A 115,343-nucleotide genomic window follows, 5' to 3' on the forward strand; every position below is an offset into this window, starting at 1 on the left:
TGAATTCGGTCTGCTCGTGGGCGAGCGCCTTCCGCAGCGCCTCGTCCACCCGGCTGAAGGACTGCCCCGTCGAGTTCTCCGAGCCGATGATCTGCTCCAGCGCGGTGTCGTAGTCGCCGCCGTCGTCGCTCTTGCGGGCGGTCCGGTGGCGGCCCTGCCACTCGGCGACGGCCTTGATGGCATCGGCCACCGGCTTGCCGCCCTCGGCGTCGCCCGTGTCCTCGGCGAGCTTCGCGGCCTTGCCCAACTCCTCGCCGAGCGCCTTCATGCCCGTGCCGTAGTCGGTCTCGTACTTGTCGTTCTTGCCGTCCGCGGTGAGCACCGCGCCGCGGGCGACCACCGTGAGGTTCTCGCTGGAGCGCGCCTTCAGCGAGTCGATGCGCGCCCGGTTGAGCACGTCCAGGGACTGCTGCCCGTGCGTGTTGGCCTCGGCCAGATCGGACCGGGCCACCGTGTGACCCACCGCCAGCCACAGCAGGACCACGGTCGCCGCCGCGGTCGCGGCGAGCAGACCGTGGTTGAACACCCGGTTCGTCCTGCGGTAATTGCGCCGCTGCGCCCAGAACAGCACCGCCAGTGCGATGACACCGATACCGAGCGAGAAGAACGGCCACGTCCGGGCGGAGCGGTAGTCCTGGTCGAGCCGGTCCGTCTCCGCCGTGTAGAGGCGCTCGGCGGCCGGCAGCAGATCGACGGCCATCTTCTGGTTCGCGTACCGGAGGTAGGCGCCGCCCAGCGGCAGGCCCTGCCGGTTGCTGGCGCGGGCCCGCTCGATCAGCCCGGTGTAGCGGGGGAGTTCCTTGTTGAGCGTGGTGATCTCGTGGCCGGACGTCGTCGACGCGTCCGTGTTGGCCGCGGCCTTCACCAGCAGCCGGGAAGCGTCGTCGATGTCTTTCACGTACCGGTCGTGGACCGCGCGCGGCTCCTGCGGTCCGGCCAGGAAGCCGCTCGCGGCCGCCGCGTCCGCATCGGCCAGCGAGCGGTAGATGCCCGCCGCGTCCGCGCTGAGCGGCTGACTGCGCTCCACCACGTCGTTCGCGGCTGCCGCGCGGTCGCTGATCTCGAACGCCGTCACTGCCCCGAACGCGACGACGAGCAGCGCCAGTACGGCCCCGATGATCTGGAGCCGGCCCGGCTCCGTGGTCGCCGCGGCACGCAGCCGCTCGGTCACCACGGCCCGGACGCTGTGCGGCGGCGGCGCGGGTACGACCGCCGCCGGCGCAGGCTGCTGCTCCGGCGCGTGCTGCGGCGCCGGGCGTACATTCGGCGGGTATGTCACTTGACCTCCCCCTCGGTCACTGACGGTGGCCCGCCCCCCGGCCGATCGGGGGACTGGTACCCGGCCAGAAGTATGGCCGCAGGGACCGGTGCCCATACGGCGAACGCCCGGATCCTGCACCGGTCCATGAAGCAGCCGACAGTGATCAGCCGCGGTCACACAGCATTCGATCAAGGTCCACGCCGTCGATCAAGACGATCGGCGGAGCAATCCCCGAAACAAGCAATCCCGCAGCACAAGCAACCCCGCAGCGGATCGATCTCCCCCTCATGAACACGTCCGGGGCAACCGATCGGTTCCCGTACGCGGAAGGCGTCCCGCAACCCGCAGGCTACGGGACGCCTCCGACACCCGCCGGTGCGACCGTCCGTCAGACGTACTGCGCCCGCAGTCTGGCGTGCACCTCCGGTGCCGCGCCCGTGTGGTCCAGGCCCAGCAGCCCGGCACCCAGCACCGGGGACTCCTGCACCACCCGCACCACCGCCTTGGGGGCGCGCACGGCGAGGAGTTCGGCGATCCGGCCGTCCAACTGCGGGTGGCGGGCGGCCAGCACGCTGCCGCCCAGCAGCACCGGTGTCTTCTCGTCGAGCAGGCCGAGCCGGGACAGCGCGACCGAGGACAGCGCCACGACCTCCTCGGCCAGCCGGTCCACCAGCCCGCGCGCCACCGCGTCGCCGGCCGCCGCGGTCGTGAACAGCACCGGCGACAGCTCATGCCGCCGCTCCGGGGCTATCCGCCCCAGATGCAGCGCCTCGATCAGCGCGTACATCGAGGCGAGCCCGAAGTGCGCGGGCAGCGTACGGGCCAGCTCGGTCGGTTCACCGCGGCCGTCCTCGGCACGCGCGGCGAACCACATCGCCTCCTCGGAGAGCCCCGAACCGCCGCCCCAGTCACCGGAGATCCGGCCGATCGCGGGGAAGCGCGCGGTCCGCCCGTCCGGCACCATGCCGACGCAGTTGATCCCCGCACCGCACACGACGGCCACTCCGCGCGGCTCGTCGGCCCCGGCCCGCAGGATCGCGAAGGTGTCGTTGCGCACCTCCACCGTGCGGCCCCAGCCACGGGCCCGCAGCGCCTCGCCCAACTGCGCCTCCTCGACCGGCAGATCGGCGTTGGCGAGGCAGGCGGACACATGGGCGACGGACCCGGCGTCCGTACCGGCCGCGGCGAGCGCCTGGTCCACCGCGGCGCCGAGCACATCCACGGCCGTGTCCGTGCCGACCACCGGCGGCTGGAAGCCGCCGCCGCGGGCCGTGGACAGCACGGTGCCGTCCTTACCGATGAGTGCCACATCGGTCTTGCTGTTCCCCGCGTCTATCGCGAGGACCGAACCGTTCACGCCCACGCGAGGTGCTCCCGGTTGTGCGCGATCAGCTTGTCGGTGAGCGCCTCCGCGTACTCGAACTGGCCGATCAGGGGGTGCGCGAGCAGCGCCTTGAACACCCGGTCGCGGCCACCGCGCAGCGCGGCCTCCAGAGCCAGGTCCTCGTACGCCGTCACGTGGGCGATCAGACCGGCGTACAGCGGGTCCAGCTCCGGCACGGCGAGCGGCGTGGCGCCGCTCCCGTCGACGCGTGCCTGCACCTCGATGACCGCGTCGTCCGGCAGGAACGGCAGCGTCCCCCTGTTGTACGTGTTGACCACCTGCACCGCGGAGCCGCCGCCGCCCAGCAGCGAGGCCGCCAGGTCCACGGCCGCCTCCGAGTAGAAGGCGCCGCCCCGCTTGGCCAGCAGCGCGGGCTTCTCGTCCAGGGCCGGATCGCCGTACATGGCGAGGAGTTCCTTCTCCATCGCGGCGACCTCGGCCGCCCGCGAGGGCTTGGTGCCGAGCTCCCGCACGACCTCGTCGTGCGCGTAGAAGTAGCGCAGGTAGTACGAGGGCACGACGCCGAGGCGGTCCACGATCGCCCTCGGCATGTGCAGGTCGTCCGCGATCGCGTCGCCGTGCTCGGCGATCAGCCGCGGCAGGACGTTCTCACCGTCGGGGCCGCCGAGGCGCACCCCGAGCTCCCAGCTCAGGTGGTTCAGCCCGACGTGGTCGAGGTGCACCTCGCCGGGGGTCACGTCGAGCAGGGCCGCGAACTTGCGCTGGAAGCCGATCGCCACGTTGCACAGGCCGACGGCCTTGTGCCCGGCCTGGAGCAGCGCCCGGGTGACGATGCCGACGGGGTTGGTGAAGTCGATGATCCACGCGTTCGGGTTGGTGCGCCGGACGCGTTCGGCGATGTCCAGGACGACGGGGACCGTGCGCAGGGCCTTGGCGAGGCCGCCGGCCCCGGTGGTCTCCTGGCCGACGCAGCCGCACTCCAGCGGCCATGTCTCGTCCTGGTTGCGGGCGGCCTGGCCGCCCACGCGCAGCTGGAGCAGGACCGCGTCGGCGTCGGCGACGCCCGCGTCGATGTCCGAGGTGGTGACGATCCTCCCCGGGTGGCCCTGCTTGGCGAAGATCCGCCGTGCGAGGCCGCCGACGAGTTCGAGCCGCTCGGCGTCCGGGTCGACGAGCACGAGCTCCTCGACCGGCAGGGTGTCCCGCAGCCGTGCGAATCCGTCGATCAGTTCAGGTGTGTAGGTGGACCCGCCACCCACTACTGCGAGCTTCATGAATCAGCCCTTTACTCCGGTCAGTGTGACGCCCTCGACAAATGCCTTCTGTGCGAAGAAGAAGACGACGATCACAGGGGCCATGACCAGAACGGTCGCGGCCATGGTCAGGTTCCAGTCGGTGTGGTGTGCGCCCTTGAAGGACTCCAGTCCGTAACTCAGCGTCCAGGCCGCCGGGTTCTCGGAGGCGTAGATCTGGGGGCCGAAGTAGTCGTTCCAGGCGTAGAAGAACTGGAAGAGGGCGACGGCGGCGATGCCCGGCTTGGCCATCGGGATCACGACGCGCAGCAGGGTGCGGAACTCGCCGCAGCCGTCGACCTTCGCCGCGTCCAGGTACTCGTTCGGGATGGTCAGCAGGAACTGCCGCAGCAGGAAGATGGAGAACGCGTCGCCGAACGCCATCGGGATGATCAGCGGCCAGAGCGTGCCGGACATGTCCAGCTGCTTGGCCCAGAACAGGTACATCGGGATGACGACGACCTGCGGCGGAAGCATCATCATCGAGATGACGAGCATCAGCGACAGATGCCGGCCGCGGAAGCGGAACTTGGCGAGCGCGTACGCCACGGGCAGCGAGGACACCACCGTGAGGACGGTGCCCAGGCCCGCGTACAGCAGGGTGTTCTTCCACCAGGTCAGGAACCCAGGGGTGTGGAACACGTCCTTGTAGTTGCTCCACTCGAAGGGGTGCGGCCACAGGTCACGGGTGAGTGCCTGCTGGTCGCTCATCAGCGAGGTGAGGAGGAGGAAGACGAACGGCAGCACGAAGAACAGCGCGGCCGCGACGCCGAGCGAGTGCACACCGATCCAGTGCAGCAGCGCCTTGCGGCGTGCGACGCGCTCGGCCGGGGTGACGGGGTCACTCACCGGGCCGGCGGCCTTCGGGGTGTCGAGAACCTGCGCCACGTCACTCACCTGCCTGGATCAGTCCGCTGCGGCGCCGCATCAGGAGTGCGGTGAACGCCATGGCGAGGACGAAGAGAACGAGCGCGACCACGCAGGCGGAGCCGTAGTCGAAGCGCTGGAAACCGAGGTTGTAGACCAGCTGCGGAAGCGTCAGTGTCGACTTGTCGGGATAGCCCGGTTCGAACTGCTGCCCGGAGCCGCCCATGACACCCGAGGCGACCTTCCCGGCCACGAGCGGCTGGGTGTAGTACTGCATCGTCTGGATGATGCCGGTGACCACGGCGAACATGATGATCGGCGAGATGTTCGGCAGTGTGACGAAGCGGAACCGCTGGTACGCGGACGCACCGTCCAGCTCCGCCGCCTCGTACTGCTCCTTGGGTACGTCGAGGAGTGCGGCCATGAAGATCACCATCAGGTCGCCCACCCCCCACACCGCGAGGGCGGTCAGCGCCGGCTTGGACCAGGTGGCGTCGGTGAACCAGCCCGGGGTGGGCAGTCCGAGGTCGCCGAGGATCGAGTTGACGGGACCCGTGCCCGGGTTGAGCAGGAAGACGAAGCCCAGCGTGGCGGCGACCGGCGGCGCCAGGTACGGCAGGTAGAAGAGCGTCCGGAAGACCCCGGTGCCCGTCTTGATCTTGGTGATCAGCATGCCGATGCCGAGCCCGAAGACCACCCGGCAGGTGACCATGACCACGACCAGCCACAGGGTGTTGCGCAGGGCGGGCCAGAACAGCGGGTAGTCGTTGAAGACGAACGACCAGTTCTGCAGCCCGCTGAACTCGGGGGCGGAGAAACCGTCGTAGCTGGTGAAGGAGAAATAGAGCGTGGAGATCAGCGGGTAGGCGAAGAAGACGCAGAACCCGATCAGCCACGGCGACATGAAGGCCGCCGTCCGGAGCGCCGAGCGGCGGCGCTTCGCACGGAGTGTGTACGTGCTCATCGCGTCGGCTCTACTTCGCCTGTGCGATCGCCGCGTCGATTTCCTTCGCGGTCTTCTCCAGGCCCGCCTTGACGTCCTTCTGGGTGCCCTTCTCGACGTCGAAGCCGAGGTTCTGCAGGGACGTCAGGTACGCGCCGCCGTTCACCGAGGGCGGGGTGGTGGTGGACTCCGGGTTGGCGGCGATGTCCAGGAACGTCTTGAAGCGCGGGTCGTACTTCAGCTTCGGCGACTTCAGCGCGGCCAGCGTGGACGGCACGTTGTGGATGGCGTTGGCGAAGTTCACCACCGCGTCGGTGTCGGTCGTCATGAACTTCACCAGCTCCCAGGCCGCGTTCTGCTTGCTGGAGGTGGCGGCGATCCCGGCGATGGTGCCGGTCAGGTAGCCCTTGCCGTAGGTGTCGGCCTCGCTGTCGGCGACGGGCATCGGGGCCACGCCGATCTCGAACTTCGGCTTGGTGTCCTCGGCCATGCCGAGCCGCCACTCGCCGTCCAGCTGCATGGCCACCTGGCCGGTGTGGAACGGGTGCTTGGCGCCCCACTCGTCACCGAAGCCGGTGCGGAACTTCTCCAGCTTCTGATAGCCGCCGAGGGAGTCCACCAGCTTCTTCTGCTGGGTGAGCATGTCGGCGAAGGCCGGGTCCTTGGCGATGTTCGACTTGCCGTCGGCGTCGAAGTACGTCGGGTTCCAGCCACCGAGGTAGTGCTCGGTCGTCGACTCGTAGCCGTGGTAGTTCGGCATGAAGCCGAGCTGCTCGTACGAGTCGCCCTTGGCCTTCGTCAGCTTCTTCGCGTCGGCGGCGAACTCGGTCCAGGTCTTCGGCGGGTTCGCGATGCCGGCCGCCTCGAACGCGTCTTTGTTGTAGTACAAGCCGTACGCGTCGCCGAGCAGCGGCACCGTGCAGCGCACGCCGTCGAACTGCGTGTACTCGTTCATCGCCTTCGGGAAGGTCGCGTCCGCGTCGATCCCGTCCTTCTTCAGGAACGGGTTGAGGTCGACGAAGGCCTTCGACGTGCAGAACTTGCCCACGTTGTTCGTGGTGAACGACGAGACGACGTCCGGCGCCTTGGAACCGCCCGCGCGCAGCGCCTGGTTGATCTTGTCGTCGGTCATGTTGCCGACGACCTTCACATGGATGTTGGGGTGCGCCTTCTCGAAGGCGGCGATGGTGGCCTGGATGCCCTTTACCTCGCCCGGAGCACTCCAGCCGTGCCAGAAGTTGATGGTCGTCTCCTTGGACGCGTCATCACTGGCACCGGAACTGCTCTGCCCGGTACAGGCGGAGGCGAACAGGGCTATCGCGGCGGTCGCGGCGAGCGCGACGGCCGGCTTCCGGCGGTTTCCGGACATGGTGGTGTCTCCCGATGAAGGGTTGGGACGGGGAAGGGGTGGGGCGGGGAAGGGGTGGGGCGGGGAAGGCTCGGGGGCGGAGAAGGTTCGGGACAGGGAGGGCTCGGGACAGGGGAAGGGGCGTACGGAAGGGGCGCGGGATCAGCGCGAGGTGTCGAACACTTCGTCGCGGGTGGTGGCGAGCGCGCTCTCCAGCGCGCCGCGCAGTACGGGCCGGTGGGTGACGTCACCGGCGATCAGCCGCGGCCGGGACGCGGCCAGCTCGGCGAGCTCGGCGGCCACCCGGCCACGCAGCGGTTCCCCGCCGCGCGAGATCACCTCACCGGACAGCACGACGACCTCGGGGTCCAGAACGGCGACCATGGAGGCGAGACCGGTGGCCAGACCGGTGGCGAACAGATCGAGGAGCCGGCCGTACGGTCCGTCCTCGCCCCGTTCCACGGCGGCCGCCGCCCGGCCCACCAGCTCGGCCGCGGTCTCGTGGTGGGTGCCGGGGCCGCGCACGGCCTCGTCGTCGATGCCGAGCTCACGGGCCAGCCTGGCCAGCACCTGGGCGCCCGCCAGCTCCTGGAATCCGCCCGCGTTCGCCTTGGTGACCTGGCGGACCAGCGGGGCGCCGGGCACCGGCAGGAAGCCGACCTCACCGGCGCCGCCGGTGAAGCCGCGGTGCAGCCGGCCGTTGATGACGAGGGCGGCGCCGAGCCCCTCCTCGTTCCACAGCAGCATGAAGTCGTCGTACCCCCGCGCCGCGCCGAGCCGCTGTTCGGCCACCGCGACGAGGTTCACGTCGTTCTCGTACTCCACCGGCATGGGCAGGAAGGCCGCCAGCTCGTCCAGCAGGGTGGGGGAGTGCCAGCCGGGCAGGTGCGAGGCGTACCGCAGCCGGCCCGTGCCCGGGTCGAACGCGCCCGGCGTGCCGATGACGACCCGGTGCACGTCGGACCGGGTCAGCCCGGCCTCCTTGACCGCCCCGTCCAGCGCGTCGGCCACCTGGCGCACCACGCTGTCGGCGCGCCGCCCTGGGGTGCGCAGCTCGAACTCCCCGACGGTCTCGCCCGTCACATCGGCGACGGCGGCGACGATCCGCTGGGCGTTCACGTCGAGCCCCGCGACATGGGCGGCCGAGGCGTTGACGGCGTAGAGCTGCGCGTTGGGCCCCGGACGCCCGGCCGCGGTCCCGGTGGCGACGACCAGCCCGGCCGCCTCCAGCCGGGCGAGGAGCTGGGAGGCGGTGGGCTTGGAGAGCCCGGTCAGCTTCCCGATCCGGGTCCGCGACAGGGGCCCGTGCTCCAGCAGCAGGTCGAGAGCGGCGCGGTCGTTCATGGCGCGCAGAACGCGGGGGGTACCCGGCGTGGTTCCGGCCATGGTCACTGCACCTGCCCTCTGTTAGGAAAGTTTCCTATTCGGTGAGAGGACCGTAGGGCGCGCGTCACCAGGGCGTCAATGGTCTGCACCGCGGTGGCAACCAAAGCGTTACCTGGGCGGGGGCGGCGCGGCTCCGGCCAGGTCGGCGTCACGGAGGCGTGGATACCCAACACCGCACACCGCGAACCGAGTTGCCCCGGAAACACGGCTGAGGGGCGCCCCGTAGACCTCGCGGGGTGCCCCTCAGCCGGTGCGTACGTACGGCCGGAACCTACTTCGTGATGTTCGGAGGCGGGGTGATCGGGGTCGCCGCCAGGGACTGGGGCGAGGTGGTCGAGGCGTAGGCCGAGGGAGCGGCCATCGCGGCCGTGGGGTCGGCGGCCGAGGGCTGGTCCGGCTGGGCCGGGATGCCGCCGACCATGCGGATGCCCGCCTCGTCGAAGGCGTGCTTGATGCGCCAGCGCAGCTCGCGCTCCACGCCCAGGGCCTTGCCCGGCATGGTCTTCGCGGTCACCCGGACCGTCATCGAGTCGAGCAGCACGCTGTCCAGGCCCAGGATCTCCACCGGGCCCCACAGCCGCTCGGTCCACGGGTCGTCCTTGGACATCAGCTGGGCGGCCTCTTCGATGACCGTACGGATCCGCCCGAGGTCCTCCGTCGGGGGCACCTGCACGTCCACGCCGGCGGTGGACCAGCCCTGGCTGAGGTTGCCTATCCGCTTCACCTCGCCGTTGCGGACGTACCAGATCTCGCCGTTGTCGCCGCGCAGCTTGGTGACCCGCAGGCCGACCTCGATGACCTCGCCGGAGGCGACGCCCGCGTCGATGGTGTCGCCGACGCCGTACTGGTCCTCGAGGATCATGAAGACGCCGGACAGGAAGTCCGTGACCAGGTTGCGCGCACCGAAGCCGAGCGCCACTCCGGCGACCCCCGCGGAGGCCAGCAGCGGGGCCAGGTTGATCTCGAACGCGCCCAGGATCATCAGGGCGGCCGTGCCGAGGATCAGGAACGAGGCCACCGAACGGAGTACCGAACCGATCGCCTCCGATCGCTGTCTGCGCCGTTCCGCGTTGACCAGCAGGCCGCCGAGCGCGGTGCCCTCCACCGCCTGGGCGCTGCGGTTCATGCGCTCGATGAGCTTGGTCAGGGTCCGGCGGACGGCGATGCGCAACGCGATGGCGATGGCGGCGATGAGCACGATCCGCAGACCGGTGTTCAGCCAGGTGGACCAGTTCTGCTCCACCCAGCTCGCGGCGTTGCCGGCCTGCTTCGCGGCTTCGTCCAGCGAGCCGCCGGGCTCCGGTGACGGGGCTGCGGCCAACAGGGCGGACAGGGACACGGCGAAACCTCCACTTGGGCGAGCGCTGAACAACCACACTAACGGGGCATCCGGAATGCTCCGTTGCCGTGATCGAAGGGAGAGACGCGTCTCACCCGGGGATATGGATGAGGTAAGGGACCCATCCGGTGAGGGCGGTGGCGGCGGTGTGTGCGGGCGGTCTGTGGCCGATCGCACACCGGGCGCGATCGCGGCGGCAGGCACCCCGAAGCGCCTGATCCGGCGCGTCCCGGCATACGGGCGGCAGGGCCCGGGAGGAAAATCCTTCCGGCCCGTTACCCGCACGTGGTGGCGCTCCGACCAGGCAGGAGGGGAGACTGAGATCGGATCGTCCCGGCGCGAGCCACGCGCCGCCGGCGTACAAGGAGGCGTCCACGTGCCGCATGTCCTGGTTCTCAACGCGTCGTACGAGCCGCTCGGCGTCGTACCACTCCGCCGCGCGCTCGTCCTCGTCCTCGAGAACAAGGCCATTTGCCTCGAGGAGTCCGGCGCCTTCATGCACAGTGCCACCCGTGCCGTACCGGCCCCCAGCGTCGTCCGCCTGAAGCGGTTCGTGCGCGTCCCCTACCGGGGGCCCGTCCCGCTGACCCGCCGGGCCCTGTTCGCCAGGGACGGAGGGCGCTGCATGTACTGCGGCGCCGCCGCGACCAGTGTCGACCACGTCATCCCGCGCAGCCGGGGCGGCCGGCACGCCTGGGACAACGTGGTGGCCGCCTGCCGCCGCTGCAACCACGTCAAGGCCGACCGCCATCTGCCCGAGCTCGGCTGGCGGCTCCACCAGCAGCCCGCCCCGCCGACCGGACTGGCCTGGCGGATCATCGGCACGGGACACCGCGACCCGCGCTGGCTGCCCTACCTTCAGCCGTTCGGCGCGGACGACGCCATGGCCCGGATCGACGGATCCCGGCCTGAGCGACGGATCGACGGCATCTCGGCCTGAGCGACCGGGCCGTCCGTCCGGGGTCCGGGCGTCCCGGGGTCTGTCCGTTCAGGGGTCCGGCGGTCGAGGCCCGGCCGTCCCGGGGCTCATGGGACCGGTCCCTCGGGCCCGTGCGCTTCCGGCCGTGTGCCCTGGGTCCGCAGCCCCCGGGCCGGGAGGTTCTGGGCCCGGGGCCCGGATACGTGACCCGGGTACGTCAGTCGTCCTGCCCGGCCACCGCGTACGCCTGGACCGACCAGAGCGAGTAGCCGTACTCGGTGGCCCGCCCGTCGCCCTGGATCCTGATGAAGCGGGTGTCCTTCGCGTCCATCCGGACCGACTCGTGCCCGCCCCCGCCGTTGCGGACGGTGGCCGCCGTGCGCCAGGTGCGGCCGTCCGCGGACACCTGTACGCGGTAGCGCGAGGCGTACGCGTCCTGCCAGTCCAGCACCACCTGGCCGACCCGCGCCGGGGCCGGCAGCTCGGCCTGCCACCAGGCGCCGTCCTCGGCCGGTGAGGACCAGCGGGTCTGCGGGTCGCCGTCCGACGCGGCGGACGCCGGGAAGTCCGCGGTCTCGTCGCCGGACGAGGAGGCGGAGGCGGTGCGCAGCAGATCGGGGCCCGCCGTACGGGGGAAGGCCCGGACGGTCAGGGTGGTCTCCTCGGTGCCGAAGGAGAACGGCACCTCGTACTCACCCGCGGGCGTGTCCGCGGGGACGGTGATCTCCACGGGCACCCCGGTGCGGGAACCGCGGGGCACGGTCGTCTGCTTCGGCACCCGCACCTTGATGCCCTTGGGCGCCTTCGCCGTGAGCGCGCCGCGCACCTCGGCCGGCCGGCGCGCGGAGAGCCGCGCCTCGACCCGCAGCGGCTTGCCGCCGATCTCGGCGTCCGTCTCCCCGCGTGCGAGATCGAGCCGGGCGGCGGGCTCGTCGCCGAACCACGGGACGAGCGAGCGCACCCGGGGAGCCGTCCCGGTGGACGGGGCGGTGCCCGCGAGCGGGGGGATGATCAGGGGCGGAGCGCCGACGACCGCCGGGGTGGCCGTCGGCCAGCTGAGCCGGACCGCGTCGGCCCGCACGCCCTGGCCGGACGCCTGGGTCCAGCCCCGCGCCGACAGGACACCGAGGCTGCGCCAGCCCTCGCCGGGCACATGGGCCTGGACCGTGGCCTCCGACGCCGTCGTGCCGTCGCCGGGCACCGTCATCGCGGTGACGGCCTCCAGCGGGCGCACCCGGGCGAACCGCACCGTGTAGCTGCCCGGCGCCTCGGCCACCGTGCCGTTGTCGCGGTCCGAGCCGGTCCAGGCGTCGGCCTCCTTGCGCACCCGGTCGAGGAACGGGCCGAGTACGCCCTTGCCGACCGTCGCGCCGCCCGTCTTCACGGCCTTGAGCGCCGGTTCCAGGGCCAGCGAGGCCTCCCAGGCGGCCGCACCGTCGTCGCGCGCCTGCGCCTGGAGCAGATCGACGGCCAGCTCGCCCGCCCTGCCGTAGCGGGCCAACTGCTCGCTCCACGGCCGCACTTCGTCATCGAGCCGCCCGTCGGCCAGCCCGGCCAGCCGCTGCGGGGTCTCCCGCATCACCGTGAACGCGGCCCGCAGGCGGCGGGCCGCCTCGTCGCGCGCCGGGGTGCTGTCACCCGTACGGGACTTCCAGAATGCGGCGAACAGCGGCTGCAGATAAGCCGATTCGTCGCCGCCCAGGACCGACCCCGCACTGTTGCCCGCCAGCGCGCGCAGTGCGTCCCTGCTGCGGGCGTCGCCGCCCGCGAGATCGTCCAGTGCCGCCTGCCAGGACTCCTGCGGCTGGTACCCCTTCGGGTTCCAGGCGAAGTCGGCGGCGGTGAACAGCGGGATCCGGGACGCGGACGGCTGCTCCATCGCATTGGCCAGCAGCGCGGCCGAACCGATGGCGACCGCCGGATCCCGGCCCGTGTACGGGCCCAGGAAGATCCGGTCCTGGGCGTAGTCGTTGACCGGGTAGTTGTCCATCGTGACCAGTGGATGGCGGAACGTGGTGCGGGCACCGGCCAGTTCACCGCCCGTGATGGTCCTCGGCACGACCCCGACGCCGGTCCACGCGACCTGTACCCGCTCGTCGAGCTGCTTGGCGAGCGCGGTGCGGTAGTCCGTCGCCCCGTCCTGGTAGAACTCCGTCGGCATCATCGACAGGGGTTCCGAGCCCGGGTGGCGGTCCGCGAGGTGCCGCGCCAGCTCGCTCACGACGCGGGCCTGCGCCCTGGCCGCCGCCTCCGGACCGCTGCCGAAGGTGTCGGCGTCGGCCGAGCAGTGCCACTCGCTGTAGCTGACGTCCTGGAACTGCACCTGGAAGACCCGCACGCCCAGTGCCCACATGGCGTCGATCTTCTTCGTCAGCGCCTTCACGTCGCGGTCCGACGACAGGCACATGGACTGGCCCGGTGCCACGGCCCAGCCGAGCGTCACATGCTCGGCGGCGGCCCGTTCGGCCAGCGCGCGGAATTCGGCGCGCCGGTCGGCGGGGTAGGGGTCGCGCCAGCGGTCCTGCCGGTACGGGTCGTCACCGGCCGCGTAGAGATACCGGTTCTGCTTGGTGCGCCCCATGAAGCCGAGCTGGGAGAGCCGTTCCTCCTGGGACCAGGGCTGTCCGTAGAAGCCCTCGGTCATCCCGCGTACGGCACCGGCCGGCCAGTCCCGGACGGTGACGCCGGCGATGCGGCCGTCCCCGGTCAGCTGACGCAGCGTCTGTACCGCGTGGAACAGGCCGTCGTCGCCGACGCCGTCCACGGCGACGGTGTCCCGGCCCGCGACCCGGCCGACCGCGATCCGGTAGCCCCCGGAGGGGAGATCGGTGCGGTCGGGCGCGCGCAGCGTGCGCAGCGCGTCCAGGGCGCCGTCCCCGCCGAACCGGATGACGGGGCCACCGCCGGGCAGTGACGTGTGGACGGTCCGTACACCCGCGTCGCGCAGCACCGCGCGGAGCGCGTCGACGGCGTACGGGTCGGCCCCGTCGCCGACCACGAGCGTGGCCTCGGTGGAGAGGGGGGCGGAGGAACCGGACGCCTTGATGCTCTGGGGCCGCGGCCACACGGCGGGCGTGGCGGCGTCGTCGGTGCGGTCCGGGGTGGTGACGGCGGGGGTGCCGGGCGTCGAGGGGGCGGCGAAGGCGGCCGGGGCCCCCGCGGAGAGCAGTCCGCCGAGCACGGCCACGGCGACGGCCGTCGCGTGCTTCCTGCGCCTGAACTGCATGGCTGGCTCCCCTCGCTTCCACCGATGGGCCCCGACCCCACCACCCGCGCGCGAGGGTGTCAATGCGCATGGTCGTTCTGGGGTGAATGCCCGATATCGTGTGTGGCATGCGGGGTGAGCCCTGATCGCCGGCGCACGCGAAAGACGGCGCCGAATGGCCGAAATCAGCGGACGTCTTGCGGACAACCGGCCTTCGGGGAACGGATTGTGACCCGGAGCACGTTGAACTCGTTGTCGTAACGCCTACGTCTGCGGCCGCGTCCGCTGGGTAGGCCTGCTGTGTCCTGTTCCCCACGGCCAGGAGGCCACCATGCCCGCCGCTGCGCAGCTACTGCTCTCCGCCCTGACCCCGCAGGTACCGCGTGCCCTGACCGAACAGGCCCCGGTTCCCGCCCCACTGATCAGCGCGTGCCCGGCCACCGTTCCCGGCTCCGGCCCGCTCACCAGCGAAGCGCCGCTGGCCGACGCCATACCCCTGACCAGCGAGCCCCCGCTCGCCGATGCCACACCTCTGACCAGCGAACCCCCGCTCGCCGTCCTCGCCCCGCTGACCAGCGAGCCGGCTTCTTCCGGCAGCGCTCGGGGCATGGAGTCCCCAGGAGTCTGAATGGGCTTGTCCCGGCTCGCCGCACTGCACGGCGTCGCCACCTCCTTCTCCCCGTCCGCCGATGTCACGGTGCCCGTCCCCGAGGGCACGGTCGTCGCGGTACTCGCCGCGCTCGGTGTCGACGCCGCCACTCCGGAAGCGGTACGGGAGGCGCTCGCCGCCGCCGAGTCCGCGGCCGGCTCCCGGCTGCTCCCGGCCACGGTGGTGGTGTGGACCGGGGAACCGCTGCCCCCGGCCCTGACCGCACTGCCGCCCGGCACGGTGCTGACGATCCGTCCGGAGGAGCCCGCTCCGGCCCCGCCGCCCCCGATGCGCGTGCCCGCCGGGGGTACGGTTCCGGCCGTTTCCGGCCCGGGTGCCGTCCGGGCCGAGGACTCGCCGACGCACGCGACGCACGCGACGCCTGAGGTGCCTGAGACGACCGGGAAGCCCGGCACGCCTGAGACGCCCGGGACGCACGCGACGTCTGGGACGCGCGCGATGCCTGAGACACAAGCGACGCCCGGGACGCCTGAGACACAAGCGATTCCCGGGACGCCCGGGACCCCCGGGGCGCACGCGACGCCCGGGACGCGCGAGGCCCCGTCGCGGGCCGGCACCGTGCCCGGCTGGTGGGCCGAGCCCCCGCTGGGGGTGCACCGGCTGTCCGTCCGGGCGCCGGGCGCGCCGGCCGAGAGCTGCACACTCGTGGTGGCCCCGGCCCGGGTCCCGCAGCCGCCCGGGCGCAGCCACGGCTTCCTCGTCCAGCTGTACTCCCTGCTCTCCGCCCGCTCCTGGGGCATGGGCGACCTCGGCGACCTCGCCGACCTCGCCTCCTGGTCCGGACGCTCCCTCGGCGCCGGCTTCGTCCAGGTCAACCCGCTGCACGCCGCGGTCCTCGGCACCCCCACCGACCCCTCGCCCTACCGCCCGTCCTCGCGGCGGTTCCCCGACCCCGTGCACCTGCGTATCGAGTCCGTCCCGGAGTACGGGCACGCGCCCGACCCGGCCGCCCTGGACGCATTGCGCCGCCGCGCCGGAGAGCTCAGCGACGCCGTGCTGAGCAAGGGCGCGCTGATCGACCGGGACGCCGTCTGGGCGCTCAAGCGGCAGGCCCTCGACATCCTCGTCGCCGTGCCCCTGACGCCCGGCCGGCGTGCCGCCTACTGCGACTTCCTCGCCGAGCAGGGGCAGGCACTGGAGGACCACGCGCTGTGGTGCGCCCTCGCCGAGGTGCACGGCTCCGACTGGCACACCTGGCCGGCCGGACTGCGCGACCCCCGCTCCAAGGAGACCGCCCGCGCGCACGCCGCACTGCTGGACCGGGTCGACTTCCACTGCCGGCTCGCCTGGCTGACCGACGCTCAGCTCGCCGCAGCGCAGCGCGCCGCGCTGGACGCGGGGATGGCCGTCGGCATCGTCCACGACCTCGCCGTGGGCGTGCACCCCGGCGGCGCCGACACCTGGGCCCAGCAGGACGCCTTCGCGCAGGGCATGTCCGTCGGCGCACCCCCGGACGCCTTCAACGCCCGCGGCCAGGACTGGGGGCTGCCGCCCTGGAGACCCGACGCGCTCGCCGCCTCCGGCTACGCCCCGTACCGGGGACTGCTGCGCGGGCTCCTCGCCCACGCGGGAGCCCTGCGCATCGACCACGTCATGGGCCTGTTCCGGCTCTGGTGGGTGCCCGAGGGGCGCCCGCCCACCGAGGGCACCTACGTCAGCCACGACGCGGAGGCGATGCTCGCCGTCCTCGTCCTGGAGGCCCACCGCGCCGGCACCGTCGTCATAGGGGAGGACCTGGGCACCGTGGAACCGGGCGTCCGCGAGGCCCTCGCCCGGCGGGGCGTCCTCGGCACCTCCGTGCTCTGGTTCGAGCGCGACTGGTCCGGTACCGGCCGCCCGCTCGCGCCCGAGGAGTGGCGCGAGGACTGCCTGGCCACCGCCACCACCCATGACCTGCCGTCCACGGCCGCCCGGCTGACCGGAGACCATGTGGCGCTGCGCCACCGCCTCGGCCTGCTCACCCGCCCGTTGGACGAGGAGCGCACCGAGGACGGCACCGACACGGCCGAGTGGCTCGGCCTGCTCTCCCGCCTCGGCATGCTCCCCGAAGGCGGCGACGACGAGGAGGCCGCCGTCCGCGCGGTCCACCGCTTCCTGCTGCGCACCCCCGCCCGCATGGCCGGGGTCTGGCTCCCCGACACCATCGGCGACCGCCGCCCGCAGAACCTGCCCGGCACCTGGGACCAGTACCCCAACTGGCGGCTGCCGATCGCCGACGCGGAGGGCCACCCCGTCACCCTGGAGGAACTTGCCGCCTCACCCCGGCTGCACCGGCTGATGGATGTTCTCAGGCCTCGTCAGGAGCCTCCGAGGACCCGTACGGCACCCCCGGGCGAGCGGCCCTCGTAGGCGTTCGCTACGTTTGCACCGTGGACAAGAAGAACGCTATGCGCGCCGGCGCCGTCGCTGCCGGAACGACGCTGATGATGCTGCTGATGTCGTCCCCCGCGCTCGCGCTCACCCGCGACGACGGCGACGACCCGGGTACGGGCCTGAGCGTGATCGACACGATCGGTCTGTTCGTCGTGGCGCCCCTCGCCCTGTTCGCGGTCATCGCGGGCCTGGTCATGGTCCTCGACAAGTCCAAGAAGCAGGCCTAGAGCCTCTCCGGACACCCCCGGACGATCCCGGGTGCGCCGCCGGTACCTCGGTACCGCGCGGCGCATTCGCATGTCCGGACCCAGGCCCTGACCCCGGCCCGAGCTCTGCCCGCGGGCCGGGACCCCCGTCCGGACCCGCCCCCGCCGCGGGCCCGGACCCGGGGCGGAGTCCGGTGCGCCCGGTAGGTTGCGGCCATGATCGAGTGGGACGTCAAGAAGCTCCGCATCCTGCGCACCCTGCGGGACCGGGGCACCGTCACGGCGGCCGCCGAGGCCCTGCTGATGACCCCGTCGGCCGTCTCCCAGCAGCTCTCCAACCTCTCCAGGCAGCTCGGCGTACCGCTGCTGGAGGCGCAGGGCCGGCGCGTCCGCCTGACCGACGCCGCCCATCTGGTGCTGCGCCACGCCGAGTCGGTCTTCGCCCAACTGGAGCGCGCCGACGCCGAACTGACCGGCTATCTGCACGGCGAGGCGGGTGAGGTGCGGATCGCCGCCTTCGCCACCGCCGTCCCCGCCCTCGTGGTGCCGGCCGTGCAGGCGCTCCGCGACGAGGACCGCCCGGGGCCGGACGTGCGGGTCCGGGAGGCCGAGGCGTCGCAGGCGTACGAACTCCTCGCCGCCGGCGAGGTGGACCTGGCGCTCTCGCTGGCAGCCCACGCCCCGACCGCCCGTGACCCCCGGTTCGCCGTGCTGCCGCTGCTCGCGGACCCCCTGGACGTGGCGCTGCCGGCCGGTCACCGGCTCGCCGCCGCGGCGGGACTGCGGCTGGCGGACCTGTCCGCCGAGCCGTGGATCTTCGGCGGATCGGGGCCCTGGTCCGAGATCACCACGGCCGCGTGCGAGGCCGCGGGCTTCGTTCCCGAGCAGGCGCACAGCGCCTCGGGCTGGACGGCGATCCTGGCCATGGTCGAGGCGGACATGGGGGTCGCGCTGGTCCCGCGCATGGCGTCGGCGGAGCGGCAGGGCCGGGACGGTGTGGTGATGCGGGTCCTCGGCGAGGACCGGCCGCGCCGCCATGTGGTGGCCGCGGTCCGGCAGGGCGCCGAGCAGGGCCCGGCGGTGGCCCGGGTGCTCGCGGCGCTGCGCAGGGCCGCGGAACCCTTCAGCCGGCCCTGACTGTCTGAACCATTCAGTAAGCCTTAATGATTCGTGCGAAAACTTTCGATGGACCTAACGGCTTGCCTCGGACGACAGTGAACGCATGACCTTCGAACAGAATGAGAACCACCACGAGGATCCCCACGCCAACGACGCGGCCCCGTACGGCGGCGGTGACCCGTACGCCGACTACCGCACCACCGACCTCCCCTTCACGGAACTGGTCGACCTCGCCGACCGCCGTCTCGGCGCGGGCGTGATCGCCGCCAACGACGAGTTCTTCGCCCAGCGCGAGAACCTCCTCGTCCGCGAGCGCGCCGTCTTCGACCCCGAGCACTTCGGCCACAAGGGCAAGATCATGGACGGCTGGGAGACCCGCCGCAGGCGCGGCGCGGACGCCGCCCACCCGTTCCCCGCCCCGGACGAGCACGACTGGGCCCTGATCCGGCTCGGCGCCCCCGGCATCATCCGCGGCATCGTCGTCGACACCGCGCACTTCCGCGGCAACTACCCGCAGCGCGTCTCGGTCCAGGCGGCCTCCGTGGCGGGCTCTCCCGGTCCCGCCGAACTCCTCGCCGACGACGTGAAGTGGGAGGAGATCATCCCGCCCACCCCCGTACGCGGCCACGCCGCCAACGGCTTCGAGATCACCGGCGGCCGCCGCTACACCCACCTGCGCCTCTGCCAGCACCCCGACGGCGGCATCGCCCGCCTCCGGGTGCACGGAGAGGTGCTCCCCGACCCGTCCTGGCTCGCGACGCTCGGCACGTTCGACCTGATCTCGGTCCTGAACGGCGGCAGTTACGAGGACGCCTCGGACCGCTTCTACTCCTCGCCGACCCAGATCATCCTGCCCGGCACCTCCCGCAAGATGGACGACGGCTGGGAGAACCGCCGCCGCCGCGTCCGCGACACCAACGACTGGGTCCGCTTCCGGCTGCCCGCCCAGGGCGCGGTCCGCGCGGTCGAGATCGACACGGCGTATCTGAAGGGCAACGCCGCCGGCTGGATCGCCCTCCAGGGCCGCAACGGCGAGACGGGCGAGTGGTTCGAGATCATCCCGCGCACCCGGCTCCAGCCCGACACCCTGCACCGTTTCCCGCTCCGCGCCCAGGCCGTCGTCACCCACGTCCGCCTCGACGCCTTCCCCGACGGCGGCGTGGCCAGGATGCGGCTGCACGGCTCGCTGACGGAGTCGGGCGCGGCCGGACTGACCCGCCGCTACGAGGAGTCGGGTTCCTGACCTGCCCGCCCTCCAGACTCCCGCCCGGCGGACGGCTGCGCTCCTCGCGCCCGCCCGCCGGGCGGGCTTCCACGCCCCGGACGGCCGAGGGGGACGCCCGGAGACGAAGGCGGTACGGCTCCTGCGGGTGAGCGCACCGGTCAGCCCCGCTGCGTACGCACAGGCCGCGGACATCACCGCCGTGCTGACCGCACCCGCCGGGGTGCCGGCCGGACAGGTCCTGGCGGAAGCCCGGTCGGGCGGGCACCTGCCGCTCATCCTGGCACCGCGGCCCGAGTGATCCGGGCACGGCCCGAACGCGAAGGGGCGCCCCCCGAAGGAGGCGCCCCTCACGTGAGCGGTGGTCGCCGCGCTTACGCGGTCGCTGCCGCCGCGTCCGCCGAACGGGCCTTCAGCGCCCGCTCCACACCCGACCGCGACTCCGACATCAGCCGGCGCAGCGCGGCGCCCGGCTCGGCCGAGGCCAGCCAGGCGTCCGTGGCGTCCAGGGTCTCCTGCGAGACGTGGAGCGCCGGGTAGAGACCGATGGCGACCTGCTGTGCCATCTCGTGGCTCCGCGACTCCCAGACGTCCTTCACCGCGGCGAAGAACTTCTCCGCGTACGGGGCCAGCAGTTCGCGCTGGTCGGTCTGGACGAACCCGGTGATGACCGCCTCCTGGAGGGAGTTCGGCAGCTTGTCGGACTCGACGACCGAGGCCCACGCCTCCGCCTTCGCCTCCTGGGAGGGCCGCGCCGCACGGGCGGCCGCCGCGTGGCGCTCGCCCGCCGCGGTCCGGTCGCGCGCGTACTCGGCGTCGATCTCCTCGTCGTCGAGCAGACCGGTGGCCGCCAGCCGCTCGACGAAGGCCCAGCGCAGCTCGGTGTCGACGGCCAGGCCCTCGATCGCCTCGGTGCCGTCGAGCAGCGCCTGCAGCAGATCGAGCTGCTGCGGGTTGCGGGCCGTGGCCGCGAAGGCACGGGCCCAGGCCAGCTGGTGGTCGCTGCCCGGCTCGGCCGCGCGCAGGTGCGCGAGCGTCGCCTCGGTCCACTGGGTCAGCCCCGCCTCACGCCACTCCGGCGCCGCGTACAGGTCCAGCGCCAGCTTCACCTGACGGTGCAGCGACTGGACGACGCCGATGTCCGTCTCCTTGCCCACCCCGGACAGGACGAGCGAGAGGTAGTCGCGCGTGGCCAGCTCGCCGTCGCGGGTCATGTCCCAGGCGGACGCCCAGCACAGGGCGCGCGGCAGCGACTCGGAGAAGTCGCCGAGGTGCTCCGTGACGACCCGCAGCGACTCCTCGTCCAGGCGGACCTTCGCGTACGAGAGGTCGTCGTCGTTGAGGAGGATGACGGCCGGGCGGGCGGTGCCGGCCGGGAACGGCACGGTGGTGCGCTCCCCGTCGACGTCCAGCTCGATCCGGTCCGTGCGGACCAGCTTGCCGGACGCGGCGTCGAGGTCGTAGCAGCCGATGGCGATCCGGTGCGGCCGCAGCGTCGGCTCACCCTTCGCGCCGGCGGGCAGCGCGGGGGCCTCCTGGAGGACGGTGAACGAGGTGACGTGGCCGTCCCCGTCCGTCTCGATCTCCGGGCGCAGGATGTTGATGCCCGCGGTCTCCAGCCACGCCTTCGACCAGGTCTTCAGGTCGCGTCCGGAGGTCTTCTCCAGCGCGCCCAGCAGGTCGGACAGGCGCGTGTTGCCGAACGCGTGCGCCTTGAAGTACGCCTGGACCCCCTGGAAGAACGCGTCCATGCCGACGTACGCCACCAGCTGCTTCAGGACCGAGGCGCCCTTGGCGTAGGTGATGCCGTCGAAGTTGACCAGGACGTCGTCCAGGTCACGGATGTCGGCCATGATCGGGTGCGTCGAGGGCAGCTGGTCCTGGCGGTACGCCCACGTCTTCATGGAGTTGGCGAACGTGGTCCAGGAGTGCGGCCACTGCGAGCCGTCGGCGTACGCCAGGCAGGCGATCGACGTGTAGGTGGCGAACGACTCGTTCAGCCACAGGTCGTTCCACCACTCCATGGTCACGAGGTCGCCGAACCACATGTGGGCCAGCTCGTGCAGGATCGTCTCGGCCCGCGTCTCGTACGCCGCGTCCGTCACCTTGGACCGGAAGACGTACTGGTCGCGGATGGTGACCGCGCCCGCGTTCTCCATCGCGCCGGCGTTGAACTCCGGGACGAAGAGCTGGTCGTACTTGGCGAACGGGTACGCGTAGTCGAACTTCTCCTGGAACCAGTCGAAGCCCAGCCGGGTCACGTCGAAGATCGCGTCCGCGTCGAGGTACTCGGCGAGCGACGGGCGGCAGTAGATGCCGAGCGGGACGGACTGGCCGTCCTTCTCGTAGCTGCTGTGCACCGAGTGGTACGGGCCGACGATCAGGGCGGTGATGTAGGTGGAGATGCGCGGCGTCGGCTCGAACGACCAGACGTCGTCCTTGGGCTCCGGCGTCGGCGAGTTGGAGATCACGGTCCAGCCGGACGGGGCCTTCACGGTGAACCGGAAGGTCGCCTTGAGGTCCGGCTGCTCGAAGCTCGCGAACACGCGGCGCGCGTCCGGGACCTCGAACTGGGTGTACAGGTAGGCCTGCTCGTCGACCGGGTCGACGAAGCGGTGCAGGCCCTCGCCCGTGTTGGTGTACGAGCAGTCGGCGACGACCTTCAGCTCGTTGGAGCCCGCCGCCAGGTGCGGCAGCGTGATGCGCGAATCGCGGAAAACCGCCGCGACGTCCAGCGCCCTGCCGTTCAGCTCGACCTCGTGCACCGCGGGGGCGACCAGGTCGATGAAGGTCTCCGCACCGGCTTCGGCGGAGTCGAAGCGCACGGTGGTGACGGACCGGTAGGTCCCACCCTCCTGCGCTCCGGAGAGGTCGAGATCGATCTCGTACGCGTCCACGGTCAGCAGGCGCGCCCGCTCCTGTGCCTCTTCGCGGGTCAGATTCGTGCCAGGCACGCGGTCATCTCCTTGATATGTGATGTTTCCGGTCATCCTTCCACGTGACCCGCACCCAGGGCGATGTCCATTTTCCGCCGGACGGGGTCGGCGCGGCGGGCCACTCTCGTCCTATGACCAGTTACGAGGCACGCGCGATCGACCCGGCCGCGCTGAAGGAACTCCGGGACACCGACGACGCGGGACGCCCCTGCGTCCCGTACACCGCCACGGACGCGGGCAGCCCGCTGCGCTGCTGTCTTCGGGGCAACGAGGCGGGGGAGAGGATCGCCCTCGTCTCGTACGCGCCGTTGCGGCGCTGGGCGGCCGCGAACTGGGCCCGCCCCGGGGCGTACGACGAGCAGGGCCCGGTCTTCATCCACGCCGAGGAGTGCGAGGGGCCGGCGGCCGGCCGGCCCGGCTACCCGTTCTCGCGGGCGGGCGCGCTGCGCACCGTCCGCCGCTACAACGCGGACGGTCACATCGTGGGGGGCCGGCTGATGGAGATCCCGGCGGAGGAGGAGCGGGGATTCGACGCGGCCATCGAGGAGGCCTTCGCCGATCCGGACGTGGCGCTGGTGCACGTCAGAGCGGTGGAGTACGGCTGCTGGCACTTCGAGGTACGCCGCCCGGCTTCGAGCCCCTCCGGCGATTGAGGAGCGGGGGTTCGAGGGCGGAGCCCTCGAACCCCCGCGGACCTGCCGACCGCGGTCAGCCCTTCAGCTCCGCGGCGACCAGCTCAGCGATCTGCACCGCGTTCAGCGCGGCGCCCTTGCGCAGGTTGTCGTTGGAGACGAAGAGCGCGAGCCCGTGCTCCGCGGTCTCGTCGATCCGGATGCGCCCGACGAAGGACGCGTCCTGGCCGGCGGCCTGGAGCGGGGTGGGGATCTCCGAGAGCTCGACGCCCGGGGCGTCCTTCAGCAGCTCGTAGGCGCGCTCCACGCTGACCGGACGGGCGAAACGGGCGTTGACCTGGAGCGAGTGGCCGGAGAAGACCGGGACCCGGACACAGGTGCCGGACACCTTCAGCTCCGGGATCTCCAGGATCTTGCGGGACTCGTTGCGGAGCTTCTGCTCCTCGTCCGTCTCGAAGGACCCGTCGTCGACGATCGAGCCGGCCAGCGGCAGCACGTTGAAGGCGATGGGGCGCTTGTAGACGCCCGGCTCGGGGAAGTCGACGGCCCCGCCGTCGTGGGTCAGCTTGTCCGCGTCGGCGACGACCTTGGACGCCTGGCCGTGGAGCTCGGCGACGCCGGCCACTCCGGAGCCGGACACGGCCTGGTACGTGGCGACGGTCAGCGCTTCCAGGCCGGCCTCGTCGTGCAGCGGGCGCAGCACGGGCATGGCGGCCATCGTGGTGCAGTTCGGGTTGGCGATGATGCCCTTGGGGCGGTTCGCGATCGCGTGCGCGTTGACCTCGGAGACGACCAGCGGGACCTCGGGGTCCTTGCGCCAGGCGGAGGAGTTGTCGATCACGACGGCGCCCTGTGCGGCGACCTTCTCGGCGAGCGCCTTGGACGTCGCGCCACCGGCCGAGAACAGCACGATGTCCAGGCCCGTGTAGTCGGCCGTGGAGGCGTCCTCGACGGTGATGTCGGTGCCCTCGTAGGCGATCGTGGAGCCCGCGGAGCGCGCGGAGGCGAACAGCCGCAGTTCGGCGACGGGGAACTTCCGCTCGGCCAGGATGCTGCGCATGACTGTGCCGACCTGACCGGTGGCGCCGACGATTCCGACCTTCACAGGGACTCCTTCAAACGTACGAATGGGCACGGTTGCCGCTTCATGATGCGTCTGTCCACGGCTTCCTTGTCCAATCCATTGTCCGCGAAGCGGACAGCGCGCGCGGGCCCGGACAGCGCAGTGGGGCGGGCGCCCGTTGAGCACCCGCCCCACTGTCGTACGGATCACATGGTCAGCGCGATGCCGTTACGGCGTGACCTTCTCGATCACGACGCTGCCGGTGCCCGCGGCGGTACCCCGCGCGTTCACCAGCCGGACCTCGCCGAAGAACTGCCGGCCCTCGGGGGCCGCACCGGCGACCGCGACCTCGGCACCGACCTGGGCCGAGGCGCCGGAGGCCAGGTCGACGGCCTTCGACTCGTCGACGTCGATCGTGCCGAGCGACGGCGCGTAGTACACGTCGCGGTAGTCGTACTCGGTGGTGCCGGCCGGGACGTCATAGCCCTGGATGACGACCGTGTACGTGCCCGCTGCGGGCTTCACCAGACTGACGGCTTCCTCGGAGCCGGCCGTGGTGGAGGAGCCCACCTCGGCCGAGCCCTGGTAGACGTACAGGTCGAGGTCGGCGTTGGCGTCCGAGGTGCCGCCGATGGCGACGTCCAGCTTCTCGACGCCCTCACCGATGGTGACCTCCTTGACGTACTCGCCGCCCGTGGAGATCGACGGACGCTCGACGTCGGCCGAGCCCAGCGAGCCGCCCTTGAGCTTGCCCGCCAGGTCGCCCGCGTTGTTGGTGACCGTCCAGTTCACCGCGGCCGGGGTACCGATCTTCGCCTCGGCGATGGTCTGCACCGCCGGGTCGAAGGTCGCGCCGAGCAGCGAGACATCCAGCTTGTACGGGTTGTCCAGCAGCGGCGACGTGCGCCGGGCCTCGACCTCGATCTCCCAGACACCGGCCTGCGGGTCGGCGTACGAGCGCACGTCGGGGCGGCAGGTGTTGGCCGGGTTCTCGTAGTTCGGGTAGCAGAACGGCGTCCCGCTGTCCTCCACCGCGACCCCGTACGGGTGGATGGAGATGAAGCGGGTCTGGCTGCCCGAGCGCAGGGCGCTCATGGCGACCTCAAGGGTCTTGGAGCCCTCCGGCACGTTCACGAAGTACGACGTGGTGCCGTTGCGCTGCACCGAGCCGGACGCCGTGTAGGCGTAACCCGGCTTCACCAGGTCCTTGGCGACGACGACCGTCGTCAGGATCTGCTGGTCCACACCGGAGGTCTTCGCGTCGTCGAGCTGCAGGATCGCGCTGTGCACGCCCGCGCTGCCCGGCTTCGCCTGGACCTTGACCGTCACCGGCTTGCCGAGCGGCAGCGAGACCGTGCTCGGGCCGGTCAGCCCGAAGGTGCCGTCGTTGTACTTCCAGGACAGCTTGTGCCTGACGTCCTTGTCGGCGCCCGTGGTGCGGGTGACCGTGACGTCGTACGACTTCTTCTGGCCGGCCTTGAGGCCGCCCTCGCGGTCGTAGAGGCCGGTGCCGAAGCCCGGGGTCTTCAGCGCGAAGTCGATCGCGGTGTCGACCGGGGCCTTCACCGTGTACTCGTGCGCCGGGGCGCCCTGCTTCTCGATCTGCTTCCAGGCACCGAGGATGTTGATCAGACCGGCACCCTGGGCGTGCGCGGGCACTCCCTTGATCTGGGTCGCGGTGCTGGTCAGCGCGGTGCGCAGGTCGGCCGGGGGCAGCTCGATGTGCTTCTGCTTCGCGGCGGACAGCAGCAGCGCGGTCGCGCCGGCGGCCTGCGGGGAGGCCATCGACGTGCCCTGGAGCATGGAGTAGCCGGCCGGGAGGGAGTAGCCCGACTCCTTGACCGGCGAACCGGGCAGCCAGGTCTGCGTGGAGTTGATCGACGCGCCGGGGGCCGTCAGGGTCGGCGTGAAGCCGCCGTCCTCACGCGGACCGCGCGAGGAGAACGGCATCATGTCGTATTTCTTGGTGACGCCGGAGCCGTAGTTCGCGGCCCAGGTCTCCTTGGAGATGGACGCACCGACCGAGATGACGTGGTCGGCGAGGCCGGGGTCACCGATGGTGTTGACGCCCGGACCGTCGTTGCCGGCCGAGATGACCAGCTGGACGCCGTAGATGTCGATGAGGCGCTTGTAGAGCTCCGAGCGGGCGTTGTTGCCGTCGTTGAGCGGCGGCAGACCGCCGATCGACATGTTGACGACGTCGACGCCGCGGTTCACGACGAGGTCGATCATGCCCTCGGTGAGCGCGATGTTCGTGCAGCCGCCGGACCAGGTGCAGGCGCGCGACGAGACGATCTTCGCGCCGGGCGCGGCACCGTTCATCTTGCCGCCGAACAGGCCGTTCGCCGCGGTGATGCCCGCGACGTGCGTGCCGTGCTCGGACTCGATGACGCCGATGCTGACGTAGTCGGAGGTGTGGCCCGCGGCGTCGTACACGACGTTCTTGCGGGTCTCCACGACGAACGGGATGCGCTCGACGACGTCGGTCCGCGGGTCGTCCGTGCCGAAGTAGGAGACCTGGTGCTTCTCCTTGTACGGCTTGAGGACGGCGTCGTCGGAGAAGTCCGCGTTGTTGTTCAGGTCCACCCGGGTGGTGCCGGTGACCGGGTCGTACAGGACGGCCCACGCGTCGGTGGTGTCACCGTCGCGGTTGAGGTCGCCCGCCATGTCGCCGCCCTTGGTGACGGCTTCCTTGAACACCTTGATCCGGTACGAGCCCTCGGGAGCCGAGTAGGTCCGGCCCCCGTAGGTGAACGTCGGGCCGGACACGGCGTCCGTCATCTGCAGCCAGGTGCCGTCGCCGTCACTGACCGGGTCGGTGGCCGTCACCCAGTCGGTGATCTTGCGCTCACCGGTGGTGGTCTTCTGCAGTGCGGGGTGACCGAGGTCGACCCCCGCGTCCAGCACGCCGATGGTGATACCGCGGCCGTCGGCCTTCGGGTGCTGCTGGACGAAGTCGACCGCACCCGTCTCGAACGACGGGTTGTACGGGTTCTTCGCCGGGGTCTTCTTCCCGGGCGCCGGGTAGCTGCCCGTCGACTTCGCCGCGGTCCTGGCGCCGGTCGCCCGGTCGGCCGCGGGAGTCGGGTCGTCCAGCATGATCTCCTGCTTGAGATCGATGCCGTGGACGGAGGTCAGCTTCGAGGCCGCCTTGATGGTGGCCTCGGCGGCCGCGGTGGGCACGGTGGCCCGCACGTAGCCGAGCTTGTCGTACGCACGTCCCAGCACGGAGCCCTTGACGGCGTCCAGTTGCTTGCTGACCTGCTCGGTCGCGCCGGGAGCGGTGGCGACCATCATGGTGATGTTCTTCTCGCCCTTGGCCCGGGCCTTGGCGAGAACATCGGCGTCCGCCGTGCCGAGCTTGTCCGCCGGAGCGTTGTCGGCTGCGGCCTTGACGGGGGTGGTGGCCGGGTCGTCGGCGGCGAAGACGGGGGCGGCACCGGTGGTGGCCAGTGCGGCCACCAGTCCGGCGGCGGCCGCGACGCGGGCCACACGTCTCGCCCCGGGTATGTAGCTGGGGGATTCGGAGGTCATCAGCATCCCTGTATGTGAAAGAGAGAGTCCGGAAATCGGTACCGGATGACCGCTCACCCTTTCGTAAATGACAGGGGTTTGTGGAGAGTTGTGGGGGGCGAGTTGCGGACATGGCGGACTTCCGCCACTGGGGCCGAAGCGTCACACGGGACGAAACGGTGGATACGTGGCGCCTGAGGGCCTCACCTGGGCAGGATCATCACGTACGCGGCCGGTTCGCGGTCGGCCGATGCCATGAGCGCCGTCCGGACCACGGCCGCCTGCTGCTCCCGCGTGTCCCGCAGCTTCCTCGGCGTGAGGTGGACGACCGTGACGCCGAGCCGTTCCAGGTGCTCGCGCCGGGCGGCGTACGCGGACCACTCGGCCTCGTGCTCCTGCCGGCGGTGGTCGTCGTCGAGCCGGCTGTGGCGCGGGGCCCTGGTGTCCAGTTCCACCGCCACCGCCTCCTCGGGCCAGTAGGCGTCGACCGCGCCCAGGTGCGGACCGCCGGGCAGCCGCAGGTCCACGTTCCACAGCGGCTCTGGGAGTCCGTGGGTCCGCACCATGTCGTACAGCCGCTCCTCCGCCAGTGCCCGGCTCTCGGCGAGCAGCGAGTCCACGGCGTTCACCACCTGGGGGCGGTCGAGTACCTTGGCCCGGTTCAACTCGCCTACCACGACAGCGGGTTCGCAGTGACCGCCGCGGACCGCCTCGGTGAGCAGCCGGCGTACGGCATGGGCGTCCGAGAGACCGGCGACGGCGTCCGCGAGGGCGCGGGCCACCGGCGCCACCGGAATGCCGTCCAGGTGTTCCGGCCGCGGCGGCTCGGACGTCCGCACCAGACGGACGTAGCGGACCGACCGCGGCCGGCGGATGCGGGGCACCAGCACATCGACGCGGTCCGTGGAGACGGCGGGCGGCGCGGCGGCGAAGCCGTACAGCGAGAGCGCGGCCAGCCCGGTGATCATCGCCTCGCCGTACTCCGCGTCCGTGCCGCCGGCCCGGGCCGGTGCGGTCCGCCGCCCGGAGGCCGGTGGTCGGCCCGCGTACAGCAGGGCCGAGCGCAGCCGCTCCCTGCCGCTGAGCTGTCCCGGGTGCAGCACGAAGACGCCGGGCAGCGGCTGCTGCCACGGCCCACCGGTCCGGCACTGCTCGCCGGCCTGGGCGGGGGAGACTCCGCGGGCCTTCAACTGGGCTGCGGACAAGACGCGTTGGCGGACATCGGAGGTGATGCGGAGGTGGCAGGGGGAGAGCGGGGTGTTCTGGGTCATGCTCCGGTGTATCCCGCCGGCGGCCGGGGCCTTAACCCCTGTTACACGCCCGTCGACATTCCCGGACAACGCCGTCCTAAAGTACAGGCGTTCGACGGCCGAAAAGGGCGGACCCGCCAGGGATTATGAGAGCCCCTGAGGGGGCGCACCGCCGCCGTCGAGCGCCGGGCGCGCACGCCGCGCCGGGCCCGCGCCCGGCATATCCGGCCCGTCCGGCGTCTGAGGACGGAACCCTCGTTCAGGTGCCGGGCACCTGGACGGGAACCTCACGCCGGACGGACCGGGTACCGGCTCAGACGGCTACGCCGTCACACGCCTGGGCCCGCAGTCCACGGGCCAGGTCGTCCCGGGCCTCCAGGACCAGGCGCCGCAGCGCCGGTGCCGCGTCCGCGTGCTCCGCCAGCCACGCGTCCGTCGTCTCCAGCGTGGCGGGATCATCCTGGAGGGACGGGAACAGGCCCTTCACCACGGCCATCCCGATCTGGATGGACCGGTCGGCCCACACCCGCTCGATCACCTCGAAGTACCGGGCCGTGTACGGCGCCAGCAACTCCCGCTGCGACGACTGCGCGAACCCCGCGATCGTCGCCTCCACCAGTGCGTTGGACAGCGCGTCCGACTCCACGACGCCGGCCCACGCCTGCGCCTTGACCGCGTCCGACGGCCGCGAGGCCAGGCACCGCACCTGGTGGCGCTTGCCGGACGCCGTGTCGTCCCGGGCCAGTTCGGCGCCGATGGCCGCCTCGTCGGCCGCGCCGTGCGAGGCCAGCGGCGACAGGAACGCCCAGCGCAGCTCCTGGTCGACGTCGAGCCCGTCGATCCGGGCCGTGCCGTCGAGCAGCCCCGACAGCAGCTGGAAGTCCGTGTCCGAGGCGGCGACCGCCGCGAAGAAGCGGGCCCAGGCCAGCTGGTGCTCGCTGCCCGGTGCCGCGAGCCGCAGTTCGCGCAGCGCGCCCTCGGCCAGCGCCCGGCCGCCCTCCTCGCGCCACACCGGAGCCGCGTAGTGGGTCAGCGCGGTCCGGGTCCAGGCGTGCAGCATCTGGAGCACACCGATGTCCGTCTCCCGGCCGGAGAAGGCCAGGACCAGCGAGACGAAGTCGCGGGCCGGCATCAGCCCGTCCCGGGTGAGGTTCCACAGCGCGGACCAGCACAGCGCCCGGGCGAGGGGGTCCGTGAGGTCACCGAGGTGCGAGCGCAGCGTCGCCAGCGACACCTCGTCGAAGCGGACCTTGCAGTACGTCAGGTCGTCGTCGTTGACCAGGATCAGCTCGGGCCGCTCGGCCCCGGCCAGCTCCGTGATCACGGTGCGCGGCCCCGCCACGTCCGCCTCGGCCCGGGCGTAGCGCACCAGGTCGCCGTCGGGCGTGCGCCGGTACAGGCCGACCGCGACGCGGTGCGGGCGCAGCTCCGGGTGCGAATCGGCCGCCTCCTGGAGGACCGCCAGCTCGGTGATCCGGTCCGCGGCGTCGTAGACCGCCACCGGGGTCAGGGAGTTGACGCCGGCGGTCTGCAGCCAGGAGCGCGACCACGAGGTCATGTCCCGCCCGGACGTCTCCGCCAGCACCGACAGCAGGTCGCCCAGCTGCGTGTTGCCGTACGCGTGCTTCTTGAAGTAGCGCCGCGCGCCCTCCAGGAACGCGTCCCGGCCCACGTACGCCACCAGCTGCTTGAGCACCGAGGCGCCCTTGGCGTACGTGATGCCGTCGAAGTTCAGCTTGGCGTCCTCCAGGTCACGGATGTCGGCCGTGATCGGGTGCGTGGACGGCAGCTGGTCGGCGCGGTAGGCCCAGGACTTGCGGTTGTTGGCGAAGGTGATCCAGCCGTCCTCGAACCGGGTGGACTCCACCATGGCGAACACGCCCATGAAGTCGGCGAAGGACTCCTTGAGCCACAGGTCGTCCCACCACTGCATGGTGACGAGGTCGCCGAACCACATGTGCGCCATCTCGTGCAGGATGACGTTGGCCCGGCTCTCGTACGACGCCTGCGTCACCTTGCCGCGGAAGATGTACTCCTCGCGGAACGTGACACAGCCCGGGTTCTCCATCGCGCCGAGGTTGTACTCGGGGACGAACGCCTGGTCGTACTTCCCGAACGGGTACGGGTAGTCGAAGTTGTCGTGGAAGAAGTCCAGGCCCTGCTTGGTGATCAGGAAGATGTCATCGGCGTCGAAGTGCCGGGCGAGCCCCTTGCGGCACATGGCGCCGAGCGGGATGTCCAGCGTCGTGCCGTCGTCGAACGTACGGCTGTAGGAGTCGGTCACGTAGTGGTAAGGACCGGCGACGACCGCCGTGATGTACGTCGAGATCGGCTTCGTCTCGGCGAACCGCCACACCCCGCCGTCGCGGGACTCCTCGGCCCCGTTGCTCCAGACCGTCCACTCCTCGGGGGCCGTCACCTGGAAGCGGTAGGGCGCCTTGAGGTCGGGCTGCTCGAAGTTGGCGAAGACCCGTCGCGCGTCCGCGGGCTCGTACTGCGTGTAGAGGTAGACCTCGCCGTCCTCGGGGTCGACGAAGCGGTGCATGCCCTCGCCGGTCCTGCTGTACGCGCACTGCGCGTCGACCACCAGGACGTGCTCGCCCTCCGACAGGTCCGCCAGGGTCACGCGCACCCCGTCGAAGACGGTGCCCGGGTCCAGGGCCGTGCCGTCCAGGGTCACCGCATTCACGGACGGGGCGATCAGGTCGGCGAACGTCGTCGCACCGGCGCGCGCCGAGCGGAACCGGATCGTCGTCACCGAGCGGAAGGTCCGCGGACCGGAGGTCTCGCCCTCCCCGTCGGGCCCACCGGTCGCGGAACGGACGTCGAGGACGACGTCGTATCCGTCGACGGTCAGCAGCTCGGCCCGCTCACGGGCCTCGTCGCGGGACAGGTTCTCACCGGGCACGAGCACACTCCTTTGTGTCAGCTTCGAATATTTTGATCCTCCCATGCCGCCTTCCGGCCACGCGTTCGGGAATGGCCGGGGCGCCCCGCGGTGTTCTGGGTCACAGCATGCGAACGGCCCTCATGAGGAGAGAGATGTCTGACAACAGCACGGTGACCGGCAAGATCCCCGCCGATTTCTGGTTCGACCCGCTCTGCCCCTGGGCCTGGATGACCTCCCGCTGGATGCTGGAAGTGGAGAAGGTCCGTGACGTCGAGGTCCGCTGGCACGTGATGAGCCTGGCGGTGCTCAACGAGAACCGGCTGGACGAGCTGCCCGACGAGTACCGCGACATGCTGGAGAAGAAGGCCTGGGGCCCGGTCCGTGTGGTGATCGCCGCCCAGCAGAAGCACGGCGACGACATCGTCGGCCCGCTGTACACCGCGCTCGGCACCCGTTTCCACAACCAGGGCGAGGGCCCCACCCGCGAGGCGATCGTGGGCGCGCTGAAGGACGTCGGCCTGCCGGCCGAGCTCGCGGACTACGCCGACTCCGACGCCTACGACACTGAGCTGCGCGCCTCCCACCAGGAGGGCATCGACAAGGTCGGCCAGGACGTCGGCACCCCGGTCATCGCGGTGCCCGGCGCGGACGGCGAGCAGATCGCCTTCTTCGGCCCGGTCGTCACCCCCGCCCCCAAGGGCGAGGACGCGGCGAAGCTGTGGGACGGCACGCTGCTCGTCGCGTCGGTCCCCGGCTTCTACGAGATCAAGCGGACCCGGACGCAGGGCCCGGTCTTCGACTGACCGTCCCGGGGTGCGGGCTCCGTGCGAGACGGAGCCCGCACCCGGCGGGCCGCGCCCGCACGCGTTCACACGCACGTCATACCGGACCCTTGCCGCAGCCTCGAACTGTCGTTCATGATCGGCGGCATGCCAGCCGACGTCCGCACGGACGTGACACCGGAACCGGCCCCGCGCCTGCCCCGCCGGGTCCGGATCGGCTACGGGCTCGGCTCGCTCTGTACCGGCACGTTCACCACCGTGCCCGGCCTGATCCTGCTCTACTACCTCACCGACGTGCTGGCCGTGCCCGCCGCCGTCGCGGGCGCCGCCGTGTTCCTGCCCAAGGCCTGGGACGTACTGATCAACCCCCTGGTCGGTGCCGTCTCCGACCGCAGCCGGCTGCGCGGCGGGCCACGCCGGCCCTTCCTGCTGATCGGCGCCTGCACCCTGCCGCCGCTCTTCGCCCTGCTCTTCGCCGCCCCGCCGCTGCGGGGCGCGGCCGCCGCAGGCTATGTGGCGGCGCTCTTCCTGCTCGCCGCCACCGCCTACGCCGTCTTCCAGGTGCCGTACGTGACGATGCCCGCCGAGATGACCGAGGACCCGGACGAACGCCGCCGGATCCTCGGCTGGCGGGTCGCCTTCCTCGGCGCCGCCATCCTGCTGGCCGGGGCGCTCGCCCCGGCCATCGCCCACGCCGACGGGGACACCCCCGCGAGCTACCGGCGGATGGGCCTCGCGGTCGCCGCGCTCCTCGCCGCCGGCATGTTCGGGGCCTGGTCCGCCACCCGAGGGGCCCCGGCCGTCGCCCGCAGCGAGGCCGAGCCGAGCCTGCGCGCCCAGCTCGCCGCCGCCCGCTCCAGCCGGCCCTTCCGCCACCTCGTCGCCATGTGGACGCTCCAGGCCCTCGCGATCGGCGTGATGCTCGCGGGGGTCCAGTACTTCGCCACGTACACGCTCGGTTCGGCCGGTGCCGTCACCCCGCTCTTCGCCTGCCTGATCGGCCCGCTGGTGCTGTTCATGCCGCTCTGGAACCGGCTGGCCCGGCTGCGCTCCACCCGGTACGCCCAGTGGTGCGCCTCGCTGCTCTACCTCGCCGGGGCGCTCGCGCTCGCCTTCACCCGGCAGGCCGGCCCGGCCCTCGGCTACGTGTCCGTCGCCGTCATCGGGATCGCCTACGCCGGGCTCCAGCTGCTGCCGCTCACCATGCTGGCCGACACCCTCGCCGACGACGTGGCCCGGACCGGGAAGCGGCGGGCCGCGACGTTCACCGGGCTCTGGACCGCCGCCGAGACCCTGGCCTTCGCGCTGGGCGCCGGGGTGTTCGCCCTGGTGCTGGCCGTGACCGGCTTCCGGTCCTCGGACGCCGGTCACCGGGTGGACCAGCCCGGGGCGGCCCTGACGGGGATCGCGCTCGGCATGAGCGTGCTGCCCGCCGTCCTGGCCGCGGCGAGCCTCTGGCTGCTGCACCTGTACCGAGTCCCACTCCAGGAAGAGCCCGTCCATGCCGACTGATCCCGCACCCGCCGTCCCCGCCGCGGACGTCCTCGCCGAACTCGCCGCCCTGCGCGGCGCCGACGCCCCCACCCGGGGCGGCCGGACGTTCGCGTACGTCTACGACGCGGGCCTGGAGGGCCTCGACGAGCTGGCCGCCGCCGCGTACAGCGCGTACGCCACCGTCAACGGCCTGGACCCCACGGTCTTCCCGAGCGTCGCCCGCCTGGAGAACGACGTGGTGGGGGCGGCGGCGGAACTCCTCGGCGTGCCGGGAGTCCAGGGCACGTTCACCAGCGGCGGCACGGAGTCGATCCTGCTCGCGGTGAAGACCGCCCGCGACCACGCCAAGGCCGAACGCGGTGTGACCGAGGCGCAGTTGGTGCTCCCCTCCACCGCCCACGCCGCCTTCCACAAGGCGGCCGCCTATCTGGGCCTGGACACGGTCGTGGTGCCGGTCGACCGCTCCACGTACCGGGCCGACGCCACGGCCATGGCCGCCGCCATCACCTCGCGCACCGCCCTCGTCGTCGCCTCGGCCCCCTCGTACGCGCACGGGGTGATCGACCCGGTCCCCGAGATCGCCGCGGCCGCCGCCGAGCGGGGCGTGCTGTGCCATGTGGACGCCTGCATCGGCGGCTGGATCCTGCCCCATCTGCGCCGCGCGGGCCGCGAGATACCCCCGTTCGACCTCTCCGTGCCCGGGGTCACCTCGCTCTCCGTTGACCTGCACAAGTACGGCTACGCCGACAAGGGCGCGTCCGTGGTGCTCTACCGCGACGCCGGACTCCGCCGCCACCAGTACTTCGCCCACGCGGGCTGGCCCGGCTACCCCGTCGTCAACCCGACCGTCCAGGGCACCAAGTCCGCCGGACTGCTGGCGCAGGCATGGGCGGTGCTGCGGTACGTCGGCGAGGACGGGTACACCGCGCTGGCCGGGCGGGTCGCCGAGGCGTCCGACCGGCTGCTCGCCGGGCTGCGCACGAGGGACGGCGTCAGGGTGCTCGGCGATCCCGCCGCCGGGCTCGTCGCCTTCACCCTCGTGGACGGGCCGGACGGCATCCCGGACCTGAGCCTGCTGCTGCACCTCGCGGACGAGATGCGGGAGCGCGGCTGGTACCTCCAGCCGCAGCTCTCCTTCGACGGTCTGCCGCCCAACCTCCACCTCACGCTGACCCCGGCCACGGTCGGCCAGGTGGACGCCCTGCTCGCCGATCTCGCCACGGCTCTGGACGTGGCCCGCGCCCTGCCCCCGGTCACGGTGGATCCCGCACTCGCCGGACTGGCCGCGGGGCTCGATCCGTCGAAGCTCGGGCCCGACGAGATCGAAGCGGTGCTGGCCTTCGCGGGGCTCACCGGCGACGGCGGGCTCCCGACGCGGATGGCTCCGGTCCTGATCCTGCTGGACGCGCTTCCCGGGCCGCTGAAGGAAAGGCTGCTCGCGGAGTTCGTGGGCTCGGTCTTCCGGATCTGACGCCCCGCCCGGGCGCCTGTCGCCGAACTGCCGCCCGCCGTAAGGCGACAGACCCGGGTGCCGGCCGCTGTTGTGACGCCACCGTGACGCGATATGTGACCTGGAGCACAGCCGGGTCGGGTGTCCCCTGATCTTCTGGTCGCATGCGTACCGCCACCCCTCTCGCCCTGTGTGCCGCCCTCGCGAGCACCGTGCTGCTCGCCGGATGCGGGACGGAGGCGGCCGGCGGTGCGGGGGCCCCGGCAGCCTCGGCCACGTGCGGATCCGCCTCGCCCGTCGCCGATCCCTCGGGCCGGACATGGGACAACGTGACCCTCGTCAACCGGCTCTGCGGCCCTTCCGGGGCCCCGGTCACCGAGTACGAGGTCACCAACACCGAGAAGGAAGCACTCACCTTCACCATCACCTTCACTCTGGTGAACGACTCCGGCCAGGCCATGGACAACACCACGCGCACGGTCGAGTCCGTGAAGCCCGGCCAGACCGTGCGGCGCACCCTCGACACGGACGACGCGCCGGTCATGGCCCGGGGGAGGCAGGCCCGGATCATCAAGGTGCGGGCCGTCGCGGCGGACGAGGCCTCCTCCGGGGCCGGCGCCTGCCCGCCCTCCGGGATCCGCGTCACGGCCGACGAGGGGGACGCCGCCATGGGGCTGCGCGTGGTCGGCCTCCACCTGCTCAACTGCGGCACCGCCGCCTACCGGGTCGAGGGGTACCCCGGACTCCAGCTGCTGGACGAGGACCGCGACCCGGTGAGCGGCGTGCAGATCCTGCACGGCACCGACAAGATCTCCACCGGGATCGGCGGCGATGCCGCCCCCCGGCCCGTCGCGCTGCGGCCGGGCGAGTCCGCGTACGCCACCCTGGCGTGGCGCAACACCACCCAGGAGGGCGACGCGGTGAACGCCCCGTACGTCAGGGTCACGGCGAAGGCCGGAGCCGCGCCCGTGACGGTGACCCCGGAACTCGACCTCGGGACCACGGGCCGGCTCGGCGTCGGCCCGTGGACGAAGGACGACACCCCGGCCCGGTGAGCCGGCGCTCCGGCGCTGCCCGGTGAGCCCCCTCCGTACGACAGAGGGCCCCCCGCGAGTCACGTCCTCGCAGGGGGCCCTCCTTCATCCGCCTGCCCGGTGAAGGCTGAGAAGACGATCACGAGGCAGGACGTCAGGGGGTTCTCCGGGTCAGGGGGCGAGCAGCAGGACGTCGGCGCGCTCCTTCGCGGCCGCGTACCGCTTCGCCACGTCCTGCCAGTTGACGACGCGCCACATCGCCTCGATGAAGTCGACCTTCTGGTTCTTGTACTGGAGGTAGAAGGCGTGCTCCCAGGCGTCGAAGACCAGGACCGGCACCGAGCCCTGGCCGACGTTGCCCTGGTGGTCGTAGACCTGCTCGACGATCAGCTTGCCGCTGACCGGCTCGTACGCGAGGACGCCCCAGCCGGAGCCCTGCGTGGTGGCCGCGGCCTTCGTCAGCTGGGACTTGAAGCCCGCGAAGGAGCCGAACGAGTCGCCGATCGCGTCCGCGAGGTCGCCGACGCCGTCCGCCGCGAGGGGCTCGCCGCCGCCGTCACCGGTCATGTTGTGCCAGTAGATCGAGTGCAGGATGTGGCCGGACAGGTGGAAGGCGAGGCTCTTCTGGAGCCCGTTGACCGCTCCCCAGGCCTCCTTGTCCCGCGCCTCCGCCAGCTGCTCCAGGGTGTCGTTCGCGCCCTTCACGTACGCGGCGTGGTGCTTGTCGTGGTGGAGCTCGATGATCTGCGGATTGATGACCGGTTCGAGCGCCGCGTAGTCGTACGGGAGTTCCGGGAGCGTGTACGTGGCCATGAGTCGAACCCTCCAGCTGCTGAACTGTTGTTGTTGCAACCTATATGCAAGAGCAGGCTAGCAGCAGGAAGGAGGGGGGAGGGGATCAGCCCTTAGGCGTAGGTCCACGGCCCGCGCCCGTTCCGGCGCATGAAGAAACGCCGGGCGGGCCGGATCACTCCGGCCCGCCCGGCGTCGCTTCGTGCGCCGGGATTACCTGTGCGGGGCTACTCCGCCGCCACCGCGGAATGCCGCTGTCGTACGACTCCGATCACGATCAGGACCGCCGTCAGCGCGCCCGTCGCGAGCAGTTGGTCGCGGGTGTCGGGCTGGCGGAGCATCAGGAGGAAGATGCCGGCCATCGCGAGGAGCGCCACCACCGTCAGGCCCGGGAAGAGCCACATCCGTACCACCAGCCTCTCGGGCGCCTCGCGCTCCAGCCGGGCGCGCAGGATCAGCTGGGAGACCGCGATGAAGATCCAGACGACCAGGATCACCGCGCCGATCATGTTGAGCAGCCAGGGGAACACGTCGTCCGGCCGCCAGTAGCTCAGCAGCACGCACAGGAAGCCGAACACGGACGAGACCAGCACCGCGGTCCGCGGTACGCCGGAGGTGACCCGGCCGAGCCGCTTCGGGCCCTGGCCGCGGGCGACCAGGGAGCAGGCCATGCGGGAGGCGCCGTAGATGTTGGCGTTCATCGCCGAGAGCAGGGCGACCAGGATGACCACGTTCATGATCTCCGCCGCGCCGCTGATGCCCAGGTGGTCCAGGGCCGCGTAGAACGGGCCGACCTCCACCACCTTCGCGTCGTCCCACGGGACCAGCGTGACGATGACCGCCATCGAGCCGACGTAGAACAGCGCGATCCGCCACATCGCCGTCCGCACGGCCTTCGCGACGCCCTGCACCGGGTTCTCGGACTCCGCCGCGGCGATGGTGACGGTCTCCAGGCCGCCGTACGCGAAGACGGAGGCGAGCAACCCGATGACCAGCCCCTCGGAGCCGTTCGGCATGAAGCCGCCCTCGCCGCTGAGGTTGGCGGTGCCCGGCGCGTCCGTGCCCGGGAGCACGCCGAGGATCGCCAGGACCCCCAGCACCAGGAACAGCGTGATCGCGGCGACCTTGAGCGCGGCGAACCAGAACTCGAACTCGCCGAACTTCGTCACCGAGGCCAGGTTCGTCCCCAGGAACACCACCATGAACAGCGCCACCCAGGCCCACTCCGGGGTCCCGGGCAGCCAGCCGGTGACGATCTTGGCGGCGCCGATGCCCTCCAGGCCGACGGCCACGCAGAGCAGCACCCAGAAGGCCCAGCCCGCCGTGAACCCCGCCCACGGCCCGATCGCCCGCTCGGCGTGGACGGAGAACGAACCGGAGGCCGGATTGGCCGCCGACATCTCGCCGAGCATGCGCATCACGAGCATGACCAGCAGTCCGGAGACCGCGTAGGCGATGACGATCGAGGGTCCCGCGGCGGCGATGCCCGCTCCGGAGCCGACGAACAGTCCGGCGCCGATGACACCGCCCAGGGCGATCATCGACAGGTGGCGCTGCTTGAGTCCGTGGGTGAGGGCCGAGTCGCTTCCGGTGTCGGAGGCGGCGGCCGGGGAGCCTGTGGGGGGAGGCGCGGAGGTCCGAGACATGGACGAGCTCTGTTCGGTCGGTGAGACGGGGGAGGTGGGGGGACGGGCGGGGGACGTGTGCACAGTCTGAACACGCACGCCGTTCACAGGGAACAGCCGTCCGCTATACGGGCACCAGGCTCACACAGGGCTCACACCCGGCCTCGACGAGGTGCCCGCCGCCATCCACCGGTCCTTTAGAGGGAATTCACAGTCGTCCCCCTCCAGGCCTGCCCCGGAGCCGAGGGTGTAATCCGCCCCCACCTCAGTGACGAGCATCACGCCTCGACGTGATTGCGTGCCGTCCTTTGTGCGAACCCCACCAATCCCTCAACCGCCGCTTTGTCGGCCGCTGATGGTGATCCGGCGATGGTCCGTCGGCTAACGTCAGCCTCAGTCTGTCCCCACCTGCCCTCACCCCCGCGGAGTCCCGATGAGCACTGCTGCCGCCGCCCCCGTCCGTACCGGAGCGGTCCTCGCCGATCTGCTGCCCGCCGCCCGGCACCGCTACGCCGTGGACACCGCCCTGGTGCTCGGCGGCGCCGCGCTGACCGGCATAGCGGCCCAGATCGCCGTCCCGGTCCCGGGCTCCCCGGTCCCGGTCACCGGCCAGACCTTCGCCGCGCTCCTGGTCGGCACCGCGCTCGGCGCCCGTCGCGGCTTCCTGGCTCTCGCCGTGTACGCGCTGGTCGGCATGGCCGGCATGCCGTGGTTCTCCGCAGGCAGCTCGGGCGCCGGCGGCGCCTCCTTCGGCTACGTGCTCGGCATGCTGCTCGCCGCCACCGTCGTCGGCGGCCTCGCCCGCCGCGGCGGCGACCGCTCGGTGCTGCGCACCGCGGGCACGATGGTGCTCGGCTCGGCGATCATCTACGCGGTCGGCGTGCCCTACCTGGCGCTGTCCACCGGCATGTCGGCGAGCGCCGCGATCGCGGCCGGTCTGACGCCGTTCCTGCTCGGCGACGCGCTGAAGGCCGCGCTCGCCATGGGCGCGCTGCCCGCGTCCTGGAAGCTCATCGGCCGTCGCGGCTGATGCCGTAGCTCCCACCGAAGAGGCTCGCCGGGTCGTGACGCGACACCAGACCGGCGAGCCTCTTGCGTGTCTCCGGGTCGTGGAGGCCCTCGGTGCGGTCCCCGCCGCCGAAGGAGAAGTTCAGTGACCGGCCGACGACCAGCGGCCCCAGGACCGCGGCGACCCGCTCGTACAGCGCCCGCACCGATGCCACGTCCGTACCGTCCAGCGGTGACAGCAGCCGCAGCAGAAAGCCGGCGTCCCGGTAGGGCACCGCGCCGGCCGGGGCCGGCGCGGCGGCCAGTGCGCCGCCCAGGTGGTTGAGCTGCACCACGGTCATCGTCGGCGCCTTCCGGCCGGTCAGCTCCAGCACCCGCGCCGCACGGCCGGGATCGATCCCGCTCAGCATCAGCCCGTCCCCGTAGTAGGCGTGCGGAAACGGCGGGTCGCTGTGGATGGTGTGGCTCTCGGTGTACGGCATCTCCCGCAGCGAGTCCGCCAGTGCGGGTCCGACGCCCCGCAGCGGCGCGACGAGGCGCTCGCCCTCGGCCGCGGAGCCGGTGTACGCGACCCGCACCGACAGCACGTACCGGCCGCGCAACTCCTGCGGCACCTGCGGCAGGTCCGGGTACACGAGCGCGCCGACCGAGGAGGTCAGCGCCGCGGGCACGGACCGGGACCACTCCAGATAACGCCGGAGCACCTCCGCGCCGGCCTCCCCGTCCCCGTCGAAGGCGATCGAGCCGCCGTAGAGCCGGGCCACCGGGACCAGCCCGGTCTCCATCGCGGTCACCACGCCCAGCCGGTGTCCGCCGCCGCGCAGCCCCCAGAACAGCTCGGGCTCGTCCTCGGCCGTGACGTGACGCAGCACCCCGTCCCCGGTCACCACGTCGAACGAGCGGACCAGGTCGGCGGCGTAGCCGAACTCCCGGGCCAGCACCCCCAGACCGCCGCCGAGCGTGTACGAGACGGCGCCGACGCCGGGGGAGGAGCCGTTCAGCGGGGCGAGCCCGTGCGGGGCCGCGGCCTCGATCACCTGGCCCCAGGTGGCACCCGCGCCGATCCGGGCGGTGCGGCGCACCGGGTCGACCAGGACCGAGTCCATGGCGCGGGTGACGATCAGGACGCCGCCCTCGACGTCCCCGGCCAGGCCGTGCCCGGTGGCGTGGACGCCCACCCGGAGGCCGTCCCGTGCGGCACGTGCCACGGCGGCGCGGACATCCTCGGCCCCGGCGGCCTCGACGACGAGGTCCGGGCGGATCGCGAAACCGGTCTGGTAACCGGTGGGGACGGCAGTCATGGCGGAGGCTCTCCAGTCGCTCGCTCGGTGCGCTTGCGAAGGAGAGCCTCCCCGGTATACCTGACAAAGTCCGTCAGGTATGGATGATCACTTCTGGCCGGTCGCGGCCGGCTCACCGCTGCGGCGCCTGCGCGCCTCACGCACCAGCGAGACGGCCACGACCAGCACCGCGACCAGCAGCGACAGGAGCACCTGCTCGCGTCCGGCGTCGTCGGTCAGCATGTAGACCAGCACGAACGAGATCATCGCGATGGTCGCCCAGGTCAGATACGGGAAGAGCCACATCCGTACGACCAGCTTCTCCGGCGACTCGCGCAGGATGATGCCGCGCATCCGCAGCTGGGTGAAGCAGATGACCAGCCAGACGAAGAGGGCGACCGCGCCGGAGGAGTTCAGCAGGAACGCGAAGACGGTGTCGGGCCACTGGTAGTTGAAGAAGACGGCGACGAAGCCGAAGACGACGGAGGAGAGGATCGCCGCCTGCGGCACGCCCCGCTTGTTGGTCCGGGCGAACGCCTTGGGGGCGTCACCGCGGCCGCCGAGCGAGAACGCCATCCGGGAGGCCGTGTAGAGGCCGGAGTTGAGGCAGGACAGCACGGCCGTCAGCACGATGACGTCCATCACCTGGCCGGCGTGCGGAATGCCGATGACGTCGAGCGCCGCGACGTAGCTGCCCTTTTCGAGGATCGACGGGTCGTTCCACGGCAGCAGTGTCAGCACGACGAAGATCGAGCCCAGGTAGAAGACGGCGATACGCCAGATGACGCTGTTGGTGGCCTTCTGGACGGCGCGCTGCGGGTTCTCCGACTCGCCGGCCGCCAGGGTCACGATCTCGCTGCCCATGAAGGAGAAGACGACCATCAGCACCCCGGTGAGGATCGCGCCCGGACCCTCGGGGAAGAAGCCGCCGGTGTCGGTGAGGTGGGAAAGGCCCGATCCGGCGTGGTCCGAGCCGGGCAGCACACCGAAGACGGCGAGCAGGCCGACGACGACGAACGCGCCGATCGCGACCACCTTGATCCCGGCGAACCAGAACTCGAACTCACCGTACGAACCGACCGAGACCAGGTTCGTCGCGGTCAGCACCAGCATCACGATCAGGGCCCAGCCCCACTGGGGCACGCCCGGCACCCAGCTCTCCAGGATCTTGGCACCCGCCGTGGCCTCGACGGCGAGCACCACGACCCAGAAGAACCAGTACAGCCAGCCGATCGAGAATCCGGCCCAGCGGCCCAGTGCCTGGTCGGCATAGGTGGAGAAGGAGCCCGATGCGGGGCGGGCGGCCGCCATCTCGCCGAGCATCCGCATCACGAAGACGACCATCAGGCCGACCAGTGCGTACGACAGCAGGATGGCCGGTCCGGCGGCGGCGATGCCGGCCCCGGAGCCCACGAACAGGCCCGCGCCGATCACACCGCCGATCGCGATCATCGAGAGGTGACGGTTCTTGAGACCGGCCTGGAGCCCGTCCTGGGGCTCCGTCCGGTCCGAACGGTCCGGCCCGTCGGGCTGGTGGCCCGGCCCTGCCAGAGTCGTCTGCGACGTCATGGATCGAATCCTTACGTTTTCGGATCACTCGGTTGCGTTGCCGGCCGCCCCGTGGTGGCGGAGCGGCGAGCGATGCATTGAAGCCCGGCGAACCCCGAAAGCGGAACCCCTTACTCCGGTTCGTTGACCGGATCGTTGCCTCAGTGGCGTTGCGCACACGGGGCCCGCACATCGGGGGCACACCGCACCCCGTCGTCGGTTACCCGGCGTCGCTCGTGCCACACTCCTCACATGCGCGTGTACCTCGGATCCGACCATGCCGGTTACGAACTCAAGAACCACCTCGTCGAGTGGCTCAAGGCACAGGGCCACGAAGTCGTCGACTGCGGTCCCCACATCTATGACGCCCAGGACGACTACCCGCCGTTCTGCCTGCGCGCCGCCGAGAAGACGGCCGCGGACCCGGACAGCCTCGGCATCGTGATCGGTGGCTCCGGCAACGGCGAGCAGATGGCCGCGAACAAGGTCAAGGGCGTCCGCGCCGCGCTCGCCTGGAGCGAGCAGACCGCCGCACTGGGCCGCGAGCACAACAACGCCAACGTGATCTCCATCGGCGGCCGCATGCACACGGCCGAGGAGTCCACCAAGTTCGTCGAGATCTTCCTCTCGACCCCGTACTCGGGCGAGGAGCGGCACACCCGCCGCATCGAGATGCTCTCGGCGTACGAGAACACCGGCGAGCTCCCCCCGATCCCGGCCCACCACCCGCAGCAGGGCTGACCGGCCCCATATCCTGAACCGTGCCGCCGGTACCCCCGGCGGCACAGCCATGTCCGCCCGCGCCTCACCGAGGGGAACCGCAGCCGTGCCCGAGGGACACACCATCCACCGCCTCGCGGACGACCACCGGGACCGGTTCGCCGGGTGGCCGGTGCGCGTGAGCAGCCCGCAGGGGAAGTTCTCCGACAGCGCCGCCCTGCTCGACGGCAGGGTGCTGGACGCCGCGGACGCCCACGGCAAGCACCTCTTCCTCGGCTTCGAGGACACCGGCTGGGTCCACATCCACCTCGGCCTGTTCGGCAAGCTCGGCTTCGGTACGGCCCCGGCCCCGCCGCCCACCGACACGGTCCGGCTGCGCATCCTCAGCGACGCGCACTACGCGGATCTGCGCGGCCCCACCACATGCGCGCTGATCACCGGCGCCGAGAAGCGCGCGATACACGACCGGCTGGGCCCCGACCCGCTGCGCCCCGGCGACGACGGCGAGCGGGCCTGGCAGCGGATCTCCCGCAGCCGGATCACCGTGGCCGCCCTGCTCATGGACCAGAAGGTCGTCGCGGGCGTGGGCAACGTGTACCGCGCGGAGGTGCTGTTCCGGCACGGTATCGACCCCTACCGGGCCGGCAAGGACCTCACCCGCCGCGAGTGGGACGCGATCTGGGCGGACCTGGGCGCGCTGATGCGCGAGGGCGTACGGAACAACCGCATCGACACCGTGCGCCCCGAGCACCTGCCCGAGGCGATGGGCCGCCCGCCGCGCGTGGACGACCATGGCGGCGAGGTGTACGTCTACCGGCGCGCACGCCAGGCGTGCCACATCTGCGGTTCGGAGATCCGTACGGCGGACCTGGCGGCCCGGAACCTGTTCTGGTGCCCGGGCTGCCAGTCCCGCTGACGGGCGGGCCCGAACGGCGGGTGAGGACGCGGCAGACCGCCCTAGAACCCCCGCGGCAGCCACGGGGCCACGTCGGACAGGAACGCCGACGACGCCTCCGCCACCGCCCCGGCCCGCAGCTCCCGTACCCGCCCGGCCATGGCCATCGAGCTCAGCGCCTCGCCGCCCAGATAGGCGGAGCCCAACTCCCGTACCGAAAGCGCCAGATCCGCCGGGTCCTCGGTGCGCTTGCACGAGGCGCCGCCCTTCGCGTCGGCCCTCAGCCGCCAACGCCCGGCATTCCACGGGCAGAAGGCGTCCTCGACCTCGAACACCACGTTCAGCGGCCCCCGGTAGGTCCGCGCCTCCAGCGCGGCGCCCACGTCCACCAGTCGCAGATGGAGCGAGTCCCGCTGCCGGATGTCGCACCGCCGTACGTCCGACACCAGGTGCAGCACCGCGTCGTCCGTCGGCCGGTTCCGCGCCTCGACCGTCGATGTCAGGTCGATCGCGAAGAGGAACTGCCAGAGCGCCGCGTAGGCCGCCGGGTCGAGGGCCGCCAGATCGCTCACCACGATGCGCCCCTTGGGGCCCGCATTGTCCCAGTCCGGCTTGATGTGGTAGTTCGTGTAGCCGACGAGTTCGCCGTCACGTTCCGCCAGCAGGCACTGCAGCGCCGAGCCGCCCGCGCGTGAACTCTCCGGATCCATCAGCGACTTGCGCTCCCAGCCGGGGCCGTGGGCCGGGGTGCCGGGACGTCCCGGCACCAGTCGCGCGTACACGCTCTCGCACGCGGCGACCGCCTCGTCCTTGCGCGCGTACCGCAGCCGGACCTCGTCGGTGCCCTCGGGCAGGCTCAGCCGCACCCGGTCCGTGTCGATCGCCAGGGACATCTGGCGGGTCGCCGTCCCGTACCCGAACCGGCCGTAGATCGCCGGCTCCGACGCCGTCAGCACGGCCATCGGCTCGCCCAGCGCCCGTACGTCGTCGAGCTGGCGGCGCATCATCGCGGTCAGCAGACCGCGCCTGCGGTGCGTGGACGCGACGCTCACCATCGTGACCCCGGCCGCCGGAACCATCGCCCCGCCGGGCACGGCCACCCGGAAGCTGAACGCTCCCGCCGTCGCGACCACGTCGTCGCCGTCCCAGATCCCGATCGACCGCTCGCACTCGGTCACGGACCGGTACTGCTCGCGCTGTTCGGCGGGCTCCTGGGTCCCTCCGAACGCGAGCTCCAGGGACGAGAACCACTGGTCCCACTCGGACGGTCGCAATACACGGAGCTCTGTTGTCATATGCCATCCCTACCAGGGCTTTCGCGGCCGGGCGAGTCGTTTTCGAACGCATTGTCACAGGGGTCCCCCTGCACCGGAGCCCCCGGGGTGGATAAGGTCCCCGCAATGGCCCGACGCGCAGGAGCAGAGACGTACCCGGCCCGATTGCGGAAATCGGCGCACCGGGTACGCACCACGCTGCGCAGGTCCGGGGTCGATTACTTCCGCGGGGACGGCTCGGACTGGATCGCTCTGGCGGGCCTGCTGCTGACCATCCCGGCCATCACCTGCGGCACGCTGCTGAACCCGCTGTGGTGCTCGCCCACCGTGCTCGTCCTGCCGATCGTCGCCGGCGGCCTGCTGCTGCGGCCCGCCAGCCTGCTCGGGCTGTACGCGACCGCGGCCGCGGCCCTGATCGTGGAGGCCCTGTGGCTCGGTCCGTACGAGGACGGCCCGGCCCGGGTCACCCCGGGCACCGTGCTGACGGTCGCGGCCTGCGGATTCCTGGGCCTGATCCTCGCCCAGTTCCGAGCCAGGGTCGGCGTGCCGTGGCGGCGCGGCGGCACCATGCTCTTCGACCTGCGCGAACGCATCCGGGTCCAGAGCGCGCTGCCCCGCCTCCCGCAGGGCTGGCACCGCGAGATGGCGCTGCGCCCGGCGGGCGGCCAGTCCTTCTCCGGGGACTTCGTCGTCGCGGCCCGCACCCACGGCGGCCGCACGCTGGAGGCCGTGCTCACCGACGTCTCCGGCAAGGGCATGGACGCCGGCTCCCGGGCGCTGCTGCTCTCCGGAGCCTTCGGCGGACTCCTCGGATCGCTGCCGCCGCACGGCTTCCTGCCCGCGGCCAACGGCTATCTGCTGCGCCAGGACTGGGACGAGGGTTTCGCCACGTCGATCCATCTGGTGCTGGACCTGGAGTCCGGTGACTACGAGCTCCTCTCGGCGGGCCACCCGCCCGCCCTCCAGCTCCACGCCGGCAGCGGCCAGTGGGAGGAGATGGCGGCGGAGGGCCCGCTGCTCGGGGTGTACGACGGGGCCGAGTTCGACGCCGTGAAGGGCCACCTGGCCCCCGGCGACGTCCTGATGCTGTTCACCGACGGACTGGTCGAGGCCTCCGACCGTGACATCGCGGAAGGCATCGACCGGCTGACCGGCGAGGCCGACCGCTATGTCGCCACGGGTTTCGAGGGCGCGGCCTGGCATCTCATCGAGGCCTGCGCCAAGGACGTCAACGACGACCGGGCGCTGCTGCTGCTGTCACGCAGATCCTGAACCGTGCACAACCGGTTCGAACCGGACGTACGTCAACGCGGCGGGGACCGTCACCGGATCGGGAGCGGCACCGCTTCGCGCCCGCCGGGCAGGAGTCGGGCCAGCCAGTGGGAGCGCCCGGCGGCCAGGGGGGCCAGGACCGCGAGGACGAGGACGTAGCCCGCGATGAACGGGGAGAGCCGTTCGTCCAGGCCCGCACCGGCCGCCATCGTGGCGAGGATCAGGGCGAACTCGCCGCGTGCCACGAGGGTCGTGGAGATGTTCGCGGTGGCCTGCGGGCCGAATCCGTAGACCTTGGCGGCGGCGAGCCCGGCCACGACGTTCATGGCGAGGGTCACCGCCACGGCGGCCAGTACCGGCCACAGCACGGTCGGCAGATCGCCCGGGTTGATGGAGAGGCCGAAGGCGAAGAAGAAGATCGCGCCGAAGGCGTCCCGCAGCGGATGGACCAGCTTGAGGATGCGCGTCCCCGAGGTCGTGCTGCCGAGCATCAGACCCACCATGAAGGCGCCGATGGCGTCCGCGACCCCGAACCACTCGGAGATGCCGGCCACCAGGACGGCGGCGCCGAGGAAGGAGATGACGAGCAGTTCGTCGTCCCGGGTGTTGATGAGCTTGCCGATGACCTTGGTGCCGAACCGGGCGGCCAGCGCGAGAACCAGCAGGAAACCGAAGGCCTTGCCGCCGTCGACCGCGGCCGACGCGAGGCTGTCGGCGCCCGAGAGGATGGGCTGGAGGGCCGCCAGGTACAGGGCGAGGAACACGTCCTCGACGACGATGATGCCGAGGATCGGCTTGGTCTCCGCGTTGCCGATGCGGCCGAGGTCGACCAGGACCTTGGTGACGATGGCCGACGACGAGATGCCGAGCACCCCGGCGAGGACCAGCGCCTCCGACGTGCCCCAGCCGAGCGCGAAGCCGAAGCCGAGCCCGGCCCCGACGTTCAGGGCGAGATAGGTGCCGCCCGCGACGGCCATCTTGCGGCCGCCCGCCTTGAGGTCGTCGAGGTGGAACTCCAGGCCGAGGTAGAAGAGGAGCAGCACCAGGCCGAGTGCCGAGAGCATCTCCAGGTCGTGCGGGTCGGCGACGAGGACGATGCCGGGGGTGTGCGGGCCGAGGAGGATTCCGGCCAGGATGAACAGCGGGATGGTGGGCAGCCCGATGCGGCTGCCGACGCGGGCGAGGACGGCGGCGGCGAGGAAGGCGCCGCCCATGGCGATGAGCGTGTCTGCGTGTCCGATGAGCCTGATCCTTAGTTGGGTCAAGAGAGCGTCAAGAAATCGTCAGTAATTAGTTTACCGAACGATTGACGTTGCAACTGAGCTCGCCCCGGTCGCCTCGCGACGGAGGGGTGGACAACGGGGAGCGCGGCCGTCCGCAGGGGTGGGCGGCGGGGCGGCCGCTCGTAGGGTCGGGTCATGACCGCATCACGCGCACAGCTGACCCTGACCGAAGTCGAGGCCATCGCCCGCGAGGCCCATGCCGCGCAGCGGGACAAGGCGGGCAGGCCCTACGGCGAACACCTCGCGGCCGTCGCCGAGGGGGTGCGGGCGCGGGGCGGCAGCGACGGACAGATCGCCGCGGCCTGGCTGCACGACGCGGTCGAGGACGACGCCCTGACGGAGCGGTGGCTGGCCGATGCCGCACTTCCGCAGCAGGTCAAGGACATGGTGCTGGCCGTCACCAAGCGGGACGGCGAGGACCTGACGGCGTACACCCGGCGGATCCTGGCCACGCCCGGCGCCCTGCTGATCAAGGAGGCCGATCTCGCGCACAACGCCGACCCGGCCCGCCTCGCGGAGCTGGACGCGGCGACCCGTACCCGGCTGACCGAAAAGTATGCGCTGGTACGGAGGCTGCTCGGGCTCACCACCCCGCAATCACCCGCCGACCAACGGGATTGAGCCAACACGCCGGAACCCGGCCCGCGAACGGGCCGGGCTCCGGCGTATCCAGGTGTCCGGTGAGGTGTTCCGCTCCCGGGGCCGCCCCTCAGGACTTCGTGGAGTCCCGACGGAACGCCCAGTTCATGTCCGGCTCGGTCACGCACCGCAGGGCGCGCCGCACCGGCGGTGTGCACAGCAGGGTCACCCCCGTCGAGGCGACGACGGTGACCAGCACCAGACCCGTCGGCGAGATCAGCCAGTCGTTCCGGTCGAAGACGCCGGTGTATTCGGCGCCCTTCACCAGGAACCCGTGCAGCAGATAGCCGCAGATCGTGCCGGCTCCGAGCGCCGTGAACCACATGCGGCGCCGAGGGACCCAGGACAGGAACCCGGCGGTGAGCAGCGTCGCGCATCCGAACAGGGCGAGCGTCATCACCACGCCCGACCACCAGGGTGAGCCCATCTCCTGGGCGGAGAAGTCACGCAGGAACCAGTCCGTCGTCAACCGGGGCGCCACCCAGTAGGCGACGGCCAGCGCACTGGCGAAGAGCGGCAGGGCCAGCAGCCTCACCTCGCGGCGCTGCACCAACTGGAAGTGCTCCGGCTTGAGTTGGAGGCCGAGCACGAAGAACGGAAGGAACTGCAGCACGCGCGGCAGATCGAGGTGCTCGGTGATGCCGGGGGTGACGGAGGCGAGGACGGCGATGACGAGGGAGACCGTCAGCGGGTAGCGCATGCTGCGCCACAGCGGGGTGGTGAGCCGCCAGATGAACAGCGCGATCAGGAACCAGGCGAGGTACCACGGGTCGGTCAGGCTGATCGCCGCGTCGGGTTCGTCGCCCGCATAACGCCGGAACAGCGTGTAGGCCGTCTCGAACACCACGTAGGGCACGGCGACGCCGGTGATCAGGCGCTTCGCCTTGGCCGGGCTCATGTCGAACGAGCGCGAGAAATAGCCGGAGATGATGATGAAGGCCGGCATGTGGAAGGTGTAGGTCACCATGTACAGCGCACGGGCGGCCCTGCTCCCCTCCATGACCGGTACCCATGAGTGGGCCACCGCGACCAGCACGATGGCCAGGTACTTGGCATTGTCGAAGTAGGCGTCACGCCTCTTCGCGGCCGCCGCCGCCGCGGGCGGGGCCGAGGACGGTGTCGGACCGTCCTTCGTGATCACCGCTGCTGTGCGTCTGGGCTCCGACTCCCGGGTCGCCGGTGGGAGCGTGGCCCTCTCGAATACGTTCGGAGCTTGGAACATCTCAGGCACCCTAGACGCCTCGATTGCAATTCGTAAAACTGTCGTCGGGTATTGCGTGTTCCCGTTCGATTAAATGCCAAACCATCGAAAACTGTCCGCTATGCACGTGTTAATCCCGCTTAAATGGCGCATATCGCCAGGCAGTTGAGCAAGGTGAATTACGTCTCGCCGACGCGTAGGAATTGCCTGTGAATGAAGTGTGTGGATGCGGAAACGATCACCGTTGCAATTGCCCGGGCACAGGGATCTCTCGCGTGCGGGCGCTCCGGCGCCGGCCCTGCTGCCGCACGGCCCGTGCGTGGATGCCGGACCGTCAAGTGACCGGCGCACAGGGGGCGCAGGGGGCGCAAGATGGCGCGATATCGACAGGTCGATTCGTCAGCCGGGCGCGACCACAGGGGAGTTGGTGGCACGATGGACGTCAACGGAGGAGTGCGCGGCCGCACGCCTCCGGGCCGGCAAGGCGGACCGACCGAGGGTGTGAGCAGTCGTGGCCATTTCGCTGTCTGTGGTGCTTCTTTTGGCGATCATCCTGGTGGTCCTGATCCGAGGTGGCTCCATCAAGGCCGGACCCGCGATCGTCGCGGTGCTCTTCGGCTTCTTCCTGGCATCGACCGGCATGGCGCCGTCGATCCAGAAGTTCATGGACTCGATAGCGCAGAGCATCAACCAGATCAGCTTCTGACCGGGCTCGGCTCCGCGCCTGCGCGCGCGGAGCCGAACGGCCGGGAACGCGGAAGGCCCGGTCCGGCGGACATCCCCGAAGGGATCCGCCGGGCCGGGCCCGAAGCATGGAGCGGGCGACGGGAATCGAACCCGCGTAGCTAGTTTGGAAGACTAGGGCTCTACCATTGAGCTACGCCCGCATGCAGCGCACCGCAGGTCACCAGGACCGCGGCACGAGAAGCATCGTAGCGGGTCGCGGGCGCTGTCCGCACACCTGATGGCTGCGAGCGGCTCCGCGTCCGGCGACGCCCGCGTAAACCGGCCGACGCACTGCCCGTCTGCATGTACCCTACGTGTCGCACCGACGGGGTGTGGCGCAGCTTGGTAGCGCGTCCGCTTTGGGAGCGGAAGGTCGTCGGTTCGAATCCGGCCACCCCGACCACCGGCAAGATCGCATTGTGGGAGTTCTCCCCCTTGCCGTTACTATGCAAAATGCGTGCCCGTGTGTCTGATGTACCGGGCTCGGTCCGCGAAGCCGCCTCCTGTGCGGTGGAGCAGAACCCCAAGAAGTCAGCCACCAAGGAGACCGAACCGTGAAGAGCGCCGTGGAGACCCTGAACCCGACCCGGGTTCGGCTCAGCATTGAGGTGCCCTTCGAGGAGCTCAAGGACAGCCTCGACGCGGCGTACAAGAAGATCAACCAGCAGGTCACGGTGAAGGGGTTCCGCAAGGGCAAGATCCCCAACCGGGTCATCGACCAGCGGTTCGGCCGTGGCGCAGTGCTGGAGGAGGCCGTCAACGACGCGCTCCCGAAGTTCTACACCGAGGCCGTCAACGAGGGAGAGCTCAACGTCCTCGGTCAGCCGGAGGTCGATATCACGGAGCTGAAGGACGGCGAGCTGCTGTCCTTCACCGCCGAGGTTGATGTACGCCCCGAGATCGAGATCCCGGACTACTCCGGCATCGAGGTCACCGTCGACGCGCTCGAGGTCAGCGACGAGGACGTCGAGAAGGCCGTGGAGCAGCTGCGCGAGCGCTTCGCCTCGACCAACCCGGTCGAGCGTGCCGCCGCCGAGGGTGACGTCGTCACGATCGACCTGCAGGCCAAGGTCGAGGGCGAGGTCCTCGAGGACGGCGTGGCCGAGGGTGTCTCGTACACCATCGGTTCCGGCGAGCTCCTCGACGGCATCGACGACGCCGTCACCGGCCTGGAGGCGGGTGGCGAGGCCACCTTCACCTCTTCGCTGAAGGGCGGCTCCGCCGAGGGCAAGGACGCCGAGGTCACCGTCAAGGTCACCGCCGTCGCCGCCCGTGAGCTCCCCGAGCTGGACGACGACTTCGCCCAGATGGCCAGCGAGTTCGACACGCTGGAGGAGCTGAAGGCGGACAGCCGCAAGCGCCTGGAGAACACCAAGCAGTACGACCAGGCCACGCAGGCCCAGGAGCGCGTCCTGGAGGAGCTGCTGAAGCTCGCCGAGGTCCCGATCCCGGAGAAGCTGCTCGCGGACGAGGTCCAGACCCGCAAGCACAACCTGGAGCACCACCAGCTCGGCCAGATGGGTCTCGACCTCGAGAAGTACCTGGAGATCCAGGGCAAGACCCTCGAGGAGTTCGAGGCGGAGACGTCCGAGCAGGCCATCAAGGGCATCAAGACCCAGTTCATCCTGGACGAGCTCGTCAACAAGGAGAAGCTGAACGTCAACCAGGAGGAGCTCACCGAGCACCTCATGCGGCGCGCTGCTTCCTCCGGCATGAGCCCCGACCAGTTCGCCCAGGCCGTCGTCGAGGGCGGCCAGGTGCCGATGCTCGTCGGCGAGGTCGCCCGCGGCAAGGCGCTGGCCGTGGTCGTCGAGGCCGCCAAGGTCGTCGACACCAACGGTGAGGTCGTCGAGCTCGAGGACGACGAGGAGACGGCGGAGGAGAGCACCGAGGTGGTCGAGGCCGCCGAGGGCACCACCGACGCGGTCGCCGACGCCGCCGAGGAGAAGACCGAGGCCTGAGTCTCGCGCTGAACCCGTACCACGGGCTCCGGACGCCACCGCGTCCGGAGCCCGTCGTCGTATCGGCGGACGTCCCCCACAACCCTTGTGCGGACTGCGGACCTTGCGCTCCCAGCGAACAGTTGCGGAAGCGGGATGGCGTTGTCCCACCTGCGCGTTAGGGTCCATGAAGAGGAAGGGTCGGGGAGTCCCGGCCCACCCGGTACGAAGACGCTGAGACGGCCGGAGCCGTCAGAGACGAGCAGGTGGATACGTGACGAATCTGATGCCCTACGCCGCCGGAGAGCCGTCCCTCGGTGGAGGCCTCGGTGACCAGGTCTACAGCCGACTGCTCGGCGAACGCATCATCTTCCTCGGTCAGCAGGTCGACGATGACATCGCCAACAAGATCACCGCGCAGCTGCTTCTCCTTGCCGCCGAGCCGGACAAGGACATCTACCTCTACATCAACAGCCCCGGTGGTTCGGTGACGGCCGGCATGGCGGTCTACGACACCATGCAGTACATCCCGAACGACGTCGTCACCATCGGTATGGGCATGGCGGCCTCGATGGGCCAGTTCCTGCTCACCGGCGGCGCCGCCGGCAAGCGCTTCGCGCTCCCGAACACCGACATCCTCATGCACCAGGGTTCGGCCGGTATCGGCGGTACGGCCTCGGACATCAAGATCCAGGCCCAGTACCTGCTGCGCACCAAGCAGCGGATGGCGGAGATCACCGCCCGCCACTCCGGCCAGACCGTGGAGACGATCATCCGCGACGGCGACCGTGACCGCTGGTACACCGCGGAGGAGGCCAAGGAGTACGGCCTCATCGACGAGATCATCACGGTCGCGTCGGGCGTTCCGGGCGGCGGCGGCACCGGCGCCTGACCCGGTCAGCACCGGATCGCGTCGCACCGCACCGCTTTTCTCTCGTACGCCGAGACACCCAGCCACAGAACGCCACCAGGATGGTGAACACCCACATGAACAACTTCCCCGGCGCGTCCGCGAACGGCCTCTACACCGGCCCGCAGGTGGACAACCGCTACATCGTCCCGCGCTTCGTGGAGCGCACCTCGCAGGGCGTGCGTGAGTACGACCCGTACGCGAAGCTGTTCGAGGAGCGCGTGATCTTCCTCGGTGTGCAGATCGACGACGCGTCCGCCAACGACGTCATGGCGCAGCTGCTGTGCCTGGAGTCGATGGACCCGGACCGGGACATCTCGATCTACATCAACAGCCCCGGCGGCTCGTTCACCGCGCTCACCGCGATCTACGACACGATGCAGTTCGTGAAGCCGGACATCCAGACGGTCTGCATGGGCCAGGCCGCCTCCGCCGCGGCCGTGCTGCTTGCCGCGGGGACGCCCGGTAAGCGCCTGGCGCTGCCGAACGCCCGCGTCCTGATCCACCAGCCGTCCTCGCAGACCGGCCGTGAGCAGCTCTCCGACCTGGAGATCGCGGCCAACGAGATCCTGCGCATGCGGGCCCAGCTGGAGGAGCTGCTGGCGAAGCACTCCACCACGCCGATCGAGAAGATCCGTGACGACATCGAGCGCGACAAGATCCTGACCGCCGAGGACGCCCTGGCCTATGGTCTGGTCGACCAGATCGTCGCGACCCGTAAGAGCGCGGCCGGAGCGGCCGCCTGACGTCGGCCTTTACCCCTTGGTACGGCAGGGTCACCCGGCCCCGGCCGTGTGAACCGTGCCAAGGGGGGCCCGAACGGGGGGCCAGGCAAGGTACCGTCGGATAGAGGCACCAGGAGCCGCTGAACCAGGCGTCTCCCAGGCGAAGGGGAAGCACCTCGTGGCACGCATCGGTGATGGCGGCGACCTGCTCAAGTGCTCGTTCTGCGGAAAGAGCCAGAAGCAGGTGAAGAAGCTCATCGCGGGACCCGGTGTGTACATCTGCGACGAGTGCATCGATCTCTGCAACGAGATCATCGAGGAAGAACTCGCGGAGACGAGCGAGGTCCGCTGGGAGGAACTTCCCAAGCCCCGCGAGATCTACGAGTTCCTCGAGGGGTACGTCGTCGGGCAGGAGCCCGCGAAGAAGGCCCTCTCGGTCGCTGTGTACAACCACTACAAGCGGGTCCAGGCCGGGGAGAACGGCGGCGGCTCCAGCCGCGACGACGCGATCGAACTCGCCAAGTCCAACATCCTGCTGCTGGGCCCCACGGGCTCGGGCAAGACGCTCCTCGCGCAGACACTGGCCCGCATGCTCAACGTCCCGTTCGCCATCGCCGACGCGACGGCGCTGACGGAGGCCGGCTATGTCGGCGAGGACGTCGAGAACATCCTGCTGAAGCTGATCCAGGCCGCGGACTACGACGTCAAGAAGGCCGAGACCGGGATCATCTACATCGACGAGATCGACAAGGTCGCCCGCAAGAGCGAGAACCCGTCGATCACCCGTGATGTCTCCGGCGAGGGCGTCCAGCAGGCCCTGCTGAAGATCCTGGAGGGCACCACCGCCTCCGTGCCGCCGCAGGGCGGCCGGAAGCACCCGCACCAGGAGTTCATCCAGATCGACACGACGAACGTGCTGTTCATCGTGGGCGGCGCGTTCTCCGGCCTGGAGAAGATCATCGAGTCCCGGGCCGGCGCCAAGGGCATCGGCTTCGGCGCCACGATCCGCTCCAAGCGCGAGATCCAGGCGAGCGACCAGTTCCAGGAGGTCATGCCGGAGGACCTGGTGAAGTTCGGGATGATCCCCGAGTTCATCGGCCGCCTCCCGGTCCTGACCTCGGTCCACAACCTGGACCGCGAGGCACTGCTGCAGATCCTCATCGAGCCGCGCAACGCCCTGGTGAAGCAGTACCAGCGGCTGTTCGAACTCGACGGCGTGGAGCTGGACTTCGAGCGCGAGGCGCTGGAGGCCATCGCCGACCAGGCGATCCTGCGCCAGACCGGCGCGCGCGGCCTGCGCGCCATCATGGAGGAGGTCCTCCAGTCGGTGATGTACGAGGTGCCGTCCCGCAAGGACGTCGCCCGGGTCGTCATCACCTCGGACGTGGTCCGCAACAACGTCAACCCGACCCTGGTCCCGCGCGAGCCGCGGACGATCGGCAAGGGCGACGACGGGCGGCACGAGAAGTCCGCGTAGCCGCGGTTCCGTTACGCAACGCGAAGGGGCGCCCCGCCGGTTCGGCCGGCGGGGCGCCCCTTCGTGCTGCGCGGATCAGATCTTGGTGCGGGAGGTGTTGTAGAGCTTGGCCGCGACTGCGGCGACATCGTCCTGCGACATGGCCTGGTTCTTCATGGCGAGACCCATGTCGATGCCGGTGACGATGCCGACCGTGCTGTAGTCGGCCCAGATGCAGATGGGCGCCTCGATCGACTTGGGCCCGTTCTCGACGCTGCCGTCACCGCCTTCGATGTCGGTCTTGACGTTCTGGCACCTCATCAACGCGCCCTTGAAACCGGCCGGGGTGACGTCCTTGGGCGAGCCGACCAGTTCGGCCTTGCTCCCGTCCTCGCCCTTGGTCATGTTCAGCTTGGCCTGGTTGAACGACTTGTTGATCACCGAGGCCGGGTCGCTGACCTCACCCCAGTAGCCCTGAAGGTTGATCATCTTCAGGCTCAGGTCCTTCTCGGAACCCCCCTGGTAGTTCGCACCGGCACCGTTGGGGTTCTTGACCCCGGCGGCCTCGGCTTCGCTCTTGTCGGCGCCGCTGAGCGGTCCGGCGGTGGTGTCGCTGCTGTCGCCCTTCTTGTACCCCTCCAGCGTCGCCGCCGGCGTCAGCTTGTACCCCTTGGTGGAGTCCGCCACGTCACTGTTGCTGGCGCCCCCGCCCGACGTCAGGAAGTACACCCCGCCGCCGATGACCGCCAGCGCCACGATGACGCCGCCGATGATCAGGCCCGTCTTCTTCTTCGGCGGGGCGGCGGGCGGGAACGGGGGCTGCTGGCCGTAGACCGGCTGGCCGCCGTACGGGGGAGTGGGGGGCTGCTGGCCGTACGGGCCGGGCTGCTGGGCCTGCGGGTAGCCGTAGCCCGGCTGCGGGGGCTGCTGCTGGGGCGGAACGCCCTGGGGGGCCTGCTGCGGGTAGCCATAGCCGGGCTGTCCCTGCGGCTGTCCCTGCGGAGGCTGACCGCCGTAGGGGCCCGGCTGCTGGCCGTACGGTCCGGGCTGGCCCTGCGGCGGCTGGCCACCGTACGGGCCCGGCTGGTTGTAGCTCATCTGCGGTGTCCCCTGTTCGTCATGCTCATGCGTTCTTATGCGTTCCGAACATCCTGACGGACGGCCCGTGGCTCTGGGGCACCGGGAGGGACACCGTTACTGAACAAACCGGTTTCAGTGCATGACTGTGACGGCCCTAAACTGTGGGCGTGACCGAGAACGCAGCGCAGCAGCCAGCCAGCAACCCCGAACTGCCGACCCAGTACACGCCGGCCGAGGTAGAGGGGAAGCTGTACGAGCGCTGGGTAGAACGCGGTTACTTCGAGGCGGACGAGAACAGCGACAAGCCGCCGTACTCCATCGTCATCCCGCCGCCCAACGTCACCGGATCCCTGCACCTGGGACACGCCTTCGAGCACACGCTGATCGACGCCCTCGTCCGCCGCAAGCGGATGCAGGGGTTCGAGGCGCTCTACCAGCCGGGCATGGACCACGCCGGCATCGCCACCCAGAACGTCGTCGAGCGCGAGCTCGGCAAGGAGGGCAAGTCCCGCCACGACCTGGGCCGCGAGGCCTTCGTCGAGCGTGTCTGGCAGTGGAAGAACGAGTCCGGCGGCCAGATCTCCGGACAGATGCGCCGCCTCGGCGAGGGCGTCGCCTGGTCCCGTGAGCGCTTCACCATGGACGAGGGCCTGTCCAAGGCCGTCCAGACCGTCTTCAAGCAGATGTACGACGAAGAGCTGATCTACCGCGCCGAGCGCATCATCAACTGGTGCCCGCGCTGCCTGACCGCGATCTCGGACATCGAGGTCGAGTACCAGGAGGACGACGGCGAGCTCGTCTCCATGCAGTACGGCGAGGGCGACGAGACCATCGTCGTCGCCACCACCCGCGCCGAGACGATGCTCGGTGACACGGCCGTCGCCGTCCACCCCGACGACGAGCGCTACAAGCACCTGGTCGGCAAGCAGATCAAGCTTCCGCTGACCGACCGCACCATCCCGGTCGTCGCCGACCACCACGTCGACCCCGAGTTCGGCACCGGCGCCGTCAAGGTGACTCCGGCCCACGACCCGAACGACTTCGAGATCGGCAAGCGTCACGACCTGCCGTTCCTCACGGTCCTCGACGAGCGCGCCGTCATCACGGCCCCCGGCCCCTTCCAGGGCCTGGACCGCCTGGAGGCCCGCTCCGCCATCGTCGCCGCCCTGCGCGCCGAGGGCCGGATCGTCGCCGAGAAGCGGCCGTACGTCCACTCCGTCGGGCACTGCTCGCGCTGCAAGACCACCATCGAGCCGCGCCTCTCCCTCCAGTGGTGGGTCAAGGTCGCCCCGCTCGCCAAGGCGGCCGGTGACGCCGTCCGCGACGGCAAGGTCAAGATCCACCCGCAGGAGATGGAGAAGCGCTACTTCGACTGGGTCGACAACCTCCACGACTGGTGCATCTCGCGCCAGCTCTGGTGGGGTCACCGCATCCCCGTCTGGTACGGCCCGAACGGCGAGGTCGTCTGCGTCGGACCCGACGACGCGGCGCCCACCGGTGAGGGCTGGACCCAGGACAGCGATGTCCTGGACACCTGGTTCTCCTCCGGTCTCTGGCCGTTCTCCACGCTCGGCTGGCCCGAACAGACCGACAGCCTCGCGAAGTTCTATCCGAACTCCGTCCTGGTCACCGGCTACGACATCCTCTTCTTCTGGGTCGCCCGGATGATGATGTTCGGCCTGTACGTCAACGACGGCGTCCCGCCGTTCGAGACGATCGTCCTGCACGGCATGGTGCGCGACGAGCACGGCAAGAAGATGTCGAAGTCCTTCGGCAACGTGGTCAACCCGCTGGACTGGATGGACAAGTACGGCTCCGACGCGCTCCGCTTCACCCTCGCGCGCGGCGCCAACCCGGGCGTCGACGTCCCGATCGGCGAGGAGTGGGTCCAGGGTTCCGCCAAGTTCTCCAACAAGATCTGGAACGCCACCCGCTTCGCCCTGATGAACGGCGCGACGATCGAGGGCGAGCTGCCGTCCGCCGACGAGATGTCGGTGACCGACCGCTGGATCCTGTCCCGCCTCAACAAGACGGTCGCCGAAGTCGACGCGTACTACGACGACTACCAGTTCTCCAAGCTCAGCGAGTCGCTCCGGCACTTCGCCTGGGACGAGGTCTTCGACTGGTACCTGGAGCTGTCCAAGACCACGTTCTTCGGCGGCGGCCGGCCGGCCGAGGTCTCGGGCCGGGTCCTGGGCGAGGTCCTCGACGTGATGCTGCGCCTGCTGCACCCGGTCGTCCCGTTCGTCACGGAGACCCTCTGGACCGCGCTCACCGGCCGCGAGTCCGTCGTCATCGCCGAGTGGCCGAAGGACAGCGGCTTCCGTGACGACGCGGCCGAGAAGGAGATCGAGCTCGTCCAGCAGGTCGTCACCGAGGTCCGCCGCTTCCGCAACGACCAGGGTCTCCAGCCCGGCCAGAAGGTCCCCGCCGAGCTGACCCTGACCGGCACGGCGCTCGCCCCGCACGAGGCGGCCATGCGTCAGCTCGCGCGGCTCCAGCCCGCCGGCGAGGGCTTCCACGCCACCGCGTCGCTGCCGATCGCCGGAGCCACCGTCGCCCTCGACCTCTCGGGCACGATCGACGTCGGGGCCGAGCGCAAGCGCCTGACGAAGGACCTGGAGGCCGCGCAGAAGGAGAAGGCGCAGGCCACCGGCAAGCTCGGCAACGAGGCGTTCCTGGCCAAGGCCCCGGACAACGTGGTCGACAAGATCCGTGGCCGGCTCGCCAAGGCCGAGGCCGACATCGAGCGGATCGCCGGCCAGCTGGCGGCCCTGCCGCAAGGCTGAGACAGCGACCCGGAAGAGCCCCCGTATCCCTCCCGCGAGGGGCACGGGGGCTTTCGCGTGCCCGCGCCGCCGGGCGCTGCGCCCGATGTCCGATCCGGTCCGTAGACTGGCCCCGTGAGTGAGCCCCGCCCTTCCGACCGGCACGACGCGTCCGACTCCGACGAGACCTTCGCGGAGATCGTCGACGAAGCGACCCAGCGCGACCCCGACCTGGCGGTGATCGAGGCCGGGAGCCGCACGCTGCGCGCCGCCTCCGGACCGCCCTCGGCCGACGAGGTCCCCGCCCGTCCCGCCGATCCGGAGGTGGACAAGGCGCTGCGCGCGGTGGAGCAGGAGCTCGCCGGGCGCTGGGGCGAGACCAAGCTGGAGCCGTCCGTGACGCGCATCGCCGCGCTGATGGACGTGCTCGGCGAGCCGCAGCGCGCCTACCCCTCCATCCACATCACCGGGACCAACGGCAAGACGAGCACGGCCCGCATGATCGAGGCCCTGCTCGGCGCCTTCGACCTGCGCACCGGCCGCTACACCTCGCCGCACGTCCAGTCGATCACCGAGCGGATCAGCCTGGACGGCTCCCCGATGGACCCCGAGCGGTTCATCGAGACGTACCAGGACATCAAGCCGTACGTCGAGATGGTCGACGCGCAGCAGCCCTACCGGCTCTCCTTCTTCGAGGTGCTCACCGGCATGGCCTACGCGGCCTTCGCGGACGCGCCGGTCGACGTCGCCGTCGTCGAGGTCGGTATGGGCGGCAGCTGGGACGCGACCAACGTGATCGACTCCACGGTCGCCGTCGTCACGCCGATCTCCCTGGACCACACCGACCGGCTGGGCTCCACGCCCGGTGAGATCGCGGTGGAGAAGTCCGGGATCATCAAGCAGGGCGCGACGGTCATCCTGGCCCAGCAGCCCGTCGACGCCGCCCAGGTGATGCTGAAGAAGGCCGTCGAGGTCGATGCCACCGTGGCCCGCGAGGGCATGGAGTTCGGCGTCGTCTCCCGGGAGATCGCGGTCGGCGGCCAGCTGCTGACACTGCGCGGCCTCGGCGGCGAGTACGAGAACATCTTCCTTCCGCTGTACGGCGCCCACCAGGCGCACAACGCGGTGGTGGCGCTCTGCGCGGTCGAGGCGTTCTTCGGCATCGGTGCCGAGCAGACCGGCTCGCTCGACGGAGACATCATCCGCAGGGCCTTCGCCTCGGTGATCTCGCCGGGACGCCTCGAAGTGGTCCGTTCCAGCCCCACCGTCGTCCTGGACGCCGCGCACAACCCGGCAGGCGCCCTGGCCACCGCCGAGGGACTCTCCGAGGCCTTCGGCTTCTCGCGGCTGATCGGTGTGGTCGGGGCCAGCGGCGACAAGGACGTCCGGGGCCTCCTGGAAGCCTTCGAGCCGATCTTCGCCGAGGTCGTCGTCACCCAGAATTCCAGCGCACGCGCGATGGACGCGGACGAGCTCGCCGCGGTCGCGGTCGAGGTCTTCGGCAACGACCGCGTGCAGGTCGAACCCCGGCTCGACGACGCGCTGGAGGCGGCGATCACCCTCGCCGAGGAAGAGGACGAGTACGCGGGCGCCGGGGTGCTGGTGACCGGATCCGTGATCACGGTCGGCGAGGCCCGGCTGCTTCTGGGAAGGCGCTGACCTACGTGCGTACGCTCTGTGCATCGACGCTGATCGGCGAGTTCTTCGTGATCGGGTTCGCCGGACTCGTCGCGATGAAGTCCGACGACCTGACATCCGCCACGGTCTGGACGGTCTGCGGCATCGGCATGCTGCTCTCCGTGCTGCTCTGCGGGATGATCACCCGCCCCGGCGGCATACAGCTCGGCTGGGTGCTCCAGGTCGCCCTGGTCGCCAGTGGCTTCGTGGTCCCGACGATGTTCATCCTCGGCCTGGTCTTCGGCGGCCTGTGGTGGGCCTCCGTGCACTACGGCCGCAAGATCGACGAGGCGAAGGCCCGGTGGGCCGCGCAGGAGGCGGCGCAGGCTCCGTCCGGCACCTGAGGCCGCAGGCGGGTCCCGGTGGCCAAACCCGGCCGCCGGCCCGTCACCGTACCCCTGTAACCTCGCCTCACCGCACCCGTATGCCTGCAAGGAGCCGCACATGACCCAGCGCACCCTCGTTCTTCTCAAGCCCGACGCCGTCCGTCGCGGTCTGGTCGGCGAAATCGTCGGCCGCATCGAGCGCAAGGCCGGCTGGAAGATCACGGCGCTGGAGCTCCGCACCCTCGACCGCGCCACGCTGGAGCAGCACTACGCCGAGCACGTCGGCCGCCCGTTCTACGAGCCGCTCGTCGAGTTCATGCAGTCCGGCCCGATCGTGGCCCTGGTGGCCGAGGGCGAGCGCGTCATCGAGGGCGTACGCGCCCTGGCGGGCCCCACCGACCCGATCGCCGCCGCGCCCGGATCGATCCGTGGCGACTTCGGCACCATCACCCGGGAGAACCTCATCCACGCCTCGGACTCCGAGGAGTCCGCAGAGCGAGAAATGAAGCTGTTCTTTCCGGGACTTTCCTGACCTTCGATCAGCCGAACAGCGCTGATGACCTGGGGCGACCGAAGTAATTCGGTCGCCCTTCGGCATAGGGCCCCCGATCGCGGGAACGCATCCCTTCGACGTAACGTCACCATGAGTGGAACGGCCACCCGTTCTGCTCAGCATGGCGGAGGGCCCTCGCGCTGTGTCGGTGTTTCCGGCACTACGATGGAAGCTTCCACGCCCGCAGCGCCCATCTCGCCTACCAAAACAAGCCATCATCGCTTTCGCTTGGGAAGGCCCGACGCATCCTCATGGGGAACAAGGGGAACTCAATGTCGTTCATCGGCCGTGACATGGCTATCGACCTCGGGACTGCCAACACGCTGGTGTACGTCAGGGGGCGCGGCATCGTTCTGAACGAGCCGTCCGTCGTGGCCATCAACACCAACACCGGCGGCATCCTCGCGGTCGGTTCCGAGGCCAAGAAGATGATCGGCCGTACGCCGGGCAACATCGTTGCCGTACGGCCTCTGAAGGACGGCGTGATCGCCGACTTCGAGATCACGGAGCGGATGCTCCGCTACTTCATCCTGAAGATCCACAAGCGCCGCTACCTGGCCCGCCCGCGGGTCGTCGTCTGCGTGCCCTCCGGCATCACCGGGGTCGAGCGACGCGCCGTCATCGAGGCGTCGACGCAGGCCGGTGCCCGCCAGGTGCACATCATCGAGGAGCCCATGGCGGCGGCCATCGGCTCCGGCCTGCCGGTCCACGAGGCCACCGGCAACATGGTCGTCGACATCGGCGGCGGCACCACCGAGGTCGCGGTCATCTCGCTCGGCGGAATCGTCACGGCCCAGTCCATCCGGGTCGCCGGTGACGAGCTGGACAACGCGATCATCCAGCACATCAAGAAGGAGTACTCGCTCCTGCTCGGTGAGCGCACCGCCGAACAGATCAAGATCACCATCGGTTCGGCCTTCGAGCTGGAGAAGGACGAGCACACCGAGATCCGGGGCCGCGACCTCGTCTCGGGGCTGCCCAAGACCGTGGTCATCTCCGCCACCGAGGTCCGCAAGGCGATCGAGGAGCCGGTCAACGCGATCGTCGACGCGGTCAAGACGACGCTCGACAAGTGCCCGCCGGAGCTGTCCGGCGACGTCATGGACCGCGGCATCGTCCTGACCGGCGGCGGCGCGCTGCTGCGCGGCCTCGACGAGCGGCTGCGCCACGAGACGGGCATGCCGATCCACATCGCCGAGGACCCGCTGGACTCCGTCGCGCTCGGATCCGGCAAGTGCGTCGAGGAGTTCGAGGCGCTCCAGCAGGTGCTGGACGCCCAGCCCCGACGGTAGGAACTCCAGGGACCCTCCGCGCGGACGCTGCCGCTCCGCGCGGAGGATCGTTGATATACAGGCACGAACATTCCTACGAGGAAGGCACGGCCGCCGCACGTGAGGGACACACGAGAGAGCCGGCTGCTCCTGGTGCTGCTGATCGCCATCGCATTCGCACTGATCACGGTGGATATCCGCGGCGGCGAGGAGTCACCGGTGGACGGCGCCCGGCAGGCCGCCGCCACCGTCTTCGGACCGGTGGAGAACGGCGTGGCGGCAGCGGTCGACCCGGTGGGCAACGCCATAGGGGCCGTACGCGCCTCCGGCGACCGCCACGACAAGATCGCCGCGCTGGAGAAGCAGAACGCCGAGCTCAAGACGAGGCTCGGCAGCGACGACCGCAACCGCAGCCGGGTCCGCGAGCTCGACAAGATGCTCAAGAAGTCGGACGCCGGCCAGTACGGCATCAAGGCCGCCGAAGTCATCGCCATAGGAGCGGCCCAGGGCTTCTCCTGGACGGTCACCATCGACGCCGGCTCCAAGGACGGCCTCAAGCGCGACATGACCGTCCTCAACGGCGACGGGCTCGTCGGCCGCGTCACCACCGTCGGCCCGGACACCGCCACGGTGCTCCTGGCCAACGACCCCGACTTCACCGTCGGCACCCGGATGGAGTCCACCGACGAACTCGGCTTCGCCACCGGCCAGGGCTCCCGCCCGCTGTCCGTCCAGTTCCTGAACGGCAAGGCCAAGGTCAAGAAGGGCGACCGCCTCGTCACGTTCGGCTCCAGCAAGGACAAGCCCTTCGTGCCCGGCGTCCCGGTCGGCGAGGTCGTCCGGGTCGACCCGTCCGGCGGCGACCTGACCCGGACCGTCTACGTCCGCCCGTACGTCGGCTTCACCAAGCTCGACATCGTCGGCATCGTCGTCCAGGCACCCCGCGAGGACCCCCGCGACACGGTCCTGCCGAAGAAGGCCGTCAAGCCTGCCAAGCCGAAGCCCACCCCGACCGTCACCGTCACCATCTCGCCCAACGGCGACATCGTCGACACCAGCGGCAACGTGGTCGGGAACATCCACCAGAGCGCGAGTCCCAGCGGCAGCCCGGACCCGAACCCCAGCGGGAACGCCACACCGAACGCCGACAACGCGGTAAACGAACAGAGGTAGAGCTGATCCCCATGCGTGTCAACCGGACTCTGCTCTCCATCGTTCTGGTCGTGATCGCCCTCGTCGTCCAGGTATCCGTACTCGCCCGGCTCCAGCTCCCCGGCGCCGTCCCCGACCTGCTGCTCATGGTCGTCGTCGGCCTGGCCCTGGTGTACGGGCACGTCAGCGGGGCCCTCATCGGCTTCGGCGCGGGCCTCCTCGCCGACCTGGCACCCCCGGCCGACCACGCCGCCGGACGCTACGCCCTCGTGCTCTGCGTCATCGGCTACCTCGCCGGACTGGCCAGGCCCGAGAACGGGCAGCTCAAGTCAGCCTTCGTCCCGATGGCCGTCGTCGTCGCGGCCGCGATCGGATCGACCCTGCTCTACGCGGGCGTCGGCGCGCTCGTCGGCGACACGGCGGCCCGCCATGTGGGACTCGGCAGCCTGCTGTTCACCGCGGCCGTCTACGACCTGCTCCTCGCGCCGTTCACCGTTCCGCTGATCATGGCGATGGCCAGACGCACGGTGAACGACCCGCTCACCGAGTCCTCCTCCGGCCGCGGCGACGCCGCAGCCGGCTGGCTCGCCGCGGGCACCGGACTGCGGATCGGCAGCCAGCGCGGCGGACTGCGCGTCAAGGCCGCCCGCAACCGGGCCGCACGCGCCGGACGGATCAAGGGAGTCAAGCGACTGTGAGGCCGCATCACCCGGGGGGCGCCCGCCTCGTCCCCTGCCCCAGCCCGACCACCACCGGGGGCGCCCCGTGACCAACATCCCGGAGACGGGCCGGACCCAGCGGGTCCAGATCCGCCTCATCGTCATCCAGGTCCTCGTCTTCTCCCTGCTGCTCACCCTCGGCGGCCGCCTCTGGTACCTCCAGATCCGCAACGGCCAGGAGTACTCCGACGAGGCGAAGAACAACCACGTCCAGCAGGTCGTCCAGCCCGCGGCGCGCGGCTCCATCCTCGACGCCCGCGGCGTACCCCTCGCCGACAACGAGACCCGCCTCGTCGTCTCCGCCAGCCGCACCGAGCTGCTGAAGATGGACGACGACGGCAAGGGCGTGCTGACCCGGCTCGCCGGCGTGCTCGACATGAAGCCCAAGGACGTCCTCGACAAGGTCCGGCTCTGCGACGCCAAGACCCCGCAGCCCTGCTGGAACGGTTCGCCCTACCAGCCGATCCCGGTCACCGACGAGGCCACCACCCAGCAGGCGCTCCAGATCCGCGAACGCGCGGAGGACTTCCCCGGCATCACCGCCGAGCCCACCGCCGTCCGCCGCTACGCCGCCCCGGGCAAGGCCAACACCGCCCAGGTCCTCGGCTATCTCTCACCCGTCACCGACGACGAGATCACCAAGGCCCAGGACAGCGACTCGCCCTACCTCCGCTCCGACCAGGTCGGCCGCTCCGGACTGGAGCGCACCTACGACAAGGAGCTGCGCGGCAAGGCGGGCGTCACCCGCTACGAGGTCGACAACCTCGGCCGAGTCATCGGCCAGGCCAAGAACGACGAGGCGGAGGCCGGCGCCAGCGTCGTCACCTCCATCGACGCCCGCGTCCAGGCCGTCGCCGAGTACGAACTCAACCAGGCCATGAAGGTCGCCCGCACCGAGTTCGACAACAACACCGGGGAGAACTACAAGGCCGACTCCGGCGCCGTCGTCGTCATGGAGGCCAAGACCGGCCGCGTCGTCTCCATGGCCTCGCTGCCCAACTACGACCCCAACGCCTGGGTCGGCGGCATCTCCGGCAAGGACTACGCCAAGCTGACGGGCAAGAACTCGAACTTCCCGCTGCTGAACCGTGCCATCCAGGGCCAGGCAGCACCCGGCTCCATCTTCAAGGTCATCTCCTCCACCGCCGCGGTCAACGCCGGTTACCCCTTCGACGGCAACTACCCCTGCCCCAGCTCGTACTCCATCGGCGGCCAGACCTTCAAGAACTTCGAGTCCCAGGGCTACGGCAGCATCACCATCGGCCGCGCCCTCGAAGTCTCCTGCGACACCGTGTACTACGGCCTCGCGCACAAGGAATGGCAGAAGGACGGCGGCAACAGCCCCAAGAAGAACCCCAACGACTGGTTCTACAAGACCGCCCACCAGTTCGGCCTCGGCAAGGAGACCGGCATCGACCTCCCCAACGAGGTCAGCGGCCGCGTCCCCGACCGCGAGTGGAAGAAGAACTTCGCCAAGGCCAACCACGACGCCTGGTGCAAGCAGGGCAAGAAGGACGGCACGTACGTCGAGAAGATCGCGTACGAGAACTGCCTCGAAGGCGACAAGATGCGCGCCGGTGACTCCGTCAACTACTCGATCGGCCAGGGCGACACCCTCGTCACCCCGATCCAGATGGCGACCATCTACGCCGCCATCTCCAACGGCGGCACCCTCTACGACCCCACCGTCGGCAAGGCGATCGTCAGCGGCGACGGCAAGACGGTCCAGGAGATCGAGCCGAAGTCGCACGGCAAGCTCCCCTTCACCAAGAAGACGCGCAACGAAATAGACGAAGCCCTCGCGGGTGTCGCGACCCGCGGCTCCGCCGCCTGGCGATTCGGCGGCTGGCCGCAGGACAAGATCCCGATGCACGCCAAGACGGGCACGGCCGAGGTCTACGGCAAGCAGACGACCTCCTGGTTCGCCACGTACACCAAGGACTACTCGATCGTCATGACGATCTCCCAGGGCGGTACGGGTTCCGGAGCCTCGGGACCCGCCGTCCGCAACATCTACAACGCCCTCTACGGCCTCGACGCCTCGGGCAAGCAGGACCTCAAGAAGGCCCTGCTGCCGACCCCGCAGAAGTCCCTGCCGAAGATCCAGACGGACGGCACCATCGACGCCCCGAAGATCAAGCCGTACGACCCGAACTCGCAGAAGCCGGCGACCGAGCAGACGCTCGCCGCCGTCCTGGGGAGGCGCGACTGATGGCCGGCTTCTCCGTCCAGCGGTACGCCCCCGAGCGCTCCACCTGGGGCAGGCTCACCGCCCGCGACTCCGTCGTGCGCCGTCTCGACTGGCCCCTGCTCGGCTCCGCGATCGCGCTCTCGTTCATCGGCTCGCTGCTCGTCTGGTCGGCGACCCGGGGACGCGACTCGCTCACCCACGGCGACCCGTACTACTTCCTCCTGCGCCACGCCCTCAACACGGGCATCGGCTTCGCCCTGATGATCGGGACGATCTGGCTCGGCCACCGGACCCTGCGCGGCGCCGTGCCGATCCTGTACGGCCTGTCCGTCGTCCTCGTGATGGCGGTCCTCACCCCCCTCGGCACCACCGTCAACGGCGCCCACGCCTGGATCCTCCTTCCCGGCGGCTTCTCCCTGCAGCCCTCCGAGTTCACCAAGATCACCATCATCCTCGGCATGGCGATGCTGCTCGCCGCCCGCGTCGACGCGGGCGACCAGCTGCACCCCGACCACCGGACCGTCGCCAAGGCCCTGGGCCTGGCGGCGCTCCCGATGGCGGTCGTCATGGGAATGCCGGACCTCGGGTCCGTGATGGTGATGGTCATCATCGTGCTCGGCGTACTGCTGGCCTCCGGGGCGTCGAACCGCTGGGTCTTCGGCATCCTCGGCGCGGGCGTCGCCGGAGCCGTCGCCATCTGGCAGCTCGGACTGCTCGACGACTACCAGATCGCCCGGTTCGCCGCCTTCGCCAACCCGGCGCTCGACCCGGCCGGCGTCGGCTACAACACCAACCAGGCCCGTATCGCGATCGGCTCGGGCGGCCTCTCCGGCACCGGCCTCTTCCAGGGCACCCAGACCACCGGTCAGTTCGTCCCCGAGCAGCAGACCGACTTCGTCTTCACCGTCGCCGGTGAGGAACTCGGCTTCCTCGGCGCCGGACTGATCCTGGTCCTGCTCGGCATCGTCCTGTGGCGCGCCTGCCGCATCGCCCGCGAGACCACCGAGCTCTACGGCACGATCGTCGCCGCCGGAATCATCGCCTGGTTCGCCTTCCAGGCCTTCGAGAACATCGGCATGACGCTCGGCATCATGCCGGTCGCCGGACTGCCCCTGCCGTTCGTCTCCTACGGAGGCTCCTCGATGTTCGCCGTCTGGGTGGCCATCGGACTGCTCCAGTCGATCAGGGTGCAGCGGCCGATAACGGCCTGAGCCGTGAGGGGCCCACTGCCCATCCGCCTCCATCACGTCTAGATTCGATGCATGGCGGACTCGAAGCGCGAGATCGAGCGGAAGTACGAAGCCACCGACGCCACCCGGCTGCCCGACCTGAGCCGGGTGGCCGGGGTCGCGGCCGTCGACCACCACGGTGTCAGCGAACTCGACGCCGTGTACTACGACACCGAGGACCTCCGGCTCGCCGCCGACAGCCTCACCCTGCGCCGCCGCACCGGCGGCGGCGACGCCGGCTGGCATCTCAAGTTCCCGGTCGCCTCCGGCATCCGCGACGAGATCAGGGCCCCGCTCTCCGACACCCTGCCCCCGGACCTGGCCGGCCTCGTACGCTCCCGGGTCCGCGACACCGCCCTCGTCCCCGTGGTCCGGCTCCGCTCCGCCCGCGACGTCCACCTGCTCAACGGCCCGGACGGCGAACCGCTCGCCGAACTCAGCGTCGACGCGGTCCGGGCCGAGCGGCTGCACGGCGGGAGCCGCTCCACCGCCTGGACCGAGATCGAGGTCGAGCTCGCCGACGACGGCGACCCCGCCTTCCTCGACGCCGTCGAACGGCACCTGCGCAAGGCCGGGATACGGCCCTCCGCGTCCCCCTCCAAACTCTCCCGGGCCCTGGCCGACACGTCGCCGAAGAAGACGTCCTCCAAGAAGACGTCCCCGAAGAAGAAGCGCCAACGGGAGCCCGCCCCGACCCCGCACACCGCGGGCGACCACGTCCTCTCCTACGTTCGCCGCCAGATCACCGCGATCGTCGCCCTCGACCCGGCCGTGCGCCGGGGACTGCCCGACTCCGTGCACCGGATGCGGGTCGCCACCCGCAGGCTCCGCAGCGCGCTCCGCACACACCGCAAGGTCCTCGACCGCGCGGTCACCGACCCCGTAGGCGCCGAGCTGAAGTGGCTCGCGGCGGAGCTCGGCGTCGACCGCGACCAGGAGGTCCTGGACGCCCGCCTGCGCACCCGGCTCGACGACCTGCCCCGCACCCTGGTCCTCGGCCCGGTCCGCGCCCGGCTGCGGATCTGGTCCACGGCCCGCCGCAGCGGCTCCCGCCGCCGTACCGTCGCCGTACTGGACGGCGCCCGCTACCTCGCGTTGCTGCACACCCTGGACGCGCTCCTCGCCGACCCGCCGCTGCTGCCCGCGGCCGCAGGCCCGCCCGGCAAGGCGCTCGCCCGCGCCGCGCACAAGGACCACAAGCGCCTCGCCACCCGCCTCGCCCACGCCCTGGAACACCCCCCGGGCCCGGACCGCGACCTCGCCCTGCACGACGCCCGCAAGGCGGCGAAACGCGCACGGTACGCGGCGGAGGCGGCCCGGCCCGCCCTCGGGAAGCCCGCGAAGAAGGCCGTCAAGCGGCTGAAGGCGGTCCAGAGCGTCCTCGGCGACCACCAGGACAGCGTGGTCGCACGCGACGCCCTGCGCACCCTCGCCGTCCAGGCCCACGCGGCGGGGGAGTCCTCGTTCACCTGGGGACTGCTGTACGGACAGGAGGAGGAGACGGCCGCGGCACGCGAGCGGGAACTGCCGCAGGTGTGGGCCCGGGCATCCCGGGCGGAGATCCGGGCGGCGTCCGGACGCTGAACAGCGCGGTACGCTGGATGGTCACCCCTGCCAGCTCTCGAAAGTTCGCGATGTCTGTCGATTCGGTCTTCCCACAGCTCGAAGCTCTGCTCCCGCATGTGCAGAAGCCCATCCAGTACGTCGGCGGTGAGCTGAACTCCACCGTCAAACCGTGGGACGAATGCGACGTCCGCTGGGCCCTCATGTACCCCGACGCGTACGAGGTCGGCCTCCCCAACCAGGGCGTCATGATCCTTTACGAGGTGCTCAACGAGCGCGAGGGCGTCCTCGCGGAGCGCACCTACAGCGTCTGGCCGGACCTCGAAGCGCTGATGCGCGAGCACAAGGTGCCGCAGTTCACCGTGGACGGCCACCGCCCGGTCAAGGCGTTCGACGTCTTCGGGCTGAGCTTCTCCACCGAGCTCGGCTACACCAACATGCTCACCGCCCTGGACCTGGCCGGCATCCCGCTGTCCGCCAAGGACCGCGGCCTCGACGACCCGATCGTGCTCGCGGGCGGCCACGCCGCGTTCAACCCCGAGCCGATCGCGGAGTTCATCGACTGCGCGGTCATCGGCGACGGCGAACAGGCCGTCCTGGAGATCACCGAGATCATCCGCGCCTGGAAGGCCGAGGGCCGCCCCGGCGGCCGCGAGGAGGTGCTCTTCCGCCTCGCGAGGACCGGTGGCGTCTACGTCCCCGGCTTCTACGACGTCGAGTACCTCCCGGACGGCCGTATCGGCCGCATGGTGCCGAACAAGTCGGGCGTGCCGTGGCGGGTGTCCAAGCACACGGTCATGGACCTGGACGAGTGGCCCTACCCCAAGCAGCCCCTCGTACCGCTCGCCGAGACGGTGCACGAGCGGATGTCCGTGGAGATCTTCCGCGGCTGCACCCGCGGCTGCCGTTTCTGCCAGGCCGGCATGATCACGCGCCCCGTGCGGGAGCGAAGCATCACCGGCATCGGCGACATGGTGGAGAAGGGCCTCAAGGCGACGGGCTTCGAGGAGGTGGGCCTGCTCTCGCTGTCCTCCGCGGACCACACCGAGATCGGTGACATCGCCAAGGGCCTCGCCGACCGCTACACCGAGGACAAGATCGGCCTCTCTCTGCCCTCCACCCGCGTCGACGCGTTCAACGTGGACCTGGCCAACGAGCTGACCCGCAACGGGCGCCGGTCCGGCCTCACCTTCGCCCCCGAGGGCGGCTCCGAGCGCATGCGCAAGGTCATCAACAAGATGGTCTCGGAGGAGGACCTCATCCGGACCGTCGCCACCGCGTACGGCAACGGCTGGCGTCAGGTGAAGCTGTACTTCATGTGCGGTCTGCCCACCGAGACCGACGAGGACGTGCTGCAGATCGGCGACATGGCGGTCAACGTCATCGCCAAGGGCCGCGAGGTCTCCGGGCAGAACGACATCCGCTGCACCGTTTCCATCGGCGGCTTCGTCCCCAAGCCGCACACCCCGTTCCAGTGGGCCCCGCAGCTCAGCGCCGAGGAGACCGACGCGCGGCTGACCAAGCTCCGCGACAAGATCCGCGGCGACAAGAAGTACGGCCGCTCGATCGGCTTCCGCTACCACGACGGCAAGCCCGGCATCGTCGAGGGCCTGCTCTCCCGCGGCGACCGCCGGGTCGGCTCCGTCATCCGGGCCGTCTACGAGGCCGGCGGCCGCTTCGACGGCTGGCGCGAGTACTTCAGCTACGACCTGTGGATGAAGAGCGCCGAGAAGACGCTGCCCGACTTCGGCGTGGACGTCGACTGGTACACCACCCGCGAGCGGACGTACGAGGAGGTCCTGCCCTGGGACCACCTGGACTCCGGCCTCGACAAGGACTGGCTCTGGGAGGACTGGCAGGACTCGCTCGACGAGACCGAGGTCGAGGACTGCCGCTGGACGCCGTGCTTCGACTGTGGGGTGTGTCCTCAGCTCGACCTCGACATTCAGATCGGTCCGACAGGCAAGAAACTCCTGCCGTTGACGGTCGTGAAGTAGTTCCGCCGACGGTCGTGAAGCAGATCCGCCGGTAGGACACGGCCCGGCTTCTGCCGGTGACATCTCGGTGACGAAGGCCCGGATCGGGAAACCCCCGACCGGGCCTTCGCGTCATGAGGTGCATGGAATACGGAAAGCACCAGGCGCCCGCCCGGTACGAGAGCGGTGAGGGCTGTCTGAGCACGCTCGTCAGGATTCCGGTGCGGATCGTCGTCCTCGTCCTGGTCCTGCCGGTGCGGATGGTCTGGGACGTCCTGGTCGCGGGCGCTCGTGCTGCCGACCGGATTCTGCTGCGCCCGCTGGGGCGGGCGCTGGTGTGGCTCTTCGAGGTGCTGGTCGCGATCCCCGCCCGTTGGCTGTACGTGCGGGTACTGACCCCGCTGGGGCACGGGCTGCGGTGGCTGGCGGTGGCGCTGCTGGTGTGGCCGTGGGTCGCGCTGTGGCGGTACGTGGTGGTGCCGGTGGCGCGCTACGGGATCGCGGTGCCGCTCGTCCGGCTGTACGAGCAGGTCCTCACCCCGGCCGGGCGCGGGCTGCGGTGGATGTGGCGGGCGCTTCTGCACCCGGCCGGACGGGGCATCGCCACCGCCGTGAAGTGGTTGCTCACCGCCGTGCTCGTCATGCCGGCGGTCCTCCTGTGGCGCTACGTCCTGAAGCCCGCCGGGTCGGCCGCCGCCTGGCTGGTGGAGCACCTGATCGTGCTGCCGTCGGCATGGGCGTACCGGCAGCTGCTCACTCCGCTGGGCCATGGCATCGCCTGGCTGCTCGATCTGCTGGTCCGGGGCGTCGGGGCGGGGTTCCGGGGGCTGGGGGTCGCCGTCCGTTGGCTGGTCATGGTGCTTCTCGTCGGCCCGGTGGTCTGGGCGTACCGGCGGATCCTGGCCCCTGTCGGCCGGGAGATCGCCGCCGCGTTCGGGGTGGCCTGGCGGATTGCCGGATTCATCTCGCGGGCCGTGGGGCGGGCACTGGCCTGGCTGGCGTGGCACCTGGTCGGGGCGCCGGTGCGCTGGGCCTACCGCACGGTGTGCACCCCGGTCGGACACTTCCTGCGGGACGCCGTGCTGGCTCCCGCCGGACGCGCCGCCCGCGCGGTGGGCCGGACGGCCCGGCAGACGCTGCGCACGGCACGCGAGACCGTCCGGCAGGCCCGGCGCGACGCATGGCGGGCCCTGGTCGGCGGGCCGCGCGAACCCGAGCCCCGGGAACCGGGAAGCCTGTCTGCGCGTACTCTGGGTAGTACAACGACTGTGCCCAGCGCGGCGCCCGAACCAGAGATCTCCCTGCGGAAAGAGAAAACCGTTCAGCAGGGGTGAGCCGGACCGGACACCCCGGGGCCACCCGTATTTCGAGGGCGGCGTTCCACCGCGTCCGCTCCGCACCGAGGAGAAGAACCACTGGGCAAGCGACAGCCCGAAGGCCCGCCGCCCGCACCGGCAGTGCAGCGCATCCGACTGCGCTACACCAAGCGCGGCCGCCTCCGGTTCACCAGTCACCGAGACTTCCAGCGTGCCTTCGAGCGGGCGCTGCGCCGCTCCGAGGTGCCCATGGCCTACTCGGCGGGCTTCACCCCGCACCCCAAGGTCTCGTACGCCAACGCCGCACCCACCGGCACGGGCAGCGAGGCCGAGTTCCTGGAGATCGCCCTCACCGAGGCCCGTGATCCGGGCACGCTGCGCGAGCTGCTCAACGACTCGCTTCCGGACGGTCTCGACATCACCGACGCGGTCGAGGCCCGCACCTCGGGTCTCGCCGACCGGCTCACCGCCTCCATCTGGGAGATGCGGCTGAACGGGGTCGCCGTCGAGGAGGCCGAGAAGGCCGTCGCCGCGTTCAACGCGGCGGAGAGCGTCGAGGTCGAACGCCGCACGAAGAACGGCATCCGGAGCTTCGACGCCCGGTCGGCGGTCGTCGACCTGCAGGCTCTTGATCATCAGCCTGATAGGCCCGGGGACAAGGCCTGTGCGATACTGCGGCTGGTTGTTCGGCACGTGACACCTGCCGTTCGGCCTGACGACGTCCTGTCCGGTCTCCGCGTTGTGGCCGACCTGGCGCCGCCGGTCCCCGCAGCGGTGACCAGGCTGGCGCAGGGGCTCTTCGACGAGGAGTCCGGCACGGTGACCGACCCGCTCGCGCCTGACCGCGAGGCAGCCCCGGCCGCTCCATCCACGGCCGCCGGGACCACCGCCGCGACAGCGCCCGAGGGTGCAGGTTCCGCGTAAGGCGGTCGTTGTAGCGCAGCCCTCGGACTCGGGAGCCACCTGGGCCGGGCCGCGCGCTGACCCATAAGACTTTCGCCAGGCCGTGCGCACACCGTGTACGGAACCGGCGAGCCAGACATTCAGTTCCCGTGCGGCGCCCGCGCCCCGGACGGCGGTACCGCGTATCTCACGCGGACCGTGCCGGACCGGAATCAGGCGCGGCGCCCGGGAGCCCGACGGGAGAACCGCCCGCATGCCTCAGCCCACCGAACCCGGCACGACCGGGAACGCAGAAGACAACAACACCCCCGGGGACAAGCTGCCGCCGCGCCGCAGGCGCCGCGCGGCCTCCCGCCCGGCGGGCCCGCCGACGGCGGGCGCCCAGGCCGGAGCCGAGGCGTCGGCCATACCGGCCGTTGACGCCGGAGTGTCGGAAACCAGCACCGAGAACACCGCCGAGGCCGCGCCGCCCGTCCGGGCGCGCCGCCGGGCCGTCCGTAAGGCGACCGCCCCTGCCGGAGCGCCGCAGGCCGCCGAGGTCGTCGAGCCGGTCGCCGCGGTCGCGGCGCCGGTCGAGGAGGAAGCCGTGGAGCCGGTCGAGGCGCCGCGTGCGCGTCGTCGCGCGTCCCGCAAGGCGACCGCCCCGGCGGGTGCGCCGCAGGCCGCCGAGGCCGTGGAGGTCGTGGAGCCGGTCGTCGCGGCTGCCGAGCCGGCCGAGGAAGAGGCCGTGGAGCCGGCGCCGCGTGCGCGTCGTCGCGCCGTCCGTAAGGCGACCGCCCCCGCCGGTGCGCCGCAGGCCGCCGAGGTGGCCGAGATCGTCGAGGAGGCCGTGGCGGCCGAGGCCGCCGAGCCCGTCGCCGAGGCGCCGCGTGGCCGTACCCGGCGCAGGGCCTCGGCCCCCGCCGGTGCCCCGCAGGCCGCCCGGACCGAGGCCGTCGCCGAGCCGGCGCAGCAGGCCGAGGCCCCCGCGACGCCCGAGGTCACCGAGGCGCCCGAGTCCGCGGAGCCCGTCGAGGCCCCGCGCGGCCGCCGGCGTGCGTCCCGCAAGGCGACCTCTCCCGCGGGTGCCCCGCCGGTCACGGAGGCCGCCGAGGAGCGCACCGAGACCCGGACGGGCGAGAGCCTGCCCGAGGCAGTCGTCGAGGAGCTGGCCGCCGAGACCGCCGAGGTCGAGGAGGCCGCCCCGCGCGGCCGTCAGCGCCGCCGGGCCACCGCCGCCGCGGGCCGGCCCGAGTTCACCGGCAAGGTCGAGGAGCCCGCGCGCAAGAGCCGCCGCGCGACGCGCCCCGCCGTCGCCGTGTTCCAGGCGCCGGTCTTCGCCGAGCCGATGTTCCAGACCCCGGAGACCGCGGCCGCCGCGGCGGCCGCCGCCGGTCCGGCCTCGCACGACGAGGAGCCCGAGGAAGAGATCGTCACGGCGGAGGAGCAGGCCGCTCCCGCTGAGCAGACCGCTCCCGCCGAGGCTGCGCCGCAGGGCGGTTCGCGCCGTCGTCGCCGTCGCCGCGGTGAGGCAGCCGAGGCCGAGCCCGCCGCGCCCGCCCCTGCCGCCGCCGCTCCGGTCCAGGAGCAGGACGAGGACGAGCAGGAGCACGAGCCTTCGGGCGAGAGCGACGCCGAGCAGGACGGGGACGAGACCGACGAGTACGGCGACCGCCCGTCGCGCCGTCGCCGTCGCGGTGGCCGTCGCCGCCGTCGCGGTGAGTCCGCCGAGGACGACGCCGCCGAGCAGCACGCGGACGAGACCGCCGAGCGTTCCGACGACGAGCAGGAGCACGCTCAGGAGTCCGAGGACGAGGGCGACGACGAGCAGGACGACCACGACTCCGGTGCTTCGGGGTCGAGCAGCAGCCGTCGGCGCCGGCGCCGTCGTCGCCGCAGCGGTGACTCCTCGTCCGACGCCGAGAACGGCACGGACGACCCGGAGCGCACGGTCGTCAAGGTCCGTGAGCCGCGCAAGAAGGAAGAGCGCGAGCCCGGCACCGGCTTCGACGAGGTCCAGTCCATCAAGGGCTCGACCCGTATGGAGGCCAAGAAGCAGCGCCGCCGCGAAGGCCGCGAGCAGGGCCGCCGTCGGGTGCCGATCATCACCGAGGCGGAGTTCCTCGCCCGTCGCGAGGCCGTCGAGCGCGTCATGGTCGTGCGCCAGAGCGGTGAGCGCACCCAGATCGGTGTCCTCGAGGACAACGTGCTCGTCGAGCACTACGTCAACAAGGAGCAGGCCACCAGTTACGTCGGCAACGTCTACCTGGGCAAGGTCCAGAACGTCCTGCCGTCGATGGAGGCCGCCTTCGTCGACATCGGCAAGGGCCGCAACGCCGTCCTGTACGCCGGTGAGGTCAACTTCGAGGCGCTCGGCATGGCCCACGGGCCGCGCCGGATCGAGACCGCGCTCAAGTCCGGCCAGTCCGTCCTCGTCCAGGTGACGAAGGACCCGATCGGTCACAAGGGCGCCCGGCTGACCAGCCAGGTCTCGCTGCCCGGCCGTTACCTGGTCTACGTGCCCGAGGGCTCGATGACCGGGATCAGCCGCAAGCTGCCCGACACCGAGCGTGCCCGGCTCAAGACCATCCTCAAGAAGATCGTCCCCGAGGACGCGGGCGTCATCGTCCGTACCGCCGCGGAGGGTGCGAGCGAGGACGAGCTGCGCCGTGACGTGGAGCGGCTGCAGCAGCAGTGGGAGGACATCCAGAAGAAGTCGAAGAGCAGCGGCAGCTCCAACGCGCCGACGCTGCTCTACGGCGAGCCGGACATGACCGTCCGGGTCGTCCGCGACATCTTCAACGAGGACTTCTCCAAGGTCATCGTGAGCGGTGACGACGCGTGGGAGACGATCTACGGTTACGTCTCGCACGTGGCGCCCGATCTGACGGACCGGTTGTCGCGGTGGACCTCCGAGGTCGACATCTTCGCGACGTACCGGATCGACGAGCAGCTCATGAAGGCGCTGGACCGCAAGGTCTACCTGCCGAGCGGTGGCTCGCTGGTGATCGACAAGACCGAGGCGATGGTCGTCGTCGACGTCAACACCGGCAAGTTCACCGGCCAGGGCGGCAACCTGGAGGAGACCGTCACCAAGAACAACCTGGAGGCGGCCGAGGAGATCGTGCGTCAGCTGCGGCTGCGCGACCTCGGTGGCATCGTCGTCGTCGACTTCATCGACATGGTGCTGGAGTCCAACCGGGATCTGGTGCTGCGGCGTCTGCTGGAGTGCCTGGGACGCGACCGTACGAAGCACCAGGTCGCCGAGGTCACTTCGCTGGGCCTGGTCCAGATGACCCGTAAGCGGGTCGGCCAGGGTCTGCTGGAGTCCTTCTCCGAGACCTGTGTCCACTGCAACGGGCGCGGCGTGATCGTGCACATGGAGCAGCCCACCTCGGTGGGTGGCGGCGGCAACGGCAAGCGTGCCAAGAAGCGCCGTGGCGGTTCGGGCCAGGAGCACGATCACGACCACGACCACGAGCACGTCTCCGAAACGGACGCCGACGTCGAGACCGAGGCCGAGGTGGCCGCCGAGGTGGCGGCTCCGCTGGCGCTGCCCGAGCCGGAGTTCGTCCCGGACGAGGAGCTGTACAGCAGCCCGGCCGAGGCCGAGGCGGCAGCAGGGCGCGGCCGTGGCCGTCGCCGGGCGACGCGTAAGGCGACGGCCCCGGCCGGTGCCCCGCGGTCCGCGTCCGCTCCGGCCCCGGTGGCCGAGCCGGTCGTGGCACCGGAGCCCGTGGTGGAGCCGGAGCCGGTCGTGGCACCGGAGCCGGTTGCCGAGACCCCGGTCGCCGAGGTTCCGGCCGAGGCGCCGCAGGGCCGTACGCGGCGCCGGGCGACCCGTAAGGCGACCGCCCCGGCGGGTTCGCCCGCTGCGGCCGCCGAGCCGGTCGTGGTTCCCGTGGCCGAGGAGCCGGTGTCCGACGCCGACCCGGTGGCCGCGGAGGACCCGGTCGTCGAGGCGCCGCACGTCGAGGCCCCTGCCGAGGAGCCGGCCGCGCCGCCGCGTGCCCGGCGCCGGGCGACCCGTAAGGCCACCGCGCCCGCGGGTTCCCCCGCGGGTGCCGAGGAAGCCGAGGTCGTCGTGGTGACGGCCGCCGAGCCGGAGTCCGCCGCCGAGGCGGAGGCCGAACCGGCGCCGGCCAAGAAGGCGGTCCGCAAGACCGCGAAGAAGGTCACGGCCAAGAAGGCGGCCGTGAAGAAGACGGCGGCCAAGAAGACCGTCGCCAAGAAGACGACGGCCAAGAAGGCGGCGGCGAAGAAGACGGTGGCGGCCGAGCAGTCGTCGTCCTCCGTCACGGCTTCGGCCGACGAGGTCTGACCTCTTCGCACCGCGCGTTGACGCAGTCGGGCCGGTCCCTCCACGGGGCCGGCCCTACTGCGTTCCGGCGCCTGTCGCCCGCGCCCGCACAAGGCGCTCACCCGCAAGGAGAACCCTCATGATCGGCATGATTCTGGCGGCCGGCGCAGGCCGCCGTCTGCGTCCCTATACCGACACGCTTCCCAAGGCCCTGGTGCCGGTCGGCCCCGAAGGTGACGAGGAGAGCCTGACCGTCGTCGACCTGACCCTGGGCAACTTCGCCGAGGTCGGTCTGACCGAGGTCGCGATCATCGTGGGCTACCGCAAGGAAGCCCTGTACGCGCGCAAGGCCGCACTCGAAGCGAAGTACGGCGTCACGCTCACGCTGATCGACAACGACAAGGCCGAGGAGTGGAACAACGCCTACTCCCTCTGGTGCGGCCGGGAGGCGCTCAAGGACGGCGTGATCCTCGCCAACGGCGACACCGTGCACCCCGTCTCCGTCGAGAAGACGCTGCTCGCCGCACGCGGCGAGGGCAAGAAGATCATCCTCGCCCTGGACACGGTCAAGCAGCTGGCCGACGAGGAGATGAAGGTCGTCGTCGACCCGGACACGGGTGTGCGGCGCATCACCAAGCTGATGGACCCGGCCGGGGCCACCGGCGAGTACATCGGCGTCACCCTCATCGAGGCGGAGGCCGCCGAGGAGCTCGCGGACGCGCTGAGGACGACGTATCTGCGTGACCCGGACCTGTACTACGAGGACGGCTACCAGGAGCTCGTCAACCGCGGCTTCACCATCGACGTGGAGCCGATCGGCGACGTCATGTGGGTCGAGATCGACAACCACGAGGACCTGGCCAAGGGCAGGAAGATCGCGTGCCAGTACTGACCCGGCTGATCCCCGCGCCGGTCGTCGTCGACATCCGGGCCGGCGCTCTGGCCGATCTGGCGACCGTCCTCGCGGATCAGCGGATCTCCGGCTCGGGCAAGCTGGCGATCGCGATCAGCGGGGGGTCCGGCCAGGCGCTGCGGGAGCGGCTCTCGGACAGCCTGCCGGGCGCCTCCTGGTTCGAGGTGGGCGGCGGCACGCTGGACGATGCCGTCAAGCTCGCGGAGGCCATGAAGTCCGGCCGCTACGACGCCGTCGTCGGCCTCGGCGGCGGCAAGATCATCGACTGCGCCAAGTTCGCCGCGGCGCGCGTCGGGCTGCCCCTGGTCGCCGTGGCGACGAACCTGTCCCACGACGGCCTGTGCTCACCGGTGGCCACGCTGGACAACGACGCGGGCCGCGGCTCGTACGGTGTCCCGAACCCGATCGCCGTCGTCATCGACCTCGACATCATCCGTGAGGCGCCGGACCGGTACGTGCGGTCCGGGATCGGTGACGCGCTCTCGAACATCTCCGCGGTGGCGGACTGGGAGCTCGCCCACCAGGTCAACGGCGAGGACATGGACGGACTGGCCGCAGCGATGGCCCGGCAGGCCGGAGAGGCCGTGCTGCGCCACCCCGGGGCCCTCGGGGACGACGGCTTCCTCCAGGTGCTGGCCGAGGGGCTGGTGCTGACCGGCATCTCGATGTCGGTGGCGGGGGACAGCCGTCCCGCCTCCGGCGCGTGTCACGAGATCAACCACGCCTTCGATCTGCTCTTCCCCAGGCGTGCGGCGAGCCACGGTGAGCAGTGCGGTCTGGGCGCTGCGTTCGCGATGCACCTGCGCGGAGCGCACCAGGAGTCCGTACGGATGGCCGAGACGCTGCGGCGCCACGGTCTGCCGGTCACCGCGGAGGAGATCGGGTTCAGCGCGGACGAGTTCGTCTCGGTGGTCGGCTACGCACCCCGGACCAGACCGGGCCGCTACACGATCCTGGAGCACCTGGACCTGTCCCCGGACGGGATCCGGGACGCCTACGCCGACTACGTCAGAGCCGCCGGGGCCTGACCCCGGGCCCGGGAACGGAGCCCGGTTTGACCGGGCTGTGCAGGGCCCCGTAATCTTGACCGTCGGCGTTTGTTTCGCCACACCTCTGAGCACCCACCTCCCGCTCGTTCGGGAGAGGCCGCTCGTCCAATCCGGATCATCGCGGGTCTCCGGACCCGTGTGAGTGGCTGGCTTCAGAGGTTTCCGCTTCGAGTGAGAGTGAGATCCGCGTGTACGCCATCGTGCGCAGCGGTGGTCGCCAGCACAAGGTTGCTGTCGGCGACATCGTTGAGGTTGACAAGATTTCCACCGCCAAGGTTGGCGACACGGTAGAGCTCTCTACCCTGCTCGTTGTCGACGGCGACGCCGTGACCAGCGACCCGTGGGTGCTGGACGGCATCAAGGTCCAGGCCGAGGTTGTGGACCACCACAAGGGCGCGAAGATCGACATCCTTCGCTACAAGAACAAGACCGGCTACCGCCGTCGCCAGGGTCACCGCCAGCAGTACACGGCGATCAAGGTCACCGGTATCCCCGCGGCTGCGAAGTAAGGGACTGAGAACACATGGCACACAAGAAGGGCGCATCGTCCACCCGGAACGGGCGCGATTCCAATGCTCAGCGGCTCGGCGTGAAGCGCTTCGGCGGTCAGGCCGTCAACGCCGGTGAGATCCTGGTCCGCCAGCGCGGCACCCACTTCCACCCGGGCACGGGCGTCGGCCGTGGCGGCGACGACACGCTGTTCGCCCTCGCCGCCGGTGCGGTCGAGTTCGGCACGCACCGTGGCCGCAAGGTCGTGAACATCGTTCCGATCGCCGGCTGATTTTCGGCGCTCGTCGAGCGGTATGACGTGGAGGCGGACCTCACTTCCTGTTACGGGAAGTGGGTCCGCCTTTCGCGTGTTGCTCCTAGAGGGGCACGAGCTTTCGCGGTTGCCCCTGCCCGGAGCACGGGCGAGATATTTCTGCACGTATGTAACTGGAGGTTCCAACCATGACCACCTTCGTGGACCGCATCGAGCTGCATGCCGCCGCGGGTAACGGGGGCCACGGCTGCGCCTCCGTTCACCGTGAGAAGTTCAAGCCGCTCGGCGGTCCGGACGGCGGCAACGGCGGCCGTGGCGGTGATGTGACCCTGATCGTCGATCAGGCCGTCACCACACTCCTCGACTACCACCACCACCCCCACCGCAAGGCCACCAACGGCCAGCCCGGTGCCGGTGACAACCGCACCGGCAAGGAGGGCCAGGACCTGATCCTGCCCGTGCCGGACGGCACCGTCGTGCTCGACAAGGACGGCAACGTGCTCGCCGACCTGGTCGGCCAGGGCACCATGTTCGTCGCCGGCCAGGGCGGCCGCGGCGGCCTCGGCAACGGCGCGCTGGCCTCCGCCCGGCGCAAGGCCCCCGGCTTCGCGCTGCTCGGTGAGCCCGGTGAGAGCCGGGACATCGTCCTGGAGCTCAAGACCGTCGCCGACGTGGCTCTGGTGGGCTACCCGAGCGCCGGCAAGTCCTCGCTGATCTCGGTCCTGTCGGCCGCCAAGCCGAAGATCGCCGACTACCCGTTCACGACCCTCGTCCCGAACCTGGGCGTGGTCACCGCGGGCAGCACCGTCTACACCATCGCCGACGTACCGGGCCTGATCCCGGGCGCCAGCCAGGGCAAGGGCCTCGGCCTGGAGTTCCTGCGTCACGTCGAGCGCTGCTCGGTGCTCGTGCACGTGCTGGACACGGCGACGCTGGAGTCCGACCGTGACCCGCTCTCCGACCTCGACATGATCGAGGAGGAGCTGAAGCTTTACGGGGGTCTGGAGGACCGGCCCCGCATCGTCGTCCTCAACAAGATCGACATCCCGGACGGCCAGGACCTCGCGGAGATGATCCGCCCGGACCTGGAGGCCCGCGGCTACCGCGTCTTCGAGGTGTCGGCGGTCGCCCGTACCGGCCTCAAGGAGCTCTCCTTCGCGCTGGCCGGTGTCATCGCCGAGGCGCGTGCCGCCAAGCCGGTGGAGGAGGCGACCCGTATCGTCATCCGCCCCAAGGCGGTCGACGACGCCGGGTTCACCGTGGTGCTGGAGGACGACGGCATCTACCGGGTGCGCGGCGAGAAGCCGGAGCGCTGGGTGCGCCAGACCGACTTCAACAACGACGAGGCCGTCGGCTACCTCGCCGACCGGCTGAACCGGCTCGGTGTCGAGGACGCGCTGCGCAAGGCCGGTGCCCGGGCGGGCGACGGCGTGGCCATCGGTGCCGAGGACAACGCCGTGGTCTTCGACTGGGAGCCGACGGTGACCGCCGGTGCGGAGATGCTCGGCCGCCGTGGCGAGGACCACCGTCTGGAGGAGCCGCGTCCGGCCGCTCAGCGCCGTCGCGACCGTGAGGAAGAGCGCGACGAGGTCAGCAAGGAGTACCAGGAGTTCGACCCGTTCGCGTAGGGCTCGGGGCTTCCTGAAAGCCGGGCACGGCCGGATCATCCGGCCGTGCCCGGCTTCTTTGCGGGGACGCGCTACTCGTGTTCGCCGGCGAGTTCCTTCGCCTTCTCCAGCATGCGGTCCACCACCCGGCCCGAGGCGTGGCCGTCGTCCAGGTCGCAGAAGAGCCGGTGGAACCGCTCGTAGCGTTCCTGGTGCGCGGACGCCACCTCGTCGATGGTGCGGATCGCGCCGATCAGCTCCTCGGACGTGCTGATCAGCGGGCCGGGTGCGTCGTTCTCGAAGTCGAAGTAGAAGCCGCGCAGCTGGTCCCGGTAGTGCTCCAGGTCGTAGGTGAAGAAGAGCATCGGCCGCCTGAGGTGCGCGTAGTCGAACATCACGGACGAGTAGTCCGTGATCAGGATGTCGGCGGCGAGGTAGAGATCGGCGATGTCCGGGTACTCGGACACGTCGAAGACGAATCCGTTCCCTGCCCCGGGGATGCTGTCCACCACGTTGGAATGGCGACGGATCAGCAGGACGTGATCGTCACCGAGACGCTCCCGCGCCTGCTCGGTGTCCAGGCGCAGATCGAACTTGAACTGCCCCTGCCGGTGTGCCAGGTCATCGCGCCAGGTGGGGGCGTAGAGCACGACCTTCTTGCCGTCCGGCAACCCGATGCGTGCCCTGATCTCCTTGGCCCGTGCCGGGAGGTCGGGTGCGTAGAGGTAGTCGTTGCGGGGATAGCCGGTCTCGACGATCTCGCCCGCATACCCCATGGCGCGCTTGAGGATCGGGGTGCTGAACCGGTTGGAGGACACCAGCATGTTCCAGCTGCGGGACTCCTGCTGGAGCTGGGCGTGGTACTGCGGATTGAACTTCGGCGCGTCGATGTCCAGGCCGATCTTCTTCAGCATGGTGCCGTGCCAGGTCTGGACGATGACCTGCCCCGGCCGGCGCTCGATCCAGTGGGGGAGATGGGCGTTGGTCACGATGTACCGGCAGCGGGCCAGCGCGTCGTACCACTCGGTTCCCCAGAAGCGGACCTTCTCGGCGGTGGGCGGCAGGTCCACCTGTCCGTCCCTGACCAGCCACAGGTGCTGGACATCCGCGTCGCGCCGGAGCAGTTCCTCGTGGATGGCGCGCGGGCTGTCGGAGTACTGCTTGCCGTTGTAGCTGATGTAGAGCACGGCGTCGCGCAGCGGCTTCTTCCGGCCGGCCTCGTAGACCTCGCTGTGCAGCTTGTCCTGCCGGTAGCGGCCGCGTTCGAGGATGGTCAGGTCGGAGGGGCACTGCAGCTGGGGGAAGTCGTACCAGCGGGATTCGAAGTGGTACTCCCGGCCCGCGTGTTCGCCGGAGACCGGGAAGGCGGGCACGGCGAGCCGGTCGATGACGAAGGGGACGTCCGGGCTGCCGTCCCCGGGCCGCAGGTAGAAGTTCCACCGGCCGCTCTTCAGCGGGCGGGGGCCGTTGGGGCCCGGCATGGCCGAGGGGGTGAACCGGGCGACGAACGTGCCGTCCGGGAGGACCTGCAGCGGCACGGTCTTCTCGTCGAAGAAGTCACGGGCCCTGATGACGAAGGAGGGCTCGCTCAGATCGGCCGGTGTGGAGCCGTGGACGGTGTACTCGCCTTCGGACATCCGCACCGCGGTCATCCTGGCCTGGACCGGGCGTCCGGAGAACTTCAGATAGCCGTTGCTTCCCGCGATCAGCGCGAGCTCGTTCCGGTCGGCGGCCTCGGCGAGGGTGGCGGGGAGCCGGATCTGGCGGTCGGCGAGCCCGTCACGGACCACGGTGCCGAAGCGGCGTTCCGTCCCGTCGGGGGTGGTGGCGACGAGCTCGGTGCTCCAGTTGCGCCGCGAGGCCAGGGCCGGATTGGCTCCCTCCGTGGCGGCTCCCTCGTCGGCCATGTCCTGGTGCTCGGGCAGCAGCGCCACATCCTTGAGCGGCACCAGGACCCGGAAGGAGGCGCGGCCGTCCGGACCGGGCGTCAGGACGGTGGGGTAGGCGATGACCTCCCCGCTCTTGCGGTTGGAGACCTCCAGGCTCACCGACTCGTCCGCCGTCAGCGGTACGCGGATCTCGCCCTCGATCTCCACATCCCCGTCCACGGCACGGTGATCGGTGATCAGGGCGCGTACCCGCTCGACACGCAGCTTCAGGGCACCCGTGGCGGTGATGGGGAGCAGCCGGAAGTCATCGTCCAGCCACTGGTAGGGCGCGTGGTTGGCCGCACCCGCTCCGCTCGCGTGCACGGCACGCTTGCGGACCAGTCCGGCGGAGGCGATGCCCAGGCCGACGTGCCAGGTGCCCTCCACCCACTGGCCGCCCTTGCGGAGCTTCGCGGGGTCGAACAGCAGCTCCCAGCCCGCCCAGTCGTAGTTGTTCTCCTTACGGGAGGACAGCGCGGTGCACTCCGGGCTGTAGACGTTGTGCAGGGGCAGCACCGTACGCCGTCGCGATCCGTGCTTCTTGAGCGCCAGCACCTTGACGGCGCTGTGCTTCGTCGACTGGTCGATCCGGTCGATCCAGGCGTGGCCGGACAGACGCAGCTTGCCGTTCTCCCAGCCGGCCGTCTGGAGCGGGGCACGAGGCGTGAGGTCGGGGTCGATCCGTCGCGCTCGTTTGGGTATCAGGCCGGCACTGTGGTCCAGTGCGGAGAAGCTCGCGTACTTCCGGAGCCGTCCCTCGATCTCGATCGGGTCGCCGCGCCGCTCGGAGTTGATCAGCTCGACCAGTTCGGTCATGGCGTGCTTGCGCACCAGCAGCCATTTGACCCGCTGGGTGGCGGTCAGTTCCATGACCACCTGCGGATCCACCTGGTTGAGGAACTGGTTGATGACGCGCAGGAACTCGGCGCGGAACTCCTCGTCCCCGTCGGGAAGCACGTTGAGGAAGATCCGCAGATCGCCCTTGAGGACGGTGCGGTCGTACTCGCGCTTCAGCGACGCGGCCTCCTCGCCGGGCTGACTGCCGAAGAAGCGGCTCACCGACTCCACCGCGGCCGATCGGTCGCGTACGGCCTTCGGCTCGGTCCTGCGCTGGGTGATGGACGGGGTGCCCTCGCCCTCGCGCAGCCGCCAGTAGTACGTGGGCGTGCTGATGATGTCGACGGCCTCGGCCAGGAACTGGGCGGGCACGATGACCGGCACGTCCTCGTAGAGCACCCCTTCGGGGAAGGCCAGCCTGTGCTTCTCCCAGAACGAGCGCCGGAAGACCTTGTTGCAGGCGATCTTGTCGTTGAGCAGCTTCCTGTTCACGGACACATGGGTCCGCTGGACGGCGCCGCCGGCGAGGATGCGGTGCATCGGGGACTGCCACACCTTGGTCCGGTTGATGTGCAGCACGTTGCCCGTGATGAAGTCCGAGCCGCTCTCGTCCAGGCTCGCCAGCATGAGGCGGTAGGCGTCCGGCGGAATCATGTCGTCGCTGTCGACGAACGCGAGGAACTCGCTCTCGGGTGCGAGCAGCCCGAGCCCCGTGTTCCGTGCGGCACCGAGGCCGGCGTTCTCCTTGGTGATCAGCCGGAACCGCGGGTCGCGGGCCTCGTACGCGGCCGCGATGGCGGCCGAATTGTCGGGGGACCCGTCATTCACCATGATGACTTCGAGGTCCTTGAGCGTCTGTGCGGCCAGCGAGTCCAGGCAGGCGGGCAGATACTGCTCGACGCTGTAGATCGGCACGATGACGCTGAGACGAGGGGCCATAGCTGCGGTTTCCTTTCGGGTCAGACCCGCTCGAACAGCTCGAGCGCCTGGGCCGGGGTGGGTGCCGTCCCGCGGTCGGCGAGCGGTACGACGGGGAGGAGGGTCTTCTCGCCCAGGAAGACTCTGCGGACGACACGCTCCGAGGCCCGGCCGTCGTCGAAGTCGCAGTAGCGCTCACGGAACGCGCTGCGCAGGGCGGCGGACGCCGGGCTCTGCCACTCGCCGGACCGGAGGATCTCGGTGAGCTGTGCCTGGCTGGTGGCGACGGCGCCGGGGGGCTCGGCCATCAGATCGAAGTAGCTGCCCCGGACGACTCGGTAGGTGTCCCAGTCGTCGGCGAAGATCACGATCGGCCGGTCGAGGTTGGCGTAGTCGAACATCGCCGACGAGTAGTCGGTGATCAGGGCGTCGGCCGCGAGGTAGAGCTGTTCCACGCTCCGGTGGTCGGAGACGTCGATCACGCGGCCGCTGGCCTGGAGTTCGGCGAGCCGGCCGGAGGCCCGGTAGAAGTAGTGGCCCCGCACGAGCAGCGTGACGTCGGGGCCGAGGTCCTCCGCCAGTTCCTCCAGGTCGATCCGCGGGGTGAACTCCCTCTGGTACTCGCGGTGGGTCGGCATGTACAGGAAGACCTTGGAGCCGTCCGCCGCACCGATGTCGCGACGGGCTCGCGCGACCTCCTGCGCTCCGGCGTTGACCAGCACGTCGTTGCGCGGGTAGCCGGTCTCCAGTGAGGTGTACGAGCACGGATACACCCGCTCCCACACCGAGGTGGAGAAGTTGTTGGACGAAAGGCTGTAGTCCCAGCGGTCGCACCGCCGCAGCAGGTCCTCCATCCTCATGCTCGTGGAGGCGGGGTAGTTGGCCTGGTCGAGCCCCATCGTCTTCAGCGGGGTGCCGTGGTGGGTCTGCAGGTGGATCTGGCCGGTGCGCTTGACCAGCGAGTCCGCGAAGTTCACGTTGTTGACGAAGTACTTGCCGCGGGCCAGCACCGTCCAGTACTCGCGGGAGCCGACGACGGCCACCTCGACGCCCTCGGGCACCCGGCTCACGTGCTCCGCGCGTACCGCCCAGACCCGGCGGATGTGCGGGGCCAGCCGGGCCAGCTCGGCATCGATGGCCGCGGGGCTGCACGCGTAGCCCCGGCTCCAGTAGGCGGAGAAGACCGCGAGGTTCTCGTCGACCGGCAGCCGCAGCTGGGACCGGTAGTGCAACTGCATCGCGGCCCGCTTGGCCCGGTTGACGCGCTCGCCGGTGCGCGCCCGTGTCCGGTGGCGCACCCGGTTCGCCCGGGTGACACCCGTGAGGGCCAGATACGAATCCCGCCCGAGCAGCGCGTACTTGTACCCGCGGCCACCGCCCGGACGCTCGAATCCCGCGGGCAGCCGGCGCCTGTAGTCGGCGGCCGCCCGGTGGAAGAACTCGGAGCGCGCATTCTCGGGGAGGCGGCCCGGCTTTTCCAGCACGGTGAGATAGTGGTCGACCATTTTGCCGAAAAGTGCGGGGCGCCAGGAGTCGTGTTCCGGGTGCTCGTCCAGATAGGCGAATACGCGGTCGTACTGGGTGAATACGTCAAAATGCTTGCGGCTGACCGTGCGCAGGATATTTCCCCCTGCGCGCCGCTGCCGGTAGAGCACGCAGGTGCGGTCGAGCACCGCGATGCGTTCCGCGGCGACCAGGGTGGTGTAGGTCCAGGGCGCGTCCTCGTAGAACCCGGACGGGAACCGGAACCCGTGTGACTCGACGAAATCGCGGCGGTAGGCCTTGTTCCAGACGATCTGCAGGAGGTCGAGCAACTCGGGCCGCCGGGACAGGGGGAAGACCGCGGGCTCGCTGTGGGCGAGGAGATCGGCCCGCCGGTTGGGCAGCAGCCGGCCGTCCCAGTAGCTGCGCATGTAGTCGTAGATCAGGATCTCGGGGTCGTCCGTCACGGCGAGGCGCTCGGCGATGGCGCTCAGCGAACCGGGCGTCAGCGTGTCGTCGCTGTCGAGGAAGATCAGGTAGTCGCCGGCAGCCTGCTCGATTCCGGCATTGCGAGCGTGTCCCAGCCCCACGTTCTCGCTGAGGTGGAGGACACGGACCCGCGCGTCACGCGCCGCGTACCCGTCGAGGATGGCGCCGGAGCCGTCCGGCGAGCAGTCGTCCACGGCGATGACCTCGAAGTCGGTGAAGTCCTGTCGCAGCACGGAGTCGAGGCACTCCCGAACATACCCCTGCACGTTGTACGCAGGCACGATGAGCGTCAGTCGAGGCATCCTTCACCAGTCCAGAGATCCGTTTGCGGGGTCCGTGCGAAGGCGCCGATTCGCATTGCGGAATCATGGTGGAGCACCTGAACACCTGAACAGCGTAATTGATTGGCATCCGCCTGCCGTGGCCTTGTGTTCGGGTCCGCTTCATATCGAACGATAATACTGATCCTATTTTTTTGTCCGATTCGATTTACGTACACGTAGAGTGAACCTTTCGGCAGAACTACAGACAGAGGGAGAGACGCACGCAATGACGTGGATGGTGACGGGCGGGGCCGGATACATCGGTGCGCACGTGGTGCGGGCGATGCGCGCCGGAGGGCTGCGGGTGGTCGTGTACGACGACCTGTCGACGGGGAACGCCGGGAGCGTGCCCGACGGGGTGCCCCTGGTCACCGGCAGCGTGCTGGACCGGCGGGCGCTGGACGCGGCGATCCGTGACCACGCCGTGGCGGGTGTCGTGCACGTCGCGGGAAAGAAGCAGGTCGGCGAGTCCGTCGAGCGCCCCCTCCACTACTACCGGGAGAACGTGACGGGCCTGGAGACGCTGCTGGAGAGCATGGTCGCGGCCGGGGTCGGCCGTCTGGTGTTCTCCTCGTCGGCCGCCGTCTACGGCATGCCCGACGTCGACCTCGTCACCGAGGAGACCCCGTGTGCGCCCATGAGCCCGTACGGGGAGACCAAGCTCATCGGCGAATGGCTGATTCACGCCACCGCCCGGGCCCACGGACTGCGCTGCGCCTCGCTCCGCTACTTCAACGTCGCCGGTGCGGCCTCGCCCGAGCTTGCCGACGACGGGGTGTCCAACCTCGTCCCGATGGTCTTCGAGCGCCTTGAGACCGGCGGGAGTCCGCGGATCTTCGGCGACGACTACGCGACGCCCGACGGCACCTGCATCCGCGACTACGTCCATGTGGAGGACATCGCCTCCGCCCACCTCGCGGCCGCGCACCGGCTGGAAGGAGCCGAGCCCGGCACGGATCTCGTGCTGAACATCGGGCGCGGCGAGGGCAGCTCGGTACGCGAGATGGTCGACCGCATCCTCGCGGTGACGGGCCGCGGGGGTGTCGCCCCCGAGGTGACCGCGCGCCGCGCCGGTGACCCGGCGCGCGTGGTCGCGGGCGCGCAGCGGATCCGCGCGGAACTGGGCTGGTCGGCCCGGTACGGCATCGACGAGATGATCGAATCCGCCTGGCAGGGGTGGCGCCTCCGCCACCCGTAGGGCCGGCTGTCCCCGCAAGCCACGTGCCTGCGCGACCGGACGCCTGCGTCACGGAAACGGCGGGAACGACAGGTGCGAGCGGCGGCGCGGGCGGGTGCGGAAGAAGGCCTTGCGGAATCCATCGCATTCGCTATCGAGTTCGATATCGCTCACGCGTAGGGAGATTTTCGTGGACCGGTGCGTGCGAAAAGAAGTCGAATGGTTACGGGGTTCCGACGCTTTTCCTTCGGACGGGTCGGTAAGCGGGTCGACGGTGCTGTTTCGGCGCGGATGAGAGGCCGGATCTGACTAAGGTCACCCGGTAGGTCGCAGCTGCTGCGACAGGACCGCCGACTCATCGTGGGGCAGAACTTGTGAAGGCTCTCGTACTTTCCGGCGGGGCAGGCACCCGGCTCCGCCCCATTACCCATACCTCGGCCAAACAGCTTGTCCCGGTGGCGAACAAACCGGTGCTGTTCTACGGGCTCGAAGCCATCGCGGAAGCCGGCATCACCGAGGTCGGCATCATCGTGGGCGACACCGAGGAGGAGATCCGCGCGGCGGTCGGCGACGGCTCCCGGTTCGGCATCGACGTCACCTACATCCCGCAGGCCGAGCCGCTCGGCCTCGCGCACGCGGTCCTGATCGCCCAGCGCTTCCTGGGCGACGACGACTTCGTCATGTACCTCGGTGACAACTTCATCGTCGGCGGGATCGCCGGTCTGGTCGAGGGGTTCTGCGCGGATCGGCCCGACGCCCAGATCCTGCTGACCCAGGTGCCCGACCCGACCGCCTTCGGCGTCGCCGAACTCGACGGGGACGGCAGGGTCGTGGCGCTGGAGGAGAAGCCGAAGGAACCCAAGAGCGATCTGGCGCTCGTCGGCGTCTACCTCTTCACCCGGGCCATCCACGAGGCCGTCCGCTCCATCCGCCCGTCCTGGCGCGGCGAGCTGGAGATCACCCACGCCATCCAGTGGCTGATCGACCAGGAGCGCGACGTCCGCTCCACCACGATCCGCGGATACTGGAAGGACACCGGCAACGTCACCGACATGCTGGAGGTCAACCGCACCGTTCTGGAGACCGTCGAACCGTGCACCCGCGGCGCCCACGTCGACGACGAGAGCGAGATCATCGGCCGGGTCCGGATCGAGCCGGGCGCCCGGGTCACCCGCAGCCGGATCGTCGGACCCGTCATCGTCGGCGCCCGCTCGGTGATCAGCGACGCCTACGTCGGGCCGTTCACCTCCGTCGCCCAGGACTGCCGGATCGAGGACAGCGAGATCGAGTACTCCATCGTGCTGCGGGGTGCCTCGATCGACGGCGTCCGCCGCGTCGAGGCGTCCCTCATCGGCCGCGACGTCGAGGTGACCCCCGCGCCCCGGAGCCCGTCCGCCCACCGACTCGTCCTCGGCGACCACAGCAAGGTACAGATCTCCTCATGACGACCCACCTCCTGGTGACCGGCGGCGCCGGCTTCATCGGCTCCCACTACGTCCGCACGCTGCTGGGCCCGGGCGGCCCCGGGGACATCGCCGTCACCGTGCTAGACAAGCTCACCTACGCGGGAAATCAGGCCAACCTCGACGAGGTGCGCGACCATCCCGGATTCTCGTTCGTGCAGGGCGACATCTGCGACGCGGAGCTGGTCGGCGGCCTCATGGCCGGACACGACCAGGTGGTGCACTTCGCCGCCGAATCGCATGTGGACCGCTCCATCGACGGCGGCGCCGCGTTCGTGCGGACGAACGTCGTGGGCACCCACACCCTCGTCGACGCCGCGCACCGGGCGGGCGTCCGGACCTTCGTCCACGTCTCCACCGACGAGGTCTACGGATCCATCGACGAGGGATCCTGGACCGAGCACGAACCGCTCGCGCCCAACTCCCCGTACTCCGCCTCCAAGGCCTCCAGCGATCTGATCGCCCTCTCCTACCACCGCACCCACGGACTCGACGTGCGAGTGACCCGCTGCTCCAACAACTACGGGCACCACCACTTCCCCGAGAAGGTCATCCCGCTCTTCGTCACCAACCTGCTGGACGGCCTGCCCGTCCCGCTGTACGGCGACGGCGCCCATGTGCGCGACTGGCTGCACATCGACGACCACGTCCAGGGCATCGAACTCGTCCGCACCAAGGGCCGCGCGGGCGAGGTCTACAACATCGGCGGCGGGACCGAGCTCTCCAACAAGGAGCTCACCGGGCTCCTGCTGGAGGCCTGCGGAGCGGACTGGGACACGGACGTCACCTACGTCGAGGACCGCAAGGGCCACGACCGGCGCTACTCCGTCGACTGCACCAGGATCCGCGAGGAACTCGGCTACGAGCCCCGCAAGGACTTCCGCACCGGGCTCGCCGAGACCGTGCGCTGGTACCGGGACAACCGCTCCTGGTGGGAGCCGCTCAAGGCGAGGGCCGCCCTGTGAGCCCGGTCTGGCTGGTCACCGGGGCCGCCGGAATGCTCGGGCAGGACCTCATGACGGCGCTCGCCCACGAGGGCGTCACCGCGGTCGCCGCCGACCGTGCGGCCCTGGACATCGCCGACCCCGGCAGTGTCCGGGAGGCGTTCGCCGCCCACCGTCCCGCGGTCGTGGTGAACTGCGCCGCCTGGACCGCCGTCGACGACGCCGAGAGCCGGGAGGACGCCGCCCTGCGGGCCAACGGCACCGGCCCCGCGGTCCTCGCCGCGGCCTGCCGCGAGCACGGCACCGTCCTGCTCCACGTCTCCACCGACTACGTGTTCGCCGGGGACGGCACCCGGCCGTACGGCGAGGACGACCCCACCGCCCCGCGCAGCGCCTACGGCCGCACCAAACTGGCGGGCGAGCGCGCCGTGCTGGAGACCCTCCCCGACACCGGCTACGTCGTGCGCACCGCCTGGCTCTACGGCGCGGGCGGCGCCAACTTCGTCCGCACGATGATCAGGCTGGAGAGCGTCAAGGACACCCTCGACGTGGTGGACGACCAGCGGGGACAGCCCACCTGGACCGTCGATCTGGCAGGCCGGCTCGTCCGGCTCGGCCGGGCCGCCCTCGACGGCACCGCCCCGGCGGGCGTCTACCACGGCACCAGCGGCGGCGAGACGACCTGGTTCGGCTTCACCCGGGAGATCTTCCGGCTGCTCGGCGCGGACCCGGCCCGGGTCCGCCCCACCACCAGCGGCGCCTACCCCCGCCCGGCCCCCCGGCCCGCGTACAGCGTGCTCGCTCACCACCGGTTCGCGGCGGCCGGGATCGAACCGATCCGGGACTGGCGCACCGCGCTGGACGAGGCGTTCCCGGCCCTGCTCGCCGCGGAACGCCCCCTGGCCCCTGTCCGGCCCTGATCCGCCGGACAGGCGCCGATCAGCGCCCGGCCGGGGCGAGAGGCCGCCGGGCCGCGGGCGGAGCGGCCGCGCGCAGCCGGGCGTAGTACGCCTCACACTCCGCGTACGAGGGAAGCAGCCCCTGCTGCTCCGCCTCGGCCAGCGAGGGCGCCCCGGCGTCCTTCCCGGACAGCAGCGGTGCGATCTCCGCCGGCCAGGCGATACCCAGCTCCGCGTCGAGCGGATCGATGCCGTGCTCGCGCCCGGGTGCGTAGCCCTCGGAGCAGAGGTACAGGACGCATGCGTCGTCCGTCAGCGCCATGAAGGCGTGGCCGAGCCCCTCGGCGAGGTACACCGCCCGGTGATCCGTGTCGTCGAGCCGGACGCCCTCCCACCGCTTGTAGGTGGGCGAACCGGCCCGGACGTCCACGATCACGTCGAGTACCGCGCCGCGCACGCACTTCACGTACTTCGCCTGGCCCGGCGGCACGTCGGCGAAGTGGATCCCGCGCAACGTGCCCCGGCGGGAGACGGAGAAGTTGGCCTGCGCGAGCCCCAGCGGGTGCCCCGCGGCCTCACCGAGATCCGACGCCCTGAACCACTCGTGGAAGGTGCCCCGGCTGTCGGGGAGGATCTCGGGCTCGTGCACCCAGGCCCCGGGGATGGAGAGCTGGCGCATGCGATCACGTCCTGTTCCTGAAGTCCGCCGGGCCGTCCGGCCCGTGGAGCCGACGTCTCCTGCAACGAGTCGCGACGCGAAACGGATACGGAACGGTACGGATCAGGGCGAAACAGGGTCCACGGTGCGGAACGCGAAGGCGCCGGATTCCGCGCTCGCGTAGATTGCGGGGTCCAGCGAGGCGAACCATGGGGGATGCACGTGTCAGGGGCCAGGCAGGGCGTCACGGAGGCCCGCAGGATCGTGGTCAAGGTCGGTTCCTCCTCGCTCACGACCGCCGCCGGGGGCCTCGACGCCGACCGGGTCGACGCACTCGTCGACGTACTCGCCAAGGTGCGCAGCGGCGGCGAGCGGGAGGTCGTCCTCGTCTCCAGCGGCGCCATCGCGGCCGGACTCGCCCCGCTGGGCCTGCACCGCAGGCCCAAGGACCTGGCCAGACAGCAGGCAGCCGCCAGTGTCGGCCAGGGGCTGCTCGTCGCCCGGTACACCGCCTCCTTCGCCCGCTACGGCGTCCGCGTCGGCCAGGTCCTGCTCACCAGCAACGACACGAGCCGCCGCGCCCACTACCGCAACGCCTACCGGACCCTGGACCAGCTCCTGGACATGGGCGCGCTGCCGATCGTCAACGAGAACGACACCGTCGCCACCGACGAGATCCGCTTCGGCGACAACGACCGGCTCGCCGCGCTCGTCGCCCACCTCGTCCGCGCCGACCTGCTGATCCTCCTCTCGGACGTGGACGGCCTCTACGACGGCAACCCCAGCATCCCCGGCACCACCCGCATCGCCGAGGTCACCGGCCCCGCCGATCTGGCCGGGGTCAGCATCGGCAGCGCCGGCAAGGCGGGCGTCGGGACGGGCGGCATGGTCACCAAGGTCGAGGCCGCCCGGATCGCCACCGCGGCCGGTGTGCCGGTCGTCCTGACCTCGGCGAGCCACGCGGCCGACGCCCTGGCGGGCCGCGACACGGGCACCTACTTCCACCGCACCGGACGCCGCTCCGCGGACCGGCTCCTGTGGCTCGCCCACGCCTCCACCCCGCAGGGTTCGCTGACCCTGGACGACGGCGCCGTGCAGGCGGTCGTGGAGCGCCACAGCTCGCTGCTGCCGGCCGGGATCGCCGCGGTCGAGGGGGAGTTCACCGCGGGCGACCCGGTGGAACTGCGCGATCTGCGGGGCCGGCCGGTCGCCCGCGGGCTCGTCAACTTCGACGCCAAGGAGATCCCGCAGCTCCTCGGCCGCTCCACCCGCGACCTGGCCCGCGAACTCGGGCCCGCCTACGAGCGCGAGGTCGTACACAGGGACGATCTCGTCGTTCTCCACACCTGACCGACCCCTGAAACGGCTGAAAGTCCAGCCTTCGGGCAGAGACCTTCACGAAAACCGCCCCACGCCGGGCCGCGGACTGGTCCACTTTGTAGCAGGGACACTGCGGGGTACACAGCACAGCAACATATTCACAGGAGGCCGCCGGTGAGACGAGCGCGCCCGGGGGCGCCGCCCCGAGGAACGGGCAGCCGCGCCCTGACCAGCGTCGGAGCAGGGACCGGTTTCGACGGAAGCAGGTCCCCGGACCGGAGGGACGAGCGGACGACCGGGCCGGAACCGACGATGGCCGGCCAGGAACGCACACAGTCGAAGCTGTGGCACATCACGCTCTGTGTCTCCGGCACCGAGATCCCGCTGAAGGAAGTCAGACGCGGCCTCGAACAACTCGCGCACGACCACCCCTTCCTGCTGACCAGCCGCTATGCCAACGACCACGCGGAGATCCGCTACTGGGAAGAAGCCCGCGACCTGCACGACGCGGCGGCGGTGGCCCTGCGGCTGTGGGGCGAGCACCGGTCCAGCGCGGGGCTGCCGCCCTGGGAGATCGTGGGCCTGGAGGTCATCGACCGCGAGACGTACCACCAGCGCATCGCCGAGGGATACGGGCCGCCTCCGGCCGCCCCGGTGGGAGTACACCCGTACTGACCGGGCGCCGTCCCCCGGACGGCCGTCTCGCATCACGGGATACGTGACGAATGCCCGCAGCGTGCGCACTACTCTGCGGGCATGACCACGCTTTCGCCGTACGACAACATGTCCCCGGTCGCCCAGGCCGCCTACCGGGCCCGCTCCGCGGCCGCCGACATCGCGCCACTTCCGCGCGCGGCGAAGGACGACGCGCTGCTGGCGATCGCGGACGCGCTCGAAGTGCGCACCAGCGACATCCTCGCGGCCAACGCCGAGGACGTGGCGCGCGCCCGCGAGGCCGGGACCAGCGAGTCGGTCGTCGACCGGCTCACCCTCACCCCCGAGCGGATCCGGGCCATCGCGGCCGACGTGCGGGACGTCGCGGCACTGCCCGACCCGGTCGGCGAAGTGGTGCGCGGCTCGACCCTGCCCAACGGCATCGACCTGCGTCAGGTCCGGGTACCGCTCGGCGTGGTCGGGATCATCTACGAGGCCCGGCCCAACGTGACGGTGGACGCGGCGGCCCTGTGCCTGAAGTCGGGCAACGCCGTGCTGCTGCGCGGTTCGTCCTCCGCCTACGCCTCCAACAGCGCACTCGTCCGGGTGCTGCGCGACGCGGTCGGCGGCTCCGGACTGCCGGCCGACGCGGTGCAACTCGTGCCGGGCGAGAACCGCGACTCCGTCACCGAGCTCATGCGGGCGCGCGGCCTGGTCGACGTGCTCATTCCGCGCGGCGGCGCCTCGCTGATCCGCACCGTCGTCGAGCAGTCCACCGTCCCGGTGATCGAGACCGGCACCGGCAACTGCCATGTCTACGTGGACGCGCAGACCGATCTCGACATGGCCGTCGCCATCCTGGTCAACTCCAAGGCGCAGCGCCCGAGCGTCTGCAACGCCGCGGAGACGCTCCTGGTCCACAAGGACGTCGCCGACGCGTTCCTGCCCCGGGCACTGGACGCACTCGCCGAGGCCGGGGTGACCGTGCACGGCGACGAGCGGGTGCTGGAGTACGCCGAGGGGTCCAAGGCGACCGTGGTGGCGGCGACGCCGGAGGACTGGGAGACCGAGTACCTCTCGTACGACATCGCGGCGGCCGTCGTGGAGTCGCTGGACGCGGCCGTGGCGCACATCCGGCTCTGGTCCTCCGGTCACACCGAGGCGATCGTGACGACCTCGCAGGCCGCGGCCCGCCGTTTCACCCAGTTGGTGGATTCGACGACGGTGGCGGTGAACGCCTCGACGCGTTTCACGGACGGCGGTCAGTTCGGCTTCGGCGCGGAGATCGGCATCTCCACCCAGAAGCTGCACGCCAGGGGGCCCATGGGACTGCCGGAGCTGACGTCCACGAAGTACATCGTGACCGGCGACGGCCACGTGAGGTGACCACGGGATGCGGCGAATGCGCCGTCTCCCTGCCCAAAAGCCCCCCGCGGGTCTAGGCTGAAGTTGTGCCGGACGACGTGGGGGGCAGGCCGTTCCCGAACGGCTGGGAGCCCGACGACGACCGCGGGGGCGCGGACGAGGACTTCGCCTCCGTGGTGTTCGACGAGGACTTCGTACGGGCAGCCGAGTTCCATGAACCGACCGCAGTCGAGCGGCTGTTGGCGGCTGCCGAAGCGCGCGCCGAGGCGGATGCCCACCGGGCCCGGTCCGGTCGCGGGCCGCTGGACGACGATCTCTACGAGGACGGCTTCGGGCGCTCAGGCGCCTACGGCGACCCGTTCGACGCGGACGACGACTCCTACGACGGCGGTCCCTACGGTCGGCACGGGGGCTCCCTGCGCCCCTACCGCGGCGCTGCGCGCTGGCACCGGCCGGTGGCCTGGATGCTGGCCGTGCTGATGGGCGTGGGCATGGTCGCGCTGGCCTTCAGCGCCGTCTACCGCAACACGTCGGGCGACCGGCAGGACCAGGTCCCGCCACCGGCGACGAGCGGCGTGGACAGCGCACCGGGGCCCACCGCGGCCCCGTCCGCCGCGGAGGGCTACTCCCGCCCGATGGTCTCCGCCGTCCCTCGCACGCCCTGACCCGCTCGGCGTAAGGGCTGTCCCGTCGTCCCCGGTGGACCGGCGCGCGGCGCCGGATGCGGCGCGTCGCAAGGCGGAGGGGCGTCCGCAACCCGGAGCGCGGAGGGCCGTCCGCCACCCGGTGCACGGGGGCGTTCCGGTAACGCGCGCCGAGTCCCCGTAGCTGTCGTCGTGCGCCCGCCAGGGATGACGGGATACCCCTGAGGGCCTTTCGATGGGGCCAGGCCGACCAGGGTGTGGTGCCGGAGCCCGCGGGCCCGGCGTGATCCGACCAAGCGACATCAGCCGTCCCGCACCACCTCGGTCTGCCGGGACCGGCTCCCGGCGCCGCGACTTCCGCGGCCCGGATCCACCCGACCGGGGGAACCCTGGGGCAGTTCCCGCCCGTCACCGCGTTTACCTCCGCCGTAATCGACCTACTCTGAAGATATGACCCCTCACCCGCTCGAAGAGGGGGCTTCTCACTTGTCCGTGCATGCCCACGCATGACGGGCAGACCCTGTCCGGAGCCTTTCGGCCGGAAAGGGGCGCACCGTTTCGGCCCCGGTCGGTGGCGTGGAGTCGGGAGAAGTCATGGCAGACCGCGGAGATCCCCCCGAGGGCCCGTCGGAGAACAGCGCGAGCGGCAGCGAGGACGAGTACCGGTCGCTGGTCTTCGACGAGTCGTTCGTCCGGGCTGCCCGGCTGCAGGAGTTCTCCGCGAAGGAGCGCATGGGAGAACACGCCCGTGCCGTCCGGAGCCTGCCCGGGCGTGCTGTCCGCAACGGCTCACGGGCCGCGCTCGCCCTGGTCGTCCTGATCGCCCTGGCGTTCGGCACCGCCGTCTTCATGGGTTTCCGCCACCCCTACCAGAACCCCGTCACCCGGCGGGCCGAGCCGCTGCGGATGACGATCGTCCCGCTGGCGCCGCGCGGAGCCGTGCCCGCCGGCACCACAGCCGCCCTCTTCGCGAGCAGCCCCGCCGACCCGTTCCCGAAAGGGGCGGCAGGCATCAGCCTTCCGGTGACCCGGCGGACGGAGAACTTCTCCGACAGCCAGGTGTACGCAGCCCTGGCCACGGCCAAGGACTACCTGGTGGCCTCCTCGCTCGATCCCGACGTCCTCGGCGGGAACGCGGTGCGCCCCGTGGAGTCCCTGCTCGACCCGGACCAGATGAGCCAGTTCGAGCAGAGCATGAGCGCCCCGCACGACGACGGGCAGCACGCGCCGTCCGGCTGGCTGGTGCGGTTCGATCCGGACGAGGTCACCCCCGATCCGGAAGTCCGGGTCCGGGGCACTCTGCGATACGGCGAGGCGGGAGCCGACACTCTGGAGGTGGTGTCGGACCACACCTTCGCCTACGTACTCCGCCCGGCCGTCTCGGGCCCTCAACGAACGAGTGCGGCCTCGCTGTTCACCGTACGGCGGGAGATGCGCTTCCGGTTCGACCGCGACGATCTGCGGCTGCACCGGCTTGAGGTGCAGACGAGCTACGTCCAGGCCGGCCCGCAGTCCTGCTCCGCCGACACCACCGGGGCCCTGCGGCCGCTGCTCGCGGGCGAGAGGGCGGCCGACGGCGGCCCGGCGGGCACCGACCCGTATGCGACGAGCCGGCCCGCCGCGGCGCTGTGCGGGACGCTGGCGGTCAGCTCCCTTCCGTCCCCGGCTCAGGGTCCCCGGGCCTCGGGGACCGCTGTGAGCCGTCCTTAGCGTCGCCCTCGGCCGTGCCTGCTCCCTTGGCGCCGCCGCCCGCGCCGGTGAACTTGTCGCGGAGCTTGCCGCCCAGGTCGCCGGCTCCGCCCGCTATGTCGCCGACCAGCTTCATCAGCGGGTCCTTGCTGCTGCGCACCGAATCGGCGTAGTGCGAGGCGGACTCCTTGAAGGCGTCCGTCACGGAGGTGTCCTTGTCCTCGTCGCGCCGCGGGTAGTGGCCGTCCATGATCCGCTGGTAGTCGCGGGTCTCGGACCACTTCTTCAGCTCGGCCGCGCGCACCGTGGTGAACGGGTGCGAGCGGGGGAGGACGTTCAGGATCTTGAGGACGGAGTCGCGCAGGTCGCCCGCCTTCTCGTACTCGTCGGCCTGGGCGAGGAACGCGTCCACGTTCATCTCGTGGAGGTGATTGCCTCCGGCGATCTTCATCAGTCCGCGCATCGAGGCCCGCAGGTCCTGGCCGACCAGCAGCCCGGCCCGGTCGGCGGACAGCTCGGACTTGCGGAACCACTCGCGCAGCGCGGTCACGATCCCCATGATCGCGACATTGCCGAGGGGGATCCACGCCACCTTGAGGGCGAGATTGGTGAGGAAGAGCAGGATGGTGCGGTACACGGCGTGGCCGGAGAGGGCGTGCCCCACCTCGTGCCCGACGACCGCGCGCATCTCCTCCTCGTCGAGCAGCTCCACCAGCCCCGTCGTCACCACGATGATCGGCTCGTCCAGGCCGATGCACATGGCGTTGGGCTGCGGGTTCTGGCTGACGTACATCGGAGGGACCTTCTCCAGGTCCAGGATGTAACAGGCGTCCCGCAGCATGTCGTTGAGGTGGGCGAACTGCGCGTCACTCACCCGGACGGAGTCCGACAGGAAGAGCAGCCGCAGACTGCGCTCAGGCAGCAGCCCGCTCAGCGCCTTGAAGACGGTGTCGAAACCGCTCAGCCTACGCAGCGCCACCAGGGCCGAGCGGTCCGCCGGGTGTTCGTACGCCCGCGAGGAGATCCCCGGGAAACGCCTGCGCTGCCTGCTCGGCACCTGGTCATGGCTCTCGTGGCTGCCGTCGGTCATGAATGGGCCCCCTGTTCGTACGAGACGTCGCTCGCCCCCCTGACAAATCCCAGCGTAGGTGCTGGGGCTACGGTGTGCGGGGGGCTGTGGATAACTGAGGAGACGCCCGACATGCCGCACACCGTTGCTCTGCTCGCCGCCGCATCCGAGGAGCAGGGCCCGGGCAACACGATCCGCATCGTGCTGATCGTCTCGCTCGTCGGAGCAGCTCTGCTGGCCTGGTTCCTGCTGCGCGGATACCGCAACGACGACAACAACGACTGAGTCGGCGTGAGCGTGCCCGGGGCACCCGCATACGATGTCCGCGACGTCTTCCCTCCGACTCCCGATCGATAGGTCCTGCCGAAGATGAGCCTCACGAGCACCGCACACCAGCTGGTCACCGTCGCCGCCGAGGGCGAGCACGGTGGCAACCACGAAAGTCTCAGCCCGCTCCTCACCGGTGGCGGCGCGTTTGTCGCGCTTCTCCTCCTTCTGTGGATTACCACGCGCTTCAACCGCGACCGCTGAGGCCGAGGCGTACAGCTGTGCCAGTAGGCTCTGCACGCATGGGAGAGCAGGAAGTGCCTACCGGCCGCGGAAAGCGCCGACTCGGCGTGATGGGCGGGACGTTTGACCCGATTCATCATGGACACCTGGTGGCGGCCAGTGAAGTGGCCGCCCAGTTCCACCTCGACGAGGTGGTCTTCGTCCCGACCGGGCAGCCGTGGCAGAAGAGCCACAAGCAGGTCTCCCCGGCCGAGGACCGCTATCTGATGACGGTCATCGCGACGGCGTCCAACCCGCAGTTCTCGGTCAGCCGCAGCGATATCGACCGCAACGGCCCCACGTACACGATCGACACCCTGAGGGATCTGCGCGCGGTCCACGGCGACGCGGACCTCTTCTTCATCACGGGTGCCGACGCCCTTTCACAGATCCTCACCTGGCGGGACGCCGAGGAGCTCTTCTCGCTGTCCCATTTCATCGGGGTGACGCGGCCGGGGCACGTGCTGACGGACGACGGGCTGCCGAAGGGGGGCGTCTCCCTCGTGGAGGTCCCCGCACTGGCGATCTCCTCCACGGACTGCCGTGGGAGGGTCGCCCAGGGGGACCCGGTCTGGTACCTGGTCCCGGACGGTGTGGTCCGCTACATCGACAAGCGCCAGCTGTACCGCGGCGAATGAGCCACGGAGAGGGGCACCGGTGAACGACCGACAGAATCCGTACGACCCGTACTACCAGCAGCCGCAGATCGTCGGCTACGACGAGTACGGGCAGCCGGTGTACCAGCAGCAGCCCGGACAGCAGCAGTACGACCCGTACGCACAGCAGCAACAGCAGCCGCAACAGCAGGCGCCGCAGGCCGGACAGGGATACGGCTACGACCCGTACGCCCAGCAACAGCAACAGCAACAGCAACAGCAACAGCAACAGCAACAAGAGCCTGCCGCGCCTCCGCAGCATTACGACCCGTACGCCACTCAGCAGCACCAGCCGCCCCAGCAGCAACAGCCCTCGCAGCAGGGCTACGGCTACGACGGTGGCTACGGCTACGACACGGGCCAGCAGCCCGCCGCGGTCGACACCACGCAGCAGTGGAGCATCCCGCAGCAGGCTCAGGCGCCCGCGCCCGCGCCCGCCGCCGCTCCGCCGGAGCAGGCCCCCGGACCGCAGCCGGCCGCTGAGCCGGAGGCGGGCGTTCCGGGGCCGCGCCGGGGCGACCGGGACTACCGCACGGAGCAGTTCTCGTTCATCGAGGAGCCCGACGAGGACTCCGAAGACGTCATCGACTGGCTGAAGTTCACCGAGAGCCGCAGTGAACGCCGTGAGGAGGCACGCCGCCGCGGACACAACCGGATGGTCGCGCTGATCGTCGTCGCGTCGCTCGTGGTGCTCGGCGGCGTCGGCTACCTGTGGTCCGCGGACAAGATCCCCGGGCTCTCCTCGGCGGAGAAGGAGACCACCACGGCGACCGGTCCGCAGCGCCGGGACGTCATCGTGGTCCACCTCCACAACACCAAGAGCGGCGGGACGTCCACGGCTCTGCTCGTCGACAACGTCACCACCAAGCAGGGCACCACGGTTCTGCTGCCCAACTCGCTGGCCGTCGCCGACGAGGACGGCGCCACCACCACGCTCGGCAAATCGGTGGACGACGACGGGACCTCGGGAACCCGTGAGTCCATCGACGCGCTGCTCGGCACCGAGATCAGTGGCACGTGGCGGCTCGACACCCCGTATCTGGAGAACCTCGTCGACCTGGTCGGCAACATCGAGGTCGACACCGACACCGCTGTTCCCGACGCCAAGAAGGGGGCCGCGCCCCTCGTCAAGAAGGGCAAGGCGCAGACGCTCAGCGGGCCGATGGCCGTCGCGTACGCCACGTACCGGGGTCCCGGCGAGGCCGAGGCCAAGCAGCTGATGCGGTTCGGGCAGGTCATGCGCGGAGTGCTGCGGAAGATGTCCGACGATCCGAAGGCCGCCACGGTCACCGTCGAGACGCTGGCCCAGATCCTCGACCCGTCCCTGCCCGAGCAGGACCTCGGAGCCTCCCTGGCCAAGCTCGCCGAGCACGCCAAGATCGGCGACTACAAGACCGCCCTGCTGCCGGTCCAGGACGACGGAACCCTCACCGAGGCTGCCACGGAGAGCGTCGTCAAGGACATCCTGGGCGGCACGTTCAAGGCCCCGGCGGCGGACGCGGCGGTGCGGGTCGGCGTCAAGGACGCCACGGGCAGCGGCCGCGGTACGGAGTCCGCCCGGATCGAGCTGGTCAACGGCGGCTACACCTTCGTCAACAGCGGGAAGTCCGACGCGGTGGCGACCTCCGAGGTCATCTACGAGGACGCGGCGGACAAGACGAAGGCGACCGAGGTCGCCGCGACGCTGGGGCTGCCGGCGGGCGCGGCGAAGAAGGGCAAGCCGGCCGGTAACGCGGACGTGTCCGTCGTGATCGGTCAGGACTACAAGATCAAGTAAGTCGGCGGCGCGGCCGGTGGACCGGCCGCGCCGGCCCGGTCCACCGCCACCGGTCCGGTCGTCCAACGGTTCCGTCCACCGGTCCGGTCGTCCAACGGTTCCGTCCACCGGTCCGGCCCGACGTCCGGTGCACCGGTTCGGTCCGATGGTTCGGTCCGCATGTCCGCCGGTTCGGTCCGGTGGTCCGGCCCGGATGTCCGATGGTCCGGTCTGCCGCTTCCGTCTGCCGGTGCGGTTCAGGGGCGGCTCCGGGACGGTTCCGGGGGCGCCCCGCCGCCGTTCCCGAGACGCTCGCGGGTGCGCCGCGTGCGGTTCCGGGGCTGCTCAGGGACGCTGCCGGTCGCCGCAGGACGACTCCTGAGCGGTCTTCGGAAGATGACTGCGTGGGCTGTCGGCGGTCCGTGAGACCCTAGAGGTTGATCTGACCGCCGACGAAAGCCTGCATGTGACCGCCACGGACCGCTCCATCGAGCTCATCAACGCCGCCGCTCAGGCGGCCGCCGACCGGCTCGCGCACGACATCATTGCGTACGACGTCAGCGATGTGCTGTCGATCACGGACGCCTTCCTCCTGGCTTCGGCCCCCAACGACCGCCAGGTCAAGTCGATCGTCGACGAGATCGAGGAGCAGCTTCAGAAGAAGCTCGGCGCCAAGCCGGTCCGCCGTGAGGGCGACCGCGACGCACGCTGGATCCTCCTCGACTACGTCGACATCGTCATCCACGTCCAGCACAGCGAGGAGCGCGTCTTCTACGCGCTGGAGCGCCTGTGGAAGGACTGCCCCGAGATCCCCCTTCCCGAGGACGCCGTGAAGACCCGCGGCAAGGCCGAGGAGCACGCGCAGCTCACCGGCGGCACGGAAGGTGAGCAGAGCTGAACGGCAGCGGAAGCGGCAGGGGCCGCAGGATCGTCCTCTGGCGCCACGGCCAGACGGCGTGGAACCTGGAACGCCGGTTCCAGGGTTCCACGGACATCGACCTCACGGAGGAAGGCGTCGGGCAGGCCCGCCGGGCCGCCCGGCTGCTCGCCTCGCTGAAGCCGGACGCGATCGTCGCATCCGATCTGCGGCGGGCCGCGGCCACGGCGGCCGAACTCGTCGCGATCACCGGGCTCGGCGTCACGCACGACCCGGGGCTGCGTGAGACCTATGCGGGCGCCTGGCAGGGACTCACCCACGAGGAGATCGTGGGTCTTTACGGCGAGCAGTACGCGGCCTGGAAGCGTGGGGAGCCCGTGCGGCGCGGCGGCGGTGAGCTGGAGACCGAGGTCGCCGACAGGGCGGCGCCCGTCGTGCTCGCGCACGCCGACAAACTGCCCGACGGCGGCACGCTCGTCGTCGTCAGTCACGGTGGCACCATCCGGACCACCATCGGCCGGCTGCTGGGCCTGGAAGCGCACCACTGGGAAGGGCTCGGCGGACTCTCCAACTGCTGCTGGTCGGTGCTGGGCGAGGGCGCCCGCGGCTGGCGTCTGCTGGAGCACAACGCCGGCACCCTGCCCGAACCGGTGCTCGGAGACGATGCCTGACCGGGTGACCGGGCGGCGCCCGCAGGGCGCCATCGGGTGGCCTCGGCCGGATTTCACTTTCTGGCTGGTCACAGGCTAAAGTTCTTCTTGTTCGCAGCGCGGAAACGCAGGGAGTTACAGCGAACAGCGGGGCTATAGCTCAGTTGGTAGAGCGCCTGCATGGCATGCAGGAGGTCAGGAGTTCAATTCTCCTTAGCTCCACAATCAGGATCCCGTCCCCGTCAGGGGGCGGGATCCTTGCGTGTTCCCCTCGCCCGGACGGGCTGTCGTCGGTCAGGTGTGCGAGGTCGTCGGCCGCTGCCCGTTTCCCCTGCTCCCAGGGCGTCGGCGGGGGGCGGGATCTCCGGCGAGCTGACCCCCCTTGCGGGGTCATGGCAGAATCGGACCGCCGGAGGGGAGACGGACCGAACGGGGAGGAGTGCGCGATGCCTACGAGCCGCCACGAGGTCCCGGACCTGCCCCTCGTCCGCCCGGGCCGTACATGTGCCGTCGCATCCGCCGGCGGCCCGTTCCCGGCCCCGCGCCCCGTCGGCAGTCCGTTCCCGGCCGCTCGCCTCCCGAGGGTCCTTCCCTTCCCACCGGCCGTTCTTCTGCCGCGAGCCGTATCTTCCCCACGGGCCGTACTTTCCCCGCGGGCCGGCGCCGCCCTCCTTCGCGACCGAACGCTCAACGGCCTCACCGGGGCCCTTTACCTGTGTACGGCCCGCGGCCGCAGCCGGAGCTGATCCATGGGTGCGCACAGGCGGAAATGCGACTGGTGCGGCAGCGGTACGCCCATCGTCAGGGATATGGACCCGGTCAACCCGGACTACCAGTACTGGTGCGAGGAATGCGCACGGGCGCTGGTCATAAAAGGGGACGCCATCGAGACCTACCGGGAGCTGGAGGGGGAGCCGATCTACGGGCGGCTGCTGGAGGAGCACTGCACGCTCAAGCGCTTCTACTCCTTCGCCACCGCCTGAGCGGTCCCGGTGATCGGCCGGAGCGGTGGCGGGGGCGTGCCAGGTGCGGGTCCGGCGAGGGGGTGGGGAGAGGCCGGCCGGAATGGATTTGGTGGACGGCCGGGGTGACCGGTAATGTTCTCGATGTCGCCACGGGAGACCGGGCAGGACAACGCGGGGCTATAGCTCAGTTGGTAGAGCGCCTGCATGGCATGCAGGAGGTCAGGAGTTCAATTCTCCTTAGCTCCACAGTGAAGATCGACTGGTGGGCCATCCGATTCGGATGGCCCACCAGTCGTTTTGCGTCAGGAAGGCCGGAAGCTCAACTCCGGCCGCTGCCCAGCGCCTTCCGGCCCGTGCCCGGAGGCAGGGCGGGCCGTTCGGGAGCCTGTTGTTCGATCCGGAGTGCCAGGGCGGGGCAACGGCGTACGGCACGCTGCGCGCGCCCGCGCAGATGCATCGGAACCGCGGCGTCCGCGAGTGCCGGGTACCCGTCGGGGCCCAGCCGGATCAGCTCCGGGACGATATCTGCGCAGAGACCGTGACCCCGGCAGAGCGTCCAGTCCACGGCAAGCCTCTCGCCACTCGGAATGGACTCCTCCACATCCTGGTACCCAGGTGCGGGAAGAGGGAGTACCCCGGACGTCTCGCGGCCGCAGCCGCCGTCCAGCACATGCGCGGCCAGGTCGTCGGTGAACGCGGAGAGCGTGGACGACAGAAAGCGCGCCGAACCGTCCGGATGCTTGCAGGCACCCCGCCCCTTGACCGCCAGTGTCACCTCGCGCAGCGCCGCCAGAGCCGCGGGACCACCCCCGTTCAGCACGTCGGAGAGCCCGCCGGCGGCGGCCGGCAGCCCGAGCTTGCACGGACCGCACTGACCGGCGGTCTCGGCGGCCAGCCAGTTCGCCACGCGCAGCGACTCGCCGAGCGGGCAGGTCTCCGGTCCGATCGGCAGGATCGCACCCGCTCCCAGCGCGCCCCCCGCCGCTGCCAGCGACTCCCGGGAGACGACGGCGTCGTGCATGGCGTGCGCGCTGATCCAGTTGCCGTGATAGCCGCCCGTCAGCACGCCCTGCGGCTGCGGAGGCGCGCCGGCCAGCTGGAGCACGTACCGCAGCGGCACACCCGTCGGCACCTCGACGACCATCGGGCGCGCGACCGCGCCGGAGAGGGTGAGGAGTACCGTGCCGGGCTCGTCGGGCAGGCCGGTGTTCCCGTAACGCCGGGCACCTATGCGGGCGGCGACGGCGAGTTGCGCGTACGTCTCCGCGTTCGACAGCAGGGTGGGAGCGCCGCCGACGCCCGACTCGGCGGCTCGTTCGCGGCGCCCCGGCGGCAGGGCGGGACCGCCGGACGCCGCCCGGATGACGGCCGAGGCCTCACCCGAGACCATCCGCTCCGGGGTCCGCACCACCCGGGCCCGCAACGGCTGGCCGCGCCGGTCCGACAGACCCCGCTCGGCCAGCGCGGAGCGCACCGAGATCTCCGTGGAATTGCGGGTGACGGCGACGATCAGCGTGCGTGCGCCGAGAGCCTCGGCCGCGAGCAGGGCGCCGTCCAGGATGAGGTGCGGTGCGCGGTTGAGCAGCACCGTGTCCTTGCGGCAGGCGGGCTCGCCCTCGCTGCCGTTGATCACGACGACCGGCCGTACACCCCGCCGGATGGATGCCTTGGCGACCGCCCGCAGCTTTCTGCCGAAGGGGAATCCGGCACCGCCGCGGCCGTTCAGCGCGATGGATTCGGCGAGTTCCGCCAGGCGTTCGCCGGTCATCGGCTCCAGCGGTCCGTGCACCTTCAGATGCATGCCGAGGTCGAGCCGCTCCACCAGGTCGAAGCCGCTGGTCAGTTGGGGGAGGCCGACGACGCGGACTTCGGGGACGTCGGGGAGGGGGATGTTCACGGTCGGTCTCCTGCGGGTGCGGTCCAGGGTTCTCCGGCCGGGGGCGGGTAGAACGGCCCCGGGAGCGGTGCCGTGTCGCCGACGGCGGGCAGCGGAGCGGTCGCTCCCCGGGGGGTGTACGGAGCTTCCTGGGCGGTGGTGTGGGGGGCGGCCTGCGCCCGCACGGGTTCGAAGGACGGGGCGGGGGGCTCGTACGCGGTGTACGAGGGGCGCCCGGATCCCGTGGGCTCGGGCGGCGGGCGCATTGCCCGGGGTGGCTGGGCGGGCGTCGGCGTCGGCGTCGAGGGCCCGGACCGCTGCCGGCGGTCGGCGGTCCCGGCGGGCGACGAGACCGCGCGGTAGCCGGCGGCGATCCCGGGCCCGGGGCCCGTCAGCCTGCCGGACGTGCTGGGGAGCGGGTCCGTCGTGAGGCGGTCGGAGCTGCGCGGCGGGGCCTCGTACAGCGGCGGGGCGGGTGCGGGCAGCGTAGTCCGGGGGTGCGCGAACGACGCGGGAAGCGGCGTGCCCCGCACCCCCCTTCCGAGCCCGTCCCGACCGGTGCCGGGGGCGTCCGTCCCGTACGGCCCCGGCACGGCCGCGGCGTCCGCACCGGGCAGCGGGGCCTCCCGGGTCACCGGATCCGGTTCGGCGGGCAGGGTGTCCGGCTTGATCAGGGCGGTGATCAGTGCGGAGACCCGCCGCTTCGCCGGCGGCGGCAGTGTGCGCAGGCCCAGCACGGCCGCCACGGCGACCAGGCACAGGCTGTACATCACGACGACCCAGACCGCCGGCGGCCGGCCCGCGTACAGGCCGTGCACCAGCGCGGCGCACCAGGCCGGGTAGGACAACGCGTGCAGCGCCCGCCAGCGTCCGGCGACCCTGCTCGGGGTGGCGAAGGCGCTGCGCAGCGCGCCCGTCGCCGCCGCCACCACCATCAGCAGACCGGCCAGCGCGCCGAAACCGATCAGCCCCGCCGTACCGCCGACCCCGAGACCGAAGGGTACGAGGGCGCCGAGCAGCGCCACATGCCCCAGCGAGACCTTCACCGTGACATGGAGCAGCAGGAAGGCAAGCGAGGCGGCCGCGGCGGTGCGGTGGACGGCCTGGCCGACCAGCCGCTGACGGGAGGAGAGGAACAGCCGGTCGGTGGCGAGCAGGCCCCAGCCCACCGCTGCGGTGAGCGAGACCAGCGAGAGGACACCGGTCGTGAAGTCGAGCGTGGCGCGCAGGCCGTCGCTGCCCGCCACGGCGAGGAGCGGCAGGAGAACCAGCACAGCGACGGTCAGCCCGCCCTGTACGTGACGGCTCGGCCCCTGGAGCGGGGCGGCCGATGAGCGGATCTTGCGATGAGGGTTCATGGGGGGCGACTCCGAATGGCTCGGCAAAGCGGTCCCGTTGCCGCATGCTAAGGCGCTCCATACCGGTCAGTACGAGGTTTGAGTGGTTGCCCCGATAGAGGGCATTACGCGGAGTAACCCACGCTTCCCGGACGTTCTGCCGCGGGGTTCGCCCCCTGCCGTGTCCACGGTTCGGCGGTGCCCGGATGGGTACCGGGCCTGTGCGGTACCCTGACGCCATGCGTGCCGTACGCCTTCTGCTTAGCGAGCCGCGCTGATCAGTCCCGACCGGTGAGAATGCCTGGTCGGCATCAGCGCGGCGTCCCCTCCTGTGCGAGGGGCTTTTTCGTTTCCGTAGACGCGTGTCCGTAGACGTGGGCGCCGGCAGATGACGATCGATGGAGCTTTGAGGATCATGAGCGAGACGAATTCCGCAGCCGACGTTGCTGCGCCGCACCGCTATACGGCAGCGATGGCCGCCGACATCGAGGCACGCTGGCAGGACTTCTGGGACGCCGAGGGCACCTACGAGGCGCCCAACCCCACCGGCGACCTGGCGGGCGACCCGGAGCTGGCCGCCAAGCCGAAGAAATTCATCATGGACATGTTCCCGTACCCCTCGGGTGCGGGGCTGCACGTGGGCCACCCGCTGGGCTACATCGCCACCGATGTCTTCGCCCGTCACCAGCGGATGACCGGCCACAACGTGCTGCACACCCTGGGCTTCGACGCGTTCGGCCTGCCCGCGGAGCAGTACGCCGTACAGACCGGCACGCACCCGCGGATCTCGACCGAGGCCAACATCGAGAACATGACGGCGCAGCTGCGCCGGCTGGGTCTGGGCCACGACAAGCGCCGCTCGTTCGCCACGATCGAGTCGGAGTACTACAAGTGGACCCAGTGGATCTTCCTGCAGATCTTCAACTCCTGGTACGACACCGACGCGGACCGCGCCCGGCCGATCACCGAGCTGGTCGCCCAGTTCGAGTCCGGCGAGCGCCCGACCCCGGACGGCCGCGACTGGAGCGCGCTGAGCGCCTCCGAGCGCGCCGACGTCCTGAGTGACTACCGGCTGGCCTACGCCTCCGACGCGCCCGTCAACTGGTCGCCCGGCCTGGGCACCGTCCTGGCCAACGAGGAGGTCACGGCGGACGGCCGCTCCGAGCGCGGCAACTTCCCCGTCTTCAAGGCCAAGCTGCGCCAGTGGAACATGCGCATCACCGCCTACGCCGACCGCCTGCTGAACGACCTGGACGGCCTGGACTGGCCCGAGGCCATCAAGCTGCAGCAGCGCAACTGGATCGGCCGGTCCGAGGGCGCGCGCGTCGACTTCCCGGTCGACGGCGCGGGCAGCATCACCGTCTTCACCACCCGCCAGGACACCCTGTTCGGCGCCACCTACATGGTGCTGGCGCCGGAGCACGAGCTGGTCGAGCGGATCATTCCGGCCGCCTGGCCCGACGGCACCCACCCCGTGTGGACCGGCGGCCACGCAAGCCCGGCCGAGGCCGTCACCGCCTACCGCAAGCAGGCCGCCGCCAAGTCCGACGTGGAGCGGCAGGCCGAGGCCAAGGACAAGACCGGCGTCTTCACCGGCGCGTACGCGACCAACCCGGTCAGCGGCGAGCGGGTCCCCGTCTTCATCGCCGACTACGTGCTGATGGGCTACGGCACCGGCGCGATCATGGCCGTACCGGCGCACGACGCCCGCGACTTCGCCTTCGCGCGCGCCTTCGAGCTGCCGATGCGCTGTGTCGTCGAGCCGTCGGACGACCGCGGCACGGACGCCTCCACGTGGGAGGACGCCTTCGGCTCGTACGAGGCGAAGCTGGTCAACTCCGCGAACGACGAGATCTCGCTGGACGGCCTGGGCGTCGTCGAAGCGAAGGCCCGGATCACCGAGTGGCTGAAGGAGCACGGCGTCGGCGAGGGCACCGTCAACTTCCGGCTGCGCGACTGGCTGTTCAGCCGTCAGCGCTACTGGGGCGAGCCCTTCCCGATCGTGTACGACGAGGAGGGCATCGCCCACCCGCTGCCCGAGTCGATGCTGCCGCTGGAGCTGCCGGAGGTCGACGACTACTCGCCGCGCACCTTCGACCCGGACGACGCCGACACCCAGCCCGAGACCCCGCTGTCGCGCAACGCCGACTGGGTCAACGTCACGCTGGACCTGGGCGACGGCGCCGGCCCGAAGAAGTACCGCCGCGAGACCAACACCATGCCCAACTGGGCCGGTTCCTGCTGGTACGAGCTGCGCTACCTGGACCCGAACAACAGCGAGCAGCTGGTCGACCCGGCGATCGAGCAGTACTGGATGGGGCCGCGCGAGGGGCAGCCGACCGGTGGTGTCGACCTGTACGTGGGCGGCGCCGAGCACGCCGTGCTGCACCTGCTGTACGCGCGCTTCTGGTCCAAGGTGCTGCACGACCTGGGCCACGTCTCCTCCGCCGAGCCCTTCCACAAGCTGTACAACCAGGGCATGATCCAGGCCTTCGTCTACCGGGACAGCCGCGGCATCGCCGTCCCGGCGGCCGAGGTCGAGGAGCGCGACGGGGCGTACTACTACGAGGGCGAGAAGGTCTCCCGCGTCCTGGGCAAGATGGGCAAGTCCCTGAAGAACGCCGTGACGCCCGACGAGATCTGCGGCGAGTACGGCGCGGACACCCTGCGTCTGTACGAGATGGCCATGGGCCCCCTGGACGTGTCGCGCCCCTGGGACACCCGCGCGGTCGTCGGCCAGTACCGGCTGCTGCAGCGGCTGTGGCGCAACGTCGTCGACGAGGAGAGCGGCGAGGTCACCGTCGTCGACACGGAGCCCGGCGAGGACACCCTGCGCGCCCTGCACAAGGCGATCGACGGCGTCGGCGGCGACATGGCCGGGATGCGCTTCAACACCGCCATCGCCAAGGTCACCGAGCTGAACAACCACCTGACCAAGGCCGGCGGTCCGCTGCCGCGCTCCGTCGCCGAGGCCCTGGTGCTGCTGGTGGCGCCGCTGGCGCCGCACATCGCCGAGGAGCTGTGGCGCCGGCTGGGCCACAGCGAGTCGGTCGTGCACCAGGACTTCCCGGTCGCCGACCCGGCGTACGTCGTGGACGAGACCGTGACCTGCGTCGTCCAGATCAAGGGCAAGGTCAAGGCGCGCCTGGAGATCTCCCCGTCGATCACGGACGCGGAGCTGGAGGCGCTGGCCCTGGCGGACCCGGCCGTCGTCGCGGCACTGGACGGGGCGGGTATCCGCAAGGTGATCGTCCGGGCGCCGAAGCTGGTGAACATCGTGCCGGCCTAGATCGTGCCGGCCTGATCGGTGGCCGCCGTCTTCGTCGGGGCAGTGCGTGCACGGCTGGGCGGGTGGCTGGATGGCTGGATGGCTGAGTGATGGCTGGGCGGCTGCGCGCACGGCTTGGCAGCTGCGTGGACGACCGGGCGGGCGTGCGGGAGACCGGGCGGGTGCGCGGGAGACCGGGCGGGTGTGCGGGAGACCGGGTGGGCGTGCGGGAGACCGGGCGGGTGCGCGGGAGACCGGGTGGGCGTGCGGGAGACCGGGCGGGTGCGCGGGCGTTCAGTGGTGAGGGCTTTCCGGTTGTGAGGGCTTTCCCCTACGGGCAGGTTGGGGGTTCCAATGGAACCCTCCGCCTGCCCGTTCCGTTTACGGTGGAGGGGCGGGTGAAACCGTGCCGTCAGCCGTCACACCATCCGAGGGGCGCTCATGGAAGCCGTGATCCTGATTCTGGCGCTGCTCGTCGTCGTTTTCATGGCGCTGGGCGTCTATGCGGCCGTCAAGGTCGTCGGAGCGGCCAAACGCGGCGTGGACCGCACGATCACGCAGGCGCGCCGCACGGTGGAGGACACCACGCTGCGGGCCAAGAGCTACGGGCAGGTGGGCGTCGGCGGCGAGCTGGCGCAGCTCCGCCTCTCGCTGCGCACCTCGATGCGCGCCACCCAGGAGGCGCTGCAGTCGGGCGTGGCCGAGGACGCCTCGCTCTCCGAGTCGCTGGGTCTGTTCCAGCGCCTGGGGGTGCACGGCCACGAGCTGGACGCTGACCTGAAGCGCCTGGAGCGGGAACCCGACAAGGCGACGGTCGCCTCCCTGCTGCCCGGCCTGAAGGAGCGCACCGAGCGGATCACGCACGCCGCGGAGTCGCTGCGATGGGCGGCCCGGGACCGGGCCCGGCAGTTCGCCGAGGACGACCTCGCGGCGCTGAACGTGCAGATCGACGTGGAGGCCGGGGCGTTGCGGCACTGGACGACGGAGGAGCCGTCGCCGGAACCGGGGCGTCCCGCAGGCCGCGTTCAGGAACCGCCGGTCGGGGATCCGGCGCACCGAGTTCAGGAACCGCCCGCCGGGGGCCAGGCGGGGGACGAGGGGACTCCGCAGGCCATCACGGCGCCGGATCCCCGGCTGCGGACGGGATATCCGTGGCAGAAGACAGCACGTCCGGAGACCACGAACTGAAGCCGTCCGGCCTTGACGCAGTCCGGCCCCGACGCCGTCCGGCCCATGTGATCTTCTCGGGCTGTCGGCGCGGGCACAGACAGCGACCCGTCAGGACCGCAGGTGAACAGGGATGGCAGGATGCGGTCCGTAGCGACCGGAACTGATCATTCGGTCGGGGTCGGACTGCCGAGCCGCCTCCTCGGCAGGTAATCTCCCGCTCATGTCCCGCCATGTCGCGATCGTCACCGATTCAACGGCCTACCTGCCGCCCCAGGCGATGGAACGGCATGGCATCACCGCAGTGCCACTGACCGTCGTTCTCGGTGATCAGGCGCTGGAGGAGGGCACCGAGATCTCAGCCCGCTCCCTCGCGCTGGCCCTCCAGAAGCGCCGCTCTGTGACGACTTCACGGCCCAGTCCCGAGGTCTTCGCCGCCGCCTACCGCGCGGCCGCCGACGCGGGAGCGAGTGCCATCGTCTCGCTGCATCTGTCGGCGGAGTTCTCCGGCACGTACGACGCGGCCCTCCTCGCGGCGAAGGACGCGCCGGTTCCGGTGCGGGTGGTGGACACCGGGATGGTCGCCATGGCCCTCGGGTTCTGCGCCCTGGCAGCGGCGGAGACCGCGGAGGCGGGCGGCAGCGCGGACGAAGCGGTGGCCGCCGCCGAGAAGCGCGCCGCCGGCACGTCGGCCTACTTCTACGTCGACACACTCGACTACCTGAGACGAGGCGGCCGGATCGGCGCCGCGCAGGCCCTGCTCGGTTCGGCCCTGGCCGTGAAACCGCTCCTTCAGCTGGACGGCGGCCGGATCGAACTGCTGGAGAAGGTACGGACTGCCTCCAAGGCCATCGCGCGGCTGGAAGAGATCGTCGCCGAGCGGGCGGGTGGCGGGCAGGTGGACATCGCTGTGCATCACCTCGCGGCCCCGGAGCGAGCCGAGCGACTGGCCGAGCGGCTGCGCGAGCGGGTTCCCGGCCTGGTCGACCTACATGTCAGCGAGGTGGGCGCGGTCATCGGCGCACACACGGGTCCCGGGCTGCTGGGAGCGGTTATTTCGCCTCGGTGACCTCGCGTTGCCGACCTCGCGTCGCCGACCTCTCGCGCTCGCTGACGTCACTCGTCGGTTCGTCGCTCTCCGGAGTGGTGGAGTTATGCACAACGGCGTGGTTTTCCACCGGAATTGGCTGTGCTCAGCGGGTTCTGGCAGAAGTG

Annotated in this window: 88 protein-coding genes and 4 tRNA genes (1 of these 92 cut by a window edge); 63 read left to right on the top strand and 29 right to left on the bottom strand. The window is 70.8% G+C overall.

The window, feature by feature from the left end; all coding sequences use genetic code 11:
- From ACGFZA_RS16625 to ACGFZA_RS16660, 8 genes are all read right to left on the bottom strand, one after another.
- Nucleotides 1-1,279, bottom strand: partial view of a hypothetical protein gene (locus tag ACGFZA_RS16625; protein WP_393679799.1) — the 5' portion only. It extends 125 nt beyond the left edge of the window; the window shows 1,279 of its 1,404 coding nt (coding positions 1-1,279); its start codon is at nucleotides 1,277-1,279; its stop codon lies off the left edge, out of view.
- 370 nt (nucleotides 1,280-1,649) lie between these two features.
- The gene (locus ACGFZA_RS16630; RefSeq protein ID WP_393679801.1) at nucleotides 1,650-2,624 is read right to left on the bottom strand and encodes an N-acetylglucosamine kinase; all 975 of its coding nucleotides are present in this window, start codon (nucleotides 2,622-2,624) and stop codon (nucleotides 1,650-1,652) included.
- Nucleotides 2,615-3,880, bottom strand: coding sequence for a 6-phospho-beta-glucosidase (locus ACGFZA_RS16635; protein ID WP_385270998.1), 1,266 nt, complete (start codon nucleotides 3,878-3,880; stop codon nucleotides 2,615-2,617). Before ACGFZA_RS16635 ends, ACGFZA_RS16630 begins: the two co-directional genes overlap by 10 nt.
- 3 nt (nucleotides 3,881-3,883) lie before the next feature.
- Nucleotides 3,884-4,786 carry a carbohydrate ABC transporter permease gene (locus tag ACGFZA_RS16640; protein WP_393679804.1) on the bottom strand — a complete coding sequence of 301 codons (903 nt, stop codon included), beginning with the start codon at nucleotides 4,784-4,786 and terminating at the stop codon, nucleotides 3,884-3,886.
- 1 nt (nucleotide 4,787) lies between these two features.
- Nucleotides 4,788-5,729: a carbohydrate ABC transporter permease gene (locus ACGFZA_RS16645; protein WP_393679806.1), complete on the bottom strand. Its 942-nt coding sequence runs from the start codon at nucleotides 5,727-5,729 to the stop codon at nucleotides 4,788-4,790.
- A gap of 10 nt (nucleotides 5,730-5,739) precedes the next feature.
- Entirely contained in the window at nucleotides 5,740-7,077 is a 1,338-nt protein-coding gene (locus tag ACGFZA_RS16650) for an ABC transporter substrate-binding protein (RefSeq protein ID WP_385270989.1), read from the bottom strand.
- 141 nt (nucleotides 7,078-7,218) lie between these two features.
- Entirely contained in the window at nucleotides 7,219-8,442 is a 1,224-nt protein-coding gene (locus ACGFZA_RS16655) for an ROK family protein (protein ID WP_385270986.1), read from the bottom strand.
- Nucleotides 8,443-8,713: 271 nt separating this feature from the next.
- Nucleotides 8,714-9,781, bottom strand: a complete 1,068-nt coding sequence (locus tag ACGFZA_RS16660; RefSeq protein WP_385270983.1) for a mechanosensitive ion channel family protein — start codon at nucleotides 9,779-9,781, stop codon at nucleotides 8,714-8,716.
- A 376-nt stretch (nucleotides 9,782-10,157) separates the two neighbouring features.
- Here ACGFZA_RS16660 and ACGFZA_RS16665 point away from each other — a divergent pair, with 376 nt between their 5' ends.
- Entirely contained in the window at nucleotides 10,158-10,721 is a 564-nt protein-coding gene (locus tag ACGFZA_RS16665) for an HNH endonuclease (RefSeq protein WP_385270980.1), read from the top strand.
- Between the two features lie 196 nt (nucleotides 10,722-10,917).
- Here the strand turns inward: ACGFZA_RS16665 and ACGFZA_RS16670 are convergent, their stop codons facing one another.
- Nucleotides 10,918-13,926, bottom strand: a complete 3,009-nt coding sequence (locus ACGFZA_RS16670; protein ID WP_393679810.1) for a beta-N-acetylglucosaminidase domain-containing protein — start codon at nucleotides 13,924-13,926, stop codon at nucleotides 10,918-10,920.
- Nucleotides 13,927-14,236: 310 nt separating this feature from the next.
- On the opposite strand from ACGFZA_RS16670, the gene ACGFZA_RS16675 reads away from it, so the two are divergent.
- The 6 genes from ACGFZA_RS16675 to ACGFZA_RS16700 all read left to right on the top strand — a co-directional run bounded on the left by ACGFZA_RS16675 (nucleotide 14,237) and on the right by ACGFZA_RS16700 (nucleotide 19,796).
- On the top strand, nucleotides 14,237-14,533 hold the full coding sequence (locus ACGFZA_RS16675) for a hypothetical protein (RefSeq protein WP_385270974.1): 297 nt from the start codon (nucleotides 14,237-14,239) through the stop codon (nucleotides 14,531-14,533).
- On the top strand, nucleotides 14,534-16,924 hold the full coding sequence (gene malQ / locus ACGFZA_RS16680) for a 4-alpha-glucanotransferase (RefSeq protein ID WP_393679813.1): 2,391 nt from the start codon (nucleotides 14,534-14,536) through the stop codon (nucleotides 16,922-16,924).
- A gap of 20 nt (nucleotides 16,925-16,944) precedes the next feature.
- On the top strand, nucleotides 16,945-17,175 hold the full coding sequence (locus ACGFZA_RS16685; protein WP_385270968.1) for a hypothetical protein: 231 nt from the start codon (nucleotides 16,945-16,947) through the stop codon (nucleotides 17,173-17,175).
- A 195-nt stretch (nucleotides 17,176-17,370) separates the two neighbouring features.
- Nucleotides 17,371-18,291 carry a LysR family transcriptional regulator gene (locus tag ACGFZA_RS16690; RefSeq protein ID WP_385270965.1) on the top strand — a complete coding sequence of 307 codons (921 nt, stop codon included), beginning with the start codon at nucleotides 17,371-17,373 and terminating at the stop codon, nucleotides 18,289-18,291.
- Nucleotides 18,292-18,376: 85 nt separating this feature from the next.
- On the top strand, nucleotides 18,377-19,516 hold the full coding sequence (gene alc, locus ACGFZA_RS16695; protein WP_385270962.1) for an allantoicase: 1,140 nt from the start codon (nucleotides 18,377-18,379) through the stop codon (nucleotides 19,514-19,516).
- A gap of 127 nt (nucleotides 19,517-19,643) precedes the next feature.
- Complete coding sequence (locus ACGFZA_RS16700; RefSeq protein WP_385270959.1) at nucleotides 19,644-19,796, top strand: hypothetical protein; 153 nt, start codon at nucleotides 19,644-19,646, stop codon at nucleotides 19,794-19,796.
- A gap of 73 nt (nucleotides 19,797-19,869) precedes the next feature.
- On the opposite strand, the gene pepN (ACGFZA_RS16705) is transcribed toward ACGFZA_RS16700, so the two are convergent.
- Nucleotides 19,870-22,449, bottom strand: coding sequence for an aminopeptidase N (pepN, locus tag ACGFZA_RS16705; protein WP_393679817.1), 2,580 nt, complete (start codon nucleotides 22,447-22,449; stop codon nucleotides 19,870-19,872).
- Nucleotides 22,450-22,562: 113 nt separating this feature from the next.
- On the opposite strand from pepN (ACGFZA_RS16705), the gene ACGFZA_RS16710 reads away from it, so the two are divergent.
- On the top strand, nucleotides 22,563-23,084 hold the full coding sequence (locus tag ACGFZA_RS16710) for a DUF1203 domain-containing protein (protein ID WP_385270953.1): 522 nt from the start codon (nucleotides 22,563-22,565) through the stop codon (nucleotides 23,082-23,084).
- 55 nt (nucleotides 23,085-23,139) lie between these two features.
- Here the strand turns inward: ACGFZA_RS16710 and ACGFZA_RS16715 are convergent, their stop codons facing one another.
- The 4 genes from ACGFZA_RS16715 to pepN (ACGFZA_RS16730) all read right to left on the bottom strand — a co-directional run bounded on the left by ACGFZA_RS16715 (nucleotide 23,140) and on the right by pepN (ACGFZA_RS16730) (nucleotide 31,797).
- Complete coding sequence (locus ACGFZA_RS16715) at nucleotides 23,140-24,168, bottom strand: aspartate-semialdehyde dehydrogenase (protein ID WP_393679820.1); 1,029 nt, start codon at nucleotides 24,166-24,168, stop codon at nucleotides 23,140-23,142.
- A 186-nt stretch (nucleotides 24,169-24,354) separates the two neighbouring features.
- On the bottom strand, nucleotides 24,355-27,666 hold the full coding sequence (locus tag ACGFZA_RS16720) for a S8 family serine peptidase (RefSeq protein ID WP_385270947.1): 3,312 nt from the start codon (nucleotides 27,664-27,666) through the stop codon (nucleotides 24,355-24,357).
- A 176-nt stretch (nucleotides 27,667-27,842) separates the two neighbouring features.
- Nucleotides 27,843-28,910, bottom strand: coding sequence for a hypothetical protein (locus tag ACGFZA_RS16725; RefSeq protein ID WP_393679822.1), 1,068 nt, complete (start codon nucleotides 28,908-28,910; stop codon nucleotides 27,843-27,845).
- Nucleotides 28,911-29,202: 292 nt separating this feature from the next.
- Entirely contained in the window at nucleotides 29,203-31,797 is a 2,595-nt protein-coding gene (pepN, locus tag ACGFZA_RS16730; RefSeq protein WP_385270941.1) for an aminopeptidase N, read from the bottom strand.
- A 134-nt stretch (nucleotides 31,798-31,931) separates the two neighbouring features.
- On the opposite strand from pepN (ACGFZA_RS16730), the gene ACGFZA_RS16735 reads away from it, so the two are divergent.
- The 4 genes from ACGFZA_RS16735 to ACGFZA_RS16750 all read left to right on the top strand — a co-directional run bounded on the left by ACGFZA_RS16735 (nucleotide 31,932) and on the right by ACGFZA_RS16750 (nucleotide 36,560).
- A complete protein-coding gene (locus tag ACGFZA_RS16735) occupies nucleotides 31,932-32,582 on the top strand; it encodes a DsbA family protein (protein ID WP_393679825.1) in 651 nt (216 codons plus the stop codon).
- Nucleotides 32,583-32,708: 126 nt separating this feature from the next.
- Nucleotides 32,709-34,073, top strand: coding sequence for an MFS transporter (locus tag ACGFZA_RS16740; protein ID WP_393679828.1), 1,365 nt, complete (start codon nucleotides 32,709-32,711; stop codon nucleotides 34,071-34,073).
- Nucleotides 34,063-35,526, top strand: coding sequence for a pyridoxal phosphate-dependent decarboxylase family protein (locus tag ACGFZA_RS16745; protein WP_393679830.1), 1,464 nt, complete (start codon nucleotides 34,063-34,065; stop codon nucleotides 35,524-35,526). The genes ACGFZA_RS16740 and ACGFZA_RS16745 overlap by 11 nt, the downstream gene beginning before the upstream one ends.
- A gap of 143 nt (nucleotides 35,527-35,669) precedes the next feature.
- Complete coding sequence (locus ACGFZA_RS16750) at nucleotides 35,670-36,560, top strand: DUF4232 domain-containing protein (protein ID WP_393679832.1); 891 nt, start codon at nucleotides 35,670-35,672, stop codon at nucleotides 36,558-36,560.
- Between the two features lie 150 nt (nucleotides 36,561-36,710).
- On the opposite strand, the gene ACGFZA_RS16755 is transcribed toward ACGFZA_RS16750, so the two are convergent.
- Both ACGFZA_RS16755 and ACGFZA_RS16760 read right to left on the bottom strand, forming a co-directional pair.
- Entirely contained in the window at nucleotides 36,711-37,352 is a 642-nt protein-coding gene (locus ACGFZA_RS16755) for a superoxide dismutase (RefSeq protein ID WP_385270926.1), read from the bottom strand.
- A 206-nt stretch (nucleotides 37,353-37,558) separates the two neighbouring features.
- Nucleotides 37,559-38,977, bottom strand: coding sequence for an amino acid permease (locus ACGFZA_RS16760; protein WP_393679835.1), 1,419 nt, complete (start codon nucleotides 38,975-38,977; stop codon nucleotides 37,559-37,561).
- A 412-nt stretch (nucleotides 38,978-39,389) separates the two neighbouring features.
- Between ACGFZA_RS16760 and ACGFZA_RS16765 the strand changes: the two genes are divergently transcribed.
- On the top strand, nucleotides 39,390-39,986 hold the full coding sequence (locus tag ACGFZA_RS16765; protein ID WP_148018696.1) for a biotin transporter BioY: 597 nt from the start codon (nucleotides 39,390-39,392) through the stop codon (nucleotides 39,984-39,986).
- On the opposite strand, the gene ACGFZA_RS16770 is transcribed toward ACGFZA_RS16765, so the two are convergent.
- Entirely contained in the window at nucleotides 39,967-41,265 is a 1,299-nt protein-coding gene (locus ACGFZA_RS16770; RefSeq protein WP_393679837.1) for an FAD-binding oxidoreductase, read from the bottom strand. The two genes, ACGFZA_RS16765 and ACGFZA_RS16770, sit on opposite strands and share 20 nt — an antisense overlap.
- 87 nt (nucleotides 41,266-41,352) lie before the next feature.
- Entirely contained in the window at nucleotides 41,353-42,813 is a 1,461-nt protein-coding gene (locus tag ACGFZA_RS16775) for an amino acid permease (protein ID WP_393679839.1), read from the bottom strand.
- 231 nt (nucleotides 42,814-43,044) lie between these two features.
- On the opposite strand from ACGFZA_RS16775, the gene ACGFZA_RS16780 reads away from it, so the two are divergent.
- Nucleotides 43,045-43,533, top strand: a complete 489-nt coding sequence (locus tag ACGFZA_RS16780; protein WP_393679841.1) for a ribose-5-phosphate isomerase — start codon at nucleotides 43,045-43,047, stop codon at nucleotides 43,531-43,533.
- Between the two features lie 85 nt (nucleotides 43,534-43,618).
- Nucleotides 43,619-44,428: an Fpg/Nei family DNA glycosylase gene (locus ACGFZA_RS16785; RefSeq protein ID WP_393679843.1), complete on the top strand. Its 810-nt coding sequence runs from the start codon at nucleotides 43,619-43,621 to the stop codon at nucleotides 44,426-44,428.
- A gap of 41 nt (nucleotides 44,429-44,469) precedes the next feature.
- Here ACGFZA_RS16785 and ACGFZA_RS16790 read toward each other — a convergent pair whose 3' ends face one another.
- Nucleotides 44,470-45,702: a GNAT family N-acetyltransferase gene (locus ACGFZA_RS16790; RefSeq protein ID WP_385270910.1), complete on the bottom strand. Its 1,233-nt coding sequence runs from the start codon at nucleotides 45,700-45,702 to the stop codon at nucleotides 44,470-44,472.
- A 105-nt stretch (nucleotides 45,703-45,807) separates the two neighbouring features.
- Here ACGFZA_RS16790 and ACGFZA_RS16795 point away from each other — a divergent pair, with 105 nt between their 5' ends.
- Nucleotides 45,808-46,953, top strand: coding sequence for a PP2C family protein-serine/threonine phosphatase (locus ACGFZA_RS16795; protein WP_385270907.1), 1,146 nt, complete (start codon nucleotides 45,808-45,810; stop codon nucleotides 46,951-46,953).
- Between the two features lie 50 nt (nucleotides 46,954-47,003).
- Here the strand turns inward: ACGFZA_RS16795 and ACGFZA_RS16800 are convergent, their stop codons facing one another.
- Nucleotides 47,004-48,167 (bottom strand): cation:proton antiporter, encoded by a 1,164-nt coding sequence (locus ACGFZA_RS16800; protein WP_385271884.1) that lies wholly within the window; start codon nucleotides 48,165-48,167, stop codon nucleotides 47,004-47,006.
- Between the two features lie 204 nt (nucleotides 48,168-48,371).
- On the opposite strand from ACGFZA_RS16800, the gene ACGFZA_RS16805 reads away from it, so the two are divergent.
- Nucleotides 48,372-48,857 carry an HD domain-containing protein gene (locus ACGFZA_RS16805; protein ID WP_385270904.1) on the top strand — a complete coding sequence of 162 codons (486 nt, stop codon included), beginning with the start codon at nucleotides 48,372-48,374 and terminating at the stop codon, nucleotides 48,855-48,857.
- Nucleotides 48,858-48,945: 88 nt separating this feature from the next.
- Here ACGFZA_RS16805 and ACGFZA_RS16810 read toward each other — a convergent pair whose 3' ends face one another.
- On the bottom strand, nucleotides 48,946-50,097 hold the full coding sequence (locus tag ACGFZA_RS16810; RefSeq protein WP_393679846.1) for an acyltransferase family protein: 1,152 nt from the start codon (nucleotides 50,095-50,097) through the stop codon (nucleotides 48,946-48,948).
- A gap of 490 nt (nucleotides 50,098-50,587) precedes the next feature.
- On the opposite strand from ACGFZA_RS16810, the gene ACGFZA_RS16815 reads away from it, so the two are divergent.
- The gene (locus tag ACGFZA_RS16815) at nucleotides 50,588-50,782 is read left to right on the top strand and encodes a hypothetical protein (RefSeq protein WP_123471025.1); all 195 of its coding nucleotides are present in this window, start codon (nucleotides 50,588-50,590) and stop codon (nucleotides 50,780-50,782) included.
- A gap of 107 nt (nucleotides 50,783-50,889) precedes the next feature.
- Here the strand turns inward: ACGFZA_RS16815 and ACGFZA_RS16820 are convergent.
- Nucleotides 50,890-50,963, bottom strand: a tRNA-Gly gene (locus ACGFZA_RS16820).
- A 165-nt stretch (nucleotides 50,964-51,128) separates the two neighbouring features.
- Between ACGFZA_RS16820 and ACGFZA_RS16825 the strand changes: the two genes are divergently transcribed.
- The 5 genes from ACGFZA_RS16825 to clpX all read left to right on the top strand — a co-directional run bounded on the left by ACGFZA_RS16825 (nucleotide 51,129) and on the right by clpX (nucleotide 55,854).
- Nucleotides 51,129-51,205 (top strand) — tRNA-Pro (locus ACGFZA_RS16825).
- Nucleotides 51,206-51,356: 151 nt separating this feature from the next.
- Nucleotides 51,357-52,763 carry a trigger factor gene (gene tig / locus ACGFZA_RS16830; protein WP_385270898.1) on the top strand — a complete coding sequence of 469 codons (1,407 nt, stop codon included), beginning with the start codon at nucleotides 51,357-51,359 and terminating at the stop codon, nucleotides 52,761-52,763.
- 265 nt (nucleotides 52,764-53,028) lie between these two features.
- Nucleotides 53,029-53,634: an ATP-dependent Clp protease proteolytic subunit gene (locus tag ACGFZA_RS16835; RefSeq protein WP_168713553.1), complete on the top strand. Its 606-nt coding sequence runs from the start codon at nucleotides 53,029-53,031 to the stop codon at nucleotides 53,632-53,634.
- 80 nt (nucleotides 53,635-53,714) lie between these two features.
- On the top strand, nucleotides 53,715-54,398 hold the full coding sequence (locus tag ACGFZA_RS16840) for an ATP-dependent Clp protease proteolytic subunit (RefSeq protein ID WP_385270895.1): 684 nt from the start codon (nucleotides 53,715-53,717) through the stop codon (nucleotides 54,396-54,398).
- Nucleotides 54,399-54,555: 157 nt separating this feature from the next.
- Nucleotides 54,556-55,854: an ATP-dependent Clp protease ATP-binding subunit ClpX gene (gene clpX / locus ACGFZA_RS16845; protein WP_385270892.1), complete on the top strand. Its 1,299-nt coding sequence runs from the start codon at nucleotides 54,556-54,558 to the stop codon at nucleotides 55,852-55,854.
- 75 nt (nucleotides 55,855-55,929) lie between these two features.
- Here clpX and ACGFZA_RS16850 read toward each other — a convergent pair whose 3' ends face one another.
- Nucleotides 55,930-56,931 carry a hypothetical protein gene (locus tag ACGFZA_RS16850; protein ID WP_393679849.1) on the bottom strand — a complete coding sequence of 334 codons (1,002 nt, stop codon included), beginning with the start codon at nucleotides 56,929-56,931 and terminating at the stop codon, nucleotides 55,930-55,932.
- 149 nt (nucleotides 56,932-57,080) lie between these two features.
- On the opposite strand from ACGFZA_RS16850, the gene ACGFZA_RS16855 reads away from it, so the two are divergent.
- The 19 genes from ACGFZA_RS16855 (at nucleotide 57,081) to obgE (ending at nucleotide 83,189) form a co-directional block, all read left to right on the top strand.
- Nucleotides 57,081-59,702 carry a valine--tRNA ligase gene (locus ACGFZA_RS16855; protein WP_393679851.1) on the top strand — a complete coding sequence of 874 codons (2,622 nt, stop codon included), beginning with the start codon at nucleotides 57,081-57,083 and terminating at the stop codon, nucleotides 59,700-59,702.
- A 114-nt stretch (nucleotides 59,703-59,816) separates the two neighbouring features.
- The gene (locus ACGFZA_RS16860; RefSeq protein WP_385270883.1) at nucleotides 59,817-61,340 is read left to right on the top strand and encodes a bifunctional folylpolyglutamate synthase/dihydrofolate synthase; all 1,524 of its coding nucleotides are present in this window, start codon (nucleotides 59,817-59,819) and stop codon (nucleotides 61,338-61,340) included.
- 5 nt (nucleotides 61,341-61,345) lie between these two features.
- A complete protein-coding gene (locus tag ACGFZA_RS16865; RefSeq protein ID WP_393679853.1) occupies nucleotides 61,346-61,702 on the top strand; it encodes a DUF4233 domain-containing protein in 357 nt (118 codons plus the stop codon).
- Between the two features lie 100 nt (nucleotides 61,703-61,802).
- Nucleotides 61,803-62,216: a nucleoside-diphosphate kinase gene (gene ndk / locus ACGFZA_RS16870; RefSeq protein WP_018103190.1), complete on the top strand. Its 414-nt coding sequence runs from the start codon at nucleotides 61,803-61,805 to the stop codon at nucleotides 62,214-62,216.
- A gap of 293 nt (nucleotides 62,217-62,509) precedes the next feature.
- Nucleotides 62,510-63,529 carry a rod shape-determining protein gene (locus ACGFZA_RS16875; RefSeq protein WP_073723157.1) on the top strand — a complete coding sequence of 340 codons (1,020 nt, stop codon included), beginning with the start codon at nucleotides 62,510-62,512 and terminating at the stop codon, nucleotides 63,527-63,529.
- A 99-nt stretch (nucleotides 63,530-63,628) separates the two neighbouring features.
- Nucleotides 63,629-64,681, top strand: coding sequence for a rod shape-determining protein MreC (gene mreC / locus ACGFZA_RS16880; protein WP_385270875.1), 1,053 nt, complete (start codon nucleotides 63,629-63,631; stop codon nucleotides 64,679-64,681).
- A gap of 11 nt (nucleotides 64,682-64,692) precedes the next feature.
- The gene (gene mreD, locus ACGFZA_RS16885; protein ID WP_385270872.1) at nucleotides 64,693-65,358 is read left to right on the top strand and encodes a rod shape-determining protein MreD; all 666 of its coding nucleotides are present in this window, start codon (nucleotides 64,693-64,695) and stop codon (nucleotides 65,356-65,358) included.
- A 67-nt stretch (nucleotides 65,359-65,425) separates the two neighbouring features.
- Entirely contained in the window at nucleotides 65,426-67,591 is a 2,166-nt protein-coding gene (mrdA, locus tag ACGFZA_RS16890; protein WP_385270869.1) for a penicillin-binding protein 2, read from the top strand.
- Nucleotides 67,591-68,781, top strand: a complete 1,191-nt coding sequence (rodA, locus tag ACGFZA_RS16895) for a rod shape-determining protein RodA (RefSeq protein WP_385270867.1) — start codon at nucleotides 67,591-67,593, stop codon at nucleotides 68,779-68,781. Before mrdA ends, rodA begins: the two co-directional genes overlap by 1 nt.
- Nucleotides 68,782-68,832: 51 nt before the next feature.
- Nucleotides 68,833-70,383, top strand: coding sequence for a CHAD domain-containing protein (locus tag ACGFZA_RS16900; protein WP_393679857.1), 1,551 nt, complete (start codon nucleotides 68,833-68,835; stop codon nucleotides 70,381-70,383).
- Between the two features lie 50 nt (nucleotides 70,384-70,433).
- A complete protein-coding gene (locus ACGFZA_RS16905; RefSeq protein ID WP_385270861.1) occupies nucleotides 70,434-72,359 on the top strand; it encodes a TIGR03960 family B12-binding radical SAM protein in 1,926 nt (641 codons plus the stop codon).
- Between the two features lie 122 nt (nucleotides 72,360-72,481).
- Nucleotides 72,482-73,672 carry a hypothetical protein gene (locus tag ACGFZA_RS16910; protein WP_393679859.1) on the top strand — a complete coding sequence of 397 codons (1,191 nt, stop codon included), beginning with the start codon at nucleotides 72,482-72,484 and terminating at the stop codon, nucleotides 73,670-73,672.
- A 123-nt stretch (nucleotides 73,673-73,795) separates the two neighbouring features.
- Nucleotides 73,796-74,578, top strand: coding sequence for a TIGR03936 family radical SAM-associated protein (locus ACGFZA_RS16915; RefSeq protein WP_385270855.1), 783 nt, complete (start codon nucleotides 73,796-73,798; stop codon nucleotides 74,576-74,578).
- Between the two features lie 232 nt (nucleotides 74,579-74,810).
- Complete coding sequence (locus tag ACGFZA_RS16920) at nucleotides 74,811-78,857, top strand: Rne/Rng family ribonuclease (RefSeq protein ID WP_393679861.1); 4,047 nt, start codon at nucleotides 74,811-74,813, stop codon at nucleotides 78,855-78,857.
- Between the two features lie 118 nt (nucleotides 78,858-78,975).
- Complete coding sequence (locus tag ACGFZA_RS16925) at nucleotides 78,976-79,728, top strand: sugar phosphate nucleotidyltransferase (RefSeq protein ID WP_385270849.1); 753 nt, start codon at nucleotides 78,976-78,978, stop codon at nucleotides 79,726-79,728.
- Nucleotides 79,716-80,777 (top strand): iron-containing alcohol dehydrogenase family protein, encoded by a 1,062-nt coding sequence (locus ACGFZA_RS16930; protein WP_385270846.1) that lies wholly within the window; start codon nucleotides 79,716-79,718, stop codon nucleotides 80,775-80,777. The genes ACGFZA_RS16925 and ACGFZA_RS16930 overlap by 13 nt, the downstream gene beginning before the upstream one ends.
- A 209-nt stretch (nucleotides 80,778-80,986) precedes the next feature.
- On the top strand, nucleotides 80,987-81,307 hold the full coding sequence (gene rplU, locus ACGFZA_RS16935) for a 50S ribosomal protein L21 (RefSeq protein WP_014045903.1): 321 nt from the start codon (nucleotides 80,987-80,989) through the stop codon (nucleotides 81,305-81,307).
- A gap of 14 nt (nucleotides 81,308-81,321) precedes the next feature.
- Nucleotides 81,322-81,579 carry a 50S ribosomal protein L27 gene (gene rpmA, locus ACGFZA_RS16940; protein ID WP_018103204.1) on the top strand — a complete coding sequence of 86 codons (258 nt, stop codon included), beginning with the start codon at nucleotides 81,322-81,324 and terminating at the stop codon, nucleotides 81,577-81,579.
- A gap of 170 nt (nucleotides 81,580-81,749) precedes the next feature.
- Nucleotides 81,750-83,189: a GTPase ObgE gene (obgE, locus tag ACGFZA_RS16945; RefSeq protein ID WP_393679864.1), complete on the top strand. Its 1,440-nt coding sequence runs from the start codon at nucleotides 81,750-81,752 to the stop codon at nucleotides 83,187-83,189.
- A gap of 71 nt (nucleotides 83,190-83,260) precedes the next feature.
- Here obgE and ACGFZA_RS16950 read toward each other — a convergent pair whose 3' ends face one another.
- Together ACGFZA_RS16950 and ACGFZA_RS16955 are read right to left on the bottom strand one after the other, a co-directional pair.
- Nucleotides 83,261-86,872 (bottom strand): CDP-glycerol glycerophosphotransferase family protein, encoded by a 3,612-nt coding sequence (locus ACGFZA_RS16950; RefSeq protein ID WP_393679866.1) that lies wholly within the window; start codon nucleotides 86,870-86,872, stop codon nucleotides 83,261-83,263.
- A 20-nt stretch (nucleotides 86,873-86,892) separates the two neighbouring features.
- Nucleotides 86,893-89,124 carry a CDP-glycerol glycerophosphotransferase family protein gene (locus ACGFZA_RS16955; protein ID WP_393679868.1) on the bottom strand — a complete coding sequence of 744 codons (2,232 nt, stop codon included), beginning with the start codon at nucleotides 89,122-89,124 and terminating at the stop codon, nucleotides 86,893-86,895.
- Between the two features lie 247 nt (nucleotides 89,125-89,371).
- Here ACGFZA_RS16955 and galE point away from each other — a divergent pair, with 247 nt between their 5' ends.
- From galE to rfbD, 4 genes are all read left to right on the top strand, one after another.
- Nucleotides 89,372-90,343 carry a UDP-glucose 4-epimerase GalE gene (gene galE, locus ACGFZA_RS16960; protein ID WP_393679870.1) on the top strand — a complete coding sequence of 324 codons (972 nt, stop codon included), beginning with the start codon at nucleotides 89,372-89,374 and terminating at the stop codon, nucleotides 90,341-90,343.
- Nucleotides 90,344-90,696: 353 nt separating this feature from the next.
- Nucleotides 90,697-91,767, top strand: a complete 1,071-nt coding sequence (locus ACGFZA_RS16965; RefSeq protein WP_385270829.1) for a glucose-1-phosphate thymidylyltransferase — start codon at nucleotides 90,697-90,699, stop codon at nucleotides 91,765-91,767.
- Nucleotides 91,764-92,750 carry a dTDP-glucose 4,6-dehydratase gene (gene rfbB / locus ACGFZA_RS16970; protein WP_393679873.1) on the top strand — a complete coding sequence of 329 codons (987 nt, stop codon included), beginning with the start codon at nucleotides 91,764-91,766 and terminating at the stop codon, nucleotides 92,748-92,750. Before ACGFZA_RS16965 ends, rfbB begins: the two co-directional genes overlap by 4 nt.
- Entirely contained in the window at nucleotides 92,747-93,649 is a 903-nt protein-coding gene (gene rfbD / locus ACGFZA_RS16975) for a dTDP-4-dehydrorhamnose reductase (RefSeq protein ID WP_393679875.1), read from the top strand. Before rfbB ends, rfbD begins: the two co-directional genes overlap by 4 nt.
- Before the next feature lie 19 nt (nucleotides 93,650-93,668).
- Here the strand turns inward: rfbD and ACGFZA_RS16980 are convergent, their stop codons facing one another.
- On the bottom strand, nucleotides 93,669-94,307 hold the full coding sequence (locus tag ACGFZA_RS16980; RefSeq protein WP_393679877.1) for a dTDP-4-dehydrorhamnose 3,5-epimerase family protein: 639 nt from the start codon (nucleotides 94,305-94,307) through the stop codon (nucleotides 93,669-93,671).
- 243 nt (nucleotides 94,308-94,550) lie between these two features.
- Between ACGFZA_RS16980 and proB the strand changes: the two genes are divergently transcribed.
- From proB to ACGFZA_RS17005, 5 genes are all read left to right on the top strand, one after another.
- Nucleotides 94,551-95,636 (top strand): glutamate 5-kinase, encoded by a 1,086-nt coding sequence (proB, locus tag ACGFZA_RS16985; protein ID WP_393680498.1) that lies wholly within the window; start codon nucleotides 94,551-94,553, stop codon nucleotides 95,634-95,636.
- A 144-nt stretch (nucleotides 95,637-95,780) separates the two neighbouring features.
- Complete coding sequence (locus ACGFZA_RS16990; RefSeq protein ID WP_393679879.1) at nucleotides 95,781-96,281, top strand: hypothetical protein; 501 nt, start codon at nucleotides 95,781-95,783, stop codon at nucleotides 96,279-96,281.
- Between the two features lie 81 nt (nucleotides 96,282-96,362).
- Nucleotides 96,363-97,646, top strand: a complete 1,284-nt coding sequence (locus tag ACGFZA_RS16995) for a glutamate-5-semialdehyde dehydrogenase (protein ID WP_385270814.1) — start codon at nucleotides 96,363-96,365, stop codon at nucleotides 97,644-97,646.
- Nucleotides 97,647-97,711: 65 nt separating this feature from the next.
- On the top strand, nucleotides 97,712-98,290 hold the full coding sequence (locus tag ACGFZA_RS17000; protein WP_385270811.1) for a hypothetical protein: 579 nt from the start codon (nucleotides 97,712-97,714) through the stop codon (nucleotides 98,288-98,290).
- A 573-nt stretch (nucleotides 98,291-98,863) separates the two neighbouring features.
- Complete coding sequence (locus ACGFZA_RS17005; protein ID WP_385270808.1) at nucleotides 98,864-99,979, top strand: hypothetical protein; 1,116 nt, start codon at nucleotides 98,864-98,866, stop codon at nucleotides 99,977-99,979.
- Here the strand turns inward: ACGFZA_RS17005 and ACGFZA_RS17010 are convergent.
- Entirely contained in the window at nucleotides 99,915-101,048 is a 1,134-nt protein-coding gene (locus tag ACGFZA_RS17010; RefSeq protein ID WP_393679882.1) for a M48 family metallopeptidase, read from the bottom strand. The genes ACGFZA_RS17005 and ACGFZA_RS17010 overlap by 65 nt on opposite strands.
- Nucleotides 101,049-101,159: 111 nt before the next feature.
- Here ACGFZA_RS17010 and ACGFZA_RS17015 point away from each other — a divergent pair, with 111 nt between their 5' ends.
- From ACGFZA_RS17015 to ACGFZA_RS17055, 9 genes are all read left to right on the top strand, one after another.
- A complete protein-coding gene (locus ACGFZA_RS17015) occupies nucleotides 101,160-101,312 on the top strand; it encodes a hypothetical protein (protein WP_385270802.1) in 153 nt (50 codons plus the stop codon).
- An 84-nt stretch (nucleotides 101,313-101,396) separates the two neighbouring features.
- Nucleotides 101,397-101,558, top strand: coding sequence for a hypothetical protein (locus ACGFZA_RS17020; protein ID WP_187285139.1), 162 nt, complete (start codon nucleotides 101,397-101,399; stop codon nucleotides 101,556-101,558).
- A gap of 38 nt (nucleotides 101,559-101,596) precedes the next feature.
- Complete coding sequence (gene nadD, locus ACGFZA_RS17025; RefSeq protein WP_385270799.1) at nucleotides 101,597-102,214, top strand: nicotinate-nucleotide adenylyltransferase; 618 nt, start codon at nucleotides 101,597-101,599, stop codon at nucleotides 102,212-102,214.
- 19 nt (nucleotides 102,215-102,233) lie between these two features.
- Nucleotides 102,234-104,009 (top strand): LCP family protein, encoded by a 1,776-nt coding sequence (locus ACGFZA_RS17030; RefSeq protein WP_393679886.1) that lies wholly within the window; start codon nucleotides 102,234-102,236, stop codon nucleotides 104,007-104,009.
- 445 nt (nucleotides 104,010-104,454) lie between these two features.
- Nucleotides 104,455-104,886, top strand: coding sequence for a ribosome silencing factor (gene rsfS, locus ACGFZA_RS17035; protein WP_219571509.1), 432 nt, complete (start codon nucleotides 104,455-104,457; stop codon nucleotides 104,884-104,886).
- Nucleotides 104,883-105,536: a histidine phosphatase family protein gene (locus ACGFZA_RS17040; protein ID WP_385271879.1), complete on the top strand. Its 654-nt coding sequence runs from the start codon at nucleotides 104,883-104,885 to the stop codon at nucleotides 105,534-105,536. The genes rsfS and ACGFZA_RS17040 overlap by 4 nt, the downstream gene beginning before the upstream one ends.
- Nucleotides 105,537-105,664: 128 nt before the next feature.
- Nucleotides 105,665-105,737: transfer RNA gene (locus ACGFZA_RS17045), tRNA-Ala, on the top strand.
- Between the two features lie 527 nt (nucleotides 105,738-106,264).
- On the top strand, nucleotides 106,265-106,498 hold the full coding sequence (locus ACGFZA_RS17050; RefSeq protein ID WP_385270791.1) for a hypothetical protein: 234 nt from the start codon (nucleotides 106,265-106,267) through the stop codon (nucleotides 106,496-106,498).
- A 155-nt stretch (nucleotides 106,499-106,653) separates the two neighbouring features.
- Nucleotides 106,654-106,726, top strand: a tRNA-Ala gene (locus tag ACGFZA_RS17055).
- A gap of 73 nt (nucleotides 106,727-106,799) precedes the next feature.
- Here the strand turns inward: ACGFZA_RS17055 and ACGFZA_RS17060 are convergent.
- A complete protein-coding gene (locus ACGFZA_RS17060; RefSeq protein ID WP_385270788.1) occupies nucleotides 106,800-108,377 on the bottom strand; it encodes a ferredoxin in 1,578 nt (525 codons plus the stop codon).
- Entirely contained in the window at nucleotides 108,374-109,714 is a 1,341-nt protein-coding gene (locus ACGFZA_RS17065; protein ID WP_393679890.1) for a hypothetical protein, read from the bottom strand. The genes ACGFZA_RS17060 and ACGFZA_RS17065 overlap by 4 nt, the downstream gene beginning before the upstream one ends.
- Before the next feature lie 394 nt (nucleotides 109,715-110,108).
- Here ACGFZA_RS17065 and leuS point away from each other — a divergent pair, with 394 nt between their 5' ends.
- The 3 genes from leuS (at nucleotide 110,109) to ACGFZA_RS17080 (ending at nucleotide 115,197) form a co-directional block, all read left to right on the top strand.
- Nucleotides 110,109-112,982, top strand: a complete 2,874-nt coding sequence (gene leuS / locus ACGFZA_RS17070) for a leucine--tRNA ligase (RefSeq protein WP_385270782.1) — start codon at nucleotides 110,109-110,111, stop codon at nucleotides 112,980-112,982.
- A 420-nt stretch (nucleotides 112,983-113,402) separates the two neighbouring features.
- Nucleotides 113,403-114,149 (top strand): hypothetical protein, encoded by a 747-nt coding sequence (locus ACGFZA_RS17075; RefSeq protein WP_393679893.1) that lies wholly within the window; start codon nucleotides 113,403-113,405, stop codon nucleotides 114,147-114,149.
- Nucleotides 114,150-114,351: 202 nt separating this feature from the next.
- A complete protein-coding gene (locus ACGFZA_RS17080; RefSeq protein WP_393679895.1) occupies nucleotides 114,352-115,197 on the top strand; it encodes a DegV family protein in 846 nt (281 codons plus the stop codon).
- The last annotated feature ends 146 nt before the right edge of the window (nucleotides 115,198-115,343 follow it).

It is taken from the genome of Streptomyces sp. NPDC048211 (assembly GCF_043202315.1).
Lineage (GTDB): Bacteria > Actinomycetota > Actinomycetes > Streptomycetales > Streptomycetaceae > Streptomyces.

Coding starts and splice junctions, on each gene's coding strand:
- ACGFZA_RS16635 (WP_385270998.1), bottom strand. CDS start 3,880: ATGAAGCTCGCAGTAGTGGGTGGCGGGTCCACCTACACACCTGAACTG.
- ACGFZA_RS16645 (WP_393679806.1), bottom strand. CDS start 5,729: ATGAGCACGTACACACTCCGTGCGAAGCGCCGCCGCTCGGCGCTCCGG.
- ACGFZA_RS16650 (WP_385270989.1), bottom strand. CDS start 7,077: ATGTCCGGAAACCGCCGGAAGCCGGCCGTCGCGCTCGCCGCGACCGCC.
- ACGFZA_RS16655 (WP_385270986.1), bottom strand. CDS start 8,442: ATGGCCGGAACCACGCCGGGTACCCCCCGCGTTCTGCGCGCCATGAAC.
- ACGFZA_RS16670 (WP_393679810.1), bottom strand. CDS start 13,926: ATGCAGTTCAGGCGCAGGAAGCACGCGACGGCCGTCGCCGTGGCCGTG.
- ACGFZA_RS16675 (WP_385270974.1), top strand. CDS start 14,237: ATGCCCGCCGCTGCGCAGCTACTGCTCTCCGCCCTGACCCCGCAGGTA.
- malQ (WP_393679813.1), top strand. CDS start 14,534: ATGGGCTTGTCCCGGCTCGCCGCACTGCACGGCGTCGCCACCTCCTTC.
- ACGFZA_RS16690 (WP_385270965.1), top strand. CDS start 17,371: ATGATCGAGTGGGACGTCAAGAAGCTCCGCATCCTGCGCACCCTGCGG.
- alc (WP_385270962.1), top strand. CDS start 18,377: ATGACCTTCGAACAGAATGAGAACCACCACGAGGATCCCCACGCCAAC.
- ACGFZA_RS16710 (WP_385270953.1), top strand. CDS start 22,563: ATGACCAGTTACGAGGCACGCGCGATCGACCCGGCCGCGCTGAAGGAA.
- ACGFZA_RS16720 (WP_385270947.1), bottom strand. CDS start 27,666: ATGCTGATGACCTCCGAATCCCCCAGCTACATACCCGGGGCGAGACGT.
- ACGFZA_RS16725 (WP_393679822.1), bottom strand. CDS start 28,910: ATGACCCAGAACACCCCGCTCTCCCCCTGCCACCTCCGCATCACCTCC.
- ACGFZA_RS16735 (WP_393679825.1), top strand. CDS start 31,932: ATGTCTGACAACAGCACGGTGACCGGCAAGATCCCCGCCGATTTCTGG.
- ACGFZA_RS16740 (WP_393679828.1), top strand. CDS start 32,709: ATGCCAGCCGACGTCCGCACGGACGTGACACCGGAACCGGCCCCGCGC.
- ACGFZA_RS16745 (WP_393679830.1), top strand. CDS start 34,063: ATGCCGACTGATCCCGCACCCGCCGTCCCCGCCGCGGACGTCCTCGCC.
- ACGFZA_RS16750 (WP_393679832.1), top strand. CDS start 35,670: ATGCGTACCGCCACCCCTCTCGCCCTGTGTGCCGCCCTCGCGAGCACC.
- ACGFZA_RS16755 (WP_385270926.1), bottom strand. CDS start 37,352: ATGGCCACGTACACGCTCCCGGAACTCCCGTACGACTACGCGGCGCTC.
- ACGFZA_RS16760 (WP_393679835.1), bottom strand. CDS start 38,977: ATGTCTCGGACCTCCGCGCCTCCCCCCACAGGCTCCCCGGCCGCCGCC.
- ACGFZA_RS16765 (WP_148018696.1), top strand. CDS start 39,390: ATGAGCACTGCTGCCGCCGCCCCCGTCCGTACCGGAGCGGTCCTCGCC.
- ACGFZA_RS16770 (WP_393679837.1), bottom strand. CDS start 41,265: ATGACTGCCGTCCCCACCGGTTACCAGACCGGTTTCGCGATCCGCCCG.
- ACGFZA_RS16775 (WP_393679839.1), bottom strand. CDS start 42,813: ATGACGTCGCAGACGACTCTGGCAGGGCCGGGCCACCAGCCCGACGGG.
- ACGFZA_RS16780 (WP_393679841.1), top strand. CDS start 43,045: ATGCGCGTGTACCTCGGATCCGACCATGCCGGTTACGAACTCAAGAAC.
- ACGFZA_RS16790 (WP_385270910.1), bottom strand. CDS start 45,702: ATGACAACAGAGCTCCGTGTATTGCGACCGTCCGAGTGGGACCAGTGG.
- ACGFZA_RS16795 (WP_385270907.1), top strand. CDS start 45,808: ATGGCCCGACGCGCAGGAGCAGAGACGTACCCGGCCCGATTGCGGAAA.
- ACGFZA_RS16800 (WP_385271884.1), bottom strand. CDS start 48,167: ATGGGCGGCGCCTTCCTCGCCGCCGCCGTCCTCGCCCGCGTCGGCAGC.
- ACGFZA_RS16805 (WP_385270904.1), top strand. CDS start 48,372: ATGACCGCATCACGCGCACAGCTGACCCTGACCGAAGTCGAGGCCATC.
- ACGFZA_RS16810 (WP_393679846.1), bottom strand. CDS start 50,097: ATGTTCCAAGCTCCGAACGTATTCGAGAGGGCCACGCTCCCACCGGCG.
- ACGFZA_RS16835 (WP_168713553.1), top strand. CDS start 53,029: ATGCCCTACGCCGCCGGAGAGCCGTCCCTCGGTGGAGGCCTCGGTGAC.
- ACGFZA_RS16840 (WP_385270895.1), top strand. CDS start 53,715: ATGGTGAACACCCACATGAACAACTTCCCCGGCGCGTCCGCGAACGGC.
- ACGFZA_RS16850 (WP_393679849.1), bottom strand. CDS start 56,931: ATGAGCTACAACCAGCCGGGCCCGTACGGTGGCCAGCCGCCGCAGGGC.
- ndk (WP_018103190.1), top strand. CDS start 61,803: ATGACCCAGCGCACCCTCGTTCTTCTCAAGCCCGACGCCGTCCGTCGC.
- ACGFZA_RS16875 (WP_073723157.1), top strand. CDS start 62,510: ATGTCGTTCATCGGCCGTGACATGGCTATCGACCTCGGGACTGCCAAC.
- mreD (WP_385270872.1), top strand. CDS start 64,693: ATGCGTGTCAACCGGACTCTGCTCTCCATCGTTCTGGTCGTGATCGCC.
- rodA (WP_385270867.1), top strand. CDS start 67,591: ATGGCCGGCTTCTCCGTCCAGCGGTACGCCCCCGAGCGCTCCACCTGG.
- ACGFZA_RS16900 (WP_393679857.1), top strand. CDS start 68,833: ATGGCGGACTCGAAGCGCGAGATCGAGCGGAAGTACGAAGCCACCGAC.
- ACGFZA_RS16905 (WP_385270861.1), top strand. CDS start 70,434: ATGTCTGTCGATTCGGTCTTCCCACAGCTCGAAGCTCTGCTCCCGCAT.
- ACGFZA_RS16910 (WP_393679859.1), top strand. CDS start 72,482: ATGGAATACGGAAAGCACCAGGCGCCCGCCCGGTACGAGAGCGGTGAG.
- ACGFZA_RS16920 (WP_393679861.1), top strand. CDS start 74,811: ATGCCTCAGCCCACCGAACCCGGCACGACCGGGAACGCAGAAGACAAC.
- ACGFZA_RS16925 (WP_385270849.1), top strand. CDS start 78,976: ATGATCGGCATGATTCTGGCGGCCGGCGCAGGCCGCCGTCTGCGTCCC.
- rpmA (WP_018103204.1), top strand. CDS start 81,322: ATGGCACACAAGAAGGGCGCATCGTCCACCCGGAACGGGCGCGATTCC.
- obgE (WP_393679864.1), top strand. CDS start 81,750: ATGACCACCTTCGTGGACCGCATCGAGCTGCATGCCGCCGCGGGTAAC.
- ACGFZA_RS16950 (WP_393679866.1), bottom strand. CDS start 86,872: ATGGCCCCTCGTCTCAGCGTCATCGTGCCGATCTACAGCGTCGAGCAG.
- ACGFZA_RS16955 (WP_393679868.1), bottom strand. CDS start 89,124: ATGCCTCGACTGACGCTCATCGTGCCTGCGTACAACGTGCAGGGGTAT.
- galE (WP_393679870.1), top strand. CDS start 89,372: ATGACGTGGATGGTGACGGGCGGGGCCGGATACATCGGTGCGCACGTG.
- rfbB (WP_393679873.1), top strand. CDS start 91,764: ATGACGACCCACCTCCTGGTGACCGGCGGCGCCGGCTTCATCGGCTCC.
- ACGFZA_RS16980 (WP_393679877.1), bottom strand. CDS start 94,307: ATGCGCCAGCTCTCCATCCCCGGGGCCTGGGTGCACGAGCCCGAGATC.
- ACGFZA_RS16995 (WP_385270814.1), top strand. CDS start 96,363: ATGACCACGCTTTCGCCGTACGACAACATGTCCCCGGTCGCCCAGGCC.
- ACGFZA_RS17005 (WP_385270808.1), top strand. CDS start 98,864: ATGGCAGACCGCGGAGATCCCCCCGAGGGCCCGTCGGAGAACAGCGCG.
- ACGFZA_RS17010 (WP_393679882.1), bottom strand. CDS start 101,048: ATGACCGACGGCAGCCACGAGAGCCATGACCAGGTGCCGAGCAGGCAG.
- ACGFZA_RS17015 (WP_385270802.1), top strand. CDS start 101,160: ATGCCGCACACCGTTGCTCTGCTCGCCGCCGCATCCGAGGAGCAGGGC.
- ACGFZA_RS17020 (WP_187285139.1), top strand. CDS start 101,397: ATGAGCCTCACGAGCACCGCACACCAGCTGGTCACCGTCGCCGCCGAG.
- nadD (WP_385270799.1), top strand. CDS start 101,597: ATGGGAGAGCAGGAAGTGCCTACCGGCCGCGGAAAGCGCCGACTCGGC.
- ACGFZA_RS17050 (WP_385270791.1), top strand. CDS start 106,265: ATGGGTGCGCACAGGCGGAAATGCGACTGGTGCGGCAGCGGTACGCCC.
- ACGFZA_RS17065 (WP_393679890.1), bottom strand. CDS start 109,714: ATGAACCCTCATCGCAAGATCCGCTCATCGGCCGCCCCGCTCCAGGGG.
- leuS (WP_385270782.1), top strand. CDS start 110,109: ATGAGCGAGACGAATTCCGCAGCCGACGTTGCTGCGCCGCACCGCTAT.
- ACGFZA_RS17075 (WP_393679893.1), top strand. CDS start 113,403: ATGGAAGCCGTGATCCTGATTCTGGCGCTGCTCGTCGTCGTTTTCATG.
- ACGFZA_RS17080 (WP_393679895.1), top strand. CDS start 114,352: ATGTCCCGCCATGTCGCGATCGTCACCGATTCAACGGCCTACCTGCCG.